This is a genomic window from Rhodococcus sp. Leaf233, assembly GCF_001426165.1.
In the GTDB taxonomy this organism is placed as follows: domain Bacteria; phylum Actinomycetota; class Actinomycetes; order Mycobacteriales; family Mycobacteriaceae; genus Rhodococcoides; species Rhodococcoides fascians.
The window spans coordinates 57,672-168,610 of record NZ_LMRO01000009.1; the positions used below are offsets into that span (position 1 = coordinate 57,672).

A 110,939-nucleotide genomic window follows, 5' to 3' on the forward strand; every position below is an offset into this window, starting at 1 on the left:
TTCGCTCGCAACGCGGATGTAGTGGAACGCGGCGTCGCCTGCCACGGCCGACAACTGCCCCCACTGGAGGTCGTCGGGAAGCAGGCCGAGATCGATCACGTTGATGCGCCGCGGGCTGAACTGTGCGGCATCGACGGTGTCGATCGTGACGATGTCGACGTCCACGCCGAGAACCTGGGCGGCCAGGCGCAGCCGCGGAGCATCGCCGATGACGACAGGCTTGCACCGTTCGAGCGTTGCCGGATCGATCATGGCGGGCACGATGACCTCGGGGCCGATGCCCGCGCCGTCGCCCATGGTTACCGCGATGTACGGCCGAAGTGCTGTGGTCATGTCAAAGCCTCACTGTGAGAAGAAGAAAGCGTACGAGCAGTGCCGTGTAGGTACGCGGCCATTGCGACGAGACTGTCCGGGCCGCCGAAGCTCCCGGGGCGGGTGGCGACGTATTCGCCTGCGGGTGTGCGGGATACGACCGCCCCGTGATGGATTTCGGCAACCGGACGAAGGGCGGTGACACCCAGGCCGTCGAGCACCCGGCGGGCGGTTTCCCCGCCGGTGAGTACGAGACTCACCGAGAGCCCGCGAACGGCCTCGGCGACCGTGCCGGCGAGCGCCTGGGATATGTCGGCCGAGCGCGACGCGTCCACCGGCCCCGCCAGGGACAGCACCACCGTTCCGTCGGACAGGGCGCTGCGCACCCTGTCTGCGCAGGCGTGGGTCTGCGGCAACTCGTCGACGTGGACGGCGACGTGCGTTGCACCGGCGTCGACCAACTCCGATACTTGCTGCATCGCAACCGATTCGGCGGTTCCGACGACGACGAGAACCGAATCCTGGGTCACTGCCGCAGCGTCGCGATATCGAGGATCGAGGGTACGCGCCACAGCCGCCGCCAGCGCCGAGGTGCCGACGAGTCGGACACCCGGAATGTTCGCCGACACCGCCACGATGGCGTCGAGGTCTGCATCGGACCGGACGTCGAACACTGCCACTGCGCCGGAATCGACTGCAGCACGAAGTGCTTCGGGGCCGTCCTCGGATGCGACGGCGACAGTGGGGACTCGTCCGAAGAGCTCGGTGATCGAGGACGGAGCCTCGGTGGGCTCCATGGCCCACCGGCCGCTGAGATGCAGCGGAACGCCGTCGATGTGAGGGATGCCGTTCTCGACGGTGCGGCCGAGAGCGGGAAGCCCGGCCGCGAACACGACGGGGCCGGTGGCGAGTAGGGATTCGACCTCGGCGGCAATGTGTCCGCGCAGCATCGAATCGATCTTCTTCACGACCGTGACGTGCGACGGCAGTAGTGCGATGGACTCACGTACGCGGGCCGCGGCCTCGTCGGGGGACATGACTCGGGTGCCGAGATCGACGACGCAGACGTCGGTGTCGGTGCCGTCGTCGATGCTCCCGATGTCGATTCGCAGTGACACGTCACGATCGAGGAACAGTGCGGCAGATTCTGCTGCACCCGACAGGTCGTCGGCGAGAATGGCGATGGCGGGGCGCTGCGCGATGGTCATCGTGCGCTCACCCCTTCGATTCTGCGCTGTGTGCGCACTTCAAGGTAACACTATTGCGTGTTTCACGCAGCTTCATAGCGATGTCCCTGCGCACTGGACGATCGTCTGCCCGGTGATGCTGCGTCCGTGCGGGGACAGCAGGAACGCGACAGTCTCCGCCACTTCCTCCGGAGCGATGAAATGACCCAACGGCGGCGTGATCGGAGGGGTGGAGACGCGTCCGGGATCGTTGAGCATCGGTGTGTCCGTCGGGCCCGGCGCGACGACGTTGACGGTGATTCCGCGCGAGACCAACTCCATGGCCCACGAGCGGGCCATTCCCGTCAACGCGGACTTGGTGGCGACGTACTGGCTCTTGCCTGCCACCCCGGTCATCGTCCTGCTGCCGATCATGACCACTCGACCGCCGTCGACCATCCGAGGCGCCAGCCCGTTCACCAGAATCTCGGCCGCTGCCACGTGCACCCGCCACATCTGCTCGCTGTGCGCGGGATCGAGCGCGCCGAGCCGCCCCGAACGCTGGACTCCCGCGGCATGGACGATCGAATGGGGGTCGGGCAGTCGGTCGACGACGGCAGATACCGCCGCACTGTCGGCCAGATCCACGCCGATCCACCGATGTGGGCCGCCGTCCTCGAAGCCGGTCGCAGGTCGAGAACGGCTCAGGCCGGTCACCTGCCAGCCGCGGTCGGACAGCGTCCGAGCGATCGATGCACCGATGCCGCTGCTCACTCCGGTCACGACGGCATGCAATGGGGATGTCACCGGCCGTCACCGATCCAGGTCGGCTCGAGCCGAACGTACTTGATGGCCTGACGAAAGTACGTGTACGCAACGTGAATTCGGCCGTCGGGGCCGTAGACGATCGACGGGTAGGAGAACTCGCGGTTCGACCCATCCCTGGAATTGTTGGTCAAGCAGTAACCATCGCCCTCGTCGAGGTTGCGCCGAACCGGCCAGGTCACGCCACCGTCGGACGAGAGTGCCAGCGTCATCGGGGCACGCGGTGCGCCCCAGAATGCGGCGCGGTCGTCACCGTCGTCGAGAGGACTCTCGGAGGCGTCGGTGCCCTCGGCCAGTCCGTCGTCGTCGATCTCGTCGTAGAGCGATACTCGGCGGGCGGTGGCGTCGAGCGCGGAGGAGTGGTTGTACACGAGCGCGAGGGTTCCGTCGCCGTGCCCGACGACCTGAATGGAGGAGTTGTTGTTCGGCAGCTCGGTGGCGACCGGGGCGCTCCACGTCTCGGCGTCGTCGGTCGAGACGCTTCGGTAGATGTGATCGGCCCAGCGGCTGCGGTACAACGCCACCAGCGAACCGTCCTGTTGCACAACGATGTTCATGTGGACGCATCCGAGGCTGCCTGGCACGACGACCTCACGCCACGTCGCACCGTCGTCGTCGGAGATCAGGACCCCGCTGTAGTCGCGATCGCCCACCCACTTGCGTCCGTCGATCTTGACGCAGTGAAAGACCGGCAGCAACAGGCGTCCCGATGCCAGCTGTACAACGGGCTGCCGGACGAACACGCCACCAGCGTCGGTCTCGGGAACCAACACGTGCGTCTCGCCCCACGTCGATCCGCCGTCGGACGAGATGCGACGCAGTACCCGTGCGGTGTCCTGATTGCCGGCGTGCTGAGAAGTCCACAGCAACCAGACCTCGCCCGAATCACGAACGAACAGAACGGGGTTCTGCTCGGAACGGGTGCCGTCGTCGGACAGCTGGATCGGGGTGCTCCACTGCTGTTGTTCGGCATCGAGGCGTGAGAACCAGACACTGATGTCGGGAACACCCTCCTGCGTGCCGGCGAACCACACGCATGCCAGGGCTCCGTCGGGCAGGATCGCCAGGTTCGCCGCATGATTCTGCACCTGCGGGGCAGGGAGGAACGCGTCGGATCGACCGGGCTCGGACGTCGCACGCAGGGTGCCGTCGGCGAGGAGGTCGCCGGGGGTGAGGAAGCTCGTGTTGCTCATGTTCTACCTCTTCTCTCTCAGGAAGTGAGAGTGACCGAAGCCATGTCGTAGGAGTTGGTGGGTCGCAGATCGATTCCGTCGATGCGATTGCGTCGGGCGATGACCGTCTTGGGTACGAACGACCACAGGCACGGCCATGTCTCCCAGATCTGACGCTGCGCCTGCGCGAGTGTCTCGTTGCGGGTGACGCTGTCGGCATCCTCGGAAGCCTTGGCGATCAGTGCGGTGATCTCGGGAAAGATGTAGCCGTGATACGTATCTCGGGTCTCTTCCTTCGCGGCAGTGCCCGCGTACATACCCTGCATGATGGTGACCGCGAGTCCGGTGGGGCTGGGGAAACCGTTGCCGAGAATGTCCCAGTCGCCCGCCTTGCCCTGACGCCACGTCGAGATGTCGCCGCCCGGCTCGAACTGCTGCAGGGTCGCACGGACGCCGACTGCGGACAGCATCTGCAGAACCGACTCCATGATGTCGGTGTCGGCGGCGAATTCACCTGTCTCCCAGATGATCTTCACTTCCAGGTCTTGCACTCCGAGCGCGTCGAGCTCCTGGCGTGCGCGCTGTGGATCGTAGACGTACTCACCGGTCTCGATCGCGCCGGTCAGAATGCCGGGGACCACGCCGCGGGACGGAGTTGCCGCGCCCTGCATCACCTGGTCGATCAACGCATTCCCGTTGATCGCGTAGCTCAGTGCTCTACGGACGCGCGGATCGGCCAGTGGGTGCCCGGCCGGTTTGCGGAAGTTGTAGAAGAGCTGGTTGAGGCGCACCCCGTCGGTGCGTTCTACCGTAACGCCGGCCAGGCCCGAGAGCTGATCGGCGGCATCCGGGGTGATGGCGTCGATGACATCGACTTCGCCGCTGCGCAGAGAGACGACGCGATTGGACTCGTCGGGGACGAAACGTACGTTGACCGAATCGACCGAAGCCGGCGTGCCCCAGTACTTCTCGTTACGCGCCAGCGAGTAGTTGCCGGTACCGCGGTCTGCGTCGGTGACCACGAACGGCCCGGTACCGACGCCACCCTGTAGATCCTCGGGGACGTTGTCCTCAGCGGGAGTGATCAGAATGTTCGACATCAGGTAGTCCAGGACCGGGATGGGGCGCTGCGTGTCGAGCGTGAACGTCGAGTCGTCGATCTTGCCGACGGTGGGCCACTCGGGGAAGAAGGTGCCCACGAACCCACCGGTGACCTGGCTGTACATGCGCAGTGCCGTGTCGACATCCTCCACCCGAACCGGCCGACCGTCGGAATAGGCGATACCCGGTCGCAGATGCACCAGCCATCGCGTCGGTGCGACCAGCTCGAAGCTGTCGGCCAGGACGAGCTGCACTGCCAGCGCAGAATCGATGGTGGTCAGGGCCTGGCGGATCGAGCGCTGAACGGTCAGAGCGGCATCGAACTGCAGAAGCTTGTTGTCCAGGCTCACCATGGATCGGTTCATCGCGAGGCTGACGGTGTCGGGGCCGGGACGACCGGTAGGAGTTGCGCAGGCGCTCACGCCGCCGAGCGAAAGCCCGGCTCCGAGTATCAGACTCGTGCGGAACAGTGACCGTCGTGAAAAGCGCTGGTTGGCAAAGCTTTCGGTCATCGTTGACCTCTCGGGACTGTCACATCGAAATGTGGATGTCGGTTCGGGTCTCGTAGACCCGCGTCGACGAAAGTGATCGTGGACACAACCGGACTGTACTACGAAATGCTTGAAATGCGCAGAAAAATATTGCCAGTTGCGCAAAACGCGCATGAGTGCAATTGTGAGCTGAGTTACAACAAGGCAGTGTTATCGAAAGGTCGACGATGACCCAGGTAAGACCACAATCGCAGGTGGGTCGATGACCCAGCTCACCGCCAGCCCGCCGAGTGTGCCGAAGGCCAGGGCCGATTCCGTGCTGCCCGCATTTCTCGCTGCGCCCATGGCGCGCTACGTGGTGCGGCGCCTCGGGCAGAGCCTGCTCACCATCTTCCTGACGCTCACCACGGTGTTCGTGCTCATTCGCATGGCTCCCGGCGACCCGGCCTACTCGATGGCCGGCCCGCTCGCCAGCACGGAAGACCTCGCGCAGATTCGTACCAATCTGGGTCTGGACCAGTCGATCTTCACTCAGTACGCGCTGTACCTGAAGGGCCTGTTCACACTCGACCTCGGTACCTCGTACTCCTTCCAGGCACCGGCACTCGACGTGGTTCTGCAGCGCATTCCGTACACGATCACCCTGGCCTTCGCCGCCATCCTGCTGACCACCGTGGTGTCGATTCCCCTGGGCATCTGGATGGCTCGCCGCGCCGATACCCGACGCGAACTCGGCGCGAACGTCGTGACGATCGCCGGTCAGTCGATGCCGGACTTCTGGACCGGCCTGATGCTGCTGACGTTCTTCGCCGTATTGGTTCCCGTGCTCCCCGCAGCCGGATTCACCAGCTGGTCCTCGCTGATCCTGCCCGCCGTCACCGTGGCCATCCTGCAGATCGCCCTGATCTCCCGCATGGTCCGGCGCGAGATGGTCAACGCCTATGCCTCCCCGTACGTCACCGTCGCCCGATCGAGAGGCGTCACCGAACGCGAGATCACCTGGCGCTATGCCCTGCGGAACTCGTCGATCCCCGTCGTCACAGCATTGGGCACCAGATTCGCCTCGATGCTCAACGGCGTCGTCGTGGTCGAGGTGGTCTTCGCATGGCCGGGCGTCGGTTCACTCGTGGTTCGCGCCCTCGAAACCAGGGACTACCCGCTGATCCAAGCCACCGTTCTGGTCACCGCAGTGCTCGCTGTTCTGGTGCAACTGGCCGTCGACCTCTGCTATCCGCTCCTCGATCCACGCGTTCGCCTCGGGAAGGCAGCAAACTGATGACAGTCGTCGACAAGCCAACGGACACTCCACGTCCCAGCGCCGTCACCGCGAAGGACTTCGCATCGGCGGGTGCCACCCGTCGCCGACGCGACAGCCGCGTCAAGATCTGGATCGGCACCGCGTGTGCACTCGTGGTCATTCTCCCGGTCGCCTTCGCGCGGGTGCTGCCCCTCGACTCGCCCGATGCCACCGACCTCGGTCAACGCCGGCTCGCGCCGCTGACCGACGGACATCTGTTCGGCACCGATCAACTCGGCCGAGATTTGCTGGCGCGCGTCCTCTACGGCGGACAGGTCTCGCTCACCGTGGGAATTCTGGCCGTCATCGTCTCCGGTCTCATCGGACTGACCCTGGGATCACTGGCAGGCTTTCTCGGCGGCTGGGTGGACGCGACGGTCTCCCGCCTGCTCGAAGCTCAGCTGTCACTGCCACTTCTGATGATGCTGCTGCTCGTCGTCGCCCTGTTCGGTCCGTCGATTCCGGTCATCACCTTCGTCATCGCCATCGCGCAGTGGCCCGAAATCGCCCGTCTCACGCGATCACTGGTGCTCGTGGAGCGGGAGAAGCCCTACATCGCCGCGGCTCGGGTGCTCGGCCTCGGCCGCATCGCCATCCTGCTTCGCCACGTCGTTCCCAACATCATCAAGCAGGCGTCGCTCGTGGTTCTGCTGTTGCTGGCGCAGGCCGTGCTGCTCGAAAGCGCGTTGAGCTACCTCGGTGCCGGGCCGCAACGTCCGTTCGCCACCTGGGGTCGCATCATCTCCGACGGCCAGGACTACATCACCACCTCGTGGTGGCTCGTCACCTTGCCCGGCCTGGTCATCGTGCTCCTCGTCGTCGGAGTCAACCTGCTCGGCGACGGACTTCGAGACCGTCCCGCCGGATCGGGCCTGCTGCGAATGTTCTCCCGCACGAACAAGAAAGGGCGTGCCTGAGACATGGGCAATCTACTGAAGGTCGACGAACTGCAGATCGAGTTGGTCACCGACAAGGGCCTCATCAGAGCCGTCGACGGTGTCTCGTTCTGCATCGAAGCAGGAGAGACGGTGACCATCATCGGTGAATCGGGCTCCGGCAAGTCCACGACTGCAATGGGCATCCTCGGGTTGCTGCCGTCCGATCTGGCGGTGCTGTCCGGATCGGTGACGTTCAAGGACACCGAGATACTCGGAAAAGACAAGGAGCTCTGCGGAATCCGAGGCAAGCACATCGCGCTGATCCCGCAGGATCCGATGACGGCTCTGAGTCCGGTGCACACCATCGGCAGTCAGCTGCGCGAAGCCGTTCGACACAGTGGGGTATCGGGTCGATCCGAACAGACCAAGCGCTGTGTCGAACTGCTCGAACAGGTCCGCATACCCGACCCTGCAACACAATTGGACAAATACCCACACCAGTTGTCCGGCGGCATGCTGCAACGAGTACTGATCGCCGGCGCATTGGCCTCCGGGCCGGAGCTCATCGTCGCGGACGAGCCGACCAGTGCGCTCGACGTCACCGTGCAGGCAAGCATCCTCGATCTGCTGCTCGAACTACAGGAGCGCACCGGTATCGGCATGCTGGTCATCACCCACGACCTGGGCGTGGCTCGACTGATGTCCGATCGTATCTACGTCATGAAAAGCGGTGTATTCGTGGAGAACGGTGGAGCCGAGGAGCTCGTCAACGCTCCCAAGAGCCCGTACACGAAGAAACTGCTCGACGCGATCCCGCAGTTGGGGCCCTGGAACGAGAAGGTGGAGGCCTCGGTATGAGCGCACCATTGTTGTCGGTGGAGAACCTCGTCGTCGAATACCCGGTCGGTAACGGCGTGTTCAGAGCCGTCGACTCGGTGAGTTTCTCGGTGGAGAGGGGCAAAACCGTTGCTGTAGTCGGTGAATCGGGCTGCGGGAAATCGACGATCGCCAAGTCGATCGTGCGGTTGTTGACCCCTACGTCGGGATCGATCATGGTCGACGGCACGGACATCGCGCAGATGTCCGAAAAAGCACTGCGACCCTTCCGCTCTCGCGTCCAGATGGTCTTCCAGGATCCCTACGGTTCACTGGATCCGCACCTCACCGCAGTCGACATCGTCGGAGAACCGCTTCGGCTCAAAGGTATTCGGAGTAAGTCCGAACGCGCGACCAGAGCAGCAGAACTGATCGACCGCGTCGGATTGCCGAGCACTGCCCTGACTCGTCGACCAGCGGAGTTCTCGGGCGGACAGCGTCAACGAATCGGTATCGCCCGCGCACTGGCGTCGGGACCGGAGATCCTCGTGTGCGACGAGGCCACCAGCGCGTTGGACGTTTCCGTTCAGGCCCAGGTGCTGGAATTGCTGCGCGAGATCCAGCAGCAGACGGGATTGACCTACGTGTTCATCTCGCACAACCTCGGCGTCGTGCGCGAAATCAGTGAGACGGTCGTCGTCATGTCCAAGGGACGCATCGTCGAACGAGGTGACACCGAGGAAGTACTCGCGCGACCGAAGCAGCCGTACACCCGCGCGCTGCGAGCGGCAGCTCTCGACCCCTCGACGATGACAGGAACCAAACCGCGACATATCGTTTCGCGGCTCGCCAAGACTGGAGTAACCGCATGACCGCGCTCAATATCTCACCCCTCGTCCTGGGAACGATGACGTTCGGCGATACCGTCGACGCATCCGGGGCGGCCAAGATGGTGGACGCGGCCCTGGACGCCGGCATCACCCATATCGATACCGCGAACGGCTACGCGGGCGGTGAATCGGAGCGGATTCTCGCTGACCTTCTCGCCACTCGCCGTGATCGCGTCACGCTCGCCACCAAGGCCGGTATGCCGCACCCCGACGCCGACGGCAACAGCCCGCTGTCTCCGAAAGGGTTGCGACTCAGCGTCGATGCCAGCCTGTCGCGGTTGGGCACCGACTACGTGGACCTGTTCTATCTGCATCAACCCGATCGTGCGACTCCTCTGTCCGACACTCTTGTTACGGTCGCCGAGCTGGTGTCCGAAGGAAAGATCAGAGCCCTCGGTGTCTCGAACTTCGCTGCCTGGCAGATCGGTGAAATCAATCGGATAGCGGACGACGTGGGTGCGCCCCGACCCGTTGTGGCGCAGCAGTTGTACAATCTGCTCGCCCGTCGGATCGAAGAAGAGTACGTGGAGTTCGCGGCCGTCACAGGCCTGATCACGATGGTCTACAACCCGCTCGGCGGCGGGCTCCTCACCGGCAAACACGCTGCGGGAGTGCAACCGACCGACGGTCGATTCGGAGATTCGCGCCTGGCCACGATGTACCGCGAACGATACTGGAACACTGCAATATTCGACGCCATCGCCCAGCTCGGTACCGTGGCAGACAATGCCGGAATGCCGCTGACCGAGCTGGCTCTACGATGGCTGGTGTCCAAGCCCGCGACCGGACCGGTGTTGCTCGGCGGCTCCAAAGTGGAGCATCTCGAATCGAACATCGCCGCCCTCGGACGCGGGCCGCTCCCCGGCGACGTGGTCGCAGCATGCGACGAGGTCGGCGCGGCTCTGCGCGGACCGATGCCGAACTACAACCGCTGAGAGGCTTTTCAATGACTGCACAGGAATTCGCTGCCCGCGTACGCAACCGCGAACAGATCCTCGGGTATTGGTCGGTCATCGACAGCCCCGTCTCCACCGAATGGCTCGCCCATGTGGGGTGGGACTACATCGCACTCGATCTGCAGCACGGCCTGATCGGATACTCGGGCATGCTGGCAGGAATCACCGCTATCGACGCCGCACAGGGACCGGCCGCTCTGGTGCGCGTCGAAGCCAACAACGCCACGGTGATCGGCCGGGCCCTCGACGCCGGTGCAGCGGGAGTCATCGTGCCCCTCATCGACACTGCCGAAGATGCTGCCGCCGCGGTAGCGGCAGCTACCTACCCGCCCGAAGGCATCAGGTCCTACGGTCCGATGCGCTCGCAACTACGCATCGGGCCCAACCCCGCCGATGCCAACCGCGATACCGTCGTCCTCGCGATGATCGAGACACCTCAGGGCCTGGCCAACGTCGAAGAGATCTGTGCCGTCCCCGGTCTGGACGGCGTCTACGTAGGGCCATCGGACCTACGCCTGGCCGTCGGAGGGTCCTCGCCGAGCGACCCATCAGTGGACGAAGAATTCGACGCCGCCATCGTCCGAGTCCAGAAGGCCGCCGCGGCAGCGGGTATCACCGCAGGGATTCATACCGCATCGGGAAGCATTGCTGCGCAACGACTTGCCCAGGGCTACACGTTGGCCACGGTTGCATCCGACCTGACGCACCTCAAAGCCGTGTCGGCCGAGCACCTAGCGGCGGCGCGGGGATAGGCCCACGCTTCTTACGCGAATCGACCCGATACGCCAGATAGAGATACAGAAAGCCGGTGACGGTGCCGCCGAGACATCCTGCTGCAATATCGAGGGCGGTGGTTCCCGAGTTGATCGTGAAGTGGAGCAGGAGGAACCCTATTGCGACGGCCGGGACGAGTGCCAGGGCGTTGATGTAATCGGCGCGAGTTGCGCCGCACTTCTTGCTCAACGCGCCGGTCATGACCCACTCGCGAAATGGCTTCTGCATCTCAGGCTCCTCGTATGGGTCTGATTTGTCCCGTTCAGCCAGGATACCGGAGAGTTGGTTTAGGTAGGGTTCGAGTTATGCGCGCTGTTGTCTTCCTCGCTGTACTCGCGATCATCTACAAGTGGCCGGTGTTCGGAGACAGCCCTGGCCACTGGTCGGCCCTGAGTCAGGGAATCATGTTCGGCGCGATCATCTGCACCGTCGCTACTCCTGCGGGATGGAAGGCCATCCGGCGAATAGACGGACGGATGCGGTCTTAGGTTCGATGCCCGTGGGGCGGCGTTGGTCCGGATTGCGCCGCAAACGCGAGCGCATTCGTCAGGTGCGCGCGGATTCGTCGCCAATTTCGACCGCCAGAGAGGGCCATTCGACAAAAGCGCGCGCGTTTGCGGCGGGGTTCAGTCTCGTTTCGTGACTCGGCCGGAGCAGTTCGGCGTGGGCGTCCGTTGCCTCCCAATCCACCTGAATTGGGTGCAGCTAGCCGCGCTCACAGCGCGGTCAGCTGCACCCGATTCGAGGGTGGTGAGGCCATGTGTTTGGGTGAGCCCCATGGACTGGGTCGGCAGAGAGCTGTGCGTGGCCGCGGGGAGCGGGGCAGTCACGTCTGCGGTACTCATCGCACCGGTCATCGATGGCAAGTGGTTGGATCTGACTCTCCCAGCCGTACTCGGTGCAATCGGTGGACTGCTGGTGGGATTCGCGGCGGTGGTCGGCGGAAAGTACGCACTGAAGACTGCGGTGCCGTGGCCACCGAGCGGTCGCACACAATGGCGACACCGATTTGCCCTGTGCACTGCGGCAGTGGTGACACTGTTCGTTGCCGGGCTCTCTGCATGGGCCAGCGCTGCCTCGGGGATGGTCGCGTCGGACAGCGCGGAGCCGCCGATACAGCTGATGGTGACAATTGCGTTGACTGCAATCAGTTACGTGTTCGCGTACTTCCTTGCGCCCGAGGTCAACTGACTCCGGCTGGAGCGGTTCAGTCCGAACCGGTGAACGCGCCGAGGACACGCTCACCGACAGGCGTCAGGGCCGTCGAACGCGCCCACCAAGAGGCAGGCGATATCACGCGGAACTCTCCACTGATTGTCGTATCGCACGAATGACATCGGTCCGACGGGATAACTGTCCATGCTCCGGAAAGTTCCGACACCCATGGCCTCCACCGAATCGGGACCGGTCGAAGCGACGGTTGTGAATTCGATGTGTTGCGGATCCGGCTGAGCGCCCCAGGCGCGTGCGAGCCGCACGTTGTTCTCGGCCGGCCCGTCGAACAATCGAGCTCGATCTTCTTCGCGAATCGAGTAGTCCACGCTCGCTGCGAACAGAGCCGTCAACTGGGCTGCGGTCGGGACATCGTCGGTGATGGGCGGTGGCGGAGAGGCGAATTGCGTCGGGCTGATCGATGCGACCGGCGACTTCGGCACGTCCACTTCGACGGGGGAGCAGGCGCACGCGAGCAACACCACAACGACCGCGCTCACTCCGACAAGTTTCACCGGCCCAGTATGAACCGAAACAACATGGTGGGTAGGTGAATCGGCGTCAGATACCCGACGTCGTCAGGCTCCGGTTGTGTTGGGCGGTGATCACCAGTACCGGTATGGCGATCGGCAGGATCAGGGCCGCCGCTGGAAGCACGAGGGCAGCAGAAGCAGTCGTCAGGTTGTGGACCGCTACAGCCACTATCCATGCACCCACGGCCGCGATGGCCTGCGCACCCACTCGGAGGGCCGTCACTGTCCCCGGTGAACGAACTGCGAATTTGCCTATGGTCATCGGCAGATAGTGGCCCTCGTTCACCTGTGACAGCTGCAGCGTCGCGACAGTCATCGTGGCCGCGCTGATGGCGGCGATCAGGAGGCCGAGAAACAACATGCTCAGTACGATACGCAAACTTGTGGCCCTAGGCTGCTGGTATGACTGCCGCTGCGAATTCCGATGCGACCCGTCGTCGGGTGCCGTCCTGGTTACGAGAGTTGACGGTTCTGGTCGTGGTCGCATTGTTACTGAGTGTGCTGCTGCAAACTTTTGTCGGCCGTGTCTATCTCATCCCGTCGCAGTCCATGGAACCCACGCTGCACGGCTGTCCCGGTTGTACCGGCGATCGAATCGTGGTGGACAAGATGACGTTTCGATTCGGAGATCCGCAGCCGGGTGATGTGGTGGTGTTCAAGGCTCCGACGGAGTCGTGGAACAGGGGATACACGTCTAGCCGATCGAGCAACGCAGGAGTGAAGGCGTTGCAGGACGCGGGATCGTGGGCCGGACTCGTCGCGCCCGACGAGAACGACCTCGTGAAACGGGTGATCGCAACAGGCGGGCAAACCGTCCAGTGTTGCGATGTGCAAGGAAGAGTCGAGGTCGACGGGCAGCCGCTCGACGAGCCCTACGTCGCGTTCGACTTCCCCTACGACGCGGACACACTCAACTGCGCAACAGTTCCGCAGTCCGGTCGCTGTTTCGGGCCGGTGACCGTACCGTCCGGCAATCTGTGGATGATGGGCGACAATCGAAGCGGCTCAGCAGATTCGAGGGCACACTCCCGTGACGAACTGGGCGGAACGGTCCCCATCGAGAACGTGATAGGCAAGGCCAGATTCATCGTGCTGCCACCGTCGAGATGGGGAGCCATCGACTCGCCTGCGATACAGCGCTGATCGCTAGTCGGCGTCGCGCCTGCGTGTGATACGAAAACCATTGCAGTACAGAACAACGGCGAGGACCGCTCCTATCGCCGATCCCGCGAACGGAGCGAGCCACAGCCACAACCAAATGCGTGACCGCACCTCGAAGGACAGGTCCAGCGCATTCACGTAGTCCGAATTCATCGTGACTCCGGACAGCGGCGTGTACGTGCCGTAATAGATCTCGGGTGATGCGATGTCAGGGGCCAACGCCAGCTCGACGAGGTGACCGCCAATGGGAAGCAGCCCCACCACGAAGCCGAGGGTGGTGAGAATCAGAACGATCGAGCGCATTCCCACGATCCTGTCGAGTAGCAGCGTCTTAGAACCCGAGATCGCGCTTACGACGCTCGCGTTCGATGCGTCGCTGTTCCTCGGCGCGTTCGCGGCATTGCCGGAGGAATTCGGCGTCCGCATCCGGATTCTGGGCGGCCTGACGACCCGGCCGCGTCTCGTACTCGGGGTACGCGGAGTTGCTCGCGCGACCGTAACCGGACCCGCCCGCACCTCCCCAAATCCCGGCACCGACGGGCCGGCCCGCAACGAGCCAGGCCAGCGACCCAGCGAACGGGAGGAAGACGATGAGCAGAATCCAGACGATCTTGGGCAGATAGCGGATGCCACCCTCGTCTGCGGTGATCGCGTCGATCAGACAGAACACCCACAGCAGCATGACCAGCAAACCGAAATACGGCATTGTGTCCCTCCATGTCCAAGACCGCTCGGTCCGTTGTATCGAAGATCGTAGCGCTGTCCTCGCGATTTCGACAGACGAGTCGGTTTGGAAATCTGGGTGGGGCTCGGACACGGCCGGATGTAGCGTCAATGTCCTTGGCAGTAGATGTACAGAGATGATCGCTGCCCATCCCCGGTGAGCAGGACGGTCACCGGATCTGTGGGACGCGTGTGCGCCTATTGGCGAGCATCGTCATGGCCCGCAGTGGGCCTGATCCTCAGGCCGACGAAAACCACGACGAGGGTCGCCAGAAACACCGCGGGATAGGTGAATTGGACGGCGAACTCGAAGGCGGGGGAGCCCTCGAACATGAAGATTCCGATGGCCTTGATGCCGCGGTAGTCGGTGAAGTACCAGGCAATCATCGGCGTGGTCACGGCGATCGGGGCCAGCCAACTCCACCAGGTTCGGTGTCGGTTGGCGTAGTCGAGGGCGAGGACGGTCAGCGGAATGCACCACACCCAGTGATGGCCCCACGCGAAAGGCGAGACCATCGGAGTCGCCATTCCACATATCGTCAGGGCCAGCAACGTCTTTCCGGCTGCTTGTGCGCGTGCCGCCACCCACAGCGCCAGGGCGGCGACGACGAGGGCCAGCACCAGCCACACAGCGAAGGGAGGTGTGTTGCCCGGCCACAGTCGAGCCAACGCGCCATGGATCGACTGGTTGGCGGGTGAGGCCAGTGCGCCGATTCGTTCCGAGTCGATCATCGTCGACGTCCAGAATCTCCACGAATCGGCGGGAATGACGATCAGTCCTGCAAGCACGGTCACCGTGAACGCGGCGATCGCCGTGACGGCTGCTCGCCATTGTCTCTGTGCCAGTAGATGAAGCACGAAGAATGCGGGCGTCAGTTTCAGTCCTGCAGCGATGCCGACCCCCACGCCGCGGAGCCGACTGCCCTCGCGGCGGGTGAGATCGAGCAGAACGAGAACTAGTAGAAGCATATTGATCTGGCCGAGCCAGATGGTCATGCGGACGGGCTCGAGCCACGTCAGTGCCACTGCCAATCCGACACTGACGAGATACATTGTTGCGCTTCGATATCCGAGCGCACGCCAGCTCGCGACCACGGCCACGTAGATCAGCAACAGATTGATCGCCTGGACCACCGTCACAGCGCTCGTGACCGAGAGGAGGGCGAGCGAGGCGAAGGCCAACGCCGCGAAGGGCGGGTAGGTGAACGGTAGGCCAATGTCGAACAATGCGAACTCGTAGAGCGGCTCGCCATGCTGAACGACGTACGCACCGTGTCGATAGACGATGGTGTCGATTCCGTTGCCGAACAGACCGAAGGGGGTCGTCCATCCCAAGAAGTAGGCGTGCGCAACGACCGCGACGCACGCGGCGATGGCCGACGCGAGGAACCAGCGCCAACCGAGCCGGCCGACGCCCGTCGCGTGCACTTCCGGCTGCGTCTCCCGGATGGCCGTCTTCTGGGCGTTCCCTGCGCGCACGTCCGAGTCTGACCGCGCGTAGAGCGGCCGGAAACTGGACGTCGTCATGGCCTACACGATAGATCGTTGTACCTGATACAAGGAGCTCGACACGGACAGACCGGTACGTTTTGTCATCGGATTGCTCGGCTCGACGATTGCCTGGGTATCAGGGTGGGGAGTGCTTTGTGTACGGCCGCCGAGTCATCGGTTCCGTTGATCAACAGATCCATCGCGGTGCCGGCGATCTGATCGAACGCGGTACGCACCGACGTCAACGGCACCGGCAGCAATTGGGCGAGAGGAATGTCGTTGTATCCGACGAGGGACAGGTCCACGCCGACGGCCAGATTGTGGCGGTGAGCTGCGGACAACACGCCGAGGGCCAGATTGTCGTTGGCCGCGAAGACCGCGGTGGGACGTTCTGTGGCGTCGAACAATTCGTGTCCTGCGCGCGCGCCCGCTTCGATTCCGTAACCGGTTTCGACAGTCCACTCCGACCTCGGTGACACGCCGGCCTCGTCGAGAGCACGTCGGGCACCCGCGAGCCGTCCGACCGCGCTGGAGGTGAACAGCGGGCCGGTCAGAACCGCGATGTCGGTGTGGCCCAGATCGATGAGGTGTCGAACTGCCAGATACCCGCCTGTCTCGTCGTCGCCGATGGACGACGGACTCTTGCCGTCGGTTCGTAGGACGAGAACGTGCGGAATGCCGTTGTCGCGCAGGTGGCTGGGGAGAGGATCGTCGGTTCGGCTGGTGGCGAGAACGACGCCGTCCACATTGCGTTCGAGCAGGGACTGCGCGGCGTTCCACTCGTCGGTGGGATCGTCGCCACTGGTCGCGACGATGGCGTGATAGCCGTCTTTACCCGCGGCCCGATCGATCGCCTCGAACATCAGGGCCATGACGGTGTCGGACAGGCGGGGAACCAACACTCCGATGGTCGCCGTTGCACCGCGCCTGAGGTTGGACGCGAACGTGTTGCGCCGATAGCCCAGCTGCTCGGCGATCTCTCGCACCCGGACGGCCGTCGCGGTACGGGAGGGGGCGACGCGGTCGTCGAGTACGCGGCTGACCGTCGACACACTGACGCCCGCCGCCTTGGCGACGTCGCGGAGCGTGACGACGTCCGTCCGTTCCGCCGAGAGCCCGGTTCGAGTGGGACGCATCCACACCTCCTTGATCGATCGGCCCGATCGCACGACAGGACCGAACTTACCGATCCCCAGCTGATCGCACATGCAAACGTCCCAGGAACGTTTGCATGAAGTGTTGCATGAGGGGTCGGTGCCGGGTGCGAGCCCTGTCACCTCTCGGTCGGCGAAGTGATGGTTGACACATTCGGGGTCGCGGGTTTAGCGTCATGCAAACGTTCCCGACAACGTTCCCAACCGCCTCTCGAAAAGGACGTCACCATGAATTCACTCGATCTCCGCGGACTCAGCCCGGCACCGATCACGCCCTTCACCCGCGACGGCGAGGTCGACTACGACGCGATACAGCGACTCGGGTCGTGGCTCGGCAATGTCGACGGGGTCAAGAGCCTGGTCGTCCTCGGCCATGCAGGCGAGGGCACGTTCCTCACGCAGGCCGAGCAGGCCAAGGTCATCGGTGCGTTCCGCGATTCGGTGGACGGCAAGCTCCCGATCGTCGCCGGCATCACCGGTGAGGGCACAGCCGTATCGGTCGAGGAAGCCAAGCGTGCAGTCGACGCCGGTGCATCCGCCGGTCTGGTCTACCCGTCGCACGGATGGCTGCGTTTCGGATACCAGGACGGTGCGCCGCAGGACCGGTACAAGGCACTGTACGAAGGCTCAGGCTTGCCGCTCATCCTGTTCCAGTACCCCGACGTCACCAAGGCGACGTACAACCTCGACACCCAGCTCGAAATTGCCGCTCAGGAGGGCGTTTTCGCCACCAAGAACGGTGTCCGCAACATGCGTCGTTGGGATCGCGAGATTCCGGTGCTGCGCAAGGAGAACCCCGAACTGCAGATCCTCAGCTGCCACGACGAGTACCTGCTGCACACCATGTTCGACGTCGACGGCCTGCTGGTGGGGTACGGCGGCCTCGCACCCGAGCCGCTCGTCGAACTCATCGCGGCAGGCAAGGCCAAGGACTACCCGGCCGCGCGCGCCATTCACGACCGTCTGCTGCCCGTCACCGCGAACGTCTACCACCGCGGATCCCACATGGAAGGCACCGTCGCCCTCAAGGAAGGCCTCGTGCACCGCGGCATCCTCGAACACGCCACCGTGCGTTCACCACTGCTTCCGCTCGCTGCGGGTGCCCACGAGGAGATCGCAGCGGCACTCGATTCCGCGAACCTCGGCTCGGTAGTACCTGCGCTGGTCTGACCCGGTCGACGGTCACTCCCTACCCTCGGTGCCCTTCCGTAGTAGCCGCTACGGCCCGGAAGGGTACCGAGCACCACTTCTTTCGGCATGCATCACCGCACACGCGGACCGGGTCGAGTCCGTTCGGTTGGACTGCCGAGCTCTGCATCAGATCCACCCCACGTATTCGCCCCTTGCCACATCAGGCCGACAGCAGACGTGCGCCACGTCGCCGGCTCGAAAAGTGCTTCGAGAAAGGGCTCGCAATGAGTCAGCACCACGCAACACCGGTGGTACCGTCCGCAGCCGTGCGAACTTCGCAAACTCCCGCACCCCGCTCCGGCAAATGGAAAGCCTTCCTGAGCACGATCGCGATGGCCGGCCCCGCATTCATCGCCGGTGCATGGCAATTCGGCCCCGGCAACCTCGCCAGCGCCGTCGAAGCCGGCAGCAAGTACAGCTACAGCCTGATCTGGGTCATCGTGCTCTCGACGGTGTTCATGCTGGTGTACGCGGACATGAGTGTCCGGCTCGGCATTCGCACCCCGAAATCGATGATCAGCTCCGTCAAAGACGTCCTCGGCCAGAAGGTCGGTGTCGCTGCGGGATTCGGCGTCTTCATCATCACGCTGTGCTTCTCGGTGGGTAACGCCGTCGGCTCCGGCCTCGGGCTTTCGATGGTATTCGGCGGATCACCGCTGATCTGGTCGGCAGTGTGTACCGCATTCGTCGGCCTGATCCTGTTGTTCCGCAACGTCTATCGCACCGTCGAGCGCGTCCTGTTGGTCATCGTCGGACTCCTCGGTGCCACGTTCATCATCAGTGCCGTCATCTCCAAGCCCGATTGGTACGAAGCGGTCAGCGGTGTCGTCCCCAGCATCCCCCCGGGAGGAGCGCTCCTCGTCGTGGCCTTGGTGGGCACCAACTTCTCGCTCAACGCCGCCTTCTTCACCTCGTACGGCACCCACGAACGCGGCCGCACCCGCGCGCAGTACAAGCAGACGACCATCGCAGACACCATCCCCGGCATCATCGCTCCCGGAATCATGACGTCTCTGGTAATCATCGTCGCCGCGGCCGTGCTCGGTCGACAGAATGCAGAAGCGCAGACACTCGTCGGCCTCGCCAAGATTTTCGAGCCCATCGCCGGACCCGTCGGATCGACCATTTTTGCCCTCGGCCTGTCCGGTGCTGCCTTCTCGGCCATGGTCGCCAACGCAACCGCCGGCGGCACGATGCTCTCGGACGCACTCGGCAAGGGCCCGTCACCCAGCACAATGACCGCCAAACGCACCAGCGCGGCCATCCTTGCCTGGGGACTGGCCATCACGCTGATCTTCACCAAATCGCCTGTGCAGCTCATAATCTTCGCGCAAGCGTTGACCGTGCTGATCGCGCCGTTCCTCGGCTTCCTGCTCTACGTCATGAGCAACAACCGAGAACTGATGGGCGAACTCCGCAACACCTGGTGGAAGAACATCATTGGAGGTCTCGGCTTCCTCTCCATCCTCTCGCTCTCCGGACTACTAATCTACGAACTCGCGACGCGATAATTCGACTGAAACCCCGGGTGGGTGCTCGACGAGCATCCACCCGGGGCGTTCTGATTTCCCAACCGGATCTTGAAAGCAGGCCTATCGCCGGCCACAGAACTGTGGTACTTCTTGAGTCATGAACACATTCGACACGTCGAAAGGCGCATGAGCGCCCGTAGCTATCCCACCTCCGGTTCCACTACACAGAGGTGCAGATCATGAAGCTTGCCGAGGCCCTCGCTGAACGAGGGGAACTGATCAAGCGCACCGAACATCTGAAGGTTCGGATTCTGGCGAACGCTCGCCACCAAGACGGTGAATCACCGGCTGAGGATGCAGGGATCTTGTTGTCCGAGTACAATTCTGCGCTCGATCGTCTCGAAGTTCTCATCCGTAGGATCAACCGAACCAACAGTGCTGCCGCGGTGCGGGATGGAACCATCACCGATGCGCTCGCGTCCCGCGACGTGCTGCGTATGCGACACAAGGCGATCTCTGCGGCCGCGGACGCAGCATCGGGACGCAACCAGGAGCACAGATACGGCCCACGTCAACTGAGGTCGGAATTGGTCTACGTCGCAGCTCTTCCGGTTGCCGAATTACGTTCTGCCGCAGATGATGTTGCCAAGCAGATTCGGTTGGTGGATTTGGAGATCCAACGCGTCAATTGGGAGTTCGACCTAGTGGAATAGCATGCCAAATGCCGGGTAGTAGGTAGTTTTCGGTCGAGGCGAGCACGTACCGCGGGTCGGCGGTCTTCCGGCCCTTCTCCTGCGTGGTGAGCAGCGTTCCGGGCATTCACTCGGTCACAGTGCAGCTCAGTACAATTCACGCAGAACGGTGCACAGCTTACCGTGCACTACCGTGTGCTGATCGAACGGAAACGAGGGTGGGTAAGGGGCCGCCCGGCATGATGGTTTGCGCCTGTGTTCGCGACTAGTCTGGTCAGAATGACGGCTCTATCGATGTCCCTCAGCCGACCTGCACTTATCGTCGTCGATGTGCAGGCCGGTTTCGACGATACGGAATTCTGGGGTCCGCGGGACAACCCGTCGTGCGAGGCCAATATTGCTGAGCTCGTTCAGTTCTGGCGATCTCTGGCTTGGCCCGTGGTATTCGTTCAGCACGATTCCGACAATCCGCAGTCGCCGTTGTCGCCGACGCAGGACGGGCATCGCTTCAAGGACATGCTCGACGGGACTCCGGATCTGCTCGTTCGCAAACGCGTCAATTCGAGCTTCTACGGAACTCCCGATCTGGACGCCTGGCTACGCGGCGAGGACATCGACCAGGTGGTCATCTGCGGAATCACCACCAATCACTGTTGCGAGACCACCGCGAGGATGGCCGGGAATCTCGGCTACGACACCTACTTCGTCATAGACGCGACGCATACCTTCGATCGCGTCGCGCCCGACGGGACAGTCGTGCCTGCCGCAACACTGTCTGCCATCACGGCAACCAACCTGCACGGCGAGTTCGCGACGGTGATCGAAACGAAAGAAATAACTTCCCGCTGACGTCGCCCCGATTTGATACCGTTCGGTATGGCCGATCGGGGAGCGGTAGCAGGGCTCGCGGGACCCATTGTGCTGCTGTATCTGGGGTACTTCGCGTCGGTGCCCACCCTCTCATCGCTGATCCACGGGATCTTCGACCCACGAATAGACTGGGCCGACACGGGCTTCGGTGAAGTGTTGCTGTTCTCGTTCCTGGTCGTGGGCGGTCTCGCTGCATGTGTTGCGGCAGTTCGCACACTGGCCGACTCTCCGAGGTTCCCAGGAATCGTCGTCACACCGGGGTCGTCGATCGGGCGGAAAGTCGACGCGGTGGTGGTGACACTGATTGCCTACACCGTCGTTGTTCTGGTGTTCGTGACCGCTACCGCGTCAGCCGGATTCCTGGTGCCGCTCATCGCGGCATGGGCTTGCTCCAACACGATTCGGAATTACCGTGAACTGAAGAGTCGACGTCGAGCGTCCGCTACATAGCCCATGAACACCGTGCTGATGCTGATGCTGCTCCTGTCTTTCGTCGTGTTCGCGTACGCGGCATCCGTCGGATTCCGAGGCAGGGCAACGAATCCCGACTACTACGGTGCACGAGTGTCGGACGCGGTGAAATCGACACCCCGACTGCGTGCACGAGCCAATCGATCGGTCGGAATCTGGTGCACGGTCAGTTCCGTGATGGCTGTGGTGCCAATCGTATGGATCGGCTCCGACTTTCACCGTGAAAGAACGACTTGGGAGCTGGCCGGTCTGGCCGCATACGTCTTCGTCGTCGTGGTGGTCGGCACTTACCCGTTGGAGAAGATCAAGAAGTCGTGACGTTGGGATGGTCCAACACCGCGAACGCGGCCGTCAATTGCGCTCGGGCTGCGTCGACTTCGGATGTGTTGCCCGCCAGATGGTGCAGCAAGGCGCGTTGGAAGATCCCGTCGAGCAGGATGTAGGCGGAGGGGCGGTCGAGGGCGGATTCGGAGCCGCGTAGTTCGCAGTACTTTGTCACCACGCGCCAGATCATGTCTTCGCGACGTTCCTCGATGTCCAGGACGTCGCCTCGAAAGGAACCGTCGAACAGGGCTTGGTTGCGGAGGTCGTACCAGAGTCGATGAATTCCGGCATCAGCCACCAGGGTGGCGAAGTACTTCGTCTCGAAGTCCGCGTACAGGCCGGGGGCGTCGACGGCGTTGGCCACCACCTCGTCGTACCGGGTGACGCAGATGGCCTCGTACTGGCGAACTGCGTGGGTGATGAGGTCGAGCTTGTCGGTGAAGTAGTAGTGCAGAACGCCGTGCGAGTACTCGGAATTCTGCGCGATCTCCCGCAACGACGTGCGGGCGTACCCCAGCTCGGCCAGCGTATGGAGCGTCGCCTCGGCCAGCTCGGTTCGCTTGGACTCGAACTTGTTGCGGGCGCGTTCCTCGATGCGCGCGCGCGGATCGACCGTCTGGGTCATGTTCGGTGTCCTTTCCGCGCGGCGTTTCGCTGATCAGTGTATGCCCGAGCCGTTGAAAACCGGATTCTGGGCAGTCGTCAAGAAAAACCTTGACGTGTGTACAAATTCTAACTTAGTGTGATCCGCAGCACACGTCAGAGGGGTGGATGCACACCTGCCTCCGGTGCTTCACGGCTCGATCAACCTCGGCCCGTCCGACGACGGCCGATCACGAGAGGACTCTTCATGCCAACCGACAAGCGCGTCGTCGTCTACGGGGCATCGGGATACACCGGGCGACTGATCTGCGAATACCTGCGCGAGTACAACATTCCCTTCCTGGCCGCCGGCCGCGACGAAAGCCGAGTCAAGGGCATCGTCGACGCCGTCCCCGGCGTCGAGACGGTCGAGTACGACGTTGTGGAGGTCGAGCACACGGCTTCCGCACTGGCAGAGGCGTTTCGAGGAGCCGAGATCGTGCTCAACACGGTCGGTCCGTTCTCGCGGTTCGGACACGAGGTGGCACAGGCATGCATCGAGATCGGTGCGCATTACACCGACACCACCGGTGAGCAGGACTGGATCATCGATGCCGAGAAGAAATACGGCGCAGAATTCGCGGCCCGAAACATCGTTCTGACACCGGGTTTGGCGCAGATGTACAGCATCGGCGAGATCGCAGCCAACATCTGCCTCGAGACCCCGGGTCTCGACACCCTCGACATCGAGGTCTTCTGGAAGGGACATCCGACGGTCGCGTCGACCAACACCATCCTGACCAATGCCGCCTTCTCCAAGGCGTACTACCTCGAACAGAACGAGTACGTGGAATGGCCCGACGACGGGGTGTTCCAGGTGGTCGTGCCGGGCCAGCACGATCTGGGCTTGGCGCTGCCGTGGGGCGGTACGTCGCATCCGGTGTGGTTCAAGAACGATCCCCGAGTCGCGAACGCACGCGCCTACGGCGGGGTGATGAACAAGCCGCTTATGCTCGCCGTGCCTCAGATCATCGCCGGCGCAATGGCGCAGATGGAAGGCAAGACCGACGCCGAGAAGTACGACATCATCGATACGGTGTCGGCGTCGGTGCGCAGTGAGACACCGCCGCGGGAGAATCCCCGTATCAACACCTCCCTCGACTCGGTCTACGCATCGGGCCCACTCGGACGCGTGCACACGGTGATTCACGGCAACTGCAACTACAAGCAGACCGCTCTGCTCAACGCATTCGCAGCGGCACACGTGTTGCAGGGGCCGCCCAAGAAGGTCGGATTCGCCTCGAGCTGCCAGGCGTTCGGACACCGCGAACTGCTCGGCGTGCTCCGCGCCTTCGGTCTGGTGCTCGACCCCGTCGTCACAGCACACAGCTGAGGACCCGGCCGATGCGGCTATCCGACTACCTCGACAAGGGCATGTCCCTGGGCCGAGACGCCCCCTGCCTCACCATGGCTGACACCTCGAAGAGCTACGGCGAGGTGTACGACGACACGGTCTCCATCGCCGGAGCGTTGCAACACAACGGTATCGAGACCGGGGATCGTATTGCGGTGCTCTCCGGCAACGACCCTCTCGCCCTGACCTGCGTTTTCGCAATCTCCCGCGCAGGCGCAGTGTGGTGTCCGATCAATCCGCGAAACGAGGCCGACGAGAATCGACAACTGTTCGATCTGTTCGGGTGCCGACTCCTGTTCTTCCAGAAAGCATTCGCGGATCTGGTCGGCCGCATCAGAGACCAGCTGCCGCAACTGGAATGGCTGGTCTGCCTGGACGGCGACGTGCCGGGAGCACTGTCGTACGACCGATGGCTCGTCGAACACCGCTCGGACTCGGTCGTCGACAGGCGACCGGCCGACGGGCTCGCCATGATCGCCGGAACCGGCGGAACGACGGGAAAACCGAAGGGCGTCAGACTCACCGAAGAGAACATGATGACCTCGACGGCGACGGCACTGATGAGCTACCCGTTCGGGGACCGGCCCCGATACCTCGCACTGGCACCGTTGACCCATTCGGCGGGGGTACTGACATTCCCCATCCTGAGCCTGGGTGGCCACGTGGTCGTGATGCCGGCTCCGGACATCGGCCAGTTTCTCTCGCTCATCGAGCACCACCGGATCACGCACGCATTCTTGCCGCCGACGGTCGTCTACGGGGTACTCGACCACCCCGACCTCGACACGCGGGATCTGTTGTCGCTCCGATGCCTCTGGTACGGGGCTGCGCCGATGTCACCGACACGGTTGGAGGAGGCGCTGACCCGAATCGGGCCGGTGCTGGGGCAGCTCTTCGGGCAGACCGAGGCACCGAACATGATCGCGACGCTCGCACCGGCCGATCACTTCCGGAGTGACGGTTCCATCGCGGTCGAACGGTTGACCTCGGCGGGCAAGCCGACGCCACTGACGACGGTGGCGATCATGAACGAGGACGGCCGCCTGCTCGATCGCGAGGAGCGCGGCGAGATCGTGGTTCGAGGACCTCTCGTGATGCAGGGCTATCACCGGAATCCCAATGCCACAGCCGAAGTCGGCGCTCACGGCTGGCACCACACCGGAGACATCGGGTACCTCGATCAAGCCGGTTACCTCTACGTGGTCGATCGTGCCAAGGACATGATCATCACCGGAGGATTCAACGTGTACTCGGCCGAGGTGGAACAGGCCCTGCTGTCGCATGCCTCGGTGAAGGAATGCGCAGTCGTCGGCCTTCCCGACGACAAGTGGGGTGAACGAGTTACGGCTGCAGTGCTTCTGCGCCCCGGTCGCGACGCGTCCCCCGAGGATCTGATCGCACACGTCAAGGCGCGGATCGGGAGCGTCAAGGCTCCCAAAGAGATTCAGATATGGACCGATCTGCCCCGCTCGAAGGTGGGAAAGATCCTCAAGACCGAAGTACGCAGCACGATGTCTGCACCGTCACCAGCGAAGGGAAGCACAGTATGAGCGAGTTCGAGGGCAAACGAGTCTTCGTCACCGGGTCCGGTGCCGGAATCGGAAAGGCCATCTCCCGGATGTTCATCGAGCGGGGCGCGCGCGTCGTGGTCAGTGACATCGACGAAGGTGTCGCAGCGACGACGGCCCAGGAAATCGGTGCCGAGGGCACCGCCAACTGCGATGTCTCCGACGAGAGCCAGGTACAGGGAGCCGTCGCCGGCGCGGTCGAGATTCTGGGCGGACTGGACATCGTCGTCAACAACGCGGGCATCGAGGTCTCGTCCCCGTTGCTGCAGCAGTCCACCGAGAGTTTCGACAAGATCTACGCCGTCAATGTGCGCGGCACATTCCTGGTGATGAAAGCCGCGATCGGTGCGCTCGTCGAGTCGAAGGGCAACATCGTCAACATCGCATCGCTGGCCGGTGTCGGCGGCACGGCGCTGCTCGGGTCGTACTGCGCCACAAAGGCAGCCGTCATTCAGCTGACACGCGTCGCGGCCATCGAGATGCGTGCCGCAGGAGTACGCGTGAATGCGGTATGCCCCGGGTTCGCCGATACCGCCATGGTCGAACGACTCGTTCCGGACTTCGAAGCGGCAACTCAGATCCCGTTCGGTGATCTGGTCGCCGCCAAGCAGGGACGGCTGGGAACACCTGAGGACATCGCAGAAGTGACGCTGTTCCTGGCCTCGGACCGCGCAACATGGATCACGGGCAGTCACTACATTTTGGACGGCGGCCTCTCGGCGTCCCTGGTGTAGCGCTCGGTGCTCCCCGTCAGCCGAGTGCGACGGGGAGCAGGCCGGGTCGCGTCCGAGATGCGATGTCGGCCAACGCACCCTCCAACGTCGGGTATCGGAAGTCGAACCCGGTGTCGGTCAACACCTGCGGCTCGACCCACCGGCTCTTGAGGACCAGCTCGGGTTCGGTTCGGATCACCCGTGCGCCCAGCTTCAGCAGCCATGCCGGCGTCGCCAGTCCGTGATCGCGACCGAGAGCAGACCGAACCTGGTGCATCAGAACCTCGTTGGTCACCGGGAACGGTGTCGCCACGTTGACAGGTCCGACGATGTTCGAGGTGGCGTACAGATGGTCGAGAGTCCGAGCGACGTCATCGACGTGAACCCAGCTGAACATCTGGCCACCATCACCCATGCGGCCACCCAATCCCACTCGAGCCAGATCGATGATCGGATTGATCGCCCCGCCGCCCGCGCCCAGCACGATCGACAACCGCAGTGCCACTCTGCGGATCGACACGTCGGCGTCGAACAGTTCGCGCTCCCACGACCTGGCCACCTCGACCGAGAAGCCCGATCCCAGTTCGCCGTCCCGTTCGCTCATCGACCTGTCGCGGGCATCGCGATAGATGGTTCCGGTGCTCGCGTTGACCCACAGCGCCGGCGGATTCTGCGCTTGTGCCAAGGCACGCCCGAGCTGGGCTGTCGTCTGAATTCGCGACGACATGATCGCGTCGGCGTTGGCCTTGTTGTAGCGACAGCTCACCGAGCGGCCGGCGAGGTTGACCACCAGATCGGACCCGTTCAGGATCTCGACGAGGCCGCGATGGTCGGACCATGGTGCATCGCTGGACGATCCGCGTCCGACCGTCCTGACGCCGATGCCGCGGTCCTCGTAGTAGCTGCGCAGATACCCGCCGATGTAGCCGGAGGCACCGCACAGGACGACGGTCGATGGTGAATCGGTCATCGACTCAACCCTTCTGGTGAGGTCATTCGTTTCAGGAGAGCGGCGACATCGGCTACCAGGCCGCGCGCTACCGGGAGTCGGGCGAGACGGACCGCCTTGGATACGACGGGCACGAGCCCGTCGACCAGAGTGCGGGTGCGAGCCTGGTTGTCGGACGAATCGGTGACCCAATGCAGCGTGACGCCCATGTAGATCATCCAGAGCAGCAGCGGGAGTGCATCGTTCAGCGACGCGGGTACCTTCTGCTTCGATGCATCCAGAGTGGTGCGCATCAGATCGATGGCCATGGCTCTGGCGTCGGAGGATTCCTCGGAGAACGGACTGGAGCTGGACCTCGTCGGCAGCGCCAGCTGGAGGAAAGCGCCGCCGAACGCGTGATACGGCGTCAGGACGTCCAAGCCGGAATGCAGAACCGCGGCCAGGTTCTCCGACAGCGACCCGCCCTGGGTGATGACCTGCTCCGCACGTTCGCGGTGATCGCGCTGGATCACCACATACAGCTCGTTGACCAGTTCGTCCTTGCCGGCGAAGTAGTAGTACGCATTGCCGAGCGACACGCCGGCCTCGTCGGCTATCCGGCGCATGGTGGTGGCCTGGAACCCCTCTTCGCGAAACAGCCGAAGAGCCACTTCGACCAGCTTGTCGCGCGTCTCGGATGTGCGGGCCATGCGGTCACCTCGTTTTCTGAACGTGTTCAAAAAAGACGGTAGACCCATTTTTGAACATGTTCAAGCGCAATGGCCGGGGACCGACCTGGATACTCGACGCATGCTCAGACGAATGGGAACCTCGCTGATCGGAGGCAAGGGGGCTCAATGGGTACAAGCGCTGAACGCGCGGCATCCGTGGAGTCACAACGACTACTTCCACAGCTGGATTCTCGCCAACCTGCCGAGCCGACGACGCGAGGCACTCGACGTGGGTTGTGGCCGTGGCGGTCTCGTGCACTCTCTCGCAACGTATTTCGATCACGTCACCGGAGTCGACATCGACTCCGACATGCGCCGCCGCACAGGTCTTGCGTGCTCCGACGTCACCAATGTGGCCGTCACCGAACGCCAACTGGACTCGTGGGCGGACGAATCCGTCGATCTGATCACGATGATCGCCGTTCTCCACCACCTCGACATCGACGACACGCTTCGCCACGTCGAGCGTGTTCTCGCGCCGAACGGCCGGCTGCTCGTCGTGGGTATGGCTGCGCCACGAAGTCCCCGGGACCTGCTGTGGGACGCCGTATCCATCGTGACCAACCCGCTGATCGGCTTCGTCGGCCATCCCTGGCCGAGCTCAGCGGGAAAGCCGCCGGCACCCTTCCCGGTCAAGGACCCGGTGCTCAGTTTCGACGAAGTGAAGCGGTCGGTCGACGCGATACTGCCCGGAGCAACGATGCGACATCGCGTCGGATTCAGGCACACCATCGAATGGACGAAGCCTGGGTGATCGGAAGGTTCTCTGCTCTGAGCAGAATCGCCGACCCTCCATGGAATCGAGGCTTAGGCTCCGATCATGGGCGAGGTCATACGAATCGATGAGCGCCGAGCAGCACGCGCAGTGGAACCGCTGTGGCGTGAGGTGGTCGGACGCCGGCTGCGCGAGCGCAGACACTCCCGCGGCGACACACTCGCGGACACGGCGGCGCGCGCGGGCATTGCACCGCAGTATCTTTCGGAGCTCGAACGCGGCCGCAAGGACCCGTCGAGTGAGATCCTTGCGGCCGTCGTCGGGGCGCTCGGCACGTCGATGGCCGAAATTTCAGGTCTGGCGCATCACGACCTGTCCCGCGGCAATGCGACGTTGATGGCTGCCTGACGTCGTCCCTCGAGCACCTGGTCGACGAGGCCGTACTGCAGCGCCGATGGAGCCGTCAACACCAGGTCACGGTCGGTATCGTGCCGAATCTTCGCGGCATCGCGTCCGGTGTGTTTCGCCAGAATCATCTCCATCTCGGCGCGCACCCGGACGATCTCGTCGGCAGCGAGAATGAGATCGGGAATGGTGCCTCGCCCTTGCCCCGCAGGCTGATGCAACACCACCCGGCTGTGCGTCAACGCCGAACGTCGACCCGGCGCACCTGCGGCGAGCAGCACCGCGCCGGCCGCCACCGCCTGCCCCACACATGTTGTGGCGACAGGGGATCCGATGAACTGCATCGTGTCGTAGATCGCCAACATGGCCGCAGTATCGCCGCCCTCGCAGTTGATGTACATCGAGATTTCCTGATCGGGGGAGTCGGCTTCGAGATGCAACAGCTGCGCGATCATCGCATTCGCAACACCGGCATCCAGTGCAGTACCGAGGTACACGATGCGTTCGCTGAGCAGATGCGAATACACGTCGACGACGCGTTCGCCGCGCGAATCACGGGTGACGACATTGGGAATGGTGTACGTACTCATCGGGCCATCTCCATCCCGAACGACACCCGACGCGCAGGCATGACCTGATCGAACGAACTGACGATGGCGTCGACGAACCCGTAGTCACGCGCGGCGTCCGCGGTGAACCAACGATCGTGCAAGGAGTCGTCGAATATTTGTTCTCGTGTCTGCCCGGTGTCGTCGGCGATGAGGCCGAGCACCGTATCGCGGGTATGACGAAGATCGTTGGCCTGCACCTCCACTTCGACAGCAGAACCACCGATACCGGACGAGCCCTGGTGCATCAGAATCCGCGAATGCGGTAGCGCGTAGCGCTTTCCGTGTGTTCCCGACGACAGCAGGAATTGACCGGCGCTGCAGGCCAATCCGAGTGCCAACGTCGAGACGTCGCAGGGAATCAGGTGCATCACGTCACGGATCGCGAGCATGGCAGGCACCGATCCGCCAGGGGAGTGAATCCACAGGGCGATATCGGCCGACGGATTCTCGGCCGCCATCGTCAACAGGTGGGTGGTGAGGACGGTGCCGTTGTCGTCGTCGAGTGGGCCGTCGAGCACGAGGATTCGATGACGCAGCAGTCGGTCACGCAGTTCGGGTGGGAACATTCGGGGTGTCTCGCTCATGATTCGAGTGTGATCACGAATAGCGCTGCATGCCAACGATTCTGCTGTCGGCAGCGACGCTGCTCAGAGCTGCGCGACGCTCGAGGGACAATGGAGGCATGACCACACTCGAATTCTCCGATTCCGTCGTCGTCGCCGCATCCACCGAGGATGTCTATGCCGTCGTATCGGACGTCACCCGAACAGGTGAATGGAGCCCGATCTGCCAGGAATGCTGGTGGAACGAACCCGACGGCGGCGGTGTGGGATCGACGTTCACCGGACGCAACGTCACTCCCGACCGCACCTGGGAAACGGTCTCGACCGTCGCAGCGGCCGAGCCCGGACGCGAATTCGCGTGGGTCGTCGGCGACAACTTCGTGCGCTGGGGATACACACTCGAAGCTGTGGACGGCGGCACCCGGCTGACCGAGAATTGGAACTTCCTGCCCGACGGCATCGCTCTCTTCCACCGCAAATTCGGAGACTCCGCGCAGGAGCAGATCGACACCCGCAGCAAGGCTGCACTCGACGGCATTCCGCGCACCCTGGCGGCCATCAAGCGCATCATCGAATCGGAGTCCTGACAGGTAGGTGCGCTGGCTGTCCCCTTTTCGCGTCGGCGCGCGGAATTCCGCCCGTCGACGCGAATTGTGGACACTCAGCTCTGTAGTCGCGGCTATTCTGTGCCGATGACGTCCACGGTTCTTCAACTGACCACGGTCCTCGAGCCTCGCGGCCCAGCGGCTGCGATCGTGCTGACCGACGCCCAGGTCGCGTCACTCGGCAGCACCAAGACGCCGCCGGTGCGGTTCACGATCGGTGGGCAGACGGTGGCAGGACGTATCGGGCGCATGGGCGGGGAGAACCTGCTGGGCCTGAACAAGAGTGTGCGCTCCACGCTCGGAGTCGAGGCCGGCGACACCGTCGACGTGACCATCGAACTCGATGCCGAACCGCGCACCGTCGAGCTACCGGCCGAGCTCGCCACTGCCCTCGACGCCGACCCCGCGGTGCGCGCCGCATTCGACGCACTGTCTCCGTCGAAGAGAAAAGAACACGCACGATCGGTCGCCGACGCCAAGCGCGCCGACACCCGTGACCGTCGCATCGCGTCGATCGTCGAGGCTCTTCGGCACTGACGTACTACCCGGCTTGAGGGCGCGGGTGCCCGCGTCGATCAGACCACGGTCGCGGGCCTGTTCGATGCGACGACCTCCGTCGGCCTGCCCGTCGCAGACAGGCGCGCGAGAATATCTACAGCGGACGTGATGTCGGGAAGTGAACGAGTGAAGGGAATTCGTTGACGGTCGTCGAAGGCATATCCCGTCCCGAACCGTAGTCCGGGTGCCAACAGCACGCCGTGCGACTGAGCTTCGGCGACAAGGGCACTGGATCGAAGACCGTCGGGCAGGAAACACCACAATGCGAGCCCGCCGTCCGGAACGCGAAAGTGCCAATCGGGCAATCGATCTCGTATCAGAGCAACGGTGTGATCACGTGCGACTCTCGATATGTCGGCGCGCACTCGGCGTACCTCGTCGTATTTGCCCATCAACTCGACCGCAGCGAGTTGATCGAGAATGGACGTCGAGAGTTGGCGTCGCGCATAGGTGGCGGCAATTCTCGCCAGTAACCCTGCCTCGGCGCGAACCCACCCGACTCGCAGCCCACCCCACACCGTCTTGCTCGTCGACCCGATCGTCACCGTCGCACTATCCGGCGTTGCCGCCCCGAAGGGTTCGATGTCGGGCGACCCGTCGAGCGACAGGTCCGCTGCCACCTCGTCGACGATGGTCAGTACTGCGTGGCGGTGCATCGTCGCGGACAGCTGTCGGCGGGTGCCGAGGGGCAGTCGAGCTCCCGATGGATTGGAGAAGTCGGGCATGAAATAGGCCAGGGTCGGTGCGCTTTGACGTGCGGCACGGTCTGCGGCCGGCACGAACGCCTCGGTCTCGTCCGGGTCGATGGGCACCGGGATGCATCGGCCGCCGAGTGAGTGGACTAGTTCGACGACACCCGGATACGTCGGGTGCTCCACCAACACGCGGGCGCCCGGCTCGGTGAATGTCGCCAACACCGCATGGATGGCGTCGGTGGCACCGGAGGTGACGAGGATGTTCTCGGCCGTGGTCGGCACTCCGCGCCCACGGTAGTAGGCGGCGATCGATTCGCGGAGCTCGAACAGCCCGAGTGGGGCATAGCCGCCGGACGCGAATCGGCCCTGAATCCTTTCGGCCGCGGTTCTGTACGCATCGGCCAGCAGAGGAGAAGCCGACGGTGACGCGTTGACCAATTCCACTGTGGCACCGTCACGGTCGCCGGCGAGGGAACTCCACGCCGGCATCGACCCCGTCGGGGAAACGTATGTGCCCGAGCCCCGTTGGGCGCTGATCCAGCCACCTTCACGAAGGTGGCGATAGGCCGACGCCACCGTGACCCGACTGACGTCCAGACTGTTCGAGAGTGCCCGCTCGGCGGGTAGCCGCGTCTGAGCCGGTACCTCGCCGTTCTCGATCAACCGCCGCAACTCGTCGGCGATCTCGAGGTAGAGCGGACCACCGGATCTGTTGCGCAGCGTCGACGGGCCGATACGTGCTGCCAACTCCGGGGCCGAGATCGCGGTGGCGTCGAACGAGTCCATGCAGTCCACTCTCGCACACTGGACTGAACTATTCACGGTAAAACCAGTCCATTGTTGTCGCATGATCGCAATTGGAGCTGTATTGGCCTTGTCCTTGGTTGGAGCGGGATGGACCGTGGTCGCCCTGCGGGAGGGAGGGAGAAGCGCGCCTACTGGTCCGCCGCGCAGTCGTGTCGATGTCGACTGAGCTGACCGCCCACTATTCGACTCCCACCACGGGATTCCGCCTCAGCGGTCGAATTGTGGACACTGAGCGCACCACCCTCGACCGCAAATCGCCGACGCAACCGGCGTACGCGGAGGACAATCGAGCCCATGCCCGTTCCCGTCGAGTTCTCCACCCTCGATCTCCCGCTCGAGGAGCGGATCGAGCGCTGGGAGGGACACAACGCGGACCTACTCATCGGGCTGCGGTGCCGCATGCTGGAGGTCGAGCAACTCGAGGCGACGGGTACCAATCTTCGACTCGATTCGGTCGACCTGGCTCGGGTCATCGGAACTTCGCACGTGGTCGAGCGCGACGCCGAACTGATCAGACAGCAGCCGTCGGATTCCGTGATGATGTACTTCAGCCTCGTCGGCGATGCGTTCTTCTACTCCGCGGACGGCATTCGCTCCGTCGGCCCGGGGCAAGGGCTGGTGTTCGACGCAGACCGAGCGTTCATGCGCGGCTTCTCGCACGGGCTCGAGGAGCTGGTGCTGAAGCTGCCGCGGTCGGTGTTCGCGGACGTAACGGGAGCGGCGGTGCCCTCGGAACCCACGGTGCTCGACTTCTCGCCGAACGGAAACGTGCACGCCGCAGCACTCGCTCGACAGGTAGGGCGTGCCACCAGTCGACGCGACCCGACACCGCCGGACGAGCGCGCGATCCTCGAACTCGTCTCGGTGCTGACCACCGGTGCTCGCGCAGACCTGAACTCGGCCCATCGAGCGGCGGCGCGATCGTTCATCGAACAGCGACTGTCCGACGCGTCGCTGTCCGCCGCGCAGGTGGCACGTGCGGTCGGAATCAGTGCCCGGCACCTGTCCCGGGTGTTCGCCGACGACGGCACCAGCGTGCCCAAGTACATCCTCGAACGTCGGCTCGAGCGGGCCCATGCGCAGCTCACCGGCAAGTTCGACGCATCGATGACGGTCGCCGATATCGCTCTTTCGTGCGGATTCACGTCGGCCACTTACTTTTCGCGGTCGTTCGTCGCGAGATTCGGCCGTCGCGCATCCGATGCCCGACGCGACGCCGTGATCACCAGGGCAGCCGGGTGACACCCGAAAAAATCGGCCATGTCTGTTCATTTGCGCCGACCTCGCCGGCATTCGGGTAATCCCGATACGTGATGCAGGACACTCGGTCGTAGGGCCCGAGACCAGAGTCGGGCACGACGAAGGGTGATCCGATGCCGGTATTCGACGACGGTCAGAAGGCGACTGCACTGCCCGATTCCTCGGTGGTGGAGACCGACGTGCTCATCGTCGGATCGGGTCCGGCGGGCGGGTCCGCGGCCCTGCTGCTGTCCACTCTCGGCATCCCCAACATCATGATCACCAAGTACCGCTGGACGGCCAACACGCCACGCGCGCACATCACGAACCAACGGACGATGGAGATCTTCCGGGACGTGGGAATCGCCGAGCAGGTGCTCGCCGACGCGACCCCGCACGAACTCGTCGGCGACACGGTGTTCTGCACGTCCATCGCGGGCGAGGAGATCGGCCGAATCCGCACGTGGGGAACGGGTGCCGACCGCGAGGCGGACTACCAGCTCGCATCTCCGTGCCTGACCGTCGACATCCCGCAGACCTACCTCGAGCCGATCCTGGTGAAGAACGCGACGATGCGAGGAACGCAGACCCAGTTCTCGACCGAATACCTTTCCCATGTGCAGGACGACTCGGGAGTGAGTGTGTCCGTGATGGATCGGCTGACCGGCAATCGGTACACGATCCGAGCCAAGTACCTCATCGGCGCGGACGGGGCTCGGTCGAAGGTCGCAGCCGACATCGACCTGCCGTTCGAGGGTGCGATGGACATCGCCGGGTCGATGAACATCACGTTCAAGGCCGACATCGCCGAGTACGTCGGGCATCGACCGTCGGTGCTGTACTGGGTGATTCAGCCCGGATCGAATGTGGGCGGCATCGGTGCCGGCCTGGTGCGGATGGTTCGGCCCTGGAACGAGTGGCTCGTCGTCTGGGGATTCGACATCTCGGTGCCGCCGCCGGTAGTGGACGAGGACGCCGCCATCGCGATCGTCCGGAACCTGCTGGGCATGCCGGAGCTGGAGGTCGAGATCACGGGAACGTCGTTGTGGGGCAACAACGAAGCCCACGCCACACATCTGCAGAAGGGGCGGGTGTTCTGTGCCGGTGACGCGATCCACCGACATCCGCCGAGCAACGGTCTGGGGTCCAACACCTCGATCCAGGATTCCTACAACTTGGCGTGGAAGCTCGCCGCGGTACTGAAGGGCCGTGCCGGTGAATCCTTGCTCGATACCTACAGTGCCGAGCGAGCCCCGGTGGCGAAGCGGATCGTCGAGCGGGCCAATCGTTCCAGTCGTGAATTCGCAGGCCTGTTCGACGCGCTGGGCGTCACCGACGCGAAAACCGAGGCTGAGATGATCGAACAGATCGAAGAGCGCAAGGCGAACACGCCTGCCGGCGCTGCCAAGCGAACGGCACTCGCCGCCGCGATGGAGACCAAGAACTACGAATTCAATGCGCACGGAGTGGAATTGGGACAGTTCTACACGTCGTCGGCCATCGTATCGGAGGGGGCGCTGCCCGAACCTGCACGTGACCGCGACCTGTACCACCAGGTGTCCACCCTGCCCGGATCTCACCTTCCCCACGCCTGGGTGGGCGATCATCTGAACAAGCGCGCAATGCTCGACCTTGCGCCTTACGAGCGCTTCACGCTCATCACCGGAGTTGCCGGATCGGCGTGGGAGGCGGCCGCGGCCGCAATCACCCAGGAACTCGGTGTGCCGCTCGAGGCCGTCGTCATCGGACCGGGACGCGAGGTGACCGACCTGTACTTCGACTGGGCTCGGCTTCGCGAGGTGTCCGAGAGCGGCGCGCTGCTCGTGCGTCCCGACAAGCACATCTGTTGGCGTGCAGAAGAACTCGTCGACGACCCCGAAGGTGCACTTCGGAAGGCTCTGACCTCGGTGCTGTCGCGATGATCGGCGACTTCGCCTACGAGGCCAACCCGATGCGAGTGCGATTCGGCTCCGGTTCTCTGGAGCGCGTGGCCGACGAACTCGATCACCTCGGACTCCGCCGGGTGTTGGTGCTGTGCTCTCCGAGCCAGCAGAGCGTCGCGGACCGGGTGGCATCCATCCTCGGGGATCGTTGTGTAGGAATACGTTCGGATGCCGTGATGCACGTCCCGGCCGACCTGGCCGCCCGAGCCAGCGCGGAGGCCGTGTCCCTGGGGGCCGACGGCTGCGTGACAGTCGGCGGTGGATCGGCGATCGGGCTCGGTAAAGCCATCGCACTGAAACACCGTGTGCCCATCGTCGCCGTGCCCACCACCTACGCGGGGTCGGAGATGACACCGGTGTGGGGCATGACGACCGACGGACTCAAGGAAACCGGTCGCGACACAGCGGTATTGCCGCGCAGCGTCCTCTACGACCCCGACCTGACGGCAGGTCTTCCGGTCGAGTTGTCGGTGACCAGCGGTATCAACGCCGTCGCCCATGCGGTGGAAGCGCTGTACGCACCCGACATCAGCCCGATCATCGCACTGATGGCCGAGGACGGGGTACGAGCACTCGCATCCGCGCTCCCGGTGATCGTCGCCGATCCGTCCGACCCACAGGGGCGCAGCGACGCCCTCTACGGCGCATGGCTGTGCGGCGCGACGCTCGGCAGCACGACGATGTCGTTGCATCACAAGCTGTGTCATGCACTGGGGGGAACGCTGAATCTGCCGCACGCTCCGACCCATACCGTGGTGCTTCCGCACGTGTTGGCCTTCAACCAGTCGCACGCGCCGGAAGCGGTGGCAGCTCTGACCCGGGCGCTACCGGGCACCGCAGACCCGGCCCGACGACTGTGGGACCTGTGCCGGACCCTCGGCGCGCCCCGATCCCTGGCCGAACTGGGCATGCAGGAGAGCGACATCGACCGGATCGCCGAGGAAGCGACGAGCCGATCGTACGGAAACCCCCGTCCCGTCACCCGCGAGGCCGTCACCACAATTCTTCGAGCAGCATGGGCCGGCGAGCGGCCGAACGAGAGCGAACAGTGAGCGAGAGTATGACCGACGAAACCGTCTCCGAAGCCCAAACCGCCGTCGAAGAACGACTGGTGGACACCGTCATCGGCTCGTTCGGTGAGTGCACCGACCCACGCCTGAAACAGGTGATGACGTCGCTGGTGCGGCATCTGCACGGATTCATTCGGGACGTGCGCTTGACCGAAGACGAGTGGAACACCGCTGTTTCGTTCCTGACCGAGGTCGGGCACATCACCGACGATCGTCGTCAGGAGTTCATTCTGCTGTCCGACGTACTCGGTGCGTCGATGCAGACCATCAACGTCAACAATCCTGCCCACGCGGGTGCGACCGAAGCAACGGTGTTCGGCCCATTCTTCGTCGACGATGCACCGCGCATCGAGAATGGTGGCGATGCGTCGGGAGGTGCTGCAGGACAACCGTGCTGGGTAGAAGGAACCGTACGGGACACCGACGGTAACCCGATTCCCGGTGCCCGGCTCGAGGTGTGGGAGGCCGACGAGGACGGGTTCTACGACGTTCAGTACGACGACGCCCGCGTCGGCGGTCGAGCTCATCTCTACAGCGACGACGCCGGGCGCTATCGATTCTGGGCGCTGACACCGACTCCGTACCCCATTCCGCACGACGGTCCTGTCGGGCGAATGCTCGCGGCAACCGGCCGCTCGCCGATGCGGGCATCGCACCTGCACTTCATGGTCACGTCACCGGGGATGCGAACGTTGGTGACGCACATCTTCGTTCGGGGTGACGAACTGCTGGACAGCGACACGGTGTTCGGGGTCAAGGATTCGTTGATCAAGGACTTCGTGGAGCAGCCGGCGGGCACCCCGACACCGGACGGTCGAGACGTGGGCGACACGACATGGGCGCGGGCCGATTTCGACATCGTGCTCGTTCCTGCCGACAAATCCTGACGGGTCAGGACTCGGCTGGAGCACCACCGGCGATGGAGTCGATGAACGGCGTCAGCAGCAGGGCGAGATCGTCTGCGGCAGAGACGACATCGTCGGGCGGCTCGGGAATGTAGCTCAGGGCCAGGCGCACGATGGACTTGCTGATGACGTCGGCCTGTCGTGGACTTGCGCCCACCCATCCACGCTGAAATGTCTCCGCCAGACGCTCGCCCGCACGGTCGATCAGCACCTCACTGTCGGTGGTGATCAGGCGCAGAAGATCCTCCGGCGCGTCGCCGCTGTGCAGAGATCGGACGAGTGGATCCAGACCGCTCAGCTCGAAGAACGACGAAAAGCCCTGTCTCAGAGCGGCCGACGCATCGTTCTCGTGTTGGTACAGCGCGGTCTCGCACATCGCGACGAACGCGTCCGTCAATCTGATGGCATACCCCTGTGCGACGCCGCGTCGCGAACCGAACTCGTTGTACAGACTCTGCCTGCTCAACCCCGCGGCCTTGGCGATGTGGCTCATCGTGACGTTGCGCCAGTTGCGCTCGTGCAACAACTCGCGCAGCGCATCGAGCGCCACATCGCGCGCCAGAGTGGACGCGGCTTCACGGTATCGACCGGGAGTCGACGTCTGTTCGGCGGCGGGCATGAACACGACTCTATCGAACGACCGCATGTGGCCTGTCCAGCCAACCTTCTTCGAGACTGTTCCGATCGACGGGGTCCGCGCTCGCGATGAGGGTGCGGACCTGCCGGATGTCCTTCGGATGACCTACCCCGATTGCCCCGACGAGCCTGTCGTCGCGCACCGCGCAGGCCGTGAACCGACGGCTTTCGATGGAGCCGCGAACCACGAAATACTCGTCGCGTGCATCGGTCCACCCCGCGAATTGCAGGTTGACGCCGTGCTGCATGGACCATCCCCACGGAACATCGAGAGCACCCACATCGAGACCGAGGATGGATCGCGCCGCCCGGGTCGCCTGATCGACGGCTCCGTTCCAGTGCTCACTCCGATACGTCCCGCCGAGTACCGAGTTGGGAACTTCGGCGACGTCGCCCGCGGCGTAGACGTTCGGTCTCGACGTACGCATGCCGGCGTCCACCAAGATTCCCGACGCGGTCTCGAGGCCCAGGTCCGCCCCGAGCTCGGTGTTCGCGACCGAGCCGACGGACATCAGCACGGTGCCGGCGGACCATGAACGACCGTCCTCGGAGGTTGCGAGAACGGTGCCTTCGGCCAGCTTCTCCAGGCCGGTCACGGCGACGTCGGTGTGCATCGTGACGCCGTTGTCGGCATGCAGGTCTCGGTACATCTGCGAGATCGCGGCCGGTGCGATCCGATTCAGCGGAGCCGATGCCGCCTCCAACACCGTGACCTCGGCACCGAGCGATCGTGCCGCTGCCGCCGCCTCGCACCCGATCAGGCCGCCGCCGATCACCAACAGTGATCTCGTGCGGACGATGTCGGCCTGCAGTGGGGCGACATCGGCTGCGGTGCGAAGGGTGAACACGTGCGCGGCACCCGGTAGGTCGAGTTGCCGTGCACGAGAACCCGTTGCCAGCAGCAGAGCGTCGTACGGGACCGGAGCTCCCACGTCCAGGTGCACCTCGGAATCGGTGACGGCGGTAGCCGTGACGCCTGTGCGTACATCGACCCCGTCGATGGCTGCACCGAGCTGAACCTGATCGACCGATTTCGTACCCAGCAGCAGTTCCTTGGAGACAGTCGGTCGACGGTACGTGGTCTCCGGTTCGCTACCGACGATCGTGATGGATCCGGTGAAACCCTCGGCGCGAAGCACTTTGGCGGCGGTGTATCCGGCGGCCCCGGTGCCGACGATCACGACGTTGCCGGGTTGGCGAGCGGTCACCCGCGCTCGACCTCGACCATCTCGAAATCGGCCTTGGCCGCACCGCAGTCGGGGCACGACCAGTCGTCGGGAATGTCGTCCCAACGCGTGCCGGGTTCGATGCCGTCCTCGGGCCAGCCGAGCTCTTCGTCGTACTCGAATCCGCATTGCACACAGCGATAAAGCTTCATTGCTTGCTCCTGAAGTCGATTTTCTCTCGGACGCCGCAGTCGGGGCACGGCCACTCGTCGGGTACCTCGGACCACGGAGTTCCGGCCGGGAAGCCCTCGCGTGGTGCGCCCGCGGTCTCGTCGTAGACGAACTCGCACACCGGGCATTCGTAGACAGCCATCACTTCGCTCCGTAGGCAGCGAGGATCTTCTCCCGCTTGGACGGCTGGATGTTGACGCGAGTGATGTCGCCGTCGTAGTGATCGAGAACGCGGTGATCCATCACCTTGCGCCACACGGGCGGGAAGTAGGCCAGCGAGATCATGCTTGCGTAACCGCTCGGCAGGTTGGGTGCTCCGTCCATGCTGCGCAGAGTCTGGTAGCGCCGGGTGGGGTTGGCATGGTGATCACTGTGTCGCTGAAGGTGATACAGGAAGATGTTGGTCACGATGTGATCGGAGTTCCAGCTGTGCTCGGGGGTGCATCGCTCGTAGCGGCCGTTGTCCTTCTTCTGGCGCTGGAGGCCGTAGTGCTCGAGGTAGTTGACCGTTTCGAGCAGCGAAAAGCCGTAGATTGCCTGAACGGCCAAGAACGGCAACACGATCGGGCCGAACACAACGGCAAGGACCGTGTAGAGGACGACGGACATCAGCCACGCGTTGAGTACATCATTGTGAATACTCCACGTGCTCTTGCCCAGTCGCTCCATGCGAGTCTTCTCGAGTTCCCAGGACGACCGCAGGCTTCCCCACACGCTGCGGGGGAGGAAGGCCCAGAAGCTCTCACCGAACTTGGAGCTCGCCGGATCCTCGGGAGTAGCGACGCGCACGTGGTGACCGCGGTTGTGTTCGATGTAGAAGTGGCCGTAGAACGTCTGCGCCAGTGTGATTTTCGACAGCCAGCGTTCGAGGTCGTCCTTCTTGTGACCGAGCTCGTGTGCGGTGTTGATGCCCACGCCGCCCATGACACCGATGCTGATGGCCAGGCCGATTTTCGAGAGCAGCCCCAGACCGCCGTCGATGCCGAGCCACGAGAGGTTGTCGGCGGACCAGAGGTAGCAGGCGAACACCAGGCTGGCGAGCTGGAACGGAATGTAGGCGTACGTGCAGTAGCGGTAGTACTTGTCTTCCTCGAGCGCCTTCATCACCTCGTCGGGCGGGTTGTCGCCGTCCGGCCCGAAGAACCTGTCGAGGATCGGGAGCAACCCGTAGACGAGCAGCGCGCCGATCCACCACCAGACCGGCGCCACGGCGTTCCAGCCGAGCTGGTTGAAAGCCCACACCAGGCCGGTTGCCAGAAACACCGCCGTCGGCGGGATCAGGCCCATGAGCCAGAAGTATCGCTTGCGGTCGTGCCACTCGTCGACGGGCGCCTGTGCCTGATCGTCGACATTCGATGCCGTCATCGTCACTCCTCGTGTAGGGGGGATCACTGTGCTGTGGACAATACGCGCAATTTGTATCCTGTGTGTACAAATCAAGATATTTGTACATCAGGCGGATGGATTGTTGCGGCAGTCACAGCGTCACCGATTGGACGAATCGGCCTGCTACCTTCCGACTCGTTGTGATCGGTCACGAATGGTCACGGCACTCGCAGGTCCGTCTGTATCCCGTCGGGGGTACTTCACATCAGGAGTAGTTATGGACGCATTCATCGCCAAGATCATCGTCGACGTCATCCTCGGGCTCATCGGCAGCGGAAGTGCCGAGAGCGGCAGCACCGCAGTGAGCGCAATCCTCGGATCCTGACCCGAAGGGGCTGCGTCGGCGAGAATGCCGGCGCAGCCCGCGGAGCGTCAGTGGCGAAGCGGTAGGAGTGAACGCGGGGCATCGCCGCACACGCTCGATGGCGAACGGCTAGAAGCGGCCCTCGGCGATGGCGAGTACGACGAGAGCGATCGCCGCAATAATGAGTATTGCTAAGAGTGCCAACTGGATTGGGCTGGTCGAGCCTGGCGGCCGAACGCCGTTCGGACCCCTTTTCTGGAGCATGGCACAGACTGTAGGTCACTTCTCGGGTTTGTGCACAAGTTGGATGGTACAAACCGGCGAATGTGCCGATAAGATTCGCACACCTGTTCGATCAGGAGTAGAGTTCGAGTCGGTGGAGCGAGGAGGGAAGCCTTGCTCCACCGCTCCTACATATGACACCCGAGCGAGTGGACGGTGACGGCGATGGACGACGTGTTGCGCAAGGTAGCGGAGCTCAAAGCACTGGTCGCCGAGCTCGAGGCCCTCGACCGCCAACGCGTCGGGATGGGTGACCGGCTGGTCGATCTCGAACATTACTTCCGCCGAGCGGGTTGCCCCGAGTTGTCGCAGCAGGCACTCGACGCGTTCGTCGGCACCTATGCCGGCCGAGTGCTCGAATTGGCGGACGGCATGCGCGGCTGACGCCTGCCGAAGACATCTGCCGTTCGCGTACCAGGCGGTATCTTCTGTGGTTCACTGGTTGATCCAAGTCGGGACACGAGGAAAGCCGCTCGAGATACGTGAACAGTCTGCGCGAATGGTGGGCACTTCCAGTCGACTACGGATGGAACGTTGCCTTCGCGCGCTCGCAGCAGGCGCTCGAGATCACGAAGATCCTCATCGGCGTCTGGTGTTGGCTGTTCGGCGCGGCGGCGGCCATCGGATTGGTGGTGCCGGGCCTCGCCGAAGGCAGCCTGGGTACGGCTGCACTGTGGTTCACCGTCGCCACGACAGTCCCGGTCGGGGTCGCCTGGTGGGTCGGTGGCTGGCCGAGCTGGCAGATGTCGATCGCCTTCGTCTTCTACGCCGACGTCGTCCTCGCTGCCGTGGTGCTCACCATCGGTGTTCCCACGACGGTTCTGCCGACAGCCGCTCTGTTCACCGTCATCGGCAGTTACGTCGTCGGGTTCCACGGTCCCAAGCTGCTCACTGCCCACTACGGTTTCGCCTTGGTCACGACCGCGGTGCTGTACGGCTCGGCGTTGGTGTCCGAACCCGAACTACGGTTACTGGCCACGGTCTACCTGGTGATCTTGATACTGGTGATGTTCTCGGCACCGCTGATCGTGCACACGTTCATGATGATGTTGCGACGCGATGCCACCGGCGCGTTCTACGACCCCCTCACCGGATTGCAGAACAGGAGGGGATTCGACGCGGCGATCGGGAACCTGCGACTTCGGCCGGGATCGGCAACCGGGATGACGGCTGTGGTGATGGACATCGACAACTTCAAGGCCGTCAACGACCGATACGGCCATCTGCAGGGAGACGCCGTGATCCGGCTGGCGGCCTCCCGCATCCTCGACGTGTTTCCGGCACCCGCCATCACCGTCCGGCTCGGCGGCGAAGAGTTCGCCATTGTTGCCCTCGATGACCGTGACTCGGTTGTCGCCAGCGCTGAGGTACTACGAATCCGACTGTGCAACGCCACCGATCGGTCCCCGCTGACCGCCTCGATAGGCGTCGCGCATGCGGTTGTCGACGCGCGAGAGATCGGTACCGCAGTGGAAGAGTTGCTGGGTCGCGCGGACCGGGCGATGTACCGGGCCAAGGGGCTCGGCGGCGACCGCGTCGCCCTGTCGGAGGGCGAGCCTCGATCGCCGCGGCCGGCCGGCGAGCCGCACTGACGAGCGACGGCGTCGACCGGTCCCACTTTCGGAACCGGTCGACGCCGTCGATGGAATCGAAAGATGGTGCTACAGAGCGACCTTGGCCGCGATGGCCTGCTGCGTTCCGACGTCGAAGACCGGGTTGGTCAGGTGCACGTCGAGGGTGTTGTTGGGGCCGGCGATGAGACCGTTGAGCAACGAGGTGTACGTGCCGCAGTTCTGGAACTGGGGAATCGTGTACGTGCCCTTCACATGGGTGTCGGCCTCGTTGTTCTGAATCAGATCGATCGCGTCGAGGGCACCGGTCAGATTGGCGGTGGTCTCGCTGGTGACGCAGTTGCTACCCGGGGGAATCAGGTCGAGTGCCGCCGACCCGGACGATCCGGTGCCGCCGATGCCGAGGGGCTTGACGGAGTCGATGCGAATCTTGAAGCTCTGCGCGACATTCAGCTCCAGCTGCGGTGCCTCGGCGGGACCGCCGGCTGCAATGGTGCCGGAGACCGGAGTGGCGTCGACGATCGAGATGGTGAAGTTGGCGAGCGTCGCCGGCCCGAGCTTGAGATCGGCCGACGCCTGCGGCAAGGCAAGAGTGCCGGTCACCGTTCCGCCGACGAGGTCGACGTCGGTGGCCAGAGCGGTTGTCGGGAAGACCACCGGCTGGCCGGTCTTGGCGATCACGGTCGTGGTGTCGGCCTGGAACGTGATGGGAAGGGTGTCGGCAGCGTTGGCCGGGCCGGCGACCAAGGTCGCCAGAGCGACACTCGACGCCAAGGCCGTCGCGGTGACGACGGCTTTGTTACGGATCTTCACGTGCTCTCCTGAATATTGTCGTTGTGCTGGAAAGGGATTGGCGATCAGGACAAGGTGAATGCCGGGTTCGGCTGCACCGACAGGCTGTTCACCGTGCAGTTGCCCGACATCGGCTGGTTGCTCGACGTCAGAGTGTTGGTCATGTTGTCGAACGAACCTGCAAGCGTTGCGGGCCCGCAGTTGTAGCCCAGAAGCGAGAAGCCGACGTTCGAGACCTCACCGGTGGTGGAGCTGGTGGGAGTGAGGGTCCAGGGCAGGTTCTTCAGCTGCGGCAGGCCGCAGAGGCGGTTCGATCCGCTTATCTTCGCGTCGGTGATCGACGCCGACGAGCCGTCCGCGCTGGTGGATCCGGACAGGGTGATCGAGCAGCTGACGGGTACCCCGAACGAGGCCGGTGTGGTGACGACGATCGTGCCGGGTGCGGTGAAGGCGGTATTCGCCGGTGAGATGGTGGCGGCAGCGGCACTTCCGGCACCGAGGGTGGCCCCGGCAATCGCGACTGCAGCAGCGACAGTGGTGAACGTTCGGGTACGGGACGGCAGGTTGAGCGTCATCGATCCTCCAAGTCCGAGCAGCTTCCGGCTCCCAGACGGGCATCCGGTGGCTCCGGTGCTCCGGCAGCCGAAACGAACATTAGGACGACGAAATGGATGTCGGATATGTTCTTTTGCAAGACAGTGACAAGTCACAATCCGGTCGGTATGTTTGTTGTAAGTCTTGGTATTGATTTCGGTCGGCACCTCGGAAGGTATGCGCTTCATGGGTTTTCGGCCCGTTTTTCCTGGGGGAGTCGGCATGGTGGGCGCGTCGAACACCCACCTGTGGCGTTATCGAACCGTTATGGTTCGTTACCGAAACGAGACGCGCCGTAGTACTTCGGTGACACCTGAGTCGTTCAGGCTGGCGTCAGCGAGAAAAGACGACCCGAAGAGGTTTGAAACAGATAGCAACCCCTGCGTGACGGGGGTGGTTTTTTCGTGTCAAACTGTGGTGTGACGTTCGCGCTGGCCGAAGCAGGTTCAACAGTCGACACGGACACGGGAGAGTTGACGGTGCAGCCGTATTTCGCCCCGGTCTGTCGACTGGATAACGGTGCGCTCGCGGCAATCGAAGTACAACTGCGCGGCCCGAAGGACGGTCCACTCGCCTCCGCCGATGCACTGAAGCGCGCTGCTCGCGCCATGGACGCCAAGCGTGAACTCGATGTTCTCGCGTGGGGAGTGGCCCGGCTGGAAAGCGCCGTTCGGCTACCGATGCTGGTCTCGATGGATGTCGACTCGCTCGCAGCACTCGACGAAGCCACCGAAGAACAGTTGCGTCGCGACATCGTCGTCGTCACCGAGGCGGCACTCGTGGACAGCCCGGCGCGCACACTGGCCGCGATCGACAAGGCACGTCGCGACGGAAAAGTGGTTGCCGTCGACGACGTCGGTCGCCGACCGCAGTCCCTGACGCTGCTGCCGCTCATCGAACCCGATGTCATCATTCTGTCTTCCTCCATGGTCTCCACCAGGCCCGATCTGGCCACCGCCCGTACGGCGCACGCGGTGTCGGCTCAGGTGGAGCGAACCGGTGCCGTGGTCGTGGCCAGCGGAGTCGACACCGCCGTGCACCGCAGCCGGGCACTCGGTCTCGGTGCCACCTACGGAGTGGGCGAGCTGTACCCGGCTGCTCAGACGACCGAAGAGTTGCCGGCCGACGCCGCGGAGATCATGCCGCCGTTCCCCACCTGGAGCACCCCCGCCACCGCGCTCGAGTCGCCGTACGCAATTGCCGCCGCAGGCAAGGTCGCGACGCGGAGCACCAAGCGTCTGTTGGTGGCCATGAGCACGTCCTTGGAGATGCAGGCGTCGGCGTCGGGCCCGGAAACATTGGTACTCGGCACCTTTCAGCGGGCCGAGCATTTCACACCGACCAGCCGTGCGCGGTGGGTGTCGATGGCGGAGCAGATCTCGTATGCCGGCGTCTACGGCGTGGGGATGGGCTACGTGCAAGAAGGCGGCATCGTGCACGCCCCGCTCGACCCGACGGACTCACTCGTCGAGGAGTGGAACGTGGTAGTTCTCGGCCCGCATTTCTGCGGAGTGCTCGCCGCCATCGACCTTCACCGGGGCGAAGCCGACGCGGATCGTGAATTCGACTATGTGATGTCGTACGACCGCGCCACCGTAGTCCGTTGCGCCCGTGCAATTCTCGCGCGCTTCTGAACCGTCGAGCCGGTGGTGTGCGTACTGGATGTTTCGGGCAGCCACGGCAGGGCATACGGCACAACAGGTGATGAAGTAGTCCGGACTGCCACATTGCTCAGACCCCGTACGTTGAAAACACAGCGTGCGGGGTCGACTTGTCGGTCAGGGCAACTCGGACATCTCGTGCACGAACTCCATAGCGATGTCGTGCACTTTGCGATTGGCACGTTGTGACCTTTCGACCAACAAAGCGAACGCCTCGTCGGCAGTGATGCGGTGCACCGCCATCAGGATTCCCTTTGCCTGTTCGATAGGCGCGCGACGCGCCAAAGCGTCCTGGAGATCGAGCGGGCCCTCGATCCTCGTCACGTGCGCTGTGCTCATGCAGACATTGTTGCGCACCTGACGTCCATGCAGGTCAGAGACCGAAAGACACGCGGTGAAAGCGACAGACCGTGCCGTAGCCGTTACCGGTGGCGTAGCGTTCCGTAACCGCCTCGTTATCAGGCAGCCGGGTTGGCCAGAGGTCTCCCGATCAGAAGTTCGAGGGTGCGGTAGGCATCCGTTCGCCGACCGTTGCTGGCATTGTCGTGATACGCCGCGCCGGCGACGACCACGCCGACCGGAATTCGACCCGACTCGATATCGCGAGCCGTCTGCTCGGCGCAGTTCCGCAACACCGGGCAGTCGGCGCACAGCCGCCATGCCTTCTCTGCGCGTTTGCGTCCGTGCCGAGGAAGTTGTTGCGAGTCGTATGCATCCATGTCTTCGATGCACGCACCCTTGAGGCGCCAGACCTGGTCATCCGTCATCGTCGTGATCCGTTTCGCGTCGTGCCGATCGTTCCACAACGCTTATTCCCCATCCCTGGAGACTCGAAACAACCAAATGCCTTGCGGCGCCGAACACCCGCCGTTGGGCCCAGCAGTTCTGGCCCACCGCTCAGGCAGGACGACGAGCAGCAGACCGAGATATGACGGCCGCCGCCGCGATGGTCACCAGTGCGCCGAGCACGATGGCGGGGCCTTCACCGGGTGCCAGAACGCTGCTCTGCTCCCCGAGAGTCACGGCCGAAACCGGAACGCCCAGTTGGGCGGCCGCGAGTATCCCAAGCCCGACGGGCTGGCCTGTCGCGCGCATCGCGCCGTGCACCGCGATTGCACCCAGACCCAACACGAGCCCCAGCACGATCATGCTCGGGTGGCCACCCAGTGCACGCAGGTCGAGTGACGCGCCGAGCCAGACGAAGTACAGCGGACCCAGGAAACCTTCGGTGATGGCGAACAGCTGTTTCGCCAGACGTCGCGGTTCTCCGATCGCAGCGATGGCCAGTCCGAAGCCGAAGCCGGCCAGCATCACCGACGCATGAGTGTGGACCGCGAGGGCCGCGAGGCCGAACAGCAGAACCAGGTTGAGTCGCAATTCGAGAGCGAACTTACGCTGGGCAGACACATGGTGGATTCGACGGCGCAGTCCGGTGAGGTCGAAGTGTCGCAGTACGAAAAAGATCGCGGTGGCGGCAGCGATGACCGTGATGGATCCGAACGCGGCCGGAACAGCGCGCGGTGGATCGATCACCAGAGGTAGAGCGACGATACAGACTGCGTCGGCGATCGCGATCTGTGGCAGGAAGGACATCAGCCCGGATGTGGCCGTCTTGCTGGATTCGACTATCGGCATGATGACCGCGGCCGAGGACGATGTCATCAACACCGCGTAGAGACCGGGGTGCGGTGGATCGAACGCAGTGGAGACGGCCCAGCCGAGTGCGGTGGCCAGCAGCCCGACGGCCACAGCCCGCGCAGCGCCCACCCGGAGGCCGACCCGCAGTCGAGGATCGCGAATCGGTACCTGACTGCCCGCCACGAACATCACGAGCGCAAACCCGACCTGCGCCAGAAAGCTCAGTGTCTGCTCACTCGGATCGATGACGCCGAAGCCTGTGTGACCGATGACAATTCCAGCGACGAGTTCTCCGATGACGACCGGTATCCGAAGCCCACGCGGAAGCGCCAGAAGTGGGCCGGACAAACCCACCGCGGCACACAGGGCGAGCGTCTCGAAGGTCATACGACGCCGCCGACGTCAGGCAGAGTTCAGCGTCGGGTGCATGTTCGGCGGCAGCGCCGACGCAACGAGATCACGAGGGTGCAGCACGCCTTGCTCGGCCATCATCAGTCTCGTCAGCTGCTCGACAACACGCAGCTGCGCCGCCAGAGGGCTGCGCATGAGTTTGCGCTCGTAGTCGATGCGGGCGGACCGATATTCGGTGTCGAGATCGCTCATGTCATTGTCTCCTCGAACGGTGGATGCTCGACGGCTCTACCGCGAGGGGTGGTTTCGCGCCTGCAGGAAGTCTTTCCAGTCGCTGTCCCAACGCCGCATGCGAACTCGATCACCGGCCACGGTGGTGAGATAGACCAGGAATCCGACCAAGACCGCGCCGAGAACCCACACGAACACGGCTGTGGAGGCCCCGTTGATGACGGCACCGACTTCGCTGACGGGCGCACGCGCGAGGGTTCCGTTCGCGTCGCACCAAATCGGAGTGGTCTCACCGATGTGGACGTCCGAGGGAACCTCGGTCGATTCCGAGCGAATCGACCCGTCCGGTGCACTCCATTGCACCGTTGCGACACCGGTGGCGAGCGTGGTGCTGTCGCTGCCGGTACTCGTGGACTGCGCGGTGTCGATCACTCGGGCGTCGACCTGAACGTATTGTGCCCGTTGCTGACGTGACCGCGTCGACAGGTCGCTGTAGGTCACCGAACCGATCGTCGCGGCGACGGGTATCAGCAACAGAAGGACCGCGACACCGACGACGTAGGCCGTTCGTTCGATCCTGTCCGGCAGTCGCATCAGCGGATTGGAACACCAAGGAGTTCGACGCCACCACCGGTGCGCGAGTTCTGCGAGCATGCGGTCACCTACCCCTCACCGCCGTGTGTTCGGCGTCGATTACAAGTCTCCGACGCCGTGCACTCGTATGTAAGGGCACAAGGTCCCGATACGGCAAGGGCGGTGGACGGTTCAGTCACGAAGTGGAGAGAAGTCCTCGTGGCGGCGGACCTTGTGCCCTAGCTCCCGGATTGTTCGGCAGCCACGCTGAGCTCATGATGTCGACTACGCGAGCGCTCACCACGAAAGACCGACGATGGCCGTGGCTGGGCGCAGTGTGCGCCGGAATTTCCATCAACGCTTTCGGTGGCGCGATCGGTTTGGCCTCGGGCGCCATCGATCTGAGCACCGAGGCGCACGCACGCCTACCGCTGTCGAATACGGCGCTCGCCGGCCTCGCGTTGGTTCTGGTCGTCGGAGTGCCGATGGGACTGGCGGCGGCGTCGGCTCTGGCGGGTAGCGGCAAGACCGGCCCCATCGCCCACACGGCGGGCGTACTGCTCGCTGCCTGGATAGTGGTCCAACCGCTCGTGATAGGCGAAACGAGTTGGCTGCAGGGCATGTTCGGCGTACTGGGAGTTCTCGTCGCCCTCCGAGGGTGGCGGATCACGGCGTACACGAACCGCCTCGCACGTCGCATCGCATGAGAATCCTGGTCTCGACCGCCGGACGGCACGGAGCGACGAACTCGCTCGGGCAGGAGATGGCCCGCGTGTTCCGGCACGGGGGAGCCGAGGTCGATGTCTGCGCTCCGGATTCCGTCGTCGACATCAGTGGCTACGACGCCCTGGTCATCGGAAGTGCCGTCTATTCCGATCGGTGGGTCCCCACCGCCAAGCGGCTCGTCGAGCGGGTCTCCCGGTCTGCGCATCCACCCGTGTGGCTGTTCTCATGCGGGCCATTGCATTCGAGCGACCGACCGGTCAACGACACCGCCGACGCCGCACGCGCGGTATCGATGTTGGATGCATCCTCGCATCGAACATTTCCCGGTCGGCTCGACGCGGAACGGCTCTCGGTGGGCGAACGTCAGATCTTCGACAACTCCGGCGCGGTTGCCGGAGACTTCCGAGACTGGGTTCGTGTGTGCAACTGGGCCCGAGAGATCCTTGCCTGTCTCAGGGCTGGGACACCGGGCTCGTAACCTTCGTGGACGTGCCTGCACCGACACGCCGAGCGGACGGGCAGACGTGCTCGTGAATCTCTGCCGCCAACTGTGCCACCGATTCGGTCAAGACGGTATTCGCTTCGATCATGTCCTGCAGCAGTGCGGTATTCGAAAGTGTATGTACGGCAACCTCACTGCTCACCGAGTCCGCGCGCTTGGCCGAGATCAGCAGAATGGCACCCTGCAGTCCTGCCATCATCGACAGGAACAGGTTGAGCAGGATGAAAGGGTACTGATCGAACCCGTCGTTCTGGTTGTACGCGGCCCACAGCGCCATCACGCCCAGGAACAGGAAGACGAACGGCCAGGAGCCCATTCCGTTTCGGACGTAATCCGCCGCACGCTCACCCGTGGTCAGTGCATCACCGGTTCGAACGCCCGGATGTCTTCTCCACAGGTTCATCGTTCGCAAGTCTTCGAATCGGAGGGTGCAGAAGTGTCCATGGTGCCTAGTGTGGCCCCTGATCCCCAGAGTCACCAGGGACGAAAGTCCATGACTGCTGTGCCTTTTGCCTCCCCACGCGCACCTCGGGAGACGTCCCGACCGGTCGATGACTTCCGGCCCTACGTGCCCGCCGCCGCAGCGCCGATCATCGACGGTGTGCATTGCTCGACGGTCGAGAACGGCACCGGTTTCTGATGTTGGAGGAAGTTCACGATGAAAGCAGCTGTTGTCACCGAGTTCGGCGGGCCCCTAATAGTCAAGGACATCCCGATACCGCAGCCCGCGCCCGAACAGGTGCTGGTGAAGATGGAGACGTGCGGTGTGTGTCACACCGATATCCATGCTGCGCAGGGGGATTGGCCGGCCAAGCCGACCTTGCCCTTCGTCCCCGGGCACGAGGGCATCGGAGTGATCGAGGCGGTCGGGTCGCAGGTGTCGAAGGACAGAATCGGTGAGCGAGTCGCCATCGCGTGGCTCGGTTCGGCGTGCGGCGAGTGCGACCACTGTGTCTCGGGTTGGGAGACGCTGTGCGAGACACAACAGAACAGCGGCTACTCGATCGACGGTGCGTACGCCGAATACGCTGTCGCCCATGCGAAGTATGTCGTCCGTGTTCCCGACGGGATCTCCTCGTTCGACGCTGCCCCACTGACCTGTGCCGGCGTGACCACGTACAAGGCTGTCAAGGTCGGTGGCGTCACCCCGGCGCAGCGCGTGGCCATCTTCGGTGTCGGCGGGCTCGGTCACATGGCGGTGCAGTACGCCAAGATCGCCGGCGGCTTCGTCACCGCGGTCGATATCGAGGACGAAAAACTCGACCTCGCACAAGAACTCGGCGTAGACCACACCGTCAACTCGGCGACGACCGATCCGGTGGAGGCAATTCAGGCGCTCGGTGGAGCCGATGTCGCAATCGTCCTGGCCGTCATCCCCAGTGTGTTCGATCAGGCCTTCCGGTCGCTGCGCCGCGGAGGACGTCTGGTGTGCGTGTCGATGCCGGCGCACGGCGTATTCCCGATCCCGATCTTCGAGACGGTTGTCGGCGGAATCTCCGTACTCGGCTCGATCGTCGGCACCAGGACAGATCTGCGTGAAGTGTTCGCACTGCACGAGGCCGGACGAACGACGGTATCGGCGGTCTCGCGCAAACTCGACGAGGTCAACGACTGCTTCGACGACCTGATGGCCGGACGCGTCACCGCTCGTCAGGTCTTGGAGTTCTGAGGGGCTCTCGATCTCGACGAGTGTTCCCCTTCGGTTCGATTCGCCGTAGGGTTGCTCGAGGGCAGACACGCGCTGGACCAGCGCGTGTGCTCACAAGGAATCGAGCAGTGATGAATGCCGCGATTCAGGTGCAGAATGCGCGCCGCCACTGACGTCGCGTAGACCGACCAGCTCCAGTACGTCGATGATGCGTGTGACCGGGATACGTTGAGTCTGAGCCAGATACAACAAGTGGTCGTATGCGGTCCGGCCCGGGTGGACGGCCTCGGAATCCAGCAAGGTGCCGACCGTGAGTAGTGGGCGGTGCAGCTGCGCGTACTCGACGCCCCCGATCAGTGCGGTGCCCGCGCTGGGGCGATCCAATCCGACGATCAATCGCATCGTGGTGGACTTACCCGATCCGTTGGGGCCGAGAAAGCCTGTGACAGTGCCGGGTTCGACGACGAACGACAGGTCGTCGATAACGAGCTTCCCGCCGTAGCTCTTGCTCAGTGCGCGTACTTCGATCGCGTAGGCGGCGGTGTCCGGTCGGCTCATGGACACAGCGTGCTCGGCTCGGCTCGGCCGTCGTAGGGCATTAGGACCCTCGTGGGTCGACGAACGGCATTGTCCGGTCGGGGACAGTCACATGCTGGGCCGGTGGGTGACAGCGGCGAGGCGACCGGGCGACGGCACGACGGTGACCGGGCAGTGCGCTCGCGTCAGCACCGACCGGCTGGTCGAGCCGAGCATCATCTCCGCGTAGCCGCCGCGTCCGTGACTACCGATCACCACCAGCTGAGCACCTTGGGCGTGATCGAGAAGTGCCTGCACCGGTTTGTCCTTGACCACCACGGACCGCACCGACACCGTCGGATGGAGTCGAGTGTGCGGCTCGAGCAGCCGCGCCAAGTGATCTGCAGCCGCGCGTCGGTTGTCCGGCCACTCCATTCCTCGAATCGGGAAGCCGATCGACAGATCCGTGTCCGACCAGGAGTGCACCGCAGTCAGTGGTGCCGATCGAACATCCGCCTCCTCGAACGCCGACGTCATTGCGGCAGCGCTCGCCTTGGTGCCGTCCACGCCCACGACCACCGGTTGGATCGCGTGGTCGAGACCGCCGTCGGTCCAGCCACGCACCACGGTGACCGGGCAGCGAGCATGAGTGGTGACGGCGAACCCGATCGAGCCGAGTGACCGCTGCTCGGTGCCACCGAGCCCCCGCGTGGCAATGACCACCATGCGAGCTGTCTCGGACAGTTCGAGCAATGTGGACACCGCAGAGGCTTCGGACGAGACGGTATCGACGGTGACTGTCGCCGTCCCACGAGTCGCAGTCTCCCGGGCCTCGCTGAGAATTCGGTCGGTTTCCGATCTGGCCTGGTGCACCACGGTATCGGGAAGGACGCCCAACCCGGTCAAGACCTTGGGCAGCGACATCGCTGAGACGACAAGGAGATCGGACAGGTGCAATCGTGCGTCGAGAGCGGCCCAACGCACCGCGTCCAGAGCCGCCGCCGAACCGTCGACCCCGACGATGGTCGGAAGTGGGCCCATCGATTTCCTCCTCGGTCGTGGTGTCGAACATCCATCAGACGCCGCGCACAGCCTCGGGCGCGGCAGGACAACAACACCTGGACCGAGGACTTTGGTCCTCTGTTTCGGTGACGAAAGGTCGGACCACTGCCGCCCGTCCCCCGTAGGCTCACAAGTCGAGGCGTTCGACATGGACGCAGGTAGAGGGGTGTCGACGTGGTCACGGTTTTCTTGGTGGACGATCACGAAATCGTGCGGCGCGGTCTGATCGACCTCATCGACTCCGATCCCGATCTCGAGGTCATCGGCGAGGCAGGCAGTTGCGCGCAGGCGCTGGCCCGAATTCCGGCCCTGCAGCCCGACGTCGCGGTGCTCGACGTGCGGCTACCCGACGGCAACGGCATCGAACTGTGCCGTGAGCTTCTCGATCGACTGCCGAACCTCAAGACCATGATGCTGACCTCGTTCACCGAGGACCAGGCCATGCTCGACGCGATACTCGCGGGCGCGAGCGGCTATGTCGTCAAGGACATCACCGGCATGGAACTGACCCGAGCGATCAAGGACGTCGGTTCCGGCCGGTCGCTGCTCGACAACCGTGCAGCCGCGGCGTTGATGGACAAATTGCGAGCCGGGACGGCGTCATCGGGCCCTATCGATCACCTCACGCCCCAGGAGCGCACCCTGCTGGATCTGCTGGGAGAGGGCCTGACCAACAGACAGATCGCGGCCAGGATGTTCCTGGCGGAGAAGACGGTGAAGAACTACGTGTCTCGGCTGCTCGCCAAGCTCGGGATGGAACGCCGCACCCAAGCTGCGGTGTATGCGTCGAAGCTCGCCGACGGCGATCCGCCTGCCCACCGGAAACCGGGGTCCCGGGATGGATGACCAGCACGGGGAAACCCGGTCTTCGCTACCGCAACTCCGGCTGGGGGAGCTGCTTGCCGAGGTGCAGGATCGTATCGGTCGCATCGCCGATGCGAGGATTCAAGCCGACGGTCTGCTCGACGCGATGCTCGTCATCACCTCGGGACTCGATCTGGAGGTGACGCTGCGTTCGATCGTGGAATCGGCCGTCAAGCTCGTCGACGCCCAGTACGGTGCGCTCGGCGTGCGCGGAGAAGGCCACGGATTGAGTGCGTTCATCAACTACGGCATGGACGAGGACACCCGGGTGGCCATCGGCCCGCTCCCCACCGGACGCGGGGTACTCGGACTGTTGATCGACCAACCGAAAGTGCTACGTCTGGACGATCTGACATCGCACCCGGAATCGGTGGGGTTCCCGCCCAACCATCCCCCGATGAAAACCTTTCTCGGAGTGCCGATTCGGGTTCGCGACGAGATCTTCGGCAATCTCTATCTCACCGAGAAGAAGGGCGGCAAGCAGTTCACCGAGGACGACGAAGTCGTCACCAAGGCGTTGGCGTCCGCCGCCGGCATCGCCATCGACAACTCGAGACTGTACGAGGACTCGCGGGTGCGTCAGGCGTGGATGGAGGCAACGCGGGACATCGGCACCGAGCTCCTTTCCGGGACGGACATCGACGAAGTACTGCAGATGGTGGCGCGTAAGTCGTTGCACCTGACCGGGTCCGATGCGGCGTTCATCGCGGTACCCGAGGACGCAGACCAAGCCTTCGGGGATGTCACGCGACTCGTCGTCACGGTCAGCGACGGGCTCGGGGCCGATCGAATGGTCGGGGCAGTCGTTCCGATCGAGGGCTCGAGCTCGGGAGTAGCCTTTCGGCGTCGAACAGCGTTGCGGAAGGAGCGACTCGACTACGGGGTCAAGGAACTGGGCTCTGCTTTCGGACCCGCAATGATTTCACCCTTCCGCGTGGCAGAGGGCGTCAGTGGAGTCCTGGTGGTTCTGCGCGCCGCGGGGCGGGGACCGTTCGACGAGACCCAACTCGAACTGGTCTCGAACTTCGCCAACCAGGCCGCGCTGGTGATGCAGATCGCGGACGCCAGTCGGCGGATGCATCAACTCGACGTGTTGTCCGACCGGGATCGTATTGCCCGTGACCTGCACGATCACGTGATTCAGAGGATCTTCGCTGCAGGATTGGCGCTGCAGAGCACCCTGCAGCGCACCGAGTCCCCGGACCTACGGCAGCGTCTGTCCAGAACGATCGACGACCTGCAGGACACGGTGCAGGACATCAGGACGACCATTTTCGACCTGCAGAGCACATCCCACTCCGCAACACGGCTGCGGCAACGTATCAACAGCGCGGTACTCGAACTCACCGAGAACGTCGATATCCGTGCCGTCGTGCGGATGTTCGGACCACTGTCGGTCGTCGACACCAAACTCGCCGATCATGCCGTTGCCGTTGTCCGCGAGACTGTCAGCAACGTCGTTCATCACGCCCAGGGCGACACTGTGACCGTTACTCTGTCGGTGGGGAACGAGCTCGAAATCGTGGTGTCCGACAACGGAATCGGTATGCCCGACAACACCACCACCAGTGGGTTGTCCAACCTGGGGGCCCGTGCGGCCGAGTGCGGCGGGACCATGACCGTTTGCCCCGGTGCTTCCGGCAGCGGCACCGATGTGACGTGGGCGGTACCGCTGCCCTGACGGCTCCAGTCGTTGGTCACCTCTTTCGATGACCTCCGGCCGTTACCGCGAGTGGCGATGAGCTCGTAGCGTTTTCGGTGACGGTGCCGATCCTGCGTCGCACCACCGAGAGGAACCCGATGAACATCTCACACACCACCGGACCCGTTCTGGTCGGAATCGACGGATCGACGGCCGCGCTCGATGCAGTGCGCTTCGCTGTGCGTGAGGCGCGAGGCCGAGGAACATCACTGCGACTGGTACATGTGATCGAACCCCAGATGCAGCGTGAAACGGTATACGGGGCACCCGACGTGGACGGTGACTATGCGCGCACCGTCTTGGACCAGGCCGCGATCATAGCGCGGGCGAGCGACCCGACCGTCATCGTGGAAGCTGTTGTTCTACAGGGTGTCCCGGAAACGGTGATGCTGTCCGAAGCAGCGTCTGCGTGCCTGATCGTATTGGGTGCCAAGACCGAGAATTCGATCGCTGCACGGGTTCTCGGATCCATGGTGCGCACGGTGGTCGAATGCTCACCGAACCCCGTGGCCGTTGTGCACACCTTCGATTCCGAGCGCGACGGCGCGGTCGTCGCCGCTCTGGGAGACGTGAAGGTTTCGGCATCGGATCTCGTTGTGGCGCAGGCATTCCACGAAGCGTCGATGCGCGGGGCCACCGTGTTGGCCGTGCACACCCAGACTGTCTCGACCATTCTGGCCAGCGCCATCGGCGGTCCGGTCGACCATCTGCACCCCGAGTCGGCAATGGACGTCCGGTTGGAACCCTTCAGTGCCGACTATCCTTCGGTGCGGGTGGCGTCGGTCTACGCCGAGGCCGATTCGGGATCGGAACTCGTCGCGGTGTCCGACACTGCACAGCTGCTGGTGGTGGGGCACGAGCGCGATCGCGTGCCGGGAAGCACGTTGACGAAAGTCCTGCGGCACGCCGAATGCCCCGTCCTCGTGGTGCCGCACGCATGAGTACCGTGAACGCGAGGGCGATCGTCGTCGGCGTCGACGGATCCGGTTCGTCACTCGACGCGGTCGGCTGGGCCGCACGCGAAGCCGAATTACGCGGAGCACCGTTGAAGCTGGTGTCCGCGTACCAAATCAGGGCCCTCTACACCAGTTTCGTCGCACTCCCGTCGCAACTCGGCTCCGAGGAGAATGCACGTGCGGATTCGATTCTGACGTCGGCATCCCTCGTCGCGCGGCGGTCGGTCGAGAAACCCGACGCGCTGACGATCATGATCGAACCGATTGTCGGACCGACTGTTCAGGCGCTGATCGACGAGTCCGCCACCGCGTCGATGATGGTGGTCGGCTCACGCGGCAACGGCGAGTACTTCGCCGAGCTGCTCGGCTCGGTGAGCACGGCGGTGGCTGTGCAGGCTCGCTGTCCGGTAGTCATCGTGCCGCGCAGCGTGGAGTTGCATTCGGCACGGGGACCGGTCGTGCTCGGAGTCGACGCCTCGGCGCACAACCAGGAGGCCGTCCGGCTGGCCTTCGAGGAGGCCTCGCTTCGGGGCACTGGCCTTGTTGCAGTCCACGTGTCGACGGATCGACTCGTCTCGTCACCCGACGCGTCGACGTCGGACAAGTCCGAGGCAATTGTGTCCAACGGCCGAACCGTGTTGGCCGAAAACCTGTCCGGGTGGAGCGAGCTGTATCCCGACGTGGTGGTGAAGCAGACAGTGCTGCGCGGCGACGTCGTCGAACGCATCCTCGGCGCGGCGGTGCGCGCAGAGGCCGTGGTGGTCGGTTCGAGCGGACGCACCGGTTTCAGTGGCCAGCTGCTCGGATCCACCGTTCGGTCTCTGGCCCACCGCGTCGACTGTCCGCTGATCATCGCTCGCGGTTAGCAACCGATCCGTCACGACCACCGCCATTCGCGAATCTCGGGTAGATCCTCGAAGTGTTTCCGGATGTAGGCGTCGTGCCGGGTCAGTTGGTCCCGGCAGTGCTGCCGCAGTTCCTCGGCACCGGCCGGCGCCGTGTGTGCTCGGTCGAGTGCTTCGATCGCCAGGTGGTAGCGACTGATCTTGTTGAGCACCACCATGTCGAACGGTGTTGTGGTGGTGCCTTGTTCGATGAAGCCGCGGACGTGGAATCTCTGCGCGTTCGGACGGCCGTGCAGCAGCTGGTGCACCGCGCGGGGGTAGCCGTGGAAAGCGAAGACGACATCGACCGAGTCGGTGAACAGATCGGCGAACTGATCCTCCGAGAACCCGTGTGGATGATCGGCGACGGGTAGCAGCGCCATCAGGTCGATGACGTTGACCACGCGTACTTGCAGCTCGGGTGTCCAGTTACGCAACAGGTCCGCTGCAGCGAGAGTCTCCTCGGTCGGAACGTCGCCGGCGCAGGCCAGCACGATCTCGGGATCGCGCGGAGTAGCGGTGTTCTCGGTACCGGCCCAGTCCCACCGTGAGGCACCGGCTGCTGCATGTGCGCGAGCCTCGGTGAGCGTCAGGTATTGGGGATGGCTCTGTTTGTCGACCACCAGCACGTTGACGTGTCCGCGGCTGCGAAAGCAGTGGTCGGCAACGGCGAGAAGAGTATTGGAGTCCGGTGGCAGCCACACACGCACCACATCGGGTGCCAGAGGGATCACCGCGTCGATCAGTCCGGGCCCCTGATGACTGAACCCGTTGTGGTCGTTGCGCCAGCACGTACTGGTGAGCAGTACGTTCAACGAGGCGACGGGTGCTCGCCAGGCCAGAGTGGCCGCATGCTGCAGCCACTTGGTGTGCTGGATCAGCATCGACACGCTCACCATCGCGAAAGCCTCGTAGCTCGCAAACAATCCGTGTCGGCCCGACAACAGGTACGCCTCGAGCCAGCCCTCACACAGATGCTCACTGAGCACCTCCATGACGCGGCCGTCGGCGGCCAGGTTGTCGTCGAACTCGGTGGTCGGCAGCTGCCAGCATCGGTCGGTGGCCTCGAACACGGCCTGCAGACGGTTGCTGGCTGTCTCGTCGGGGCAGAACAGGCGGAAAGTGCCACCGCCGTCGGGTCGTGCGTTGTCGAGGTAGATATCCCGCATCATCTCCCCGAGTACGGTGGTCGTCTCGTGCGAGATGCGTCCCGGGGAGTCGATCGTCAGAGCGTAGTTCTCGAGCTCACGAATGACCAAGGGTTGCAACAGCACACCGCCGTTGGCGTGGGGAGTGGCCCCGAGCCTCTTATCGCCCGTCGGAGTGAGTTCACGGATGTGCGCCGCGGGTACGCCGTTGTCGTCGAAGAGTGATCCGGGATCGTAGGAGAGCAACCACTGCTCGAGCTGCGCCAGATGCGACGGGTTCTCGCGGACGCCGGACAGCGGGACCTGGTGGGCCCAGTGCGTTCCCTCGATCAGCTTGCCGTCGACCTCGTGTGGCCCGGTCCAGCCCTTCGGGGTACGCAAGACGATTGCAGGCCATGCACTTCCGTGGTGCGACTCGCCGCCGCGGGCCGCACGCTGGATTCTCCGAATATCGTCGTGGGCGCGGGCGAGAGCGAACTGTAAGGCCGGGAACACCTCTCGCGGATCGTCGCCCTCGACGAAGATCGGTGCCCAACCCTGACCGCCGAGGTAGTCGGCAATCGCTTGATCGGTGCTGCGCCCGAGCACTGTCGGGCCGGATATCTTGGCGTCGTTGAGATGCAGAATGGGCAGCACTGCGCCGTCACGAACCGGGTTCAGGAACGCCGGGATCTTCCACGAACCCGACAGCGGGCCGGTTTCGGCCTCCCCGTCGCCGACGACACAGGCGACCACCAGATCGGGGTTGTCGAACGCCGCGCCCGCTGCGTGGATCAGGGCATACCCCAGCTCGCCACCCTCGTGGATACTGCCGGGGGTCTGCACGCTCACATGGCTCGGAATGCCACCGGGAGTGGAGAATTGGCGACACAGACGACGCACACCGTCGCTGTCGAGCGAGATGTCGGGATAGATCTCGCTGTACGTGCCTTCGAGATAGGTGTTCGCGACCAACGCCGGGCCACCGTGACCGGGACCGGTGACATACAGCCAATCCGAACCGGTTCGGCAGATGAGGTGATTGAGCAGCGTGTAGATCATCGACAGACCGGGGCTGGTGCCCCAGTGCCCGAGCAGTCGGGGCTTGATGTGTTCCACCGTCAGTGGTTGCCGTAGCAATACATTGTCCTGCAGGTAGATCTGGGCGACCGTCAGGTAGTTCGCGGCAGCCCAGTAGCGCAGATCGGCGTCGAGTTCATCGGAGCTGTAGGTGGTCTCGGTGGTGGACGCGGTCATCGGTTCGTGGGTACGACAACGACGGGAACATCGACCGAATGCAGCACTGCGCGGGACGTCGATCCGAGCAGCATCGAGGCGAAGCCGCCCCGGCCGCGGCTACCGACCACGATCAGCTGCGCGCTCTCGGAGGCGCGGACCAGTTCGCGAACGGGTCTGTCCTGAACCACCACCCGGCGGATGGTGACGTCGGGGTAGTCCTCCGACCACCCGGCCAGGCTCTCGGCCAGCGATGTCTTCTCTGCCAGTTCGGAATCGGCCCACGGACCTTCTTCGTCGCGGGTCAGCACGCTCCCGAGCTCGAGGTCGCTCCACGCGTGTACGGCAACGAGGTCGACACCTCGCATCGACGCCTCGCGCAACGCGAATCCGATGGCCGGCTGGCTGTTGGACGTGCAATCCACACCCACGACCACCGGCCCGTCGCTGACCGTGTTCGACTTGATCACTGCAACAGGGCACTTGGCGTGTGACACGACGGCGGTACTGACCGACCCGACCAATCCGCCGGTGAACTCACCGAGGCCTCTCGAACCGACGACGATCAAGGCAGGCGCGACGTCGAAGTGCGTCAGATTTCGTGCAGCCGAGCCATGTTCGAGACGAGTGTCGAGAATCAGCGAATTGCCTGCCGCGGTCTTGTGCGCAACGTCGACTGCAGCGGTCAGGACCCGCTTGGCCTCGACGTCCGGATCTGCGAACGCGCCGATCCGGAGGCTGATGGCATCGCCGTAGGTTCCCGGTGCGAACAGTGACGACGTGACCAACTCGAGCGGGGCGTGGCGTCGTATCGCCTCGCGCGTTGCCCAACGGACCGCGTCGAGCGATGTGGCAGATCCGTCGACTCCGACGACGACCCGACTCGATGCATTCATGTTGTATTCCCGTTCGTTGACTGTCGTGTTCAGGTACACCTCGAGCATGGCCGGTTCGCTGGAGCGCAGACAGAGTCGGAAGTCCCTCGGCTCGAGCCGGAATGCCCTCACTGCTACCCCTGGGGGGTATGTCTTGCTATCGTCGGTGACATGCAGTCAGTGATCCGACGCCGTCGTCCGGGCTTTGCCTCGGCGACCGGATTGTTGATCGCGCTGACGATCCTCGGGGTACTGCTGATGCATTCGGTGACGCCGACCACGTCGGCACAAAGCGAGCATGCGGCCATGGCGTCGGCGACCCACCACGAGGACCCGGTTCAGGTGGCAGTCGGTGAGCACGACTGCCCGTCGGCACATCAGATGATGCATCCGTGCGCGGGAACCACCGTGTCGTGGGCTGCGCTGTCGGTCCCGGTGACGAGCGTCGATGGCGTCCACTCGGTCATGTCGGAGGACGGTATCGGTGGGCGCGTCCATTCCATATCGGAGCGTGCGCCGCCGTGGACTCTGTGGGAGTTGGACAGATCGGTGACCTTGCGAGTGTGACAGGCAGCCCGGTGGACGCACGACCACCGGCGGATCGACATACCTAGATCCCTGTATTGCACACTCGTTCAAGGAGTTTCATATGCGTACAACACTCGTCGCTTCGCTGGCTGCCGCCACCGTGAGCGCATTCCTCGTCGCCGGCTGCAGTAGCGACACCACGTCGGATTCGTCGACGACGACTACCTCATCGGCTTCCGTTCAGGATTCGGCATCGGCATCGGCATCGGCATCGGCGGAGTTCAACGACGCCGACGTCATGTTCGCGCGGATGATGTACCCGCACCACGCGCAGGCCGTCGACATGGCTGAAATGGTTCAAGGTCGCACCGGCAATCCGGACGTCGTGGCACTGGCGTCGGCGATCCAAGCCGCGCAGCAACCGGAAATGGACCGGATGACGGCCTGGCTCGCCGAATGGGGTCAGCCCGCACCCCCGTCGGACATGGGCGAGATGAGCGGAATGGACCACAGCTCGGGTATGGGCATGATGTCCCAGCAGGACATGGACGCCCTGACCGGTCTGTCGGGCCCGGAGTTCGACCGTCAGTGGCTGACGATGATGATCGAGCATCACGAGGGCGCGATCGAGATGGCGAACAACGAGATTGCGGACGGCTCGAACCCCGACGCGCAGGAGATGGCCCGCACGATCGTGGCCACGCAGCAGCAGGAAATCGACACGATGCAGCGGATGCTCGGCTGATCCGTTGTCGGTACGTTGCCGGGCCGCACCCCAGACCGGGGTGCGGCCCGGCGGGGGACGGCTGCATGCCGTTGCCCTCGAGTACGCTGTGAAGCGCGAGGAATTGTGTTCTGCGGGTCGGATCGAGGGAGAGTATCGACGATGTCACGTCCACGGGTCCTGGTCCTCGGCGGCGGCTTCGGCGGGTTGTATGCAACCCGCCGGCTGCACGGTTCGGATGTCGACATCACCGTTCTCGAACGAGGCACCTCTCACGTCTTTCAGCCGCTGCTCTATCAGTGCGCAACCGGCCTTCTCTCCGAGGGCTCGATCGCCAGCCCGTTGCGGCACCTGTTGCGCAAGCAGAAGAACGTGAAGGTGGCTCTCGGTGAAGCGACCTCGGTGACAACCGTGGGCGATGGCGGAGTGGTGACGGCGAGCCGCTTCGACGGGTCGACGTTCGAGTTGCCTTACGACTACCTCGTCGTCGCGGTCGGAATGCAGCAGGCCTATCACGGCCACGACGAATACGTGCAGTGGGCGCCGGGCATGAAGACCCTCGACGACGCCTTGGCGATCAGGCGAAAACTGATCTCGGCATTCGAGATGGCCGAGTCCCTGCCCACCCCCGAAGAGCGTCGCCCCTGGCTCACCTTCGCCGTCGCCGGTGGAGGGCCCACCGGAGTCGAATTGGCCGGGCAGATCAGGGAACTCGCCACCCGAGCGCTGGCGAAGGAATTCGATTCGATCCACCCGTCCGAAGCGCGCGTTCTGCTGTTCCACGGCGGTGACCGAGTGCTCGAATCGTTCCCCGACTCTCTGACGAAGAAGGCCCAGCGCACCCTCGACACGGTCGGAGTCGAAACGCATCTCGGCGTTCACGTCACCGACGTCACGGCCACCGACGTCGAGGTGACGGCCAAGGCCGAACCGAAGACCGTCACACGCCACGACACTCGCACCGTGCTGTGGACCGCAGGCGTCGAAGCGGTTCCGTTCGTGAAGAATCTGGCCGACGCCCTGGGCGTCGAGCAGGACAGGTCCGGACGGATCGCCGTGCAACCCGACCTGTCCGTGCCGGGTCACCGCAACGTGTTCGTCGTCGGCGACATCATGGCGTTGAACGGTCTGGCCGGTGTCGCCGAAGTGGCGATGCAGGGTGGACGCGCAGCGGGCGCAGCAATCGCAGCAGATGTATCCGGTTCTGCGCGTTCGGATTTCAAGTATCGAGACCTGGGCACTGCCGCCTACATCGCCCGCGGCCACGCGCTGGTGCAGGCCGGGCCGCTGAAGATGTCGGGATTCCTGGGCTGGGTGTCGTGGGGCGTCATCCACATCGCATTCCTGGCCGGTAAGCGCAACCGAGCTGGCACGCTGATCAACTGGGGCGCAACACTTCTCAGCGGAACACGACGCGAACGGGCAATCACCTACGGCGACCCGGAAACGGCGCGCAAGCCGTACAACTGACCTGAGCGCCCACTATTTGCACCCTCGTACGGAATCCCGCTTTCGAGGGCGAATTGTGGACACTCAGATCAGTTGCTGCCGGTATCGCCCGGGTCAGCCGATGCCGGGGATGAAGCCGGGGTAGACGAAGTGCCCTGGACCGCCGCCGGGTAGCAAATGACCCGTCGAACCCGGGTAGTCCATACTCAGCGGAATGAGCTTGTGCGGGTTGCCGTTCGAGTCGGCCTGCCAGCACTCCAGCAGTACGCCATGGAATCCGGTGCAGACGATGCGAGTGCTGTTGCCGTAGGGCGAGGTCAATCGATTCTCGCTGACGAAGGGATTCCAGTAGTCCGGGTCCTGAGGAGTGAGGAACACTCCGGTGACGTCCTGCGGAGCAGTCGGGCTCGGGTACGGCGGCGCGACGGGCCATTCGTCGGCGTCGGCGGTACCGACTCCGAGTGCGGCAGCACCTGCGACGACAGCAACCGTGACGGCGATACGACGAAACATGGCGCACTCCTGACGTTGGGTTCGCGTCGAATAGACCACACATGGCCGTCGATTGGGAAGCCCTCTACATTGAACGCGTGATTGCAGCGGATCGCGTTTTGCCCGTAGTGGCCACGGCCATCGGCGGATTCGTGGCCGGATATTCGATTCGCGAATCCCTCGGCCAGGATGTGTTCCACATCGAGTCGACGGGGAAGTGGTACGGAGCGTTCGTCACCGCGCAATGGGCTGGCTCTCTCACGGTTCTGATGGCGGTGCTCGTGCTCGTGATGGTCCATCGCCGCAGGCCCCGGATATCGGCCGCCCTAGCAACCGTTCTCGGCTCGCTGCTGGTGGCGCTGCCGTCCTTCGTGCCGATCGCGGCCAACCAAGCGGTGACGACCAATGCGCTCGGTGCCGGCGCTCTGGTCGGCATCTGCGGATTCATCGCCGGTGGACGCAGGCTCCCGTCGGGCGGCCTTGCAGTAGGACTGCTGGGCTCGATGTTGTTCTACAGCGCGATCTCCCGGCTACGCGGACCGCGTGAGGGTCGGTGGATGGACGGGCTGGGGCCGTATCTGGTGGAATCCACGATCCCGCTACTCCTCCTTCTCGCAACCACTATCGTGCTGCTCGTGGCCGTCCGGCGGGCATCCGTGGGCCGATTCGAAACCTCCGACGCAGTAGCCGCTCTCGTGCTGGGATTCGTCTGTCTGGTGGTCTACATCTATCTGGGCAATACGACGTCGACGGCGAGCACGTGGATTTTCGCCGTCGCGATCGCCGTCTTGGTGGCATACGGTGTTGCGTTCGACCTCGGTGGCCTCGACGGCCGATACGTGATGTCGGGCTTGGCGATAGCGGCATCAGGAGTCAATGCGCTCGGGTGGGGCGACGCGTCGTGGTGGGTACTCGTCGTGGCCGCGGTGTTGTTCGTCGGAGCGGTGGGAGTGGGCCTGCGACGCGATCTCACCACCGCCGCGTGTGCACTGCTGACCGTTGTGACGGCCACCGGTCTTCTGCCCATCGGAGACGACTCGATCAATACCGTTGGGACTGTGTGCTATTGCGTGCTGCATCCCATCGCTGTCGGATTGCTCGTCGGATCGGCACGAGTGACGCGCACGGTGGCGTCGACCATCGGTCCGCTCGTACCGTTCGCACTGACGCTGTTCTCGGTGTCGGCACCGGTGCCGCCGCGGGTGTTCGGTTGGACGGATGGGACATCCGACGACTATGTGCCGCCCATTGTCTGGCTGTATTCGCCACTTCCCGTCGGTGTTGTCGTGGCGATGATCGTCATCCTGGTGTGTCTCGTCCTCGGTTCGAGGGTCGAGCGCGAGCATCACGATCGCGTCTCGGATTCGTCCGGTCCATAACGCTCGGGACGTTTGCTCGAGGTAACGTCACCTCATCTTCGGCCGATGTAGAAACTCGACCGGTGTAACTCGACGAAAAGGTGAAACAGCGTGCCACGATCTCGACGACACGGCTTCCAGCGATTCGGTTCGGCTGCGGCCGTCGCCCTCGCAGTGGCGATTCTTCCGACCGCGCTGATGACGCCCGTCGCGTCCGCGGACGAACTGCCCGCGGCAACGACTCAGTCGAGCAACGGCTCGCGAATCGAATCGGTGAACACCCTCGACGGCCGCCAGGTTCAGCTCCAGGTGTACTCCGCGTCGATGAACCGCACCATTCCGGTCACGGTGCAGCGTCCCGCCGACGAGAGCGTGTCGCGTCCGGTGCTGTACCTGCTCAACGGTGCAGGTGGCGGCGAGGATGCCGCATCGTGGCAGTCGCAGACCGACGCCGAGGCCTTCCTGTCGGACAAGAACGCCTACATCGTGACTCCGCAGAAGGGCAAGTGGTCTTACTACACCGACTGGCTGCAGGACGATCCGAAGCTCGGCAGCAACAAGTGGAGCACCTTCCTCGGTGAAGAACTGCCTCCGCTGATCGACGCCCAGTTCGACACCAACGGTCGCCAGTCGCTGGCAGCGTTGTCCATGACGGGCACGTCGGTTCTCAACATCGCAATCAAGTACCCCGGCAAGTTCACCGGTGTCGCGGCATACAGCGGTTGCGCGCAGACCTCGGACCCGATCGGGCAGCAGTTCGTCAAGCTCGTCGTCGAGACGTACGGCGGCGGAAACGTCGAGAACATGTGGGGCCCGCTCGACGGCCCCGTGTGGCGCGAGAACGATCCGCTGCTCAACGCCGAGAAGCTGCGCGGCACCCAGATCTACATGAGCACCGGCAGCGGACTGCCGGGCATCCCGAACGACACCTTCGCCAACCCGCGACTGAAGAACGACCCGGCGACGCTCGCCAACCAGGTCATCGTCGGCGGCGGCATCGAGCTGGCCACCAACTTCTGCACGTCCAACCTGGCCAAGCGTCTCGACCAGCTGGGAATTCCGGCAACTGTCGACTTCCGTCCGGTCGGCAACCACTCCTGGGGCTACTGGCAGGACGACTTGCACAAGTCCTGGCCGTTCCTGGCAGGATCGCTCGGCATCTGATTCATCCTGATCGAAGACGGCCATCCGCACCTCGTGTGCGGGTGGCCGTTTCTCGTTGCGGGGATGGGTAGGACTGCATTCGAATCGAACGTATGATCGAACGATGGCACGACGCGCTCAACCTCGACCCGCGTCTGCCGTGCGTCCGTTCAAGATGCTCAGACCACCACTCAAGGTGTGGATCGATCTGAACGTCCTGTATCCGCTACCACCGCATCACGCGTCGAAGTTCAATCCGGAAGGCTTCGATGTTCGACGCGTGGTCCCGGGGGATCTGGTCGAATGGTCCATCACCGTCGACGGCGATTGGTTGGGTCGCGTCACCTACGAACTGATGTCGCGAGACCGGAGCGAAACCGTCACGCACTGGGTGCCCAGCCGGGCGCTGAAACCGCTGTAGAACGAGCGAAAGCCCCGCCTGAAAACGAGGCGGGGCTTTCCGGGTGATCACCTTCAGAAGCTGTGCTTACGCGCCTTCTTGGCGAGCTTGCGGGTGGTGCGCTTCGACGGAACGAACAGGTGTGCAGCGCTGCGGCGACGGTTGCGGCGACGGATCAGCACGAATGCGACGGCACCGGCGGCGGCTGCAATGGCAGCGATGATCGGAGTGCCGACCTTCGCGGCCTCGGCCACATCCTCGCTGTCGATGTTGCGGACCGTGGTCTTCACGTCGTCGGCGACGGCGGAGGCCTTCTCGGCTGCCTTGTCGGCGACCTGGGAGGCCTTCTCCTTCACGTCGTCGACGTCGACGTTCTCGACCTTGTCCTGGACGGCGCTCTTGACGTCTGCGGCGGTGTCGGCTGCCTTGTCGACAACGTCTGCAGCTGCGTGCTTGGCCTGCTTGGCAGCGCCGGCCGCGGAGTCGGCAGCGCTCTCTGCGGCGTCGGAGACCTTGTCGGCAGCCTGCTGAGTGTTGGCCTTGGCCTGGTCGGTGGCCCCTTCGGCGCGAAGGCTGTCGTCACCGGTGGCCTCACCGGCCTTCTCCTTCGCAGTCCCGGCCAGTTCTTCTGCCTTGTGCTGAGCCTTGTCGATGAAGTCGGCCATCGGTATCCCTCTTTCGTGTAGGTCGTCTCCGGAAACCGGAGCGGTGACGTCGCGGACGACGCCGGTAAGTATGAGTCGAACTCGACGGTCCGAAACATACGTCCGACCACGGGTGTTTCGGGTCACTACGACGAGTAGCCGTACTTGTGCTGCTCGGCGTGCTGTGACTACTTCGTCGAACGCGGCCACCACGTTCGACGGCGTGCGCGCGTCGCACGTGCCCAGTAGGCCGTCGACAACGAGCGCCGGTCGAAGTCCAGTCCCGACCCTCTCGACGTGAGCAGGATCAGCGCGATGACTCCCGCAGCCCCGACCGCCACGGGAGTCATCGGCTACTGGTTCCGGTTGCGTTGGGCATACACCCAACGAAGAGAGTGCGGTTCATGACAGCTCCTGTCTGTGATGTGCTGAAGGCTGCCATTGACACCGCCACCAGTCAATGGCACATTATGTGATGTTAGTCGCGGTGTCGCTGCTCGGTCGGCGTCCGGGCGATGGTGTTCGGTGAGACAGCGAGGCGCGTCGATGAATGCAGATACCTGGCCCGAGGTCGACGGTTCGACCCACGACAACTTCAGGGATGTGCTCATCGTCGGTGCGGGTATTTCGGGAGTCGGAGCCGCGTATCGCTTGCAGGAGATAGCACCGGAGCTCAGCTACGCGATCCTCGAAGGGCGCGAGCGAGCAGGCGGTACCTGGGACCTGTTCCGGTACCCGGGAATTCGTTCGGACAGCGATATCTTCACGTTCTCGTTTCCGCACACGCCTTGGCAGGGAAACACTCTGCTTGCCCATGGCGAAGACATTCGTAACTACATCGTCGATACCGCTCACACCAACGGCATAGACGAGCGCACGCACTTCTCTACCTCCGTCGTTGCGGCGAACTGGGATTCGTCGACCGACCTATGGACCGTCGACACGCTGTCCGACGGCGTTCCGCGAACGTATCGAAGTCGATTCGTGTTCTTGTGTACCGGATACTTCGACTACTCGGGTGGGTACACCCCTGACCTTCCCGGGATGGAGAAGTTCACCGGGCAGGTGGTGCATCCCCAGCAGTGGCCGGAAGGTCTCGACCACACCGGTAAGCGGGTCGTTGTCATCGGAAGTGGCGCGACGGCAATCACTTTGGTGCCTTCGCTCGCGGTCGATGCTGCGTCGGTGACGATGCTGCAGCGTTCTCCCACGTACATTGCGTCCCTGCCGATGACCGACCCGTTCACCACGCTCACTCGGCGTGTACTGCCGGACACCCTGGCACACAGTGCGTTGCGGTGGCGCAATGCACTGTTGATGGTCGGCTCGTATCAGCTGTGTCGACGGGCACCCAAGACGGCCCGCAGGGTGTTCCGAGCAATGACGAAGGCGCAGCTCCCGCGTGGATACGACATCGACAAGCACTTCAAGCCGACGTATGCCCCGTGGGACCAGCGGCTGTGCGTCGTGCCCGACGGCGATCTCTTCAAGGCCATTCGCACCGGTCGAGCGACCGTGGTGACCGACCGGATAGCCGAGATCACCGCCGACGGGATTCGGTTGGAATCGGGTGACGGGATCCCCGCCGACATCATCGTCACCGCAACGGGGTTGAAGCTCCAGGCCTTCGGCGGAATCGCACTCTCGCTGGACGGTGAGCGGCTCGAAGTGCACGACAAGTTCGTCTACAAGGGTCACATGCTCGAGGACGTACCCAACGTTGCATGGTCCATCGGGTACACGAATGCATCGTGGACGCTCAAGGCCGACATGACGGCGCAGGCAGTAGCAAAACTGTTGGTGTACATGCGGTCTCACGGCTACACCCATGCGATCCCGGACCGACAGGGCAAGGCCGTGGACTCTCGTCCGGTTGTCGACCTCGCCTCCGGATACGTCACGCGTTCCTTGAACGAGCTACCCAAATCGGGGACCGAACGTCCCTGGTCGGTGCGGCAGAACTACATTCTCGACAGGATCGACGCACGATTCGACGATCTGACCGAATCGATGACGTTCGGCCGAGCGAAGAACGCTGGTGCGGCGGGAGCGGACGGCGCGACCGTGCACCGCATCTGGCCGAGAAAGATCGGTTCGCAGTGACTTCGGACATCGACGGCCTGACCCTCGCGCACACGATCCGGGGTGAGGGTCCCACCTTGGTGCTCATCCACGGCATCGTGCACCGACAACATGCGTGGGACAGTGTCGTCGACATACTGGCGCGGCATCGACGAGTGGTGACGGTGGACCTGCCCGGCCACGGCGCGTCACCGGACTTGCCCACCGAGGAATTCGATCTGGGGCCGTGGATCGTGGCCGAGTTGGAGCGATTCCTCGAGCACGTGGCGGTGGACGGCGAGAAGCCGCACGTGGCCGGAAATTCGCTGGGCGGTTACTTTGCGCTCGAACTGGCTGCCCGCGGGTCGGTCGCCTCGGCGACCGCCCTGTCACCGGCCGGTTTCTTTCGCGGACAGTGGGATCAGACCCGCGCGCTACTCGTGTTCCGTCTGTTGCGAGCGTTGTCTCGAGTGATGAGCCCGATCGCACCCACCGTCATGCGTTCGGTCGTCGGACGCACGATCGCAAACGCCGTCTTCTACGCAAAGCCGTGGCGTGTTCCCGCGGCAACGGCCACGATCGACGCGCTCAGCATCACCACCAATCGTGCGATCGACGCCGCCGGAAACGCAGTGCCGCGCTTCAGTGTTCCGGTCGACGAGACGGTGCCCGTCACGGTCGCCTGGGGACGCCGAGACCTGGTGTTACCGGTGTATCAAGCACCGCTGGTGCGTCGAACGTTCCCGCAGGCAGACGTCCGCACCTACTCGGGGCTCGGGCACGTGCCGATGTCCGACGATCCGGAGTTGGTTGCCTCGATTCTGCTGAGGGGATCACGATCCGTCTCGCGCTCGGCGTGAACATGACAGAGAAGGTCGACGGCCGAAGCCATCGGTGGCACGATCACCGAGTCACTCGGCGTCGAGAACTACTCGACTGCACACTGGCCGCCATTCGTCGGCATGGGCACGGCATCGGAATGAACGAGATCGCCGCAGCGAACCACGTCTCGAAAACTGTTCTGTACAAACACTTCGTCGACAAGAAGGGTCTCGCCGACGCCGCGATGGCGCACTATGTCGAGATTGCGCTGGTACCTCGGATCCGGGACGCGATCTCCGGGGATCTCGACGAATACCACCTCACCCGTGCCGTGATCACCGCCTACGTCACGACGGTCGCCATCGATCCCGAGATCTACATCTACGTGCACACGAACAATGCGGTCGGTGGCAATCAGGACATCATCACCGCATCGGAGGAACTGATCGCAGAGTTGCTGGCAACCGTCATTGCCGACAGATTCCGCGAGCGGGAGTTCTCGACGGCGGGCTCGATGCCCATAGCGTTCGCCATGATCGGTGCGGTGCGGTTGGCGTCGCACTGGTGGATGTTCGACCGGACCATGACGGTCGACGAACTCATCGACTACCTCACCATGATGGTCTGGGGCGGTATCGCGGGGATAGCGCGCGCTGCCGGCTCCGTCACGACCTTCACCTCAAGGCCACATTCGTTGACACTCGAGGGCTGAGCGCCCTCCTCCGACATCAGCGATCGAACACCGCACGAACGTTCGTGGAATCCGGCACGGACTGGCAGGCCAGTCGGACGCCGTGCTGCAGTTCGTGTTCGTCGAGCGTCTCATTGGCGAGCATGGTCACCGTGCCCTCGGTGAGGGTGTAAGCACAACCGCCGCAGGTTCCTTCGCGGCATACGTACGGCGGGTCGAGACCCAACTCGAGAAGTCGGTCGAGCAGCTTGGTGTCTGCATTCCAAGCGAACTCGGTCTCCATTCCGTCGATCTCGACCTGAGCGGTGACGGAGTTCGCGCCCGGTTCGTCGGAAATCGTCGCCTCGCCGGGCCGAAACGGATTCGAGTCGAAGGAGGAGAACACCTCGCGATGGGTTCTGCGCGCCACCGTGCCGGTGCGGGTGAGCCACTCCTCGGCGACGTTCATGTACTGCGCTGGGCCGCAAAGGAAGACCTCGCACTCGGCCGGAATGTTCGCACCCAGCGAAGCCAGTCCCGCAGCAGTGGGCAAGCCCGATTCCGAGGTGTACCAATGGTGAACGTTCAGTCGTTCGGGGAAGCGAGACCGCAGTTCGGTCAGTCGCTCTGCGAAGATCACCGAGTCGCGGTTCTGGTTGGCGTAGACGAGGGTGATCCGATTCTCGTGCTGCAGCAGGGCGGTCTCGAGTATCGACATGATCGGGGTGATGCCGCTGCCGGCGGCCAGCAGGACGAAATGGTCGTCCCAGCTCTCGGGTCCGAACATGCCCGACGGCTTCAGCGCCTTGAGTCGCATCCCACGAACAGCGTTGTCGTGCAACCAGTGTGATGCCAGTCCGTCCCGGATGCGCTTGACGGTCACGGTGGGGAATGGGTTGCGCACCGGAGAGCTCGAGAAGGAGTAACAGCGGGCCACCGAGCCGCCGTCCGTGCAGGGAATCTCGAGGGTGAGGAATTGTCCCGGATCGTACCGAAAGTGCGCTTCTCGATGCTCGGGAACCACAAAGCCGAGGGAGATCGCATCTTCGGTCTCGCGGGTCACCTCGGCGATCTCCAACTCGAAGATCCTGTCCTCGGGACCGATGGCAGACGCATCCAGTTCCGCCGGTGGATTACTCCTGAACATCGTCACGTGTGCTCGCTCCCTTGCGCTTTCGGTGTTGGACGCCACTGTCGCACACTTCGCCACCAAATAATAGGCCATTGACAAATGGCGAATAGCGGGTGAGGGTGATGACGTGACTCCGACCACCGACGACGACTACCTGCCTCGCGGCGCTTTCAGGGCCGGGTCTCGGCGAACCCGTCTGGCTGCCTTGATGACTCGGCTGATTCTGCGTCCGATGACGAACCTGCTGCCGACCTCCCGCGGCGGCATCGAGTTCTCTCGACGCCTCGTCGCCACCTCGATGAACCTGTGCGGTCCGGTCCCGAAAGGAACGGCAGTGGACCTCGTGGCCGACGGCCCGGTTCGCGGTGAGTGGGTGCGAGCACCCGGCCTGTCGCCGGGACCACGCGTGATCCTCTACATCCACGGCAGTGCATACGTCATCTGCTCGGCGCGGACGCACCGTGGTCTCACCGCACGCTTGTCCAGGGCGACGAGCCTGCCGGTGTTCACGATCGACTACCGGCTCGCCCCGGAACACCCGTTTCCCGCCGCAGCCGACGACCTCGAAGCCGCGTACCGCTGGCTGCTGGACCAGGGGTACGACGCATCGAACATCGTCATCGCCGGGGACTCCGCCGGCGGACACCTGGCCGCCGACCTGATCATCGAGAACGACCGAACCGGGACGCCGCAGCCGGGAGCATTGGTGTTGTTCTCGCCGTTGATCGATCTCGACTTCGAGCTATCGGCGCGCATGGAACGTACGCGCAAGGACCCGATGATTTCGGCGAAGGCAGCGCGAGGACTCGTGGCGCTGTACACCGACGGCCACGATGCGGATCTCCCGCGTCTCCGGCTCGATCTCGGACGTGTGCGAGAGCTGCCACCGACGCTGATCCAGGTGGGCGGAGCCGAGATGCTCAGGGGCGATGCGCGACACCTGCACTCCATGATCGACGCGGCCGGCGGAGAGGCCGAACTCGAGATCTGGCCCGATCAGATGCACGTGTTCCACGCTCTCCCGAGGTTGATCCCCGAGGCCGACCGAGCACTAGAGCATGCAGCCGCTTTCATTGCTGATGCACTCGAAAATCAAGCTCTACAACATGATTCGAAGGGACAGGTAAGTCGATGAGAAGCAAGACCGGAAGACCCTCGTACGGGTCGAGAGCGGTAGTGACCGGCGCAGGCAGCGGCATCGGCCGGGCGTTCGCACTGGAACTGGCTCGACGTGGAGGAGCCGTCATGTGCGCCGACATCTCGTTGCCGCGAGCGCAGGAGACCGTCGCGATGGTGAACGCCCTCGGCGGCACCGGATACGCCGTCGAGTGCGATGTGTCGATCCGCGAGAACGTCGAGGAACTGGCCCTGCGTGCCGGCATCGAGTTCGACGGACCCACCACGGTGCTCATCAACAACGCAGGCGTCGGAATCGGCGGAAAGCCCGTCGGCAACATCGGTTTCGAGGACTGGAACTGGGCCTTGGGAATCAACCTCTGGGGCGTGATCCACGGCTGCGAGGTGTTCACGCCTGGGCTTCGGGCTGCGGGTGAGGGCGGGATCATCAACGTCGCGTCCGCCGCCGGCTTTGCCGCTGCGCCGCTGATGGGTCCGTACAACGTCGGCAAGGCCGCAGTGATGAGCCTGTCGGAAACGATGGCGGCGGAATTCTCGGGTACCGGTGTGCGGGTGTCGGTTCTGTGTCCCACGTTCGTCAAGACCAACGTTGCCGTCGACGGCCGGATCACCGCGAGTTCGTCCCGCCTCGCCGAATTCGCGATGCGCTGGACTGGACGATCGCCCGACAAGATCGCGGCCCGGACCCTCGACGCGTTCGACAAGGGCCGCCTCTACGTCGTACCGCAGTTCGACGCCAAAGCCGTGTGGCGGTTCAAGAGACTGCTGCCTGCCGTGTACGTGCGCTTTCTCGGATTGCTCAATCGTGTGATGCCCGCCGAGCAGCAGCAGCCGGCGAAGAACGAATCCCGTACCTCGACAACCACAGGAGCCTGACATGGCAATGGATTTCGATGACATGTTGACCAAGATCAAGGACCGTCAGTGGGCATTGGCGGACATCGACTGGGACGGCCCGGGAGCCGAGACCATCAGCCCCGAACTACACGCCAAACTGAAGCCCTTCATGTCCGATCTGATGTGGATCGAGAACGTGGGCGCTCGCGGCTTCGCGGCAATGGCGCTCAAGGCACCGAACGAGACTCTCGCAGAGATCTATCGCTACTTCCACGCGGAAGAGCAGAAGCACGCCAACGCCGAGCTCGCTCTCATGCGTCGGTGGGGCATGCTCGACGGTGACCGGATGCCCGAGCCGAACGTCAACGTCAAGCTCGTCATCGACTGGCTCGACAAGCATTCCGACGGGCTGTCTCTGACCGTGCTGGGCACCGTCATACCGATGCTCGAGGTGGCGCTGGACGGCGCGCTGGTGAAGTTCATCATGGACGAGATCGACGATCCGGTGTGTCAAGCCGTGTTCAAGAAGATCAACTCCGACGAATCTCGGCATCTGGCGGTCGATTTCGCGGTCATCGAATTGCTCGGGCATTCCCGGATGCGCAAGCTGGTGGTCGAGACCATCGGTGCTTGGATGAACCCGGCCCTCATCGTCGGATTGCTGCGCTACATCCCACTGCTGAACAAGATGCGCGACAACATCGTCGAGATGGGTGTCGACGAGGAGCGGCTCTACACCGCGATGAAGCGATTCCGCAGTGTGGGGGAGCGTAGCCCCGAGGCGCTCCGCGTGCCGATGTATCGATTTGTGCAGTGGCACAGCAGCATCGTCATCAACCGCAAGCATCCATACCACCGCGTTGCGGACGGACTGGTGAAGCTCACTCGCCGGTACCCGACCAAGACTCTCAATTCCGAGCCCACCTGGGCCAAGGAACTGACCTACGAGCCCGTCGCATGAGCGATTTCGATGTGCGCGAAGGTGTACTCGACGCCGTGATCGTCGGTGCGGGATTCGCCGGAATCGGTACCGCTATCCGACTGCGCAACAGTGGAATCGAGAATGTCGCGATCCTCGAACGCGGCAGCGCCGTCGGTGGAACCTGGCGCGACAACACTTACCCGGGCGCAGCCTGCGACATACCGTCGAGGCTGTATTCGTACAGTTTCGCGCCCAATCCCAACTGGTCGCACACCTATTCCGGTAGTGGTGAGATTCTCGATTACATCCACACGATGGTGCGTGAGTTCGACATCGGATCGCGTATTCGATTCGGACACAACGTAGTCGACATCATCTGGAACGAGGCGGCCGGGCATTGGCACGTGAGCATCGACGGGCACCCCGATGTTCGGGCGCGCACGGTGGTGATGGCGTCGGGGCCGCTCGCCAATGCCAGCCTGCCGAACATTCGAGGCATCGATACCTACGAGGGACACAAGATCCACAGTGCACGGTGGGATCACGACTACGACTTCGAGGGTAAGAAGGTCGCGGTCGTGGGAACCGGGGCGAGCGCGGTACAGATCGTGCCCGAACTGGTGAAGATCGCCGATACGGTCAAGGTGTTCCAACGCACCCCGGGTTGGACGCTGCCCAGGATCAATCGAAAGGTGCAGGCAGGCACCAAGCATCGATACGCCCGGTACCCGCAGACGCAGGCCCTGGCGCGGTCGCTGTGGTTCTGGGGGCACGAGTCCGTTGCCCTCGGTGTCGTGTGGAAGACCCCGTTGACGCGCATCGTCGAACTGGTCGGGCGCGCGCATCTGCGTCAGCAGGTTCGCGATCCGTGGCTGCGGCGACAGCTGACACCCCGATTCCGGGCCGGCTGCAAGCGATTGCTGATGACCAGCGACTACTACCCGGCCCTGCAGAAGCCGAACTGCACGTTGGTGACCTGGCCGATCGCGACGCTCTCACCCAAGGGCATTCGAACCGTGGAAGGCGTCGAGCATCAGTTCGACGCCATCGTCTTCGCGACCGGGTTCGACGTGTCCAACACCGGAACACCCATTCCGATCACCGGACGCGACAGCCGCGTGCTGGCCGACGAATGGAGCGCGGGAGCCAAGGCGTACAAGAGTATTGCGGTATCGGGGTACCCGAACATGTTCTTCACCTTCGGCCCGAACTCCGGCCCAGGACACAGCTCGGCATTGGTGTACATGGAGGCGCAGATCGACTACATCGTCCAGGCGATCTCTCTGGTAGTCGAAGGAGATCTGCACAGCGCCGATGTGCGCCAGGACGTCCAGGATGCCTACAACGAGGACCTGCAGCGCAAACTGGCGAAGACGACCTGGAATTCCGGTTGCAGCAGTTGGTATCTCACCGAGGACGGCTTCAACGCGACCATGTTCCCGGGTTTCGCCACCCAGTACGTCAACCAACTCAGGGGTGTCGAACAGGGCGATTTCACCATGGTTCCGCGCCGCGTCGACCTGCCGCAGGAACCGGCACAGGTCGTCGCCCACTCCTGAATCGCTCGAGAGCACGCTTGTCGTTTCGATGACGGTCGGATTCGGCTCTTCCTTCCGCCGCGTGGTCGACGTATATCCTGAGGGTCGACGCGCGGCGGAGGTAGGGAGCTCGGTGGAGTATCGAATCGACGACTTGGCCCGAGAGGCCAAGACGACCACTCGCAACGTGCGGGCGTACCAGGAACGCGGGCTGCTGCCGCCGCCCACGCTCCGAGGACGAGTAGGTATTTACAACGACGATCACCTGACTCGATTGAAGGTGATCGACTCGCTGCTTCAGCGGGGGTTCACCTCGGCGCACATAGCCGATTTCCTGTCGGGCTGGGAGCAGGGCAAAGACCTGGAAGAAATCCTGGGCCTGCAGGAAATCGTGACTCGCAAGTGGTCGTCGGCCGAGACCACGGTCATTCCCGTCGAACTGATTGCGCAATTTCTCGGTGAGGACAACGACGACATCGTTGCCCGACTGATCGAAGCGAAACTGATCAGAATCGACGGTGACCAGTGCGAGATTCTCGATCCGACCCTCCTCGAGGTGTTCGTCGACCTGAGTCAGTACGGCTTCACATTGGAACGTCTGCTCGACCAGCACGAGCGGACCGCGTCGAAAATGAACGAAATTGCCGAGTCGATGGTCGGGAGCGTGACCGACCATCTGGCCGCGAAACACGGTCCAGGTTGGCTGCCCAAGTCCGGAGAGGTAGCCGAGACCACCGAGATGTTCGAGAAGATGCGCAGCCTTGCCATGAAATCGGCACAGGCAGAACTGGCGCGCGCACTGGACCGGGTACAGGAACGCGCCCTCGACGATTATCTGTCAGAGACTCTGTCGAAGCGCACGTGACGTGGTTTGAAGCCTGCCACAATCGGACATACCTGCCCTTCGACAGCCGAACGGCGGCTGACCGCCTAAGGGGGCACCAATGAGGTTCGTAACGTTGATCGTTCTGGTTTGGCTGATCATCGGCGCATTCGCGTCGTACCAGCGCGGAGACTTCGAGAATGCGCCCGAGAACTGTGCAGGTGCGGGCACAATCGCCCTCACCGTCGTTGCCGGTCCGCTCAACTACTTCGGAATCAACCCCGAGGTCACGGACTGCAACGTCACCGTGCCGCAGCCCAGCGAGTGATATGAGTCGCTGACCGCGCGCTCGCGGAGCGCCTTCCCTAACCTGGTGAGGTGTTCCGCGGACGCTGGTTGCTGTTTCTCGCCCTGGCGATCCCAGTTGTCCTGGTGTCGTCGGTAGGTGTCGGCGGCTACCTCGCGTTTACGAAAGCTCGGGTGGATCCGCTCGTTGCCGCCGACGCAATCGTGGTGCTCGGCGGCGAACACGACGGACGTGAGGCCTACGGCATTTCGCTCGCCCAACAAGGCCTGGCCACGACAGTGGTGCTGTCCGATCCCTACGGATCCAGCGATCCGACGATGAAGAAGGCCTGCGCGGCGTCCACGTCGCAGTTCGAGGTGTTGTGCATTCCGCCGTCGCCCTCGACCACCCGTGGCGAAGCCATGTTCACCGAAACCCTTGCCCGCGAACGCGGCTGGAACCACGTCATCGTCGTGACGTGGCGATACCACCTCCCGCGGGCTCGCTACATCTTCGATCAGTGCTTCGACGGAACCGTCACGATGCGTCCGACGCCTCGCGCGTACGACTTCTCACTCGTCGAATGGGAGTTCACGTACCTGTACCAGATTGCAGGGTTCGTCAAGGCCGGAGTGCAGGGCTCCTGCCAGGATTCGGAAAGCGACTGACCGGATTCGGTCACAGAATCTTGTGATAGAGCGTCACACCGGACTTCCACGCCAGGAACCCGAACATCACCGCGGCAATTCCACCCACCACGTTCGCGCCGAAGAACAGTGCTGCCGAGCGGTACCGACGATCTCGCGCAAGCCCGATCGTCGCCAGCGTTGTCCCCGCCAGCGGAGCCACCGACGCCAGAAACCCGACCGCCACCACGGAGCGAACAGCATTCGGCGGATCGAGTGCGAACACCAACCCCAGCGCGGCACACGCCACCAGATTCAGTGCCGTCGCCCGTCGCCTCGACCGGAGGGCGAACGAGAACACGAACTGGCACAGAGCCGCGAGTCCGCCGCCGGCCGCCACCAGGATCAACGTCGTCACAGCGTCGGGCTCGTTCGTGCCGGTCTCGTGATCGCAGCCCCGACGGCCATCGTGATCAACGCGAACACCGGCGTCGCCACCAGATAGATCACCGAATTCCACGCCCCGCGATGGATGACCGCCTGAAACGCATAGAGACCGAACGTCGTCAGACCGCACGCAAGACCGAACAGCCCGGCCCGAGTCACCGGAGCCCGACGACCGGACAGATACCCCAACGCAGCGCCGACGAGCAGACAGCCGAACACATTCACGCCGAACGTGGACAACAACTGCCACCGCGGCGTCGCCCGCCACGTCCACACCTCGTACCGAAGCGCCGCACCGACCGCGCCGCCCACAACGACCGCGACGTACTCCCCGAGCGAGCGACGACGCAGACCGCGACCGTCCAAGGAATGCAGGCCCTCGATCACCTGAACGAGCCTAATGCGATCGATACCCCTCGGCTGAGTGAGCCGACGGCGGCAAACCAACCCGAAGCCGACCCCGAGGGGACTCAATGTCACGTTCGGTGGTCCGGAGTGGAGCCTGCGGAACGACCATCGACACTTTTCGGGGGTCAATGTCACGTTGAGTGGACTTTTCGGGGGTCGATGTCACGTCGAGTGGACTTCGGCGGCGGTGGCGGGGCGGGGGAGCGAGGTAAAGTCTTCGTGTGACTGCGGACGAATCGGGGCTCGGACCCCAGCATTTCGATGTGATTGTTGAATGGCGTGATCAGGATGTCGTTCTGTCGGTGTCGGGTGAGTTGGATTTGGTGACGGCTCCTGATCTGTCCGAGTCCGTGGCTCTGGTGCTCGAGAAGTCGCCGTCGGCTGTGGTCATCGATCTCAGTGATGTGGGTTTCCTCGCATCGGCAGGCATGTCGCTGTTGGCGTCGACGCATCAGCAACTGGGCGGTAGTGCCGGGTTTGCCGTGGTGGCGGACGGTCCGGCGACGGGGCGTCCGTTGACTTTGGTCGGGCTCGACGAGGTGTTCGGCATCTATGCGACGGTCGACGAGGCGCTCGTTGCGATTCATGCGGGTAGATCCTGAAGTTTTGGGTAGACGGGATTCATGATGGCGACTCTCTTCGGAGGTGACGACTCACGTACCGACAGTTCGATCTCGACGGCAGGTGCGCGAATGGAAGAACTGCTGTTCACCGACGAGCCTGCCGATGCGGATCGAGCGTCGGAGCTTCGGCGTGAACTCGGTGACTGGTTGAACGAGTTGGGCGTCGACCCGGATCGCGCGTACGACGTCGTGTTGGCGACGTACGAGGCGATAGCGAACAGTGTCGAACATGCGTATCGCGATCACACCGACCGAGGAACCCTCGATATTCGAGTGTTGTGCGGTGCGCAGGGCCGGATCGATGTGAAGGTGACCGACCGCGGCGATTGGGCGACGCGCAATTCCGATCCCAACCGAGGTCGAGGCGTACCACTGATGCGGGCGCTGGCCGATACTGCGGCGGTGACGTCGGACCAGAACGGCACCACGGTCCACATGATCTGGGACGCGATCGGTACCAGCTGATCGTTGCTGCACACTGACTACATGGTCGATGTGCAGATCGCGACAGCCGAGAAGAAGAAAATAACGGTACCCAACCTACGGGTGTTGTGGCAGTTCGTGCGGCCTCATCGTCGCACCTTGATTCTGGGCATGATGCTCGGCCTGATCGGTACCGGAACGGCGTTGGCGACGCCGATGGTCGCCAAGGGTGTGCTCGACGGACTCGGCACCGACGCGTCGCTGATCGTTCCCGTCGTCGTTCTGGTGGCCCTGTTGGTCGTCGGCTCGGCCGTTCTGTATCTGCAATGGATCGTGCTCGGGGTGTTGGCCGAGCGGATCGTGCTCGACGCACGCAAGTCGATCGTGCGGAAGTATTTCGGTGCCACGGTCGGCAGCCTGAACACTCGGCCCACCGGTGAGTTGGTCACCCGCGTCACCTCGGACACCGTGCTGCTGCGTGAGGCGACATCGAATGCGCTGGTGGCCATAGTCAACAGCGTCGTGGGTCTGGTGGGCGCGTTGATCCTGATGGCGGTTCTGGATCTGGTGTTGCTGGGTGCGATCGCGGTGGCCATCGTGGCGATCGCAGTGTTGTTCGCCCGGCTGATGCCTCCGATCGCCATCGCGCAGAGGCAATCACAGGAAGCGATCGGACGACTCGGCGGCATTCTCGACGGCACCCTGCGGGCCATCCGAACAGTGAAGTCCAGCAGAGCCGAGACTCGCGAATCCGAACGCGTCATCGCGGAGGCGCGGACCTCCGCTCGGCACAGCGTGCACGCCGTCAAGATCTCGGCACTGGCGTGGACCTTCGCGGGCGGCGGCGTGCAATTGGCCATCATCGGCATTCTCGGCCTCGGTGGCTACCGCGTCAGCACCGGAGATCTGGCGGTATCCAGCTTGATCGCGTTTCTGCTCTACGCATTTCAGGTCATGAGCCCGGTCTCCACCCTCGCCACCAACATCACCGCGCTGCAGGCGGGTATGGCCGCGGCGGCGCGGATACGTCAGATCGACGACCTCGTCGTCGAAGTGGGAGAGGAAGGTACCCCCGCGCCGACCCGTTCCGTTGTCGGAGCTGCTCCGGCACTCGAATTCCGAAGTGTGACTGCACGTTACGGTCCGGGACGAGAGCCGGCCGTGCGAGGAATCGACCTGGACGTCCCCGCGCGTGGCCACACAGCGATCGTCGGTCCCTCCGGTGCAGGCAAGACCAGCGTGTTCTCTCTGATCCTGCGGTTCCTGACGCCCGAGAGCGGCGAGATACGGCTCGGCGGAACGCCGTACAGCGAGCTCACGATCGACGAGGTGCGCTCTCGACTGTCCTACGTGGAGCAGGAGACGCCGGTGATCCCCGGTTCTGTGCGGGAGAACCTGTTGTTCAGTCACCCGGACGCCAGTGAGGGTGACATCTGGGCGGCGCTCGAGTCGGTGCACCTGGATTCGACCATCCGCGCTCTGGACGAGGGATTGGACACCGACCTGATCGGCTCGACGGTGTCCGGTGGGCAGCGGCAACGAATTGCGTTGGCGCGAGCCATCGTTCGACGCCCACAGATCCTGCTGCTCGACGAGGCGACGGCTCAGGTCGACGGACGCACCGAGGCGGCGATCCACGAGGTGATCCGTTCCATCGCCGAGGATGCTGCCGTCGTCACCATCGCGCATCGGTTGTCCACCGTGCTCGACGCCGACACCATCCTGGTGATGGACGATGGGGTGGTACGCGCACGTGGAACGCATGCGGAGCTCATGGCGTCGGACGAGCTGTATCGAGAACTGGTGGCCGCGTTGAGAATCGGAGACAGCGCGCCCGATCTGGCAGCGGGCCGTCCGTGAGATCTACCGGCCCGACTCGGTGGTCGTGGGCTCGTCGGTCGCGGGCTCGTCGGTCGAGTCCTCGTCGGTGGTGGTCGTGGTAGTTCGGTCCGACCGCTTGGTGGTTGTTCGGGGCGTCCGCGTCGTCGTCTGAGGCCGCTCCGGCGTCGTTGTCGGCGGCTTGGCGGTGGTGGGCACCGCGACCTGCCAGGTGGGCGACGGCGGAACCACGACGATCGCGGACGTCGGAGACGCCTGGACCGAACTGAGGGAGTCCGACTTCAGCGCAGGCGGCCTGACGTCCTGGCTCGAATCGTCGAACGCGCCACCGAGGGCACCGATGACCAGACCCACGGTGACGGCGACTCCGGCACTCGCCACTGCTGCCAACGCGATGACCTTGTCGCGCATGAACAGACCCTAACGCCGTGGCCGCACCCGGGTGGTCGGCAATGATGCGAGAACGTTACCGCAGCGTGCGAATTCGTGGTGGGTCGAAGGTTACGGCTGCGCCAGTCGGAGAACATTCGGCAACGATGCTGCGATCAGCTCGCCGGCTTCCTCGTACACGGACGGGTCGCGCCGGTACGGGTCGCCGATATCCAGCGTCTCGACGCTGTGGACGGCCCGCGCGTCGGCGAGGGCAGCAACCGATCGTGCGCCCGACGCCGCGGCCAGGCTCGACGCCTCGAGCAAGGTGAAGGTGCGACGCATGTGCCGCGGCGACAGCGCGAGCACGGCGTCGCGATGCGACGCGGTCATCGTCAGAACGAGTTCGGCGTCGGCGGTGATCGCCGGAGTGAGGCGTCGAGCCACGAAGCCCTCGGGATCGCCGCCGAGTTGCGACAACACCAACGCTGCCGTCGGGTCCATCGCGTGCCCGGTCAGTCCCTGTGTCCCGGCACTGCTGGCGGTCAGCTCGAATCCGCCCTCACGGGCGAAGGCGACCGCAAGGCGCTCGGCAGTCGGAGATCGGCAGATGTTGCCGGTGCAGACGAACAGAACTCGCATGCCGCAACTGTAGTGGTGTGGCTGGGTGCCCCAGGGGGCACCTGAACGCACCACTGCGGCGCAGCCGCACCGACGCGCTACAGTGATCAATTGGGGGGATCGAGACTGGTTCGTGACATGAAGTCTCGGCGTGTGTTGACGGGGAAATCGACAAGAGGCAGGTAATGACCGAAGTTCTCGGTGTGTCGGTGGGGGCCAGCGCGGTGCGCATGGCTCGACCCGACCTGCGCCCTCAGGATTCGGGACGCCTCGACTTCCACCACGACACCGTCGACGCCTACTGGGACCGGGCCGAGGAACTGGCCGCGGAGTCCATCGGCGTGGTGCTCTCGCAACCGGGCAACGGCGGCCCAGTGCAGGCAACCGGCGTGGCGTATCGCGACCAGCAGCAGTTCGGTGAGATCCAGCAGGCCATGGCCGGTCAGCGGCTGTACAACTATCGACTCGTTCCCGAAGCTCGGGCTGCGCTGCAGTACCTCGAAGCGTCGGGCGAGCTGGGGCATTTCGGCACTATCGCGTTGTACGACCTGGGCAGTTCGGGTCTGACGATAAGCGTGATCGACCGCGGTACAGGCCAAGTTCTGCTGGCAGAACGCACCATCGACATCAGCGGCGACGACTTCGATCGCCTGATCGCCGACAACCAGTTGGCCAAGCAGGGCGTCGACATTGCCGACAACCAAGAACTGAGCGCGTTCACCGCGCGATGCCGGGTCGCCAAGGAACAATTGTCGACCAGCGGCGCAGTATGTCTTCCGGGCGACGGCGGCGTCATCCTGATCTCCCGCGAGGCATTCGAATCACTGGTGACCGTCCCGATCGAGTACTCCGCTCGCCTGGTTCGAGACGTCATCGGGCGTTCTCCCAAGCATGTCGACGCGCTGTTCCTGATCGGCGGCGGCGCCCGAATACCGCTGGTCGGAGCCATACTCGATGCCTGGGTCGGGTTACCCGTCGTCACTCCGGCAGACCCCGAATCGGTTGCGGCCCGTGGAGCGGCACTGCTCGCCACACCGGTCGCCGAAGCTCCGCGTCAGCCGGTTCCCCAACCGAATGCGCAGTCGAATCCGCAGTCGGGCGGGCGACAGCCCGCAGCCGACCCGGCGTCGCTGACCGGTGCACCCGATTGGTTGACTCCGGAACCCCACTCCGACAAGCCTGCGGATTCGAAGCGCAAGGTGCGCGGTGCCGTGCTGGTCGCGGGTGGTCTTGTCGCGGTCGCCGCCCTCGGCCTGTCTCTCGGATACGGGGGTGGGTCGCCGGCCCCGACCAGTGCACCGGCAGATTCACCGGTGCCGATCACCGCAGGTCCCACGACGACCCGGGTCACCCCGACGCCGACGACGCCACCGCCGACCACGACGCCGCCGCCCACGTCCGAGCCCGTTCAGGCTCCGGTTCAGACGTATTCCGAGCCCGAGTACGTGCCGCCCGCGGCACCGGCTCCTGCGCCTGCCCCGGCACCGCTGATTCCCGGTCTGCCGCAGATCCAGCTCCCACAGATTCAGCTGCCGCCGCCTCCGGTCATTCAGCTTCCGCGCTTCTAGCCGGGGATCGTCACGGCAACTGCACCGTTGCGAGTACCGCCAGATGATCGCTCTCCGGGATCGGTAACGGCTGCACCGACCGCGCGCGGATGCTGTCACTGGTCACGACATGGTCCAACCGCGCCAACGGACGTTCGGACGGGAAGGTGCGGAACAGTCCTGCCCCCGCAGCGTCGGCCGCATCGGAGAACGGAGCCGATGCCAACATGCGGAATTGCCGGTGATCGTTGGTGGCATTGAAGTCGCCGGCGACGATGGCAGTGTTGTCGTAGGTATCCATGATGGCCCGCATCCTCGCCAGGTCTGCGTCCCACTGGGTGGTGTGGCGCGGCGTCGCGGGAGACATCGAATGGAACGAGACGAGGGTCAGCGTCGTGCCGTCGACGACTGTGTTCGCCTGCACCGGAACGAAGCCGAAGTCGTTCAGCCGGGTGCCGTCGGTCAAGGGTGTTCGGCTCCACAATCCGGTGCCGTCGGCCACGGGCAGTGCGGCGGTGAAGGAGAACGGCAGCAGGTCGTCCAGACCGGCGCCCCGCAGGTCGATCACTTCCTCGGGCGTTAGTTCCTGGACGGCGAGTACGTCGACGTCGTGGTCACGGACCGCGTCGACGATTGCCCCGGCATCGGCGTCACCGTGCGCCACGTTGACCGTCAACACGGACAGATCCGGTCCGGAGTTGTCCGGTCCGTCGGCCAGGAACATCGGCACCTGGACGCCCACGACGGCGACGGTGACGACGGCTGCGACCGCCGATCCGATACGTGAGCGGGCGGCGGCGAAGAGCAGGAGCGCCGCGACGGTGGCGACTCCGAGGTACGGAGTTCCGACCACCAAAGCAACGAAAGTGATCTCGGTCACGCCGACCTGTCGGACGGCAAACATTCCGAGAGCTACGGCGACGAGACACCACCCCACGACCAGCGCTGCGCTGCGAACGAAACGGCGCATCGCGCTCGTGCCTCCTCGTGTCCGCCCGAGATGGGCATGAATGTTGCAGGTGTTGTCTACACTCGGCATGTGCCCAGCTCAGAGCGGATATGCAAGTGTCGACACGAACAAGCTGCGCATCAGCATTACCGCCGCGGAACCAACTGTTCGTTGTGTGATTGCCCGCGTTTTCGGGTTCCTGTCGTTCAGGCGCTCAAACGGTGGATCAGTAAGTAGTAAGTGCGTCGAAAACAATCCTACCGCCGGATCGGAAGCGTAGAACAAACCGATTCGCTACGATGAGTGGCCTGGATGCAGGCAATATGGACAAATGCGGCTCGGGGACCGTCCGACATTGTTCCGGTAGGAGAGGCGCGTCATGTCGAACGATGCAGTGCTGGAGAGGCTCGGTACCGGCCTCCGGGTTCTCGAACTCGACCCCATCAGCTACCGGCCTCATCCCATCCACAACCACGACCGCATCTGGACCGAGACCAACTGCTACGTCGATCTGTGGATCGAGGTACTGCACTCACTCGGTGCCGATCCCACCCCGGCGCTCGCGTTCGTGCTCAGCGCCGGATGTGACGGACGGCAGTGGGACTTCGTGAAAATTCTGCCCGAGGATCTGCGCTCGCTCTACGGCATCGGCGTGGCCGAGATGAACGTATGGCGACCCGTTCTCGAGCACGTCGTCGAAGGGCTGCTCGACGGCACCCACGTCACGGTGGAGGTCGACGGCTTTTGGCTTCCCGACACCGCAGGCACCAGCTACCGGAATCAGCACACCAAGACCACCATCGTGCCGAATCTCGTCAACCGAGACGACAAGGTGATGGGCTACTTCCACAACCGGGGTTACTTCGAGCTGACCGGGGCGGACTTCGACGGGGTGTTCAATCTCGCGCCCGAGCCTCACGCCGAGGTGTTGCTGCCGTACGTCGAACAGGTTCGAGTCGACGCGGCAGTGCTCGACGCGCGGGTCGGTGACCGCGACCTCGACGTCGCCCGGGCACATCTGTCCAGAAGGGCACCGGGCAATCCCGTCGATGCCCTCGCTCGGCGCATCGTGGCCGACATCCCGCTCGTCCAGACGTCCGGGCCCGACGCCTTTCATCTGTGGTCGTTCGGATTGCTCCGGCAATTCGGTGCCACCGCGGAGCTTGCCGCCAACTACGTGCAGTACCTCGAGAGCCGCGGGATACGTGGAGCCGGCGACGCGGCGCAGCATTTCCTCGACGCAGCGTCCGGCGCGAAGGCCGTTCAGTTCCGGATGGCGCGAGCAGCGCGTGGCCGCGCCGTGGTGCTCGACGAACCGCTGAACGACATGAGCAAGAACTGGGCGACAGCGATGGATATCGTCGTGGGTGCATTGAGCGCGTGATCGATCTGCTCGACGGCGTGCCGTGGCGGCTGGCCCGAACCGACGCCGGATCCATCCTCGACCCTGCTGACCTGCCTGCCGACCTCGAGTGGCTCGACGCCGTCGTGCCCGGCACGGTGGCGAGCGCGCTCGGTGACACCGATTGTGCTCCGGACGAACACGATTGGTGGTACGCGACCACCGTCCCGACCGGCGATCACCCCGAGATGCGGCTGACCTTCGGCGGAATCGCGACTCGGGCCCAGATCTGGGTGGACGGTGTTCATCGGCGAACCGTCACGTCCATGTTCGTGCCCGAGACTGTCGATCTGACCGGTTGCGGACCGACCGTCACCATTGCAGTCCACGTCGAATCTCTTGCCGCACATCTGAAGACTCGACGGCCACGTGGTCGGTGGCGGTCCTCGATGATCGCTGCACAGGGTTTGCGGCACGAGCGTACGACGATGCTTGGCCGGGCACCGGTGTACGGGCCCGTGCCTGTTCCGGTGGGTCCGTGGCGGCCGGTGTCGATGGTGCCGATGTCGAGCCCTCGTGGCGTCGGTCTGTCGACGACGGTCCGCGGCACCGACGGTATCGTCACGGTGCACGCCGAGCTGGATTCCCCGTCGTCGACGCGAATCCTGATCGGGGACAGCGTGTTCGAGATCGGAACGGTCGATCGTATCGATACGACTCTGACGCTGCCGGACGTCGAGCTGTGGTGGCCGCACACGCACGGGCAGCCCAGGACCTACCGGGTGGCGTTGGACGTGAACGGGGTGGAATACCCGTTGGACGACATCGGCTTTCGCACCGTCGTACTCGATCGCTCCGGAGGCGGCGCGCAGTTGGTGGTCAACGGTAGCCCGATCTTCTGTCGCGGTGGTACGTGGACTCCACTCGATCCGGTGCGACTGTGGTCGTCGGAGCAAGACCTGCGTGCAGCGTTGGTGCAGCTGCAGTCGGCGGGCGTGAACATGGTGCGCGTGGTCGGCACGATGGTGTACGAGCAGGCCGAATTCTGGTCTTTATGTGCGGAACTCGGCATCATGGTGTGGCAGGACGTCATGTTGGGAACCGTCGACCCGCCCACCGACGAGGTGTACACGGCGGCGGTCACCGGAGAGCTGCACGCGTTCGCGGACATCGTCTGCGCCAATCCGGCGCTGATGGTCGTCAGCGGCGGAAGCGAAACGCAGCAGCAACCGACGATGCTGGGGCTCGCGGCCGAGGATCAGCGAATGGACATGCTGGACACCATCGTTCCTGATTTCCTCGCCGATCGTCTGCCGGACGTCGCCTACGTGACGTCGTCTCCGTCCAGCTCGACCGGCGAATTGCACACCCACGTGGGCGACGGTATCGCCCATTACTTCGGGGTGGGCGGCTACCTGCGGCCACTGTCCGATATTCGTACCGCGGGTGTGAGATTCGCTGCGGAATGCCTGGCCTTCTCCGTTCCTCCCGAACGTGCGCAGGTCGACAGGTTCTTCGGATCTGCTGCGGTGGCAGGGCACCACCCCGAGTGGAAATCCGCGGTCCCCCGCGATCGCGGTTCGTCGTGGGATTTCGAGGACGTCCGCGATCACTACGTACGCACTGTCTTCGGTGTCGACCCGCACCTGATTCGGCGGGACGACGCCGAGCTCTACCTGGACTACGGCAGGGCGGTGATCGTCGAAGCTTTCGAGGAAGCGTTCGGTCGGTGGCGTCGGGCGTCTTCCGGATGTGCGGGCGCGCTCGTGTTGACGTTACGAGACACCGTGCCCGGTGCCGGGTGGGGCATCACCGACGCCACCGGTGCACCGAAGGCACCGTTCTACGCGCTCGCGAGGTCCGGCTCACCGACCGCAGTGCTGTTGTGCGACAACGGTCTCGACGGCTATTCGGTGGAGCTCGTCAACGACGGCCCGGCCCGATCGGGCACACTGCGCGTGGCACTGCACACCGCGCGCGGCGTGCAACAGTTCGAGCGGGCGGTATCGGTCGACTCGAACGGCTCGACCGAACTGACGGTGGACTCCATCGTGGGGTCGTTCACCGATGCCAATCACGCCTACCGTTTCGGGAGTCGGACGTACTCGGCGATCACAGTGGTGTTCGCGGGCGACGACGGAGTCGAGATAGCGCGGAACACCGCGCTCGTCGGCGCGCAGAGTCGGCAGAACACCGTGGGCCTGAGCGCGAGTGTCGTCGATACCGGAGCCGGGACGTGGGAGCTCACAGTGTCCTCGGAGTGGGCAGCGCAGTACGTCTGCGTCGATGTCGACGGCTTCGACGCGTCCGATTCGTGGTTCCATCTCGCGCCGAACGAACCGCGCACCATCACACTCGTCAACCGAGGCACCGGGAAGCCCAGGGGACACGTCCGGGCCTTGAATTCCGTGGAACGGGCGTCGGTGGCACCGAGGGTCGTGAGTGGAAGTTCGTAGTGGGCTACGAAGTTCCGTGCACGTGCCGCTAGCGGCTCACACTGAATTTGCCTCGGACATAACCGACTCCCGCGGCCCCGACGCTGGCCACCACAGCCATCGCGCCCCACGCCCGCGCCGGGTTGCCGCGAGCAGCCGCGCTCGTCTCACGGCCGACAGCACGCGGCAGAACCTTGGCCGTGTACGCACGCTCGGACGAGAGTGCGTCGCCCGCACCGATCAGTCGGGCGATCGCTGCCTTGGACACGCCCTCGGCGTAGCTGCGGGTGATGAGGTAGCGGGGTCGCGTCCGATCGGCACTGACGGTGTGATCGACGACGATCGAGGGATCGAACACGATCTGCGCGTCGGGATGCGTCTGGCGCAGGCGAATACACAGTTCCGTCTCCTCGCACCCGAGCGGAACGCGTCCGATCCGGCCGATTCCGGAGACGAAGCCGCCGAGTTCGACGACCGGCGCGCGGCGGAAAGACATGTTCGCGCCCATGAGATTACGGACCTGAGCGGTTTCCGTCGGCTGCCCGCGGTAGGTGCACCCGACGACCCAATCGAGTTCGCCGGGTTCACCCACTACCTCGGCCGGTAAGAAGGCCGGACGCTTGTCCGGCCATACCGGGTATGCAGAGCCCCCAACGGCGTACACGGCATCATCCGAGTAATGGGACAGAATGGCGTCGAGCCATTCAGTCGTGCGTGGGGAGGCGTCGTCGTCCAAGAAGACGACGATGTCACCCGTGGCGAGGTCGAGGGAGGTGTTCCGTGCCCCCGACAGTCCTCGTGGGTGGCTGTTCTCGACCACGTTCACGGTCTCGCTCAGCGGCAGGAATTCCGCTCGAGCGCGCTCGGCCAGCTGCTGATTGTGGTCGACGACGAGAATCAGCTCGTCGGCAGCGACGCTCTGATCGAGAACTGCACGCACGGCAGTGCACAGTTCGGACCATCGAGCCAACGTGTACGCGCAGATGACGACCGAGGAAGTCGGCAGACTCACGCCGTTCTCTCGCGGAGCTCGATGACCTCGCCGAACGACTCCATGACCTCGAACTCGAGGTCCATGTCGGTGCGGGCATCGATCGACTCACGCGACGGACGAGCGATGTGCTTGCGGGAGATTCTGCGGGCGCGCATGCGCTCGGTCATCAAGGTGCGCAGCACCCGGAAGCCGTCGGAGAAGGTGCGTAGGTTGCTCTGGCCGTAGATGCGCGCCAGCTCGACACTCGGCACTTCTTCGATCCGTACGGACGCCTCGGCGAAGCGGCAGTTGATGATGGTCTCGATCTCGAATCCGTCACCCCACAGCATCATTCCCTCGCTGCCCGGCTGATCGACCACGGGCAGATCCAGGACCGGCACCAGGTCTCGCCAGAAGGCGTTGTAGCCGTAGCACAGATCCGAGAAACGGGTGCCGAAGAGCGTGTTGGCCACCAGGTGCAGACCACCGTTGCCGGCGCGGCGCAGCGGCGTGATGTCGTGGCTGCCGCCGCCCTCGCAGAACCGGCTGCCCTTGGCGAAGTCGGCACCGGCGATCAGGGCATCGACGAACCGGGGGATCTCGGCCGCGTCGGCAGAGCCGTCCGCGTCGAACATGACGATGATGTCGCCGGTGGCAGCTTCGAAGCCGCAGGCGAGCGCGTTGCCCTTACCCTTGCGGGTCTGTTGAATGACGCGGATGTCGCTGCGAATCTCGCGTGCGGCTTCGATGGTTCCGTCGGTGGATCCGCCGTCGACCAGTACGAGCTCGAATTCGTGGGACAGCAACGGGAGGACATGGCGAAGGTTCGCGGCCTCGTTGAGAGTCGGGATGACGACACTGACGCGGGGATTCTGACGATTCAACATATCCATTCCAGATGTTCGAGTTCGGTGGGCACTAGCTGATCGAGCTACTGCAGCTGTATCTGACCGATGCGACACGACCCCCGCCGAGTTCGCACGTAGGTTTCGGCGGGATTGATCTACCCGTCGAACCCACTGTCTTTTCCTGACTAGAAGCTTAAAAGAAGCCATGAGATTGTCAAGCTGCGTATAAACGTACTCGAAGAATGTTTGCGGTGCCAGCTAACGAGAGTGATGTCGGTTACGCTCGTACGCTGTGCTCACGACCCGTCGCCTGCGACGTGGATTCGTCGCGCGGATCGAGAGCCGGCGCGGCATGCTCGGCACCAGCGCCGCCGGACAGGTCCCCGATCCACCTGATGAGGGGCACCAACAGAACCACGGCACCGAAGGCTTCGGCCGCCAGATAAGACCAGCCGATGCCCGCGATGCCCAAGCTCGGGGACAACGTCAACGATCCGGTGACGATGATGATGGTGGCCGCGATCTGGACGAGCACCGCAAGCCGCATACGACGACGGACTCTGGCCAGACCGTCGTACAGGGCCCCGACGACGGACAGCGGGATGGTCACGGCAGCGAGATGGACGATGATGGTCCCGTTCTCGCGGTAGTCGGGGCCGACGATGCCCAGTCCGAACGGTGCGACGACCGCCAGAAAGAACGATCCGCCCACGGCGACGATGCACAGCAGCCCGATGAAGCGTTTGGCGAGCTTGGAGAACTGTTCGGGATGTGCAGCCGCCTCCGCCACGAAGGGGCCGACCAGTACCCCGATCAACACGTAGATGGCGCTCACGATGGACCAGGTGAGCGAGAAGTAGGCATTCTGTTCGGCACCGAGCGTGCTCACCACGATGATCGGGATCATCAGGGGTGCCAAGGTTCCCAGGGCAGTGATGCCGTACGCCGACCCGAAATACGACCACAGCTCTTTACGGGGCGGCAGGTTCGGTGTGAGCTGGTATCGCGGATCGGTGCCGAGCTTCTTCCCGAACGCGCGGAACAGCACTATCGCCGCGATGGCCGCCGGTACCGCCCACGCCGCGATGATGGTGAAACTACGGCCGGTTTCGTACGTGACGGCCAGGACCGCCAACTTCACGACCGCGTGGAAGACATTCTTGGCCGCCGCCCACCGCGCGAAGCCCAGCCCGGACGACGTCTGATCCTGCAGCGCGAACACGGCCAGTACGCCGACGAAAATCGGGAACGTCGCGATCTCGGTCGTGGTGGTGAACAACTCGTCCACCGGGGCCACGACCAAGAACGCGCATCCCAGGACCAGTGCCAGCGACAGCACGGCGGCGTAGCCGCGAAGCACGTAGGACTTGGCCTTCACACCCGCGGTCGGCAGGAACCGCTCGTACATCGAGCCGAGGCTCAGGTTGGACAGCGTCGCGATCATCACCGCCGACGCGATCACCGCCGATGCACTGCCGACTTCTTCGACGGGGAACAGCCGGCCCGCCACGGCCCAGAAGGCCAGACCGAGCGCGCCGGTGGCAATGGTGGAGAACATCATCGCGAACGAGTTCAGTGCGAGATTGCGGCCGGCGGGCTTGGAGCCTGCAACCGCCGTGCCCGACGCCTCGGCCGCGGTGAACATCGGGTCCCCGTCGGGGATCGAATCGGCCGCAGACAGCTGTCCGGGGGGTTGCGACGCCGCGACCGCGAACTCGGGCGGCACCGCGTGAAAAGGCACGGTGCGGCTGTTGAAGCCCATGTCCCATCGGACCTGCTCGACGGGGTAGTAGGTGATCTTGTCGAGTCGGCCGTGATCGGGCGGGGGTACCCGGCGAGCGCGATGTTTCACAACGGCGTCCAGTTCACCTTCACAGGTGGGTCCTGCGGTTCGATGTGGACTCCGAGCGCAGCACCGATCGTCTGCAGCATCTCGGCCCTGACCGTGTCGCGAACATCGCGTCCGAAGAGGGTGTGATCTCCGTCCGTGAACGCCTTCACCACGGGTGGGTGCTCGGGCTCGGCCCGGCGGCGCAACCGATGCAGGCTCTCGGGGCCGCGGTTGTCGAGGAACCACTGCTTGTCGTCCGGGACGAGCAGCACGGACGCGTCGACTCCTTTGCGCTGCAGTTCTCCCAACGAGATTTCGGGAACCTGGATCCAGCCACGACGGCCGAACGCGAGCCACAGTCGGTACGGCATCCGGGGTTGCGACCAGTTCTTGAAGCGAACGGCGGCCGTGTGTGCGCGGTCGAGTGCGATCGCGGTCAATCCCTGCTTCTGGGCGATCGTGGATCTCTTGGTGAAATCGACACGCCGCGTTGTCCATTCGCGCATATTGATCAGGATTGCGGTGTTCAGGCCCTCGCGGTGGGCGGCGTAACCGGCGTACCACGCACCCGAGCACAGACCTGCCGAGACGATCTTGTCGGGCGCTGTTCCCACGGATCGAGCGGCGCACAGTGCGTCGTCGTCGCCGAGTTCGCTGTAGAGCGTGGGTGCGTCGTCGGCACCGACGTCTCCACTCTCTCCGGTACCGCGACGGTCGAAACGGACCGAGGTGATGCCCGCCGTCGCGAGGGTGCGGGCCAACTCGACCCACAGCCGTACCGGTCCGACCCGGTGCTCGTACGCGGTGCCGTACATGACCACGGCAGGACCGCCGGCCGTCGTGGCCACCGCGGTGGTGCGGATGGAGAACAGCTCGTCGTCACCGAGCCGCTCGATGGTTTCGACGACGTCGCCCCGGGGAGTCGAGACCACGGCGGAACGTCGAATCGGAACGGTGACCGGCGTGGTCGTCGACGCGAACGTGGCCTGTACCCAGCGCGCGATCACGTCGATGTCCGGACGCGGAATGACCACGTCCCAGGCAGGTGGTTCGAGGAATGCGTCGTGATTGCGGAGTGTGTGCTCGTCCGCCTGCTGCGCGGACACGAGTCTGCGAACAGGCGTGGCGTCGGCACGTTCGCTGCGCGTGGCAACCAGTACCGGGCAGTCGAGCCGTTCCAGCTTCGACGAATCCAGGGTCGAGAATTCTGCCGCCACTCCGGCATGCAGGACTGCGCCGACGATGGACACTCGCGGGTCCGACTCGTCGTCTCGCGCGACGGTCATCGAGTACAGAGCGCGCTGTTCCCGAAGATACGAGCGGCCACTGACGACCGGATCCCAGAACACCATTCCCGTCAGAGGGCCGCACCGATCCGCCACGGATGCGGCGAGCAGCGAGCCGGCTCGCAGACCCACGACCGCAACATCGCGAACACCGCACTGCCGAACGAAATCGACCGCCGTGACGACGCTGCGTTGCCACTGCTCGACGATGCCGTCGTCGTCCTGTGCACCGGACGAGTCGCCCGTTCCCGGGTAGTCGAAGCGCAGTACGAGCAGGCCTCGAGCGCAGAGGCGCTGAGCCAGGAGGACCAGACCGCGGTACGAGTCGACCTGCTCCTTGCCGAGCGGCGGTGCCAGTACGACGGCACCGCGGGCAACCGATCCCTCGGGAACGTGCACGGCACCGAGCAGCGGCGATGTTGCCGACCCGAACCAGGTGGACTGTCTGCCCGGTACGCCTGCCTCGGTGATCAGTAGCTGTTCGAGCTCGTCGGTACGGTTGTCGGCGGACTCGGATGTCGCCGTATTCGTGGTGTTCACAGCGCGCTCCGATCGCTGGTAGGGATATCGACGTCGGCTACCGACGTCACGAACGAAGCGACCTCGGCCACTTGTCGCGGTCGATACCGTGGGTCCGCAACAGCGCCAGCGCAATACGCTCCATGCCGAAGCCGACGCACGCACTGTGTGCAGGTTCGCCGTCGGCGGTGCTGATGTCGAAGGTGTGGCCGAAGTGATCGCGATGGCAGTTGCACGAGACCACGGCCGTGCCGTCGTCCAGGTCTCCGTACAGCCGCACGACCAGCTCGGTCTTGAGGTTCTCGTTGCGTTGATTGGCCGCGAGCATGCGACCTGCCCGACCGAAGAACGGATCGTTGGCGATCACCGCTTCCGCCTCGAGACCCAGATCGGCCAGTACCTCCAGGCCGCGTTGCACCCACCTCTCCCGGTGGGCGACGGCGTCGTCCGGGGTGCCGACCCGCACGATCTCGTGCATGCGGAAGGCCTGCATGCGAGCAGGGTCGACGGCAGGCTCGTGCCGAAAGCAGTACCCGTAGATGTCGTACGTCGTCCCACCGGACGGGAGTACGGACGGCAACATCGAGTACGACGGGTGACATGCCGCGGACACCAGCATCGTCCCGGCCGACTCGAGGTGGTGATCCCAGTCCTTGCCCTCGGACCGATCGGCGAGCAGCGCGGCATGGGCCTTGTTGTCGCCGTCGAACGTGTTGATGGCACCGGTGAGATTGGGGAACGACGCAATGTAGTCGGTCTTCTCGAACGCTTCCCGCGGGAAGACCGGCGGGAATCGGAACCTGGGCACAGTCGTTCCGTGTTCCGACGCGCTCGCGGCCACGACCCGACGGTCGATCGATTCGATGATGTCCTCGAACTCGCCGGACCGGCCGTACAGACCGAGCACGGACGACGGGATCAGCAAGCCGGCGTCGACGAGCTCTTGCCTGAATTCGCTTCGCGCCGAATCCAGTTCGGAGGTCTTGTCCTGTGTCTGGGTCATCATTTGCCTTTGTAGAGAAGCGCGAGTTGAGAGTTGTGCGCGAGGATGCGTTCGTTGCTGACCATGATCGCCGAGCCGTGCGCGTCGCGGAGGTGCCGTCCGATGCTGAAGTCACCGTCTTCTCGATACCCGGAGATGCCGCAGATCTGCATCGCCTTGCCGACGATGTCGATGACGAGAGTCGACGCCGTCACCTTGACGTTGTTGATCTTGACGGCGAAACCGATGGAACCGAGCTCCTCGGGGGAATCTGCGATGGCCTCGAACTTCGCCGCTGCGCCGAACACGGTGTCGACGAGTTGTTCGTGGGCCACGAACAACTCGGCCAGCCGCAGGGCGGAGGGAGGAGTGACGCCGGGGCTCTTGCTCGCCGCCTTGCGGACGAACTTGCGGGACTTGGACACGGCTGCGTCGGCGATGCCGAGCCAGGCCGAGGCCCACAGCACATGGGCCACCGGAAGCATTGTCTGCGAGGAGATCTCGCCGTAGTTGTCGCGCAGAATGCTCGAGCGGTCGGCAACGGCGTCGAGCTGGAAGCCCGGGCTGCAGGTGCCACGAAACCCGAGAGTGTCCCAGTTGCTGGTGCGTTCGAGGGTGACGTCGGGCTTCTGGCACACCACCAGAACCTGATCGCTCGGCGGGCTGTCCACCGTGCGCCGCGCCGTCGCGAGAACGATCTCGGCGTATTCGCCGTACGAGATCACCGGTGCGGTCTTGGCCAGGTGGATGCGGTCTCCGTCGTACTCGACCGCGCAGCTGCTCGAACGCACGTCGCCGCCGATGTTGATCTCCGTCGTCGCCGACGCGACGAGCGGTTGGTCGGCTGCGATGCGGCGCAGCAACGCGTCGGATGTGGGGGTGCCGCCGTGCCTGACGATGCTCAGGATCTGAGACTGGTGCATGACGAAAATCATTGCCGTCGATGCACATTCGGCACCGAGATCGCGTGCGACCCGGGCGAGCTCGGTGAGGGACAGGCCACCGCCGCCGAGCGCCGTCGGTATCGCGGCGGCGAACAGATTTGCCGAGCGCAGAGCGTCGACGGACTCGGCGGGAAACCTGCCCTCGCGGTCGACCTCGGCCGCGAACGTGCGGAGGGTCTTGAGGACGTCGGTGAGGGGCAGTTGCGCGGGGCGACTGTCGGACGAGACCGTCATGGTCGTCAGCCTGCGAGTTGTGCGACAGCAGCTGCGATCGCGTCGATGCTCGCGAACGTGGACTTCTGCAGCATCGAGTCCGGGAACTCGATGTCGAACTCGTCCTCGAGGCCGATCATGACGTTGACACTCGCGTGCGAGGTCAAGCCACTGTCGTAGAGGTCGGAAGCAGAGTCGATGTCCGACGCGGCGACCGGCATCTTGCCGAGCTTGTCCAGCACGTCCCGAATGCGTGCGTCGAACTGCGTACTGAGTGTTTCCATCGTGACGGACCTCCACCGATCGCTTGGGTACGAGACCGGGCGGCCTCGCAAGTCGTACGGGCCGACGGAAAATATTTCGACCCGCAGTCTCCCCAGACCCGGGTAAACAATATCTCAGATTGTTTGAAGCCGATACCGCATACCGAGTGCAAGTTTCGTGACCTACGTCCCGCATGTCGGTTTTCGGCCCGTTTGCTCGTTTCGGCCACACCGAGCGTGCGTACGATAGGTTCCGATCGTCTGTTCATACGGCAAGCAATCGAAGGACAACACTCGATGGGACCAGTCTGCGGCGTGGCCGTGGAGTCGGACGCCCTGCGCATCGCCTACACCGATGGGGACCGCCGCGTCGTCGAGTCCGTCGATCTCGAGCTCACCGATCCGGACCGTGCGATGCACGACCTGTCCGACCGAATCGGAGCGCGCGGCCCTTTCGACTCCGTCGTCATCACCGGGCGCGAGGCTCGCACCCTGCGCTACACGGATTTCCCGACGTCGGCAGGCCTGGCTGCATCCGTCGAGACGGTCGACGAGCACTACGCGCTACTCGCGTTCGTGCGTTCGCTCGACACCCTCGCCGACGCGACGACCGTGCTGGTGCTCGACCTCGGGAGACGCGGAACGTCGGCCTTGGTTCTGAACACCGCCGAAGAAACCGTCGAATGGCACGACCGAACGGAGTCGTTCGGCGGCGAACGCCTCGACGACGTGGTGCAGGGCCTGGTGATGACCAAGGGGATCCTGCCGGAACCGGAAGGGCCCGAGGGTGTCGCGTCCTATCGCACGTTCTTCCGAGAGCTTCGGGAGCTACTGACCACGTCGGCCGGTGTGCGCGCACCCAACAACGGCCCGATGATCCTCGAACGCGACGAGTTCGAGGCGGTCGCCACCCCACTGATCGACGACATGATCGAGTGGGTCGGTCCCCGGACCCCCGACGCGATCGTGTTGCTGGGAGGAGTGGCCAACAGCCCCCTCGTCCAGCGGCGGGTTCGCGCCACCTGGCCGGTGCCGCTCACCGTCCACGACTCGGTGTCGCCGGTTGCCGAGGGCGCGCTGATCCGGGCTGAAATCGGCTCGAAACAGGCCCCCGATCCGGTAGTGGAACCGTCGCCTGTAGCGGAGGTAGTGGAATCGGAGTCGCCGTCCGAGGTCGAGTCGACGACGCTACCCGAAGAGGAACCGGAACTCGCTCGGGAAGACCCATCGCCACACAGAGTCCGTGGTGTCGGCCGTCGCGGGGTCGCTGCGATTCCTATGTCTTACCTGTCGGACCGCCAGTGGACTCGGCAGGCGGTACTCAAGATCGGTGCCGTGGCGGTGTCGGTCGGAGTCGTGGTTGTCGCGCTGATGTTCGCGCTCTTCGCCGATTTCGACAATGCGCCCAGATCCGTGATCAATACCGACCCCGGTTTCGAGGCGACTCTCGCCGAGATCGCACCCCCGGTCACCGACACGCCTCCACCGGACCAACCGGCTGCGGCGGGACCGACCACTCTGACGTACGAGCAGCTCTACGTCGAGCAATATTCGTACACCGGTGAGATGTACCAGCCTCCCGGCGAGGCGTCCGACATCGGTTTCGGCTTCATCGACACCGAAGCCGAACAAGCAGGCCCGTAGGCACCCTTTAGTGCAGCTCGCCGCGAGACGGTACCGTGTGCGGGTGGACTCCCGATGGGGCGTTCACCGAAACCGCCGAACGAAGTGAGGCCGACGATCGTGACTGTGCTGCTTGGGGTGTCCATGGGGACCCGAGCCGTGCGCACGGCGCAGCCCAGAGCCGACCAGTTCGGAGCCTCCGGCGACACCTCGTCCGCCCTGGTCACCGACGTCGAGAGGCCACTGTTCTTTCGCAACGAACTGATCGACAGTGCCACCGGGGACCTCCCGCACCTGGCCGCCGAATCGATCGGTGCCGCTGCCGAGGTCGAACCCGAACTGTCCACCGGCATCGCCTACCGGGATCCGCGTCAGGCCGATGCACTGCGCGCCGCCTTCGCTGGTGCTCACCTGAACAACTACCACCTGGTCCCCGAGGTCGAGGCTGTCATCGAATACCTCGCCGTCACCGGTGAGGCGCGAGGTGCCGGCTCTGTCGCCCTGTTCGACCTCGGTAGTTCCGGATTGACGGTCAGCGTCGTCGACCTGACGGCGCGCACGGTGACTGCATCTCAGCGCTCCGGCTCCTACAGCGGTGATCTGATCGACGCCTACGTGCGCAACAATCAGCTCCAGCGCCTCGGTAAGCCGGCGACCGACCCCGACATTGCGCTGTTCGAGAAGCGCTGCCGCATCGCCAAGGAACGCCTGTCCACCCAGGACGCCGTGTGCCTGCCCGACGCGAGCGGGATGATCCTGCTGTCTCGGGAGAATTTCGAACTGCTGATCACAGACCTGCTCGACGAGGCGATCGAGTTCGCCCGCGAGGTCATGATCGGTGCCAACGTGCCGATCGACGCGGTCGTGTTGATCGGTGGTGGTGCCCGCATGCCCATCGTCCAGCAGCGCGTGGGCCCACTGCTCGAACTGCCCTCGATCGTGCCGACGGAGCCCGAGACGGTGGCCGCACGCGGAGCAGCGTTGGCCGCGCGGCCGAACTCGCGCACCAGAACCGCTCCGGACCGTACTGCGCGCGACGCGCAGGCACCTGTGCCGAGACGTCGACACACGGACAGCACCGCTGCTGTCTCGCCGATGCCGGTAGCGCCGCCGGTGCCTGTGGTGCCACCTGCGCCCGAGCCGATGATGCCCGCGCGTTCGGAGTCGCAGCATGCCGCACCGCCGGTGGCGACGCCGAACTCGACTCGTCCCGTGCCCGCACGTCCGTGGATCGCTGCCGCATCGGTTACCGAATCTGCTTCTGCAGCAACCGGTTTCGAATCCTCGAAGTTCGCCGACGCGCCCGCCGATATTCCCGAGCCGTCGACCGTGGAGGCTCCTCCTTCGTCGGAATCGACTGCGGTGCACGAGATTTCCGAGAACGGAGTGGGTGACGTCTCTGCTGCTGTCGTGGAAGCGCCTGCAGTACAGCCGGTGTCGCATACGTCCGCCACCGATGCTGCCGCCGACACCGTCGAGGACGGTAAGCCTGTTCCGTTCCAGCTGAAGAACATCTACTGGCTCGACGCCGATTACGACGACGACGACGGTGAAGACGATCGCACTCGCGCACGGCGCAGGCTGCGTACCGGCGGAGTGCTCGCGTTCTGCGCGGCAGCGGTGGTCGCCGTGTCCGGCTTCATGTTCACCCACCAGAACTCTCCGCAGGTAGTGGACACCTCGGTCAGTCGCGACCAAACCGATACTCCGGTGGTCACGACGGTGCCGACGACGACGCCTGCTCCCGTTCTGTTGCCGCCACCGCCTGCGCCGGAACCGACCACCACTGTGGAGCCGACGACCGAGCAGCCGGAAACCACGTGGGAACAGCCGGTCACGACCACCGAGACCACGACGGTCGAGCCGCCGCCGGCACCGGTCGAGTCCGTTCCGCCCGTTACGACGCAGCAGCCGCCGCCGCTGATTCCGGGCTTCCCGGACTTCACGTTGCCGGGCTTCCCGCCGATCGTGCCGCCGGCACCCTGATCGGTTCTACTTGTCCGCGTTCGTGTTTCGCGGCCTGATGTGCTCGAAGATCAAGATGGTCTCGGTCGCTGCGACGGCAGGGTCGGCACTGAGATTCTCGACGACGAAATCGCGCAGGGTGGCCGTGTCGACCGTCGCCACATGCACCAGGAAGTCGTCGGCCCCGGCAATGAAGTAGATGTTCAGCGTCTCCTTCCGGGACGCGATCTTCGAACCGAATTCGCTGATCCGCCGTCGAGCATCCGCTTGCAGCCGAACCGAGATCATGGCCTGAATGCCCTGCCCGAGGGCCTCGGGGTCGATGTCGGCGTGGAAGCCGCGGATGACGCCGCGTTCGACGAGCGCCCGAACTCGGGTGAGGGCAGTGGACGGCGCGATCCCTGCTGCGGCCGCCAGCGCATTGTTCGGTGTGCGTGCGTCTCGACGCAGTTCGTCGAGCAGAATGTGGTCGATTCGGTCCAGGGCGACGGACCGAACATCATTCGATCGAGCCCCCTCATCGACCGGCTGAAATGAACTATCTGCATCCATGGCCCGACGATACAGAATTTTGTTCACATCCATTGCAGCAATTCCGCACATAATTCATAGTTGGCGTACTCACGGAGCGTCGCTTCGGTCACCGCCACTGCAGGAGGACGTCATGAAAATCGGAATTCCACGCGAGATCAAGAACCACGAATACCGGGTGGCCATCACCCCGGCAGGCGTGCACGAACTTGTCTCGCGAGGACACGAAGTGATCATCGAAACCGAAGCCGGCGCCGGTTCGTCGTTCACCGATGCCGATTACAAAGCCGCAGGCGCGCAAATTTTCACCGACGCGGTTGCCGTCTGGGACGCGGCCGATCTCCTGCTCAAGGTCAAAGAACCCATCGCCGAGGAGTATTCACGCCTGCGCAAGGGTCAGGTGCTGTTCACCTACCTGCATCTTGCGGCGTCAAAGGCCTGCACCGACGCGTTGCTGGCGTCGGGCACCACGTCCATTGCCTACGAAACCGTCACGGCCGCAGACGGATCGCTGCCCCTGCTCGCGCCGATGAGCGAAGTTGCCGGCCGTTTGGCACCGCAGGCCGGTGCCTACCACCTGATGTCGAGTGAAGGTGGCCGCGGCGTACTGATGGGTGGCGTACCGGGAGTGCGTCCCGCCAACGTCGTCGTGATCGGAGCCGGCGTCTCCGGAAAGAACGCCACCGCAATCGCTTTCGGTATGCACGCCGACGTCACCGTACTGGATCTCGATGTCCGAGCGCTGCGCGCGATCGACGATCAGTATCGCGGTGCCGTCAAGACAGTGGTGTCGAACGCATACGAACTCGAACAGGCCGTGCTGGCTGCCGATCTGGTCATCGGAGCCGTACTCGTCCCCGGAGCGAAAGCGCCGAAGCTGGTGTCGAACAGCCTGGTTCAGCGCATGAAGCCGGGATCGGTTCTGGTCGACATCGCCATCGATCAGGGCGGCTGCTTCGAGGACTCAGTGGCCACCACCCACGCTGATCCCACCTACAAGGTGCACGAATCCGTTTTCTACTGCGTGGCCAACATGCCCGGAGCCGTGCCACGTACCTCGACGTACGCGCTCACCAATGCCACCCTGCCCTACGTGGTTGCCCTGGCCGACAAGGGTTGGGAAGCCGCCTGCGCCGCGGACCCCGGTCTGAAAGCGGGCCTGAGCACCCATGAGGGTGAGCTGCTGTCCGCGACCGTTGCGGCTGCGTTCGCCTGACCGAGCGGCTTCGCCGCACGTGCACGAAAGATCGGTGCCTGCTACGAGTTTCCACTCACGTGCGGCGAAGCCGCTCTACGCGCTGTGGCGGCCCGAGCCCCGCGATCGTGTGGGTTTGGCCTGCCGCGGCGAAGAGGGCGTCCGCGACGAGGTGAGCGGCCGAGCCAGCAGGACGGCAATGGCAGTCGTGAGCGGTACCGACAGGGCCAGCGCGACGCCACCGACGGACGACCTCACGATTTCGATCGCCACCGCGTCGCCGGTCAACACGTCTCGGATCGACCGGTCGGCGACGCTGAAGAGCAGAAGCAGCGGCAGCGCACCACCGGCGTACGCGAGTACCAGGGTGTAGACGGTACTGGCGATGTGATCGCGCCCCACCCGCATCGCGGCGGTGAAGATCTCGCGCCGCGACGCCGTCTCGTCCACCGATGCCAACTCGAAGGCCGCCGAGGCCTGGGTGATCGTCACGTCGTTGAGCACACCGAGCGAGCCGATGATGAAGCCGGCCAACAGCAGACCGGTGACGCTGACATTGCCGATGTACGTCTGCACCGCGGTGTTCTGTTCCTCCGACAACCCGGTGAGGTGCGTCATCCGAATCGCGACGTAGGACAGGACTGCGGCCACGCCCATCGAGGTCAGTGTGCCCAGTAGCGCCGAGCTGGTGCGCAGATTCACGCCGTGCGCCAGATACAGCACGGCGTAGAGAATGATCGCGCCGGCGACCAGCGCGACCGGAATGGCCGGAGCGCCGTCGAGCAGCGCGGGCAGCATGAACACCACGAGGACGGCGAACGCGATGAGCAGGCCCACCAGCGCGCGGAAGCCCCGCCAGCGGGCCACGACGCAGATGACCACGGCGAACACGCCGACGATCAACCCGAGCGGAAGCCCGCGGGAATAGTCGTTGAAGGAGTATCGGACTCCACCGGAGGGGTCTGTCTGCAGAACCAGCCGGATGTCCTCACCGGCGCTCAGAGTCGGTTGGCCGGGACCCGGCGCGATCTCGAGTACCGTCCTTTTGCCTGCGTCCTCACCGGTGGTGATGTCGACGATGCTGCGCTGACATTCGTACGAGTCGTTGACCGCAGGGGTCGGGTTGCCGGTGAATGCTCGACCTGCGTCGGGACTCCCGCAGGGCCCGATGCTCTGCGAGGTGATGGTGCCCGCCTCGGTGGACACTGCACCGCCACCCGAGGTCTGGAACGGCAGCGGGATGTCGATGCTCTGTTTGCTGGGCCAGAGCGCGAAGGCCCCGGCGATGACGGCTATGGCAATAGCGATCAGCAATCCGACGACGACCTTGGCTGCCACCGGTCCCAACGGCACGGGGGCGTCGCTGTGCCCGTGACCGTGACCCACATGAGAAGTGGATCCCGGCGAGATGCCGTCCGAGGGTTGCGTGCCGTGTGGTTCCACGGTGCAAGGCTAGTACGGGGCCGGATCGGTACCGGCCGGGTACTCGGCCGAGGCGAGGAGCTCGGTGGCGGGGAGCAGGGGGGGCGTCCCCCGCCACCACCTGATCGACCCGGGGGGGGATGGGTACGAACAGGGCTCGCGGGCACCGAAGTGCCGTCCGCCAATGTACAGATGAATCGCGGCGGAGGCGGGATCACCCCGGTGTTTTGTCCATCACTTTCAACTACTTGTCGGTAACTTCGAGCCTCACTGTTTGTACGAGGACAGGAAGTTGCCGAACCTCTCGATCGCAACGGCCAGATCGCGCGCCCACGGCAGCGTCACGATCCGCACGTGATCATGACCGGGCCAGTTGAATCCGGTGCCCTGCACAACCAGGATCTTCTCCTGCAGCAGCAGGTCCTGTACGAGCTTCTCGTCGTCGTAGATCTCGTGCACCTCGGGATCGAGTCGCGGGAATGCGTACAGCGCACCGCGCGGCTTGACGCACGAGACCCCGTGAATGGCGTTGAGCTTCTCCCACGCGACATCTCGCTGCTCGAGCAGCCGCCCGCCGGGCAGGATCAGATCCTCGATGCTCTGATACCCACCCAGAGCAACCTGAATGGCGTGTTGGGCAGGCACATTGGGACACAGACGCGTCGACGCGAGCAGGTCGATACCCTCGATGAACCCCGCGGCGTGCTTCTTCGGGCCGGTGATCGCGAGCCATCCGGCACGGTAGCCGGCCACGCGATACGCCTTGGACAGACCGTTGTACGTCAGGCACAGCAGATCCGGAGCCAGGCTCGCCAGCGAGGTGTGCTCGGCGTCGTCGTAGAGAATCCGGTCGTAGATCTCGTCGGCGAGCAACAGCAGCTGATGCTTGCGCGCCAGATCGACGATGCCCTGCAGGACCTCCTTGGAGTACACCGCACCCGTCGGATTGTTGGGATTGATCACCAGCAGCGCGACGGTCTTCGGAGTGATCTTCGACTCGATGTCGGCGAGATCGGGATTCCACCCGTTCTCCTCGTCGCACATGTAGTGCACCGCATTGCCGCCGGACAGCGTCGTCATCGCCGTCCACAGCGGGTAGTCCGGGGCCGGGATCAAGACCTCGTCGCCGTCGTCCAACAGCGCTTGCATCGTCATCGTGATGAGCTCGGAGACGCCGTTACCGAGGTAGATGTCGTCGACGTCGAGATCGGGGAAGCCCGGTTCGAGTTCGTAGCGCGTGACGATGGCACGTCGAGCCGACAGGATGCCCTTCGACTCCGAGTAGCCCTGGGCCACCGGTAGCGCCGCGATCATGTCTCGCACGATCACGTCTGGAGCCTCGAAGCCGAACGGGGCCGGATTGCCGATGTTGAGCTTCAGGATGCGATGGCCCTCGGCCTCGAGCCGGGCCGCATGCGCGTGTACCGGTCCGCGGATCTCGTACAGCACGTTCTGCAGCTTGGTCGACTGCTGCAACGTGCGATAACGCGGCTGTGGGTGGATCTGCGGAGTGCTCACCCGTCACATCGTGCCAGGTGAGTGCCGTGGGAATCCACGAGGTTGTCGTTCGGGCACCGCTGTTTCACTGGGCCGTGTCGGTGGCAGGTGGAACAATCTCGTTCCATGTGCGGACGGTATGCCAGTACCCGGAGTGACAGCGACCTGCAGGCGGTCTTCGAGATCGCCGAGACAGTGGGCGACGAGGTGCCGCCGTCGTACAACGTGGCCCCGACTCAGACCATCAGGACGGTGCTCGAACGCGCGCCCAAGGACGAACCCGAGTCCGACGCCGTGCGCCAATTGCGTTCGGTGCGATGGGGATTGATTCCGTCGTGGGCGAAGGACGCGAAGATCGGGTCCCGGCTCATCAACGCCAGGTCGGAGACGATCACCGAGAAGCCGTCGTTCAAGAAGGCCGCAAGTCGTCGGCGCTGCATCATTCCGGCCGACGGGTACTACGAGTGGGAGAAGCGCGACGGTGCCAAAGTGCCGTACTTCCTGCACGAGCAGGGCGTGCTGGCGATGGCGGGTCTGTACGAACTGTGGCGAGATCCCACTAAGGCCGACGACGACGAGGACCGCTGGGTCTGGTCGGCCACCGTGCTCACCTCGCCTGCTGCGGACGCCCTCGGGCACATCCACGATCGCTCACCTGTTGTGCTGCCCCCGGAGCTACGGGCGAGCTGGCTCGATCCGACGCTGACGGACCTGAGCGAGGTGTCCGAGCTGCTGGCCGCGATACCGGAGCCGCGGCTCGAGCCCTACGAGGTGAGTACCGCGGTGAACAGTGTGAAGAACAACAGCCCCGAGCTGTTGACTCCGGTCTAGCCCTGACCGTCGGTGCGGTGCCGGCAGATGTCGAGCATCGCGGCTCGTTCGCTCGCAGTCAGGTCGTCGGCCACCGGGGATTCGAGGATGCGCTCGAGTCGCCGGAAGTAGATGGACGCGTCGACACCGAATGCCACGTAGATGTCCTCGGCACTGCCGCCGCCGTACCCATGCCAGGTACGACCGAACGTCAGAATCTCGTGGTCGACGGAGTGGGTGGTGGTCCGGCGCATGATCTCTCCCTCGTGCTGCGTCCCACCATCATCTGTGTCGCGGTTGAAGGTGCGATGAACACCGCGTTACGTGCGTGTGGAGTTCACTAGGGTGGAGCAGGTGACCGCTCTCGCGTACGGATCCTGGCCCTCGCCCATCACCGCAGCCGACCTGTCGTCGGCCGGCCACCCCGTCGAGGGTGGACGATTCGTCGGACACGAAGTCTGGTGGTCCGAGGTGCGGCCCACCGAACAGGGCCGAACCGCGATCTGCCGCCACGTCGACGGACAGGTCGAGGCGATCCTGCCGGCACCGTTCAATGCCCGCACCCGCGTTCACGAATACGGCGGCGGCGCATGGACGGCAACGCCGAACGGCGATCTGGTGTTCGCGGAATTCTCCGATCAACGCATCTACCGACTCACCCCCGGCGACGCACCACTACCGCTCACCCCGGCCCCGGCTGTGGCGTCGAGCATTCGGTACGGGGAGCTGTCGGTGGTCGGTACCGACGTGATCGCCGTCCGCGAGACCCACGACGCCGGAGCCGTCACCCGAGACATCGTCGCGATCGATCTCGGCGGCGGCGGAGTGCGCTCACTGGTCTCGGGATCGAATTTCCTTGCCTACCCCAGGCTTTCACCCGACGGCAGCCGCATCGCGTGGATCGCCTGGAACCACCCGCAGATGCCCTGGGACGGAACAGAACTGCGGGTCGCATCGCTGGCGGATCCGTCGTCGTGGACTGTATTGGCGGGTTCGACCGAGGAATCGGTGTTGCAGCCGGAATGGATCGACGACGAGTCGCTGTACGTCATCAGCGACCGAAGTGGTTGGTGGAACCTGCATTCGGTCACGCTGGACGGTGCAGCGACGCCGGTGTCGACCCTCGATGCAGACTTCGGCGCCCCGCTCTGGCAACTCGGAGCCCGCTGGTACGACGTTCTCGACGACGGCACGCTGCTGACCGTTCGCACCGTCGGGACCGATACGCTCGCCGTTCTCGACCCCGCCACCGGCACCCTCGACGACATCGAACTCGACGGAGTGACTTCGGTGGGGCTCGGGGGACGGCTCGGATCGACGGTTCTGCTCCGGGGCGGCGGTGCGCAGGTGCCGTCGGGACTGTTCGCAGTCGACCTGGCCACCCGCGAATTACGCAGTGTGCGTTCGAGTTTCGAGTCGATACCGGATGTCGAATACCTGCCCGCGGGGCGTCAGGTCACTTTCCAGGGACCGGATCGCGAAGTGCATGCCATCGCGTACGCGCCACGTAACCCGTCCTACGAGGGGCTCGACGGCGAACTACCGCCGTACGTCGCGTTCGTGCACGGCGGTCCTACGGCACACGTGGCACCGGCGTTGAACCCGGTGTTCGCGTACTTCACCAGCCGCGGCATCGGCGTCGTCGATGTGAACTACGGCGGATCCAGTGGTTACGGGCGCGAATACCGTAACCGGTTGCGTGGGCAGTGGGGCGTGGTCGACGTCGAAGACACCATCGCCGCGGTCCGTGGATTGGCCGACGCCGGCCTCGCCGACCCGAACCGGCTGGCCATCGAAGGTGGTTCGGCAGGTGGCTGGACGGTATTGGCCGCGCTCACGTCGTCCGACGTATTCGCCTGCGGTGCTTCGTACTTCGGCGTCGCCGAACTGGAGATGTTCGTCGCCGAGACGCACGATTTCGAGTCCCGCTACATCGACGGGCTCATCGGGCCGCTGCCCGAGGCCCTCGACCTGTATCGCACTCGCGCGCCGGTGAACAACGTCGACGGACTCTCGTGCCCGGTACTGCTGCTGCAGGGTCTCGACGATCCCATCGTGCCGCCCTCGCAGGCCGAGCGATTCCGAGACGCCATGGTGGAGAAGGGAATACCGCACGCCTACCTCACGTACGCCGGTGAGTCGCACGGATTCCGCAAACTCGAAACTCAGGTGAACGCCCGAGAATCGGAACTGTCGTTCTACGGGCAGGTCATGGGATTCACCCCACCCGGAATCCCCGAACTGGAGCTGTGGCGCCCGTCTAGCTGAGTGGTGGGTGTGCGCGCTTTGCCTCGAGAAATTCGAGCAGCGCGCTGGGGATCGCGCAGTACTTGCTGTTGCCGACGGACAGTTTGCTGCCCGCCTCGAACGCCGCCTTCGACGGGCCGTTGTGCTCGATCACCAATGCACAGAGGCGCTCGTCGGTGCGGCCGGACTCGCAGCACTTCTCGACATGCGCTCGATCGTCGGGCGAGAGCGCCGTCCACCACTCGTCGTAGCGGCGAAAGAGCTTGTCCGCGTCGTCGGTCATGCCTGCTCCTACTTCTTCGGGTATGCAGTTCGGTTCCGACCATACTCACGATGTCCGATTCGTCCACCGCCGCGGGGGTCCAGCAGGGACTTCACACCCCTACCGACGACTGCGCGCCCCTGCTCTGAAGTGAGCAGGGGCGCGCAGTCGGTAACAAGGGTGGGAGGTTACTTCCGGCGACCCGGAACCTTTGCACCCGGAGCGAATCCGAGTCCACCGGCCTTCGGCTTGGGCGGAGTGCGATCATCCGAACCGTTGGATGTGGTCTCGGCCGCAGTGTCCGACGCTTCTGCCTTCGGAGCCTCTGTTTCCGGTACCTCGGCCTCTGGCGCTTCGGTAACCGGTGCTTCCGTGATCGGTGCCTCAGCTTCCGGTGTCGGCTCGGCCTTTTCGGGCTCTGCTGCAGCCGGCTCGGCTGGTGTCGCCGCAGGTGCAGCGGCGGCCGCACCCGGTGTCCGCGCGCCCGGCTTCTTGAATCCGGACTTCACGGCCAGACCCTTGGGCTGGACGGTCGGCTTGGACTCTGCTGCTACGGATTCGGTTGCAGCAGGCTCCGTTGCAGCAGCCTCGGTGGCGGATGCCTCGGACGCCGTGGCCTCGGTAGCCGGTGCTTCAGCAGTAGGAGCCTCGGACGCAGGGGCTTCGGTAGCAGGCTTGCCCGGTGCCTTGGCTCCCGGCTTCTTGAATCCGGACTTGACGGCCAGACCCTTGGGCTGGACGGTCGGCTTGGATTCTGTGGCTACGGATTCAGTTGCAGCAGAAGGTGATTCCGCTGCATCATCGGCCGCTTCCGGGGCGGGTGTCGACGCCGCAGGAGCAGCGTCGGCGGGCTTGCCGGGTGCCTTCGCGCCGGGCTTCTTGAATCCGGACTTGACGGCCAGACCCTTGGGTTTGACGGTTGGAGTCGACTCGGAGGCCTCTGCGGGAGCAGGTGCTTCGGTTGCCGCGGGAGCGTCGGCAGGTGCCGGGGCAGCCGCCTTCGCGCCGGGTGCCTTGCCCTTCATCTGCAGACCCTTGCCACCGGGTGCCTTGCCACCGGCCAAACCGAGGCCCTTGGGCTTCGATGCGTCCGCGGCGGTATCGGCCGAGTGCCCCGACGTCTTGTCGGCTTCGGCGTTGGCGGGCGCAGAACCGGGTGCCTTGGCTCCGGGAGCTTTCGCAAGTCCCTTCATCTTCAGGCCACCAGCAGCCTTGGCCGGCTGCGCCTTCTTCGTCTCGGCTTCGGGATCGCCGCCTTCGGCTGCGACCTCGATCTCCTCGACGCGCCCCTTCTCCTCGACGGCTGCGACCTTTTCGGTGGCCAGCTTCTCTTCGGGAGTCTGTTCGCGCGGGATGACCTTGATGTTCTCGGCCAATACCGAGGACTCGACGCGG

General features: G+C 64.2%; 121 protein-coding genes (2 of these 121 cut by a window edge). 64 read left to right on the plus strand and 57 right to left on the minus strand.

Going from position 1 to position 110,939, the window contains the following annotated elements:
• The 5 genes from pdxA to ASH04_RS11005 all read right to left on the minus strand — a co-directional run.
• Positions 1-333, minus strand: the beginning of a protein-coding gene (gene pdxA / locus ASH04_RS27165) for a 4-hydroxythreonine-4-phosphate dehydrogenase PdxA (protein ID WP_032371816.1). 681 nt of this gene lie to the left of the window's left edge; only the first 333 of its 1,014 coding nucleotides appear in the window; its start codon is at positions 331-333; its stop codon lies beyond the left edge, outside the window.
• Entirely contained in the window at positions 330-1,520 is a 1,191-nt protein-coding gene (locus tag ASH04_RS27170; RefSeq protein ID WP_057473520.1) for a four-carbon acid sugar kinase family protein, read from the minus strand. Before ASH04_RS27170 ends, pdxA begins: the two co-directional genes overlap by 4 nt.
• 72 nt (positions 1,521-1,592) lie before the next feature.
• A complete protein-coding gene (locus tag ASH04_RS10995; protein WP_057473521.1) occupies positions 1,593-2,285 on the minus strand; it encodes an SDR family NAD(P)-dependent oxidoreductase in 693 nt (230 codons plus the stop codon).
• Entirely contained in the window at positions 2,282-3,496 is a 1,215-nt protein-coding gene (locus ASH04_RS11000; RefSeq protein WP_032389759.1) for a sialidase family protein, read from the minus strand. Before ASH04_RS11000 ends, ASH04_RS10995 begins: the two co-directional genes overlap by 4 nt.
• A 17-nt stretch (positions 3,497-3,513) precedes the next feature.
• Positions 3,514-5,088 (minus strand): ABC transporter substrate-binding protein, encoded by a 1,575-nt coding sequence (locus ASH04_RS11005; protein WP_027495526.1) that lies wholly within the window; start codon positions 5,086-5,088, stop codon positions 3,514-3,516.
• A gap of 322 nt (positions 5,089-5,410) precedes the next feature.
• On the opposite strand from ASH04_RS11005, the gene ASH04_RS11010 reads away from it, so the two are divergent.
• The 6 genes from ASH04_RS11010 to ASH04_RS11035 are packed head-to-tail and all read left to right on the plus strand — an operon-like array spanning position 5,411 to position 10,656.
• Positions 5,411-6,343, plus strand: a complete 933-nt coding sequence (locus tag ASH04_RS11010) for an ABC transporter permease (RefSeq protein ID WP_027495527.1) — start codon at positions 5,411-5,413, stop codon at positions 6,341-6,343.
• Positions 6,343-7,281 carry an ABC transporter permease gene (locus ASH04_RS11015; protein ID WP_027495528.1) on the plus strand — a complete coding sequence of 313 codons (939 nt, stop codon included), beginning with the start codon at positions 6,343-6,345 and terminating at the stop codon, positions 7,279-7,281. The genes ASH04_RS11010 and ASH04_RS11015 overlap by 1 nt, the downstream gene beginning before the upstream one ends.
• 3 nt (positions 7,282-7,284) lie before the next feature.
• Positions 7,285-8,100, plus strand: coding sequence for an ABC transporter ATP-binding protein (locus ASH04_RS11020; RefSeq protein ID WP_057473522.1), 816 nt, complete (start codon positions 7,285-7,287; stop codon positions 8,098-8,100).
• Positions 8,097-8,930, plus strand: coding sequence for an ATP-binding cassette domain-containing protein (locus ASH04_RS11025; protein WP_051365009.1), 834 nt, complete (start codon positions 8,097-8,099; stop codon positions 8,928-8,930). The genes ASH04_RS11020 and ASH04_RS11025 overlap by 4 nt, the downstream gene beginning before the upstream one ends.
• Entirely contained in the window at positions 8,927-9,883 is a 957-nt protein-coding gene (locus tag ASH04_RS11030; protein ID WP_057473523.1) for an aldo/keto reductase, read from the plus strand. The genes ASH04_RS11025 and ASH04_RS11030 overlap by 4 nt, the downstream gene beginning before the upstream one ends.
• A gap of 11 nt (positions 9,884-9,894) precedes the next feature.
• On the plus strand, positions 9,895-10,656 hold the full coding sequence (locus ASH04_RS11035) for an HpcH/HpaI aldolase family protein (protein ID WP_032371821.1): 762 nt from the start codon (positions 9,895-9,897) through the stop codon (positions 10,654-10,656).
• Here the strand turns inward: ASH04_RS11035 and ASH04_RS11040 are convergent.
• On the minus strand, positions 10,613-10,906 hold the full coding sequence (locus ASH04_RS11040) for a hypothetical protein (protein WP_032383053.1): 294 nt from the start codon (positions 10,904-10,906) through the stop codon (positions 10,613-10,615). The two genes, ASH04_RS11035 and ASH04_RS11040, sit on opposite strands and share 44 nt — an antisense overlap.
• A gap of 77 nt (positions 10,907-10,983) precedes the next feature.
• Between ASH04_RS11040 and ASH04_RS11045 the strand changes: the two genes are divergently transcribed.
• Together ASH04_RS11045 and ASH04_RS11050 are read left to right on the plus strand one after the other, a co-directional pair.
• Entirely contained in the window at positions 10,984-11,166 is a 183-nt protein-coding gene (locus ASH04_RS11045; RefSeq protein WP_027495532.1) for a hypothetical protein, read from the plus strand.
• Between the two features lie 280 nt (positions 11,167-11,446).
• Positions 11,447-11,869: a hypothetical protein gene (locus tag ASH04_RS11050; protein ID WP_162247527.1), complete on the plus strand. Its 423-nt coding sequence runs from the start codon at positions 11,447-11,449 to the stop codon at positions 11,867-11,869.
• Positions 11,870-11,919: 50 nt separating this feature from the next.
• Here the strand turns inward: ASH04_RS11050 and ASH04_RS11055 are convergent, their stop codons facing one another.
• Both ASH04_RS11055 and ASH04_RS11060 read right to left on the minus strand, forming a co-directional pair.
• Entirely contained in the window at positions 11,920-12,405 is a 486-nt protein-coding gene (locus tag ASH04_RS11055) for a hypothetical protein (RefSeq protein ID WP_057473525.1), read from the minus strand.
• A 46-nt stretch (positions 12,406-12,451) separates the two neighbouring features.
• Positions 12,452-12,784 (minus strand): hypothetical protein, encoded by a 333-nt coding sequence (locus ASH04_RS11060; RefSeq protein ID WP_057473526.1) that lies wholly within the window; start codon positions 12,782-12,784, stop codon positions 12,452-12,454.
• A gap of 41 nt (positions 12,785-12,825) precedes the next feature.
• On the opposite strand from ASH04_RS11060, the gene lepB reads away from it, so the two are divergent.
• Positions 12,826-13,566, plus strand: coding sequence for a signal peptidase I (lepB, locus tag ASH04_RS11065; RefSeq protein WP_057473527.1), 741 nt, complete (start codon positions 12,826-12,828; stop codon positions 13,564-13,566).
• A 3-nt stretch (positions 13,567-13,569) separates the two neighbouring features.
• Here lepB and ASH04_RS11070 read toward each other — a convergent pair whose 3' ends face one another.
• The 4 genes from ASH04_RS11070 to ASH04_RS11085 form a co-directional block, all read right to left on the minus strand.
• Complete coding sequence (locus tag ASH04_RS11070; protein ID WP_057473528.1) at positions 13,570-13,887, minus strand: hypothetical protein; 318 nt, start codon at positions 13,885-13,887, stop codon at positions 13,570-13,572.
• Positions 13,888-13,915: 28 nt separating this feature from the next.
• A complete protein-coding gene (locus ASH04_RS11075) occupies positions 13,916-14,290 on the minus strand; it encodes a PLD nuclease N-terminal domain-containing protein (RefSeq protein ID WP_027495537.1) in 375 nt (124 codons plus the stop codon).
• A 215-nt stretch (positions 14,291-14,505) separates the two neighbouring features.
• Positions 14,506-15,834 carry a glycosyltransferase 87 family protein gene (locus tag ASH04_RS11080; RefSeq protein WP_082519228.1) on the minus strand — a complete coding sequence of 443 codons (1,329 nt, stop codon included), beginning with the start codon at positions 15,832-15,834 and terminating at the stop codon, positions 14,506-14,508.
• Between the two features lie 65 nt (positions 15,835-15,899).
• Positions 15,900-16,934: a LacI family DNA-binding transcriptional regulator gene (locus ASH04_RS11085; RefSeq protein WP_032383151.1), complete on the minus strand. Its 1,035-nt coding sequence runs from the start codon at positions 16,932-16,934 to the stop codon at positions 15,900-15,902.
• A gap of 246 nt (positions 16,935-17,180) precedes the next feature.
• Here ASH04_RS11085 and ASH04_RS11090 point away from each other — a divergent pair, with 246 nt between their 5' ends.
• From ASH04_RS11090 to ASH04_RS11115, 6 genes are all read left to right on the plus strand, one after another.
• Entirely contained in the window at positions 17,181-18,122 is a 942-nt protein-coding gene (locus ASH04_RS11090; RefSeq protein WP_057473529.1) for a dihydrodipicolinate synthase family protein, read from the plus strand.
• 353 nt (positions 18,123-18,475) lie between these two features.
• A complete protein-coding gene (locus ASH04_RS11095; RefSeq protein ID WP_032386797.1) occupies positions 18,476-19,654 on the plus strand; it encodes an Nramp family divalent metal transporter in 1,179 nt (392 codons plus the stop codon).
• Between the two features lie 200 nt (positions 19,655-19,854).
• Complete coding sequence (locus tag ASH04_RS11100) at positions 19,855-20,328, plus strand: DIP1984 family protein (protein WP_032386796.1); 474 nt, start codon at positions 19,855-19,857, stop codon at positions 20,326-20,328.
• A gap of 258 nt (positions 20,329-20,586) precedes the next feature.
• The gene (locus tag ASH04_RS11105; protein WP_057473530.1) at positions 20,587-21,156 is read left to right on the plus strand and encodes a cysteine hydrolase family protein; all 570 of its coding nucleotides are present in this window, start codon (positions 20,587-20,589) and stop codon (positions 21,154-21,156) included.
• A 27-nt stretch (positions 21,157-21,183) separates the two neighbouring features.
• On the plus strand, positions 21,184-21,627 hold the full coding sequence (locus ASH04_RS11110; RefSeq protein ID WP_057473531.1) for a hypothetical protein: 444 nt from the start codon (positions 21,184-21,186) through the stop codon (positions 21,625-21,627).
• A gap of 3 nt (positions 21,628-21,630) precedes the next feature.
• Positions 21,631-21,966 (plus strand): hypothetical protein, encoded by a 336-nt coding sequence (locus ASH04_RS11115; RefSeq protein WP_057473532.1) that lies wholly within the window; start codon positions 21,631-21,633, stop codon positions 21,964-21,966.
• Here the strand turns inward: ASH04_RS11115 and ASH04_RS11120 are convergent.
• Positions 21,953-22,597, minus strand: a complete 645-nt coding sequence (locus ASH04_RS11120) for a TetR/AcrR family transcriptional regulator (protein ID WP_057473533.1) — start codon at positions 22,595-22,597, stop codon at positions 21,953-21,955. The two genes, ASH04_RS11115 and ASH04_RS11120, sit on opposite strands and share 14 nt — an antisense overlap.
• Before the next feature lie 225 nt (positions 22,598-22,822).
• On the opposite strand from ASH04_RS11120, the gene ASH04_RS11125 reads away from it, so the two are divergent.
• From ASH04_RS11125 to ASH04_RS11135, 3 genes are read left to right on the plus strand one after another with little or no spacing between them, the layout of a single operon-like run.
• On the plus strand, positions 22,823-23,947 hold the full coding sequence (locus tag ASH04_RS11125) for a DUF5938 domain-containing protein (protein WP_032386519.1): 1,125 nt from the start codon (positions 22,823-22,825) through the stop codon (positions 23,945-23,947).
• An 11-nt stretch (positions 23,948-23,958) separates the two neighbouring features.
• Positions 23,959-25,518 carry an AMP-binding protein gene (locus tag ASH04_RS11130; RefSeq protein WP_057473534.1) on the plus strand — a complete coding sequence of 520 codons (1,560 nt, stop codon included), beginning with the start codon at positions 23,959-23,961 and terminating at the stop codon, positions 25,516-25,518.
• The gene (locus tag ASH04_RS11135) at positions 25,515-26,270 is read left to right on the plus strand and encodes an SDR family NAD(P)-dependent oxidoreductase (RefSeq protein ID WP_027495548.1); all 756 of its coding nucleotides are present in this window, start codon (positions 25,515-25,517) and stop codon (positions 26,268-26,270) included. Before ASH04_RS11130 ends, ASH04_RS11135 begins: the two co-directional genes overlap by 4 nt.
• 16 nt (positions 26,271-26,286) lie before the next feature.
• On the opposite strand, the gene ASH04_RS11140 is transcribed toward ASH04_RS11135, so the two are convergent.
• Together ASH04_RS11140 and ASH04_RS11145 are read right to left on the minus strand one after the other, a co-directional pair.
• The gene (locus tag ASH04_RS11140) at positions 26,287-27,219 is read right to left on the minus strand and encodes a TIGR01777 family oxidoreductase (RefSeq protein WP_057473535.1); all 933 of its coding nucleotides are present in this window, start codon (positions 27,217-27,219) and stop codon (positions 26,287-26,289) included.
• Positions 27,216-27,887: a TetR/AcrR family transcriptional regulator gene (locus ASH04_RS11145; protein WP_057473536.1), complete on the minus strand. Its 672-nt coding sequence runs from the start codon at positions 27,885-27,887 to the stop codon at positions 27,216-27,218. Before ASH04_RS11145 ends, ASH04_RS11140 begins: the two co-directional genes overlap by 4 nt.
• Before the next feature lie 100 nt (positions 27,888-27,987).
• Here ASH04_RS11145 and ASH04_RS11150 point away from each other — a divergent pair, with 100 nt between their 5' ends.
• Together ASH04_RS11150 and ASH04_RS11155 are read left to right on the plus strand one after the other, a co-directional pair.
• On the plus strand, positions 27,988-28,662 hold the full coding sequence (locus tag ASH04_RS11150; protein ID WP_057473537.1) for a class I SAM-dependent methyltransferase: 675 nt from the start codon (positions 27,988-27,990) through the stop codon (positions 28,660-28,662).
• 66 nt (positions 28,663-28,728) lie between these two features.
• Positions 28,729-29,031 (plus strand): helix-turn-helix domain-containing protein, encoded by a 303-nt coding sequence (locus tag ASH04_RS11155; RefSeq protein ID WP_045841141.1) that lies wholly within the window; start codon positions 28,729-28,731, stop codon positions 29,029-29,031.
• On the opposite strand, the gene ASH04_RS11160 is transcribed toward ASH04_RS11155, so the two are convergent.
• Positions 28,989-29,618, minus strand: coding sequence for a ClpP family protease (locus tag ASH04_RS11160; RefSeq protein ID WP_032383043.1), 630 nt, complete (start codon positions 29,616-29,618; stop codon positions 28,989-28,991). The genes ASH04_RS11155 and ASH04_RS11160 overlap by 43 nt on opposite strands.
• Positions 29,615-30,223 carry a ClpP family protease gene (locus ASH04_RS11165; RefSeq protein WP_032383042.1) on the minus strand — a complete coding sequence of 203 codons (609 nt, stop codon included), beginning with the start codon at positions 30,221-30,223 and terminating at the stop codon, positions 29,615-29,617. The genes ASH04_RS11160 and ASH04_RS11165 overlap by 4 nt, the downstream gene beginning before the upstream one ends.
• Before the next feature lie 98 nt (positions 30,224-30,321).
• On the opposite strand from ASH04_RS11165, the gene ASH04_RS11170 reads away from it, so the two are divergent.
• Positions 30,322-30,789: an SRPBCC family protein gene (locus ASH04_RS11170; protein ID WP_057473913.1), complete on the plus strand. Its 468-nt coding sequence runs from the start codon at positions 30,322-30,324 to the stop codon at positions 30,787-30,789.
• Positions 30,790-30,894: 105 nt separating this feature from the next.
• The gene (locus tag ASH04_RS11175) at positions 30,895-31,344 is read left to right on the plus strand and encodes a YdeI/OmpD-associated family protein (protein WP_057473914.1); all 450 of its coding nucleotides are present in this window, start codon (positions 30,895-30,897) and stop codon (positions 31,342-31,344) included.
• A 38-nt stretch (positions 31,345-31,382) separates the two neighbouring features.
• On the opposite strand, the gene yczR is transcribed toward ASH04_RS11175, so the two are convergent.
• Positions 31,383-32,846, minus strand: coding sequence for an aminotransferase-like domain-containing protein (gene yczR, locus ASH04_RS11180; protein ID WP_057473538.1), 1,464 nt, complete (start codon positions 32,844-32,846; stop codon positions 31,383-31,385).
• 315 nt (positions 32,847-33,161) lie between these two features.
• Here yczR and ASH04_RS11185 point away from each other — a divergent pair, with 315 nt between their 5' ends.
• The 4 genes from ASH04_RS11185 to ASH04_RS11200 all read left to right on the plus strand — a co-directional run bounded on the left by ASH04_RS11185 (position 33,162) and on the right by ASH04_RS11200 (position 38,006).
• Positions 33,162-34,109 (plus strand): helix-turn-helix domain-containing protein, encoded by a 948-nt coding sequence (locus ASH04_RS11185; protein ID WP_057473539.1) that lies wholly within the window; start codon positions 33,162-33,164, stop codon positions 34,107-34,109.
• 131 nt (positions 34,110-34,240) lie between these two features.
• A complete protein-coding gene (locus ASH04_RS11190) occupies positions 34,241-36,028 on the plus strand; it encodes an FAD-dependent oxidoreductase (protein ID WP_057473540.1) in 1,788 nt (595 codons plus the stop codon).
• Positions 36,025-37,101, plus strand: a complete 1,077-nt coding sequence (locus tag ASH04_RS11195) for a maleylacetate reductase (RefSeq protein ID WP_057473541.1) — start codon at positions 36,025-36,027, stop codon at positions 37,099-37,101. The genes ASH04_RS11190 and ASH04_RS11195 overlap by 4 nt, the downstream gene beginning before the upstream one ends.
• Positions 37,102-37,109: 8 nt before the next feature.
• Positions 37,110-38,006: a dioxygenase family protein gene (locus ASH04_RS11200; RefSeq protein WP_057473915.1), complete on the plus strand. Its 897-nt coding sequence runs from the start codon at positions 37,110-37,112 to the stop codon at positions 38,004-38,006.
• Between the two features lie 4 nt (positions 38,007-38,010).
• Here the strand turns inward: ASH04_RS11200 and ASH04_RS11205 are convergent, their stop codons facing one another.
• From ASH04_RS11205 to ASH04_RS11225, 5 genes are read right to left on the minus strand one after another with little or no spacing between them, the layout of a single operon-like run.
• Complete coding sequence (locus tag ASH04_RS11205) at positions 38,011-38,643, minus strand: TetR/AcrR family transcriptional regulator (protein WP_057473916.1); 633 nt, start codon at positions 38,641-38,643, stop codon at positions 38,011-38,013.
• A gap of 10 nt (positions 38,644-38,653) precedes the next feature.
• Complete coding sequence (locus ASH04_RS11210) at positions 38,654-39,868, minus strand: NAD(P)/FAD-dependent oxidoreductase (protein WP_057473542.1); 1,215 nt, start codon at positions 39,866-39,868, stop codon at positions 38,654-38,656.
• Positions 39,865-40,038 (minus strand): rubredoxin, encoded by a 174-nt coding sequence (locus ASH04_RS11215; protein WP_027495558.1) that lies wholly within the window; start codon positions 40,036-40,038, stop codon positions 39,865-39,867. Before ASH04_RS11215 ends, ASH04_RS11210 begins: the two co-directional genes overlap by 4 nt.
• Positions 40,035-40,199 carry a rubredoxin gene (locus tag ASH04_RS11220; protein ID WP_027495559.1) on the minus strand — a complete coding sequence of 55 codons (165 nt, stop codon included), beginning with the start codon at positions 40,197-40,199 and terminating at the stop codon, positions 40,035-40,037. Before ASH04_RS11220 ends, ASH04_RS11215 begins: the two co-directional genes overlap by 4 nt.
• Positions 40,199-41,422 carry an alkane 1-monooxygenase gene (locus ASH04_RS11225; protein ID WP_057473917.1) on the minus strand — a complete coding sequence of 408 codons (1,224 nt, stop codon included), beginning with the start codon at positions 41,420-41,422 and terminating at the stop codon, positions 40,199-40,201. The genes ASH04_RS11220 and ASH04_RS11225 overlap by 1 nt, the downstream gene beginning before the upstream one ends.
• Positions 41,423-42,194: 772 nt before the next feature.
• Between ASH04_RS11225 and ASH04_RS11230 the strand changes: the two genes are divergently transcribed.
• Positions 42,195-42,413: a hypothetical protein gene (locus ASH04_RS11230; RefSeq protein WP_027495561.1), complete on the plus strand. Its 219-nt coding sequence runs from the start codon at positions 42,195-42,197 to the stop codon at positions 42,411-42,413.
• 98 nt (positions 42,414-42,511) lie between these two features.
• Positions 42,512-43,621 (plus strand): diguanylate cyclase, encoded by a 1,110-nt coding sequence (locus ASH04_RS11235; protein WP_057473543.1) that lies wholly within the window; start codon positions 42,512-42,514, stop codon positions 43,619-43,621.
• 69 nt (positions 43,622-43,690) lie between these two features.
• Here ASH04_RS11235 and ASH04_RS11240 read toward each other — a convergent pair whose 3' ends face one another.
• Together ASH04_RS11240 and praA are read right to left on the minus strand one after the other, a co-directional pair.
• Complete coding sequence (locus tag ASH04_RS11240) at positions 43,691-44,413, minus strand: hypothetical protein (RefSeq protein ID WP_032366928.1); 723 nt, start codon at positions 44,411-44,413, stop codon at positions 43,691-43,693.
• Between the two features lie 44 nt (positions 44,414-44,457).
• On the minus strand, positions 44,458-44,967 hold the full coding sequence (gene praA, locus ASH04_RS11245) for an alkane oxidation protein activator PraA (protein WP_032366927.1): 510 nt from the start codon (positions 44,965-44,967) through the stop codon (positions 44,458-44,460).
• 438 nt (positions 44,968-45,405) lie between these two features.
• Here praA and ASH04_RS11250 point away from each other — a divergent pair, with 438 nt between their 5' ends.
• Positions 45,406-46,620, plus strand: a complete 1,215-nt coding sequence (locus tag ASH04_RS11250; protein WP_032366926.1) for an EAL domain-containing protein — start codon at positions 45,406-45,408, stop codon at positions 46,618-46,620.
• A gap of 144 nt (positions 46,621-46,764) precedes the next feature.
• Here the strand turns inward: ASH04_RS11250 and ASH04_RS27175 are convergent, their stop codons facing one another.
• The 5 genes from ASH04_RS27175 to ASH04_RS11275 form a co-directional block, all read right to left on the minus strand.
• Complete coding sequence (locus ASH04_RS27175; RefSeq protein ID WP_204846732.1) at positions 46,765-46,986, minus strand: ANTAR domain-containing protein; 222 nt, start codon at positions 46,984-46,986, stop codon at positions 46,765-46,767.
• 119 nt (positions 46,987-47,105) lie between these two features.
• Complete coding sequence (locus ASH04_RS27180; protein WP_135043299.1) at positions 47,106-47,414, minus strand: WhiB family transcriptional regulator; 309 nt, start codon at positions 47,412-47,414, stop codon at positions 47,106-47,108.
• A gap of 130 nt (positions 47,415-47,544) precedes the next feature.
• Positions 47,545-48,672: a cation:proton antiporter gene (locus tag ASH04_RS11265; protein ID WP_057473545.1), complete on the minus strand. Its 1,128-nt coding sequence runs from the start codon at positions 48,670-48,672 to the stop codon at positions 47,545-47,547.
• Positions 48,673-48,687: 15 nt separating this feature from the next.
• Positions 48,688-48,888: a hypothetical protein gene (locus ASH04_RS11270; protein ID WP_057473546.1), complete on the minus strand. Its 201-nt coding sequence runs from the start codon at positions 48,886-48,888 to the stop codon at positions 48,688-48,690.
• A 36-nt stretch (positions 48,889-48,924) separates the two neighbouring features.
• Positions 48,925-49,521, minus strand: a complete 597-nt coding sequence (locus ASH04_RS11275) for an Rv1733c family protein (RefSeq protein ID WP_057473547.1) — start codon at positions 49,519-49,521, stop codon at positions 48,925-48,927.
• Positions 49,522-49,715: 194 nt separating this feature from the next.
• Between ASH04_RS11275 and ASH04_RS11280 the strand changes: the two genes are divergently transcribed.
• Entirely contained in the window at positions 49,716-50,147 is a 432-nt protein-coding gene (locus ASH04_RS11280; protein ID WP_057473548.1) for a hypothetical protein, read from the plus strand.
• Entirely contained in the window at positions 50,144-50,644 is a 501-nt protein-coding gene (locus ASH04_RS11285) for a flavodoxin domain-containing protein (RefSeq protein ID WP_057473549.1), read from the plus strand. Before ASH04_RS11280 ends, ASH04_RS11285 begins: the two co-directional genes overlap by 4 nt.
• Here the strand turns inward: ASH04_RS11285 and ASH04_RS11290 are convergent.
• Positions 50,619-51,071 (minus strand): DUF1003 domain-containing protein, encoded by a 453-nt coding sequence (locus ASH04_RS11290; protein ID WP_057473550.1) that lies wholly within the window; start codon positions 51,069-51,071, stop codon positions 50,619-50,621. The two genes, ASH04_RS11285 and ASH04_RS11290, sit on opposite strands and share 26 nt — an antisense overlap.
• Positions 51,072-51,161: 90 nt before the next feature.
• Between ASH04_RS11290 and ASH04_RS26520 the strand changes: the two genes are divergently transcribed.
• Both ASH04_RS26520 and adhP read left to right on the plus strand, forming a co-directional pair.
• Positions 51,162-51,308, plus strand: coding sequence for a hypothetical protein (locus ASH04_RS26520; protein WP_155290474.1), 147 nt, complete (start codon positions 51,162-51,164; stop codon positions 51,306-51,308).
• 18 nt (positions 51,309-51,326) lie between these two features.
• A complete protein-coding gene (adhP, locus tag ASH04_RS11295) occupies positions 51,327-52,337 on the plus strand; it encodes an alcohol dehydrogenase AdhP (RefSeq protein ID WP_057473551.1) in 1,011 nt (336 codons plus the stop codon).
• Between the two features lie 90 nt (positions 52,338-52,427).
• Here the strand turns inward: adhP and ASH04_RS11300 are convergent, their stop codons facing one another.
• Both ASH04_RS11300 and ASH04_RS11305 read right to left on the minus strand, forming a co-directional pair.
• Positions 52,428-52,874, minus strand: coding sequence for an ATP-binding cassette domain-containing protein (locus ASH04_RS11300; RefSeq protein ID WP_057473552.1), 447 nt, complete (start codon positions 52,872-52,874; stop codon positions 52,428-52,430).
• Between the two features lie 87 nt (positions 52,875-52,961).
• Positions 52,962-53,873, minus strand: coding sequence for a universal stress protein (locus ASH04_RS11305; RefSeq protein ID WP_032371846.1), 912 nt, complete (start codon positions 53,871-53,873; stop codon positions 52,962-52,964).
• Positions 53,874-54,068: 195 nt separating this feature from the next.
• On the opposite strand from ASH04_RS11305, the gene ASH04_RS11310 reads away from it, so the two are divergent.
• The 4 genes from ASH04_RS11310 (at position 54,069) to ASH04_RS11325 (ending at position 58,282) form a co-directional block, all read left to right on the plus strand.
• Positions 54,069-54,740: a response regulator gene (locus tag ASH04_RS11310; protein ID WP_027495581.1), complete on the plus strand. Its 672-nt coding sequence runs from the start codon at positions 54,069-54,071 to the stop codon at positions 54,738-54,740.
• On the plus strand, positions 54,733-56,439 hold the full coding sequence (locus tag ASH04_RS11315) for a GAF domain-containing sensor histidine kinase (RefSeq protein WP_082519231.1): 1,707 nt from the start codon (positions 54,733-54,735) through the stop codon (positions 56,437-56,439). The genes ASH04_RS11310 and ASH04_RS11315 overlap by 8 nt, the downstream gene beginning before the upstream one ends.
• A gap of 119 nt (positions 56,440-56,558) precedes the next feature.
• A complete protein-coding gene (locus ASH04_RS11320; RefSeq protein ID WP_143544851.1) occupies positions 56,559-57,401 on the plus strand; it encodes a universal stress protein in 843 nt (280 codons plus the stop codon).
• Positions 57,398-58,282 (plus strand): universal stress protein, encoded by an 885-nt coding sequence (locus ASH04_RS11325; RefSeq protein WP_027495584.1) that lies wholly within the window; start codon positions 57,398-57,400, stop codon positions 58,280-58,282. Before ASH04_RS11320 ends, ASH04_RS11325 begins: the two co-directional genes overlap by 4 nt.
• Before the next feature lie 11 nt (positions 58,283-58,293).
• On the opposite strand, the gene ASH04_RS11330 is transcribed toward ASH04_RS11325, so the two are convergent.
• Positions 58,294-60,684, minus strand: coding sequence for a phosphoketolase family protein (locus ASH04_RS11330; protein ID WP_057473554.1), 2,391 nt, complete (start codon positions 60,682-60,684; stop codon positions 58,294-58,296).
• Positions 60,681-61,559 carry a universal stress protein gene (locus ASH04_RS11335; RefSeq protein WP_027495586.1) on the minus strand — a complete coding sequence of 293 codons (879 nt, stop codon included), beginning with the start codon at positions 61,557-61,559 and terminating at the stop codon, positions 60,681-60,683. The genes ASH04_RS11330 and ASH04_RS11335 overlap by 4 nt, the downstream gene beginning before the upstream one ends.
• Before the next feature lie 150 nt (positions 61,560-61,709).
• Here ASH04_RS11335 and ASH04_RS11340 point away from each other — a divergent pair, with 150 nt between their 5' ends.
• The 3 genes from ASH04_RS11340 to ASH04_RS11350 all read left to right on the plus strand — a co-directional run bounded on the left by ASH04_RS11340 (position 61,710) and on the right by ASH04_RS11350 (position 64,260).
• Entirely contained in the window at positions 61,710-62,105 is a 396-nt protein-coding gene (locus ASH04_RS11340) for a DUF6153 family protein (RefSeq protein WP_057473555.1), read from the plus strand.
• A gap of 82 nt (positions 62,106-62,187) precedes the next feature.
• The gene (locus ASH04_RS11345) at positions 62,188-62,811 is read left to right on the plus strand and encodes a DUF305 domain-containing protein (RefSeq protein ID WP_057473556.1); all 624 of its coding nucleotides are present in this window, start codon (positions 62,188-62,190) and stop codon (positions 62,809-62,811) included.
• Between the two features lie 141 nt (positions 62,812-62,952).
• A complete protein-coding gene (locus tag ASH04_RS11350) occupies positions 62,953-64,260 on the plus strand; it encodes an NAD(P)/FAD-dependent oxidoreductase (protein WP_032371852.1) in 1,308 nt (435 codons plus the stop codon).
• Positions 64,261-64,353: 93 nt separating this feature from the next.
• On the opposite strand, the gene ASH04_RS11355 is transcribed toward ASH04_RS11350, so the two are convergent.
• Positions 64,354-64,752: a hypothetical protein gene (locus ASH04_RS11355; protein WP_057473918.1), complete on the minus strand. Its 399-nt coding sequence runs from the start codon at positions 64,750-64,752 to the stop codon at positions 64,354-64,356.
• A 77-nt stretch (positions 64,753-64,829) separates the two neighbouring features.
• On the opposite strand from ASH04_RS11355, the gene ASH04_RS11360 reads away from it, so the two are divergent.
• The 3 genes from ASH04_RS11360 to ASH04_RS11370 all read left to right on the plus strand — a co-directional run bounded on the left by ASH04_RS11360 (position 64,830) and on the right by ASH04_RS11370 (position 67,653).
• Positions 64,830-66,110, plus strand: a complete 1,281-nt coding sequence (locus tag ASH04_RS11360) for a hypothetical protein (protein ID WP_156394527.1) — start codon at positions 64,830-64,832, stop codon at positions 66,108-66,110.
• Between the two features lie 177 nt (positions 66,111-66,287).
• Complete coding sequence (locus tag ASH04_RS11365) at positions 66,288-67,253, plus strand: alpha/beta hydrolase (RefSeq protein WP_205914390.1); 966 nt, start codon at positions 66,288-66,290, stop codon at positions 67,251-67,253.
• A 103-nt stretch (positions 67,254-67,356) separates the two neighbouring features.
• A complete protein-coding gene (locus ASH04_RS11370; RefSeq protein ID WP_027495602.1) occupies positions 67,357-67,653 on the plus strand; it encodes a hypothetical protein in 297 nt (98 codons plus the stop codon).
• Between the two features lie 53 nt (positions 67,654-67,706).
• On the opposite strand, the gene ASH04_RS27540 is transcribed toward ASH04_RS11370, so the two are convergent.
• Entirely contained in the window at positions 67,707-68,297 is a 591-nt protein-coding gene (locus ASH04_RS27540) for a CsbD family protein (RefSeq protein WP_057473558.1), read from the minus strand.
• Positions 68,298-68,464: 167 nt separating this feature from the next.
• Positions 68,465-68,626, minus strand: coding sequence for a hypothetical protein (locus ASH04_RS26525; RefSeq protein WP_156394528.1), 162 nt, complete (start codon positions 68,624-68,626; stop codon positions 68,465-68,467).
• 196 nt (positions 68,627-68,822) lie between these two features.
• On the opposite strand from ASH04_RS26525, the gene ASH04_RS11380 reads away from it, so the two are divergent.
• Genes ASH04_RS11380 through ASH04_RS11390 form a run of 3 tightly spaced genes read left to right on the plus strand, consistent with a single transcriptional unit; the run spans position 68,823 to position 71,871 of the window.
• Positions 68,823-70,379 (plus strand): flavin-containing monooxygenase, encoded by a 1,557-nt coding sequence (locus ASH04_RS11380; RefSeq protein WP_057473559.1) that lies wholly within the window; start codon positions 68,823-68,825, stop codon positions 70,377-70,379.
• On the plus strand, positions 70,376-71,197 hold the full coding sequence (locus ASH04_RS11385; RefSeq protein ID WP_442971192.1) for an alpha/beta fold hydrolase: 822 nt from the start codon (positions 70,376-70,378) through the stop codon (positions 71,195-71,197). The genes ASH04_RS11380 and ASH04_RS11385 overlap by 4 nt, the downstream gene beginning before the upstream one ends.
• Positions 71,198-71,199: 2 nt before the next feature.
• Complete coding sequence (locus ASH04_RS11390) at positions 71,200-71,871, plus strand: TetR/AcrR family transcriptional regulator (protein ID WP_057473560.1); 672 nt, start codon at positions 71,200-71,202, stop codon at positions 71,869-71,871.
• Positions 71,872-71,887: 16 nt separating this feature from the next.
• Here ASH04_RS11390 and ASH04_RS11395 read toward each other — a convergent pair whose 3' ends face one another.
• Positions 71,888-72,976: a ferredoxin--NADP reductase gene (locus ASH04_RS11395; protein ID WP_082519276.1), complete on the minus strand. Its 1,089-nt coding sequence runs from the start codon at positions 72,974-72,976 to the stop codon at positions 71,888-71,890.
• Between the two features lie 112 nt (positions 72,977-73,088).
• On the opposite strand from ASH04_RS11395, the gene ASH04_RS11400 reads away from it, so the two are divergent.
• From ASH04_RS11400 to ASH04_RS11430, 7 genes are all read left to right on the plus strand, one after another.
• Entirely contained in the window at positions 73,089-74,096 is a 1,008-nt protein-coding gene (locus ASH04_RS11400; RefSeq protein WP_235579994.1) for an alpha/beta hydrolase, read from the plus strand.
• Positions 74,093-74,974 (plus strand): SDR family NAD(P)-dependent oxidoreductase, encoded by an 882-nt coding sequence (locus ASH04_RS11405; protein ID WP_057473562.1) that lies wholly within the window; start codon positions 74,093-74,095, stop codon positions 74,972-74,974. Before ASH04_RS11400 ends, ASH04_RS11405 begins: the two co-directional genes overlap by 4 nt.
• A 1-nt stretch (position 74,975) precedes the next feature.
• Positions 74,976-75,896 (plus strand): hypothetical protein, encoded by a 921-nt coding sequence (locus ASH04_RS11410; protein WP_032374990.1) that lies wholly within the window; start codon positions 74,976-74,978, stop codon positions 75,894-75,896.
• The gene (locus ASH04_RS11415; RefSeq protein ID WP_057473563.1) at positions 75,893-77,416 is read left to right on the plus strand and encodes a flavin-containing monooxygenase; all 1,524 of its coding nucleotides are present in this window, start codon (positions 75,893-75,895) and stop codon (positions 77,414-77,416) included. The genes ASH04_RS11410 and ASH04_RS11415 overlap by 4 nt, the downstream gene beginning before the upstream one ends.
• Positions 77,417-77,528: 112 nt before the next feature.
• Positions 77,529-78,260: a MerR family transcriptional regulator gene (locus tag ASH04_RS11420; protein ID WP_027495610.1), complete on the plus strand. Its 732-nt coding sequence runs from the start codon at positions 77,529-77,531 to the stop codon at positions 78,258-78,260.
• 79 nt (positions 78,261-78,339) lie between these two features.
• Complete coding sequence (locus ASH04_RS11425) at positions 78,340-78,546, plus strand: hypothetical protein (RefSeq protein WP_027495611.1); 207 nt, start codon at positions 78,340-78,342, stop codon at positions 78,544-78,546.
• 50 nt (positions 78,547-78,596) lie between these two features.
• Positions 78,597-79,172, plus strand: a complete 576-nt coding sequence (locus tag ASH04_RS11430; RefSeq protein WP_032392264.1) for a YdcF family protein — start codon at positions 78,597-78,599, stop codon at positions 79,170-79,172.
• A gap of 10 nt (positions 79,173-79,182) precedes the next feature.
• Here ASH04_RS11430 and ASH04_RS11435 read toward each other — a convergent pair whose 3' ends face one another.
• Both ASH04_RS11435 and ASH04_RS11440 read right to left on the minus strand, forming a co-directional pair.
• On the minus strand, positions 79,183-79,548 hold the full coding sequence (locus ASH04_RS11435; RefSeq protein WP_032366900.1) for a CrcB family protein: 366 nt from the start codon (positions 79,546-79,548) through the stop codon (positions 79,183-79,185).
• The gene (locus ASH04_RS11440) at positions 79,545-79,964 is read right to left on the minus strand and encodes a CrcB family protein (protein WP_082519233.1); all 420 of its coding nucleotides are present in this window, start codon (positions 79,962-79,964) and stop codon (positions 79,545-79,547) included. Before ASH04_RS11440 ends, ASH04_RS11435 begins: the two co-directional genes overlap by 4 nt.
• Positions 79,965-80,251: 287 nt before the next feature.
• Here ASH04_RS11440 and ASH04_RS11445 point away from each other — a divergent pair, with 287 nt between their 5' ends.
• Genes ASH04_RS11445 through ASH04_RS11455 form a run of 3 tightly spaced genes read left to right on the plus strand, consistent with a single transcriptional unit; the run spans position 80,252 to position 82,891 of the window.
• Positions 80,252-80,587: an STAS domain-containing protein gene (locus tag ASH04_RS11445; protein WP_032372037.1), complete on the plus strand. Its 336-nt coding sequence runs from the start codon at positions 80,252-80,254 to the stop codon at positions 80,585-80,587.
• A gap of 21 nt (positions 80,588-80,608) precedes the next feature.
• Positions 80,609-81,073, plus strand: coding sequence for an ATP-binding protein (locus ASH04_RS11450; RefSeq protein ID WP_027495616.1), 465 nt, complete (start codon positions 80,609-80,611; stop codon positions 81,071-81,073).
• Between the two features lie 21 nt (positions 81,074-81,094).
• Entirely contained in the window at positions 81,095-82,891 is a 1,797-nt protein-coding gene (locus ASH04_RS11455) for an ABC transporter ATP-binding protein (RefSeq protein WP_057473564.1), read from the plus strand.
• Positions 82,892-82,894: 3 nt separating this feature from the next.
• On the opposite strand, the gene ASH04_RS11460 is transcribed toward ASH04_RS11455, so the two are convergent.
• Both ASH04_RS11460 and ASH04_RS11465 read right to left on the minus strand, forming a co-directional pair.
• Positions 82,895-83,281, minus strand: coding sequence for a hypothetical protein (locus tag ASH04_RS11460; RefSeq protein ID WP_027495618.1), 387 nt, complete (start codon positions 83,279-83,281; stop codon positions 82,895-82,897).
• A gap of 90 nt (positions 83,282-83,371) precedes the next feature.
• A complete protein-coding gene (locus ASH04_RS11465; protein WP_032366897.1) occupies positions 83,372-83,881 on the minus strand; it encodes an arsenate reductase/protein-tyrosine-phosphatase family protein in 510 nt (169 codons plus the stop codon).
• 164 nt (positions 83,882-84,045) lie between these two features.
• Between ASH04_RS11465 and ASH04_RS11470 the strand changes: the two genes are divergently transcribed.
• On the plus strand, positions 84,046-85,428 hold the full coding sequence (locus tag ASH04_RS11470) for an Hsp70 family protein (RefSeq protein WP_057473565.1): 1,383 nt from the start codon (positions 84,046-84,048) through the stop codon (positions 85,426-85,428).
• Positions 85,429-85,438: 10 nt separating this feature from the next.
• Here ASH04_RS11470 and ASH04_RS11475 read toward each other — a convergent pair whose 3' ends face one another.
• Complete coding sequence (locus ASH04_RS11475) at positions 85,439-86,377, minus strand: endonuclease/exonuclease/phosphatase family protein (RefSeq protein ID WP_032400369.1); 939 nt, start codon at positions 86,375-86,377, stop codon at positions 85,439-85,441.
• Between the two features lie 358 nt (positions 86,378-86,735).
• On the opposite strand from ASH04_RS11475, the gene ASH04_RS11480 reads away from it, so the two are divergent.
• Both ASH04_RS11480 and ASH04_RS11485 read left to right on the plus strand, forming a co-directional pair.
• The gene (locus ASH04_RS11480) at positions 86,736-87,740 is read left to right on the plus strand and encodes a DUF1839 family protein (protein WP_057473566.1); all 1,005 of its coding nucleotides are present in this window, start codon (positions 86,736-86,738) and stop codon (positions 87,738-87,740) included.
• Complete coding sequence (locus ASH04_RS11485; protein ID WP_057473567.1) at positions 87,737-90,154, plus strand: glycosyl hydrolase 2 galactose-binding domain-containing protein; 2,418 nt, start codon at positions 87,737-87,739, stop codon at positions 90,152-90,154. The genes ASH04_RS11480 and ASH04_RS11485 overlap by 4 nt, the downstream gene beginning before the upstream one ends.
• Before the next feature lie 28 nt (positions 90,155-90,182).
• Here the strand turns inward: ASH04_RS11485 and ASH04_RS11490 are convergent, their stop codons facing one another.
• The 7 genes from ASH04_RS11490 to ASH04_RS11520 all read right to left on the minus strand — a co-directional run bounded on the left by ASH04_RS11490 (position 90,183) and on the right by ASH04_RS11520 (position 98,013).
• Entirely contained in the window at positions 90,183-91,145 is a 963-nt protein-coding gene (locus tag ASH04_RS11490) for a glycosyltransferase family 2 protein (RefSeq protein WP_032386498.1), read from the minus strand.
• Positions 91,142-91,993, minus strand: coding sequence for a glycosyltransferase family 2 protein (locus ASH04_RS11495; RefSeq protein ID WP_032372043.1), 852 nt, complete (start codon positions 91,991-91,993; stop codon positions 91,142-91,144). Before ASH04_RS11495 ends, ASH04_RS11490 begins: the two co-directional genes overlap by 4 nt.
• Positions 91,994-92,231: 238 nt before the next feature.
• Positions 92,232-93,806 (minus strand): lipopolysaccharide biosynthesis protein, encoded by a 1,575-nt coding sequence (locus ASH04_RS11500; protein ID WP_052057068.1) that lies wholly within the window; start codon positions 93,804-93,806, stop codon positions 92,232-92,234.
• Entirely contained in the window at positions 93,803-95,611 is a 1,809-nt protein-coding gene (locus ASH04_RS11505; RefSeq protein ID WP_057473568.1) for an alpha/beta hydrolase, read from the minus strand. Before ASH04_RS11505 ends, ASH04_RS11500 begins: the two co-directional genes overlap by 4 nt.
• Before the next feature lie 46 nt (positions 95,612-95,657).
• Positions 95,658-96,596: an amino acid--[acyl-carrier-protein] ligase gene (locus tag ASH04_RS11510; protein ID WP_057473569.1), complete on the minus strand. Its 939-nt coding sequence runs from the start codon at positions 96,594-96,596 to the stop codon at positions 95,658-95,660.
• Entirely contained in the window at positions 96,593-97,750 is a 1,158-nt protein-coding gene (locus ASH04_RS11515) for an acyl-CoA dehydrogenase family protein (RefSeq protein WP_027495628.1), read from the minus strand. Before ASH04_RS11515 ends, ASH04_RS11510 begins: the two co-directional genes overlap by 4 nt.
• A gap of 5 nt (positions 97,751-97,755) precedes the next feature.
• On the minus strand, positions 97,756-98,013 hold the full coding sequence (locus tag ASH04_RS11520) for an acyl carrier protein (protein ID WP_027495629.1): 258 nt from the start codon (positions 98,011-98,013) through the stop codon (positions 97,756-97,758).
• Between the two features lie 276 nt (positions 98,014-98,289).
• On the opposite strand from ASH04_RS11520, the gene ASH04_RS11525 reads away from it, so the two are divergent.
• On the plus strand, positions 98,290-99,636 hold the full coding sequence (locus ASH04_RS11525) for a hypothetical protein (protein ID WP_156394529.1): 1,347 nt from the start codon (positions 98,290-98,292) through the stop codon (positions 99,634-99,636).
• Between the two features lie 99 nt (positions 99,637-99,735).
• Positions 99,736-101,601, plus strand: coding sequence for an Hsp70 family protein (locus ASH04_RS11530; protein ID WP_082519277.1), 1,866 nt, complete (start codon positions 99,736-99,738; stop codon positions 101,599-101,601).
• Positions 101,602-101,607: 6 nt separating this feature from the next.
• On the opposite strand, the gene ASH04_RS11535 is transcribed toward ASH04_RS11530, so the two are convergent.
• Positions 101,608-102,132, minus strand: a complete 525-nt coding sequence (locus ASH04_RS11535; RefSeq protein ID WP_027495632.1) for an Lrp/AsnC family transcriptional regulator — start codon at positions 102,130-102,132, stop codon at positions 101,608-101,610.
• 112 nt (positions 102,133-102,244) lie between these two features.
• On the opposite strand from ASH04_RS11535, the gene ald reads away from it, so the two are divergent.
• Positions 102,245-103,327: an alanine dehydrogenase gene (gene ald, locus ASH04_RS11540; RefSeq protein WP_057473572.1), complete on the plus strand. Its 1,083-nt coding sequence runs from the start codon at positions 102,245-102,247 to the stop codon at positions 103,325-103,327.
• Between the two features lie 75 nt (positions 103,328-103,402).
• Here ald and ASH04_RS11545 read toward each other — a convergent pair whose 3' ends face one another.
• Positions 103,403-104,749: a YibE/F family protein gene (locus ASH04_RS11545; RefSeq protein WP_235579995.1), complete on the minus strand. Its 1,347-nt coding sequence runs from the start codon at positions 104,747-104,749 to the stop codon at positions 103,403-103,405.
• A gap of 246 nt (positions 104,750-104,995) precedes the next feature.
• Complete coding sequence (locus ASH04_RS11550) at positions 104,996-106,246, minus strand: pyridoxal phosphate-dependent aminotransferase (protein ID WP_057473573.1); 1,251 nt, start codon at positions 106,244-106,246, stop codon at positions 104,996-104,998.
• Positions 106,247-106,351: 105 nt separating this feature from the next.
• On the opposite strand from ASH04_RS11550, the gene ASH04_RS11555 reads away from it, so the two are divergent.
• Positions 106,352-107,056 (plus strand): SOS response-associated peptidase, encoded by a 705-nt coding sequence (locus ASH04_RS11555; RefSeq protein ID WP_057473574.1) that lies wholly within the window; start codon positions 106,352-106,354, stop codon positions 107,054-107,056.
• On the opposite strand, the gene ASH04_RS11560 is transcribed toward ASH04_RS11555, so the two are convergent.
• A complete protein-coding gene (locus tag ASH04_RS11560; protein WP_057473575.1) occupies positions 107,053-107,289 on the minus strand; it encodes a DUF3263 domain-containing protein in 237 nt (78 codons plus the stop codon). The genes ASH04_RS11555 and ASH04_RS11560 overlap by 4 nt on opposite strands.
• Before the next feature lie 100 nt (positions 107,290-107,389).
• On the opposite strand from ASH04_RS11560, the gene ASH04_RS11565 reads away from it, so the two are divergent.
• Positions 107,390-109,303: a dipeptidyl-peptidase 5 gene (locus ASH04_RS11565; protein ID WP_057473923.1), complete on the plus strand. Its 1,914-nt coding sequence runs from the start codon at positions 107,390-107,392 to the stop codon at positions 109,301-109,303.
• Here ASH04_RS11565 and ASH04_RS11570 read toward each other — a convergent pair.
• Both ASH04_RS11570 and ASH04_RS11575 read right to left on the minus strand, forming a co-directional pair.
• On the minus strand, positions 109,296-109,565 hold the full coding sequence (locus ASH04_RS11570) for a hypothetical protein (RefSeq protein WP_027495639.1): 270 nt from the start codon (positions 109,563-109,565) through the stop codon (positions 109,296-109,298). The genes ASH04_RS11565 and ASH04_RS11570 overlap by 8 nt on opposite strands.
• A 167-nt stretch (positions 109,566-109,732) precedes the next feature.
• Positions 109,733-110,939, minus strand: partial view of a (Fe-S)-binding protein gene (locus ASH04_RS11575; RefSeq protein WP_057473576.1) — the 3' portion only. The gene runs 2,183 nt beyond the window's last position; only the last 1,207 of its 3,390 coding nucleotides appear in the window; its start codon lies off the right edge, out of view — the gene reads right to left on this strand; its stop codon occupies positions 109,733-109,735.

What these genes read in the sequence shown, in the direction of transcription:
- ASH04_RS11405 (WP_057473562.1), top strand. Translation starts at nt 74,093, where the DNA reads ATGAGAAGCAAGACCGGAAGACCCTCGTACGGGTCGAGAGCGGTAGTG.
- ald (WP_057473572.1), top strand. Translation starts at nt 102,245, where the DNA reads ATGAAAATCGGAATTCCACGCGAGATCAAGAACCACGAATACCGGGTG.
- ASH04_RS11410 (WP_032374990.1), top strand. Translation starts at nt 74,976, where the DNA reads ATGGCAATGGATTTCGATGACATGTTGACCAAGATCAAGGACCGTCAG.
- ASH04_RS11305 (WP_032371846.1), bottom strand. Translation starts at nt 53,873, where the DNA reads ATGGGCCCACTTCCGACCATCGTCGGGGTCGACGGTTCGGCGGCGGCT.
- ASH04_RS11015 (WP_027495528.1), top strand. Translation starts at nt 6,343, where the DNA reads ATGACAGTCGTCGACAAGCCAACGGACACTCCACGTCCCAGCGCCGTC.
- ASH04_RS11035 (WP_032371821.1), top strand. Translation starts at nt 9,895, where the DNA reads ATGACTGCACAGGAATTCGCTGCCCGCGTACGCAACCGCGAACAGATC.
- ASH04_RS27170 (WP_057473520.1), bottom strand. Translation starts at nt 1,520, where the DNA reads ATGACCATCGCGCAGCGCCCCGCCATCGCCATTCTCGCCGACGACCTG.
- praA (WP_032366927.1), bottom strand. Translation starts at nt 44,967, where the DNA reads ATGACGCTCAACCTGCCGTCCCGTACCCGAACGTTCACCACTGTCGCT.
- ASH04_RS11365 (WP_205914390.1), top strand. Translation starts at nt 66,288, where the DNA reads ATGACGCCCGTCGCGTCCGCGGACGAACTGCCCGCGGCAACGACTCAG.
- ASH04_RS11280 (WP_057473548.1), top strand. Translation starts at nt 49,716, where the DNA reads ATGATGTCGACTACGCGAGCGCTCACCACGAAAGACCGACGATGGCCG.
- ASH04_RS11415 (WP_057473563.1), top strand. Translation starts at nt 75,893, where the DNA reads ATGAGCGATTTCGATGTGCGCGAAGGTGTACTCGACGCCGTGATCGTC.
- ASH04_RS11230 (WP_027495561.1), top strand. Translation starts at nt 42,195, where the DNA reads ATGGACGACGTGTTGCGCAAGGTAGCGGAGCTCAAAGCACTGGTCGCC.
- ASH04_RS11510 (WP_057473569.1), bottom strand. Translation starts at nt 96,596, where the DNA reads ATGATGACCCAGACACAGGACAAGACCTCCGAACTGGATTCGGCGCGA.
- ASH04_RS11330 (WP_057473554.1), bottom strand. Translation starts at nt 60,684, where the DNA reads ATGACCGCGTCCACCACCGAGACCACCTACAGCTCCGATGAACTCGAC.
- ASH04_RS11135 (WP_027495548.1), top strand. Translation starts at nt 25,515, where the DNA reads ATGAGCGAGTTCGAGGGCAAACGAGTCTTCGTCACCGGGTCCGGTGCC.
- ASH04_RS11095 (WP_032386797.1), top strand. Translation starts at nt 18,476, where the DNA reads ATGGCCGGCCCCGCATTCATCGCCGGTGCATGGCAATTCGGCCCCGGC.
- ASH04_RS11450 (WP_027495616.1), top strand. Translation starts at nt 80,609, where the DNA reads ATGATGGCGACTCTCTTCGGAGGTGACGACTCACGTACCGACAGTTCG.
- ASH04_RS11020 (WP_057473522.1), top strand. Translation starts at nt 7,285, where the DNA reads ATGGGCAATCTACTGAAGGTCGACGAACTGCAGATCGAGTTGGTCACC.
- ASH04_RS11100 (WP_032386796.1), top strand. Translation starts at nt 19,855, where the DNA reads ATGAAGCTTGCCGAGGCCCTCGCTGAACGAGGGGAACTGATCAAGCGC.
- ASH04_RS11480 (WP_057473566.1), top strand. Translation starts at nt 86,736, where the DNA reads ATGTCGAACGATGCAGTGCTGGAGAGGCTCGGTACCGGCCTCCGGGTT.
- ASH04_RS11275 (WP_057473547.1), bottom strand. Translation starts at nt 49,521, where the DNA reads ATGCTCGCAGAACTCGCGCACCGGTGGTGGCGTCGAACTCCTTGGTGT.
- ASH04_RS11225 (WP_057473917.1), bottom strand. Translation starts at nt 41,422, where the DNA reads ATGACGGCATCGAATGTCGACGATCAGGCACAGGCGCCCGTCGACGAG.
- ASH04_RS11040 (WP_032383053.1), bottom strand. Translation starts at nt 10,906, where the DNA reads ATGCAGAAGCCATTTCGCGAGTGGGTCATGACCGGCGCGTTGAGCAAG.
- ASH04_RS11380 (WP_057473559.1), top strand. Translation starts at nt 68,823, where the DNA reads ATGAATGCAGATACCTGGCCCGAGGTCGACGGTTCGACCCACGACAAC.
- ASH04_RS11340 (WP_057473555.1), top strand. Translation starts at nt 61,710, where the DNA reads ATGCAGTCAGTGATCCGACGCCGTCGTCCGGGCTTTGCCTCGGCGACC.
- ASH04_RS11160 (WP_032383043.1), bottom strand. Translation starts at nt 29,618, where the DNA reads ATGAGTACGTACACCATTCCCAATGTCGTCACCCGTGATTCGCGCGGC.
- ASH04_RS11155 (WP_045841141.1), top strand. Translation starts at nt 28,729, where the DNA reads ATGGGCGAGGTCATACGAATCGATGAGCGCCGAGCAGCACGCGCAGTG.
- ASH04_RS11270 (WP_057473546.1), bottom strand. Translation starts at nt 48,888, where the DNA reads ATGAGCGATCTCGACACCGAATATCGGTCCGCCCGCATCGACTACGAG.
- yczR (WP_057473538.1), bottom strand. Translation starts at nt 32,846, where the DNA reads ATGGACTCGTTCGACGCCACCGCGATCTCGGCCCCGGAGTTGGCAGCA.
- ASH04_RS11170 (WP_057473913.1), top strand. Translation starts at nt 30,322, where the DNA reads ATGACCACACTCGAATTCTCCGATTCCGTCGTCGTCGCCGCATCCACC.
- ASH04_RS11290 (WP_057473550.1), bottom strand. Translation starts at nt 51,071, where the DNA reads ATGAACCTGTGGAGAAGACATCCGGGCGTTCGAACCGGTGATGCACTG.
- ASH04_RS11355 (WP_057473918.1), bottom strand. Translation starts at nt 64,752, where the DNA reads ATGTTTCGTCGTATCGCCGTCACGGTTGCTGTCGTCGCAGGTGCTGCC.
- ASH04_RS11175 (WP_057473914.1), top strand. Translation starts at nt 30,895, where the DNA reads ATGACGTCCACGGTTCTTCAACTGACCACGGTCCTCGAGCCTCGCGGC.
- ASH04_RS27540 (WP_057473558.1), bottom strand. Translation starts at nt 68,297, where the DNA reads ATGGCCGACTTCATCGACAAGGCTCAGCACAAGGCAGAAGAACTGGCC.
- ASH04_RS11030 (WP_057473523.1), top strand. Translation starts at nt 8,927, where the DNA reads ATGACCGCGCTCAATATCTCACCCCTCGTCCTGGGAACGATGACGTTC.
- ASH04_RS11345 (WP_057473556.1), top strand. Translation starts at nt 62,188, where the DNA reads ATGCGTACAACACTCGTCGCTTCGCTGGCTGCCGCCACCGTGAGCGCA.
- adhP (WP_057473551.1), top strand. Translation starts at nt 51,327, where the DNA reads ATGAAAGCAGCTGTTGTCACCGAGTTCGGCGGGCCCCTAATAGTCAAG.
- ASH04_RS11205 (WP_057473916.1), bottom strand. Translation starts at nt 38,643, where the DNA reads ATGCCCGCCGCCGAACAGACGTCGACTCCCGGTCGATACCGTGAAGCC.
- ASH04_RS11115 (WP_057473532.1), top strand. Translation starts at nt 21,631, where the DNA reads ATGAACACCGTGCTGATGCTGATGCTGCTCCTGTCTTTCGTCGTGTTC.
- ASH04_RS11495 (WP_032372043.1), bottom strand. Translation starts at nt 91,993, where the DNA reads ATGTTGAATCGTCAGAATCCCCGCGTCAGTGTCGTCATCCCGACTCTC.
- ASH04_RS27175 (WP_204846732.1), bottom strand. Translation starts at nt 46,986, where the DNA reads ATGAGCACAGCGCACGTGACGAGGATCGAGGGCCCGCTCGATCTCCAG.
- ASH04_RS11105 (WP_057473530.1), top strand. Translation starts at nt 20,587, where the DNA reads ATGACGGCTCTATCGATGTCCCTCAGCCGACCTGCACTTATCGTCGTC.
- ASH04_RS11220 (WP_027495559.1), bottom strand. Translation starts at nt 40,199, where the DNA reads ATGGCTGTCTACGAATGCCCGGTGTGCGAGTTCGTCTACGACGAGACC.
- ASH04_RS11300 (WP_057473552.1), bottom strand. Translation starts at nt 52,874, where the DNA reads ATGAGCCGACCGGACACCGCCGCCTACGCGATCGAAGTACGCGCACTG.
- ASH04_RS11265 (WP_057473545.1), bottom strand. Translation starts at nt 48,672, where the DNA reads ATGACCTTCGAGACGCTCGCCCTGTGTGCCGCGGTGGGTTTGTCCGGC.
- ASH04_RS11525 (WP_156394529.1), top strand. Translation starts at nt 98,290, where the DNA reads ATGGGACCAGTCTGCGGCGTGGCCGTGGAGTCGGACGCCCTGCGCATC.
- ASH04_RS11350 (WP_032371852.1), top strand. Translation starts at nt 62,953, where the DNA reads ATGTCACGTCCACGGGTCCTGGTCCTCGGCGGCGGCTTCGGCGGGTTG.
- ASH04_RS11090 (WP_057473529.1), top strand. Translation starts at nt 17,181, where the DNA reads ATGAATTCACTCGATCTCCGCGGACTCAGCCCGGCACCGATCACGCCC.
- ASH04_RS11395 (WP_082519276.1), bottom strand. Translation starts at nt 72,976, where the DNA reads ATGTTCAGGAGTAATCCACCGGCGGAACTGGATGCGTCTGCCATCGGT.
- ASH04_RS11060 (WP_057473526.1), bottom strand. Translation starts at nt 12,784, where the DNA reads ATGTTGTTTCTCGGCCTCCTGATCGCCGCCATCAGCGCGGCCACGATG.
- ASH04_RS11460 (WP_027495618.1), bottom strand. Translation starts at nt 83,281, where the DNA reads ATGCGCGACAAGGTCATCGCGTTGGCAGCAGTGGCGAGTGCCGGAGTC.
- ASH04_RS11185 (WP_057473539.1), top strand. Translation starts at nt 33,162, where the DNA reads ATGCCCGTTCCCGTCGAGTTCTCCACCCTCGATCTCCCGCTCGAGGAG.
- ASH04_RS11520 (WP_027495629.1), bottom strand. Translation starts at nt 98,013, where the DNA reads ATGGAAACACTCAGTACGCAGTTCGACGCACGCATTCGGGACGTGCTG.
- ASH04_RS11125 (WP_032386519.1), top strand. Translation starts at nt 22,823, where the DNA reads ATGCCAACCGACAAGCGCGTCGTCGTCTACGGGGCATCGGGATACACC.
- ASH04_RS26520 (WP_155290474.1), top strand. Translation starts at nt 51,162, where the DNA reads ATGACTGCTGTGCCTTTTGCCTCCCCACGCGCACCTCGGGAGACGTCC.
- ASH04_RS11120 (WP_057473533.1), bottom strand. Translation starts at nt 22,597, where the DNA reads ATGACCCAGACGGTCGATCCGCGCGCGCGCATCGAGGAACGCGCCCGC.
- ASH04_RS11140 (WP_057473535.1), bottom strand. Translation starts at nt 27,219, where the DNA reads ATGACCGATTCACCATCGACCGTCGTCCTGTGCGGTGCCTCCGGCTAC.
- ASH04_RS11470 (WP_057473565.1), top strand. Translation starts at nt 84,046, where the DNA reads ATGACCGAAGTTCTCGGTGTGTCGGTGGGGGCCAGCGCGGTGCGCATG.
- ASH04_RS11145 (WP_057473536.1), bottom strand. Translation starts at nt 27,887, where the DNA reads ATGGCCCGCACATCCGAGACGCGCGACAAGCTGGTCGAAGTGGCTCTT.
- ASH04_RS11070 (WP_057473528.1), bottom strand. Translation starts at nt 13,887, where the DNA reads ATGCGCTCGATCGTTCTGATTCTCACCACCCTCGGCTTCGTGGTGGGG.
- lepB (WP_057473527.1), top strand. Translation starts at nt 12,826, where the DNA reads ATGACTGCCGCTGCGAATTCCGATGCGACCCGTCGTCGGGTGCCGTCC.
- ASH04_RS11000 (WP_032389759.1), bottom strand. Translation starts at nt 3,496, where the DNA reads ATGAGCAACACGAGCTTCCTCACCCCCGGCGACCTCCTCGCCGACGGC.
- ASH04_RS11285 (WP_057473549.1), top strand. Translation starts at nt 50,144, where the DNA reads ATGAGAATCCTGGTCTCGACCGCCGGACGGCACGGAGCGACGAACTCG.
- ASH04_RS11555 (WP_057473574.1), top strand. Translation starts at nt 106,352, where the DNA reads ATGTGCGGACGGTATGCCAGTACCCGGAGTGACAGCGACCTGCAGGCG.
- ASH04_RS11425 (WP_027495611.1), top strand. Translation starts at nt 78,340, where the DNA reads ATGAGGTTCGTAACGTTGATCGTTCTGGTTTGGCTGATCATCGGCGCA.
- ASH04_RS11200 (WP_057473915.1), top strand. Translation starts at nt 37,110, where the DNA reads ATGACCGACGAAACCGTCTCCGAAGCCCAAACCGCCGTCGAAGAACGA.
- ASH04_RS27180 (WP_135043299.1), bottom strand. Translation starts at nt 47,414, where the DNA reads ATGACGGATGACCAGGTCTGGCGCCTCAAGGGTGCGTGCATCGAAGAC.
- ASH04_RS11005 (WP_027495526.1), bottom strand. Translation starts at nt 5,088, where the DNA reads ATGACCGAAAGCTTTGCCAACCAGCGCTTTTCACGACGGTCACTGTTC.
- ASH04_RS11215 (WP_027495558.1), bottom strand. Translation starts at nt 40,038, where the DNA reads ATGAAGCTTTATCGCTGTGTGCAATGCGGATTCGAGTACGACGAAGAG.
- ASH04_RS26525 (WP_156394528.1), bottom strand. Translation starts at nt 68,626, where the DNA reads ATGACTCCCGTGGCGGTCGGGGCTGCGGGAGTCATCGCGCTGATCCTG.
- ASH04_RS11325 (WP_027495584.1), top strand. Translation starts at nt 57,398, where the DNA reads ATGAGTACCGTGAACGCGAGGGCGATCGTCGTCGGCGTCGACGGATCC.
- ASH04_RS11320 (WP_143544851.1), top strand. Translation starts at nt 56,559, where the DNA reads ATGAACATCTCACACACCACCGGACCCGTTCTGGTCGGAATCGACGGA.
- ASH04_RS11130 (WP_057473534.1), top strand. Translation starts at nt 23,959, where the DNA reads ATGCGGCTATCCGACTACCTCGACAAGGGCATGTCCCTGGGCCGAGAC.
- ASH04_RS11560 (WP_057473575.1), bottom strand. Translation starts at nt 107,289, where the DNA reads ATGCGCCGGACCACCACCCACTCCGTCGACCACGAGATTCTGACGTTC.
- ASH04_RS11150 (WP_057473537.1), top strand. Translation starts at nt 27,988, where the DNA reads ATGCTCAGACGAATGGGAACCTCGCTGATCGGAGGCAAGGGGGCTCAA.
- ASH04_RS11315 (WP_082519231.1), top strand. Translation starts at nt 54,733, where the DNA reads ATGGATGACCAGCACGGGGAAACCCGGTCTTCGCTACCGCAACTCCGG.
- ASH04_RS11110 (WP_057473531.1), top strand. Translation starts at nt 21,184, where the DNA reads ATGGCCGATCGGGGAGCGGTAGCAGGGCTCGCGGGACCCATTGTGCTG.
- ASH04_RS11465 (WP_032366897.1), bottom strand. Translation starts at nt 83,881, where the DNA reads ATGCGAGTTCTGTTCGTCTGCACCGGCAACATCTGCCGATCTCCGACT.
- ASH04_RS11045 (WP_027495532.1), top strand. Translation starts at nt 10,984, where the DNA reads ATGCGCGCTGTTGTCTTCCTCGCTGTACTCGCGATCATCTACAAGTGG.
- ASH04_RS11390 (WP_057473560.1), top strand. Translation starts at nt 71,200, where the DNA reads ATGACAGAGAAGGTCGACGGCCGAAGCCATCGGTGGCACGATCACCGA.
- ASH04_RS11515 (WP_027495628.1), bottom strand. Translation starts at nt 97,750, where the DNA reads ATGACGGTCTCGTCCGACAGTCGCCCCGCGCAACTGCCCCTCACCGAC.
- ASH04_RS11370 (WP_027495602.1), top strand. Translation starts at nt 67,357, where the DNA reads ATGGCACGACGCGCTCAACCTCGACCCGCGTCTGCCGTGCGTCCGTTC.
- ASH04_RS11085 (WP_032383151.1), bottom strand. Translation starts at nt 16,934, where the DNA reads ATGCGTCCCACTCGAACCGGGCTCTCGGCGGAACGGACGGACGTCGTC.
- ASH04_RS11335 (WP_027495586.1), bottom strand. Translation starts at nt 61,559, where the DNA reads ATGAATGCATCGAGTCGGGTCGTCGTCGGAGTCGACGGATCTGCCACA.
- ASH04_RS11010 (WP_027495527.1), top strand. Translation starts at nt 5,411, where the DNA reads ATGGCGCGCTACGTGGTGCGGCGCCTCGGGCAGAGCCTGCTCACCATC.
- ASH04_RS11025 (WP_051365009.1), top strand. Translation starts at nt 8,097, where the DNA reads ATGAGCGCACCATTGTTGTCGGTGGAGAACCTCGTCGTCGAATACCCG.
- ASH04_RS11190 (WP_057473540.1), top strand. Translation starts at nt 34,241, where the DNA reads ATGCCGGTATTCGACGACGGTCAGAAGGCGACTGCACTGCCCGATTCC.
- ASH04_RS11475 (WP_032400369.1), bottom strand. Translation starts at nt 86,377, where the DNA reads ATGCGCCGTTTCGTTCGCAGCGCAGCGCTGGTCGTGGGGTGGTGTCTC.
- ASH04_RS11075 (WP_027495537.1), bottom strand. Translation starts at nt 14,290, where the DNA reads ATGCCGTATTTCGGTTTGCTGGTCATGCTGCTGTGGGTGTTCTGTCTG.
- ASH04_RS11165 (WP_032383042.1), bottom strand. Translation starts at nt 30,223, where the DNA reads ATGAGCGAGACACCCCGAATGTTCCCACCCGAACTGCGTGACCGACTG.
- ASH04_RS11570 (WP_027495639.1), bottom strand. Translation starts at nt 109,565, where the DNA reads ATGACCGACGACGCGGACAAGCTCTTTCGCCGCTACGACGAGTGGTGG.
- ASH04_RS11455 (WP_057473564.1), top strand. Translation starts at nt 81,095, where the DNA reads ATGGTCGATGTGCAGATCGCGACAGCCGAGAAGAAGAAAATAACGGTA.
- ASH04_RS11195 (WP_057473541.1), top strand. Translation starts at nt 36,025, where the DNA reads ATGATCGGCGACTTCGCCTACGAGGCCAACCCGATGCGAGTGCGATTC.
- ASH04_RS11535 (WP_027495632.1), bottom strand. Translation starts at nt 102,132, where the DNA reads ATGGATGCAGATAGTTCATTTCAGCCGGTCGATGAGGGGGCTCGATCG.
- ASH04_RS11080 (WP_082519228.1), bottom strand. Translation starts at nt 15,834, where the DNA reads ATGACGACGTCCAGTTTCCGGCCGCTCTACGCGCGGTCAGACTCGGAC.